The 114,063-nt window shown below is 76.7% G+C and carries 105 protein-coding genes and 1 pseudogene (2 of these 106 running past the window's edge); 58 read left to right on the top strand and 48 right to left on the bottom strand.

Features of this window, described 5'->3' with window-relative positions; translation table 11 throughout:
* Window positions 1-1,072: the 5' portion of an RtcB family protein gene (locus ACI79V_RS04100; protein WP_456887060.1), read on the bottom strand. The gene continues 92 nt to the left of window position 1, outside the view; 1,072 of the gene's 1,164 nt are visible here — the first part of the coding sequence; its start codon is at window positions 1,070-1,072; its stop codon lies off the left edge, out of view.
* A gap of 198 nt (window positions 1,073-1,270) precedes the next feature.
* Between ACI79V_RS04100 and ACI79V_RS04095 the strand changes: the two genes are divergently transcribed.
* Window positions 1,271-2,236: a TIGR03557 family F420-dependent LLM class oxidoreductase gene (locus ACI79V_RS04095; RefSeq protein ID WP_456887058.1), complete on the top strand. Its 966-nt coding sequence runs from the start codon at window positions 1,271-1,273 to the stop codon at window positions 2,234-2,236.
* A 61-nt stretch (window positions 2,237-2,297) separates the two neighbouring features.
* Window positions 2,298-2,654 carry a cupin domain-containing protein gene (locus ACI79V_RS04090; protein WP_456887056.1) on the top strand — a complete coding sequence of 119 codons (357 nt, stop codon included), beginning with the start codon at window positions 2,298-2,300 and terminating at the stop codon, window positions 2,652-2,654.
* Between the two features lie 11 nt (window positions 2,655-2,665).
* On the opposite strand, the gene ACI79V_RS04085 is transcribed toward ACI79V_RS04090, so the two are convergent.
* The gene (locus tag ACI79V_RS04085; RefSeq protein ID WP_456887054.1) at window positions 2,666-3,094 is read right to left on the bottom strand and encodes an ATP-binding protein; all 429 of its coding nucleotides are present in this window, start codon (window positions 3,092-3,094) and stop codon (window positions 2,666-2,668) included.
* Window positions 3,095-3,162: 68 nt separating this feature from the next.
* Here ACI79V_RS04085 and ACI79V_RS04080 point away from each other — a divergent pair, with 68 nt between their 5' ends.
* The gene (locus ACI79V_RS04080) at window positions 3,163-3,513 is read left to right on the top strand and encodes an STAS domain-containing protein (RefSeq protein WP_456887052.1); all 351 of its coding nucleotides are present in this window, start codon (window positions 3,163-3,165) and stop codon (window positions 3,511-3,513) included.
* Window positions 3,514-3,523: 10 nt separating this feature from the next.
* Window positions 3,524-5,743: a SpoIIE family protein phosphatase gene (locus tag ACI79V_RS04075; protein ID WP_456887050.1), complete on the top strand. Its 2,220-nt coding sequence runs from the start codon at window positions 3,524-3,526 to the stop codon at window positions 5,741-5,743.
* Between the two features lie 203 nt (window positions 5,744-5,946).
* On the opposite strand, the gene ACI79V_RS04070 is transcribed toward ACI79V_RS04075, so the two are convergent.
* Complete coding sequence (locus tag ACI79V_RS04070) at window positions 5,947-11,904, bottom strand: DUF4011 domain-containing protein (protein WP_456887048.1); 5,958 nt, start codon at window positions 11,902-11,904, stop codon at window positions 5,947-5,949.
* Window positions 11,905-12,027: 123 nt separating this feature from the next.
* Window positions 12,028-12,915, bottom strand: a complete 888-nt coding sequence (locus ACI79V_RS04065) for an isocitrate lyase/PEP mutase family protein (RefSeq protein ID WP_456887046.1) — start codon at window positions 12,913-12,915, stop codon at window positions 12,028-12,030.
* Window positions 12,916-13,091: 176 nt separating this feature from the next.
* Between ACI79V_RS04065 and ACI79V_RS04060 the strand changes: the two genes are divergently transcribed.
* The 8 genes from ACI79V_RS04060 to ACI79V_RS04025 all read left to right on the top strand — a co-directional run bounded on the left by ACI79V_RS04060 (window position 13,092) and on the right by ACI79V_RS04025 (window position 20,778).
* Window positions 13,092-13,784 (top strand): GntR family transcriptional regulator, encoded by a 693-nt coding sequence (locus ACI79V_RS04060; protein WP_456887044.1) that lies wholly within the window; start codon window positions 13,092-13,094, stop codon window positions 13,782-13,784.
* On the top strand, window positions 13,781-15,841 hold the full coding sequence (locus ACI79V_RS04055) for a hydantoinase/oxoprolinase family protein (RefSeq protein ID WP_456887042.1): 2,061 nt from the start codon (window positions 13,781-13,783) through the stop codon (window positions 15,839-15,841). The genes ACI79V_RS04060 and ACI79V_RS04055 overlap by 4 nt, the downstream gene beginning before the upstream one ends.
* A gap of 3 nt (window positions 15,842-15,844) precedes the next feature.
* Window positions 15,845-17,722, top strand: a complete 1,878-nt coding sequence (locus tag ACI79V_RS04050) for a hydantoinase B/oxoprolinase family protein (protein WP_456887040.1) — start codon at window positions 15,845-15,847, stop codon at window positions 17,720-17,722.
* The gene (locus ACI79V_RS04045) at window positions 17,719-18,342 is read left to right on the top strand and encodes an isochorismatase family protein (protein ID WP_456887038.1); all 624 of its coding nucleotides are present in this window, start codon (window positions 17,719-17,721) and stop codon (window positions 18,340-18,342) included. Before ACI79V_RS04050 ends, ACI79V_RS04045 begins: the two co-directional genes overlap by 4 nt.
* A 105-nt stretch (window positions 18,343-18,447) precedes the next feature.
* Complete coding sequence (locus tag ACI79V_RS04040) at window positions 18,448-18,966, top strand: hypothetical protein (protein ID WP_456887037.1); 519 nt, start codon at window positions 18,448-18,450, stop codon at window positions 18,964-18,966.
* Window positions 18,967-18,988: 22 nt separating this feature from the next.
* Complete coding sequence (locus tag ACI79V_RS04035; protein WP_456873725.1) at window positions 18,989-19,453, top strand: NUDIX domain-containing protein; 465 nt, start codon at window positions 18,989-18,991, stop codon at window positions 19,451-19,453.
* Window positions 19,454-19,667: 214 nt separating this feature from the next.
* A complete protein-coding gene (locus ACI79V_RS04030) occupies window positions 19,668-20,195 on the top strand; it encodes a DUF4234 domain-containing protein (RefSeq protein WP_456887035.1) in 528 nt (175 codons plus the stop codon).
* Between the two features lie 439 nt (window positions 20,196-20,634).
* Complete coding sequence (locus tag ACI79V_RS04025) at window positions 20,635-20,778, top strand: hypothetical protein (RefSeq protein WP_456887034.1); 144 nt, start codon at window positions 20,635-20,637, stop codon at window positions 20,776-20,778.
* A 50-nt stretch (window positions 20,779-20,828) separates the two neighbouring features.
* Here the strand turns inward: ACI79V_RS04025 and ACI79V_RS04020 are convergent, their stop codons facing one another.
* Window positions 20,829-23,015, bottom strand: a complete 2,187-nt coding sequence (locus tag ACI79V_RS04020; RefSeq protein ID WP_456887031.1) for an MMPL family transporter — start codon at window positions 23,013-23,015, stop codon at window positions 20,829-20,831.
* A 103-nt stretch (window positions 23,016-23,118) separates the two neighbouring features.
* Here ACI79V_RS04020 and ACI79V_RS04015 point away from each other — a divergent pair, with 103 nt between their 5' ends.
* The 3 genes from ACI79V_RS04015 (at window position 23,119) to ACI79V_RS04005 (ending at window position 25,468) form a co-directional block, all read left to right on the top strand.
* Window positions 23,119-23,853 carry a TetR/AcrR family transcriptional regulator gene (locus ACI79V_RS04015; RefSeq protein WP_456887029.1) on the top strand — a complete coding sequence of 245 codons (735 nt, stop codon included), beginning with the start codon at window positions 23,119-23,121 and terminating at the stop codon, window positions 23,851-23,853.
* A gap of 101 nt (window positions 23,854-23,954) precedes the next feature.
* On the top strand, window positions 23,955-24,926 hold the full coding sequence (locus tag ACI79V_RS04010) for a ferritin-like domain-containing protein (protein ID WP_456887028.1): 972 nt from the start codon (window positions 23,955-23,957) through the stop codon (window positions 24,924-24,926).
* 116 nt (window positions 24,927-25,042) lie between these two features.
* Window positions 25,043-25,468, top strand: coding sequence for a hypothetical protein (locus tag ACI79V_RS04005; RefSeq protein ID WP_456887026.1), 426 nt, complete (start codon window positions 25,043-25,045; stop codon window positions 25,466-25,468).
* A gap of 30 nt (window positions 25,469-25,498) precedes the next feature.
* Here the strand turns inward: ACI79V_RS04005 and ACI79V_RS04000 are convergent, their stop codons facing one another.
* Complete coding sequence (locus tag ACI79V_RS04000) at window positions 25,499-25,780, bottom strand: DUF427 domain-containing protein (RefSeq protein WP_456874589.1); 282 nt, start codon at window positions 25,778-25,780, stop codon at window positions 25,499-25,501.
* A gap of 196 nt (window positions 25,781-25,976) precedes the next feature.
* Between ACI79V_RS04000 and ACI79V_RS03995 the strand changes: the two genes are divergently transcribed.
* Complete coding sequence (locus tag ACI79V_RS03995) at window positions 25,977-26,171, top strand: hypothetical protein (protein ID WP_456887024.1); 195 nt, start codon at window positions 25,977-25,979, stop codon at window positions 26,169-26,171.
* Window positions 26,172-26,183: 12 nt separating this feature from the next.
* On the opposite strand, the gene ACI79V_RS03990 is transcribed toward ACI79V_RS03995, so the two are convergent.
* Entirely contained in the window at window positions 26,184-26,567 is a 384-nt protein-coding gene (locus ACI79V_RS03990; RefSeq protein ID WP_456887022.1) for a PaaI family thioesterase, read from the bottom strand.
* Window positions 26,568-26,666: 99 nt separating this feature from the next.
* Here ACI79V_RS03990 and ACI79V_RS03985 point away from each other — a divergent pair, with 99 nt between their 5' ends.
* A complete protein-coding gene (locus tag ACI79V_RS03985; protein ID WP_456887199.1) occupies window positions 26,667-27,203 on the top strand; it encodes a DM13 domain-containing protein in 537 nt (178 codons plus the stop codon).
* A 21-nt stretch (window positions 27,204-27,224) separates the two neighbouring features.
* On the opposite strand, the gene ACI79V_RS03980 is transcribed toward ACI79V_RS03985, so the two are convergent.
* From ACI79V_RS03980 to ACI79V_RS03970, 3 genes are read right to left on the bottom strand one after another with little or no spacing between them, the layout of a single operon-like run.
* On the bottom strand, window positions 27,225-27,671 hold the full coding sequence (locus tag ACI79V_RS03980) for a GNAT family N-acetyltransferase (RefSeq protein ID WP_456887020.1): 447 nt from the start codon (window positions 27,669-27,671) through the stop codon (window positions 27,225-27,227).
* A 32-nt stretch (window positions 27,672-27,703) separates the two neighbouring features.
* The gene (locus ACI79V_RS03975) at window positions 27,704-28,552 is read right to left on the bottom strand and encodes an ABC transporter permease (RefSeq protein WP_456887018.1); all 849 of its coding nucleotides are present in this window, start codon (window positions 28,550-28,552) and stop codon (window positions 27,704-27,706) included.
* A complete protein-coding gene (locus ACI79V_RS03970) occupies window positions 28,549-29,583 on the bottom strand; it encodes an ATP-binding cassette domain-containing protein (protein ID WP_456887016.1) in 1,035 nt (344 codons plus the stop codon). Before ACI79V_RS03970 ends, ACI79V_RS03975 begins: the two co-directional genes overlap by 4 nt.
* Before the next feature lie 172 nt (window positions 29,584-29,755).
* On the opposite strand from ACI79V_RS03970, the gene ACI79V_RS03965 reads away from it, so the two are divergent.
* From ACI79V_RS03965 to ACI79V_RS03940, 6 genes are all read left to right on the top strand, one after another.
* Window positions 29,756-30,793, top strand: a complete 1,038-nt coding sequence (locus tag ACI79V_RS03965) for an iron ABC transporter substrate-binding protein (RefSeq protein WP_456887014.1) — start codon at window positions 29,756-29,758, stop codon at window positions 30,791-30,793.
* An 83-nt stretch (window positions 30,794-30,876) separates the two neighbouring features.
* Window positions 30,877-32,394 carry an ABC transporter permease gene (locus ACI79V_RS03960; protein WP_456887012.1) on the top strand — a complete coding sequence of 506 codons (1,518 nt, stop codon included), beginning with the start codon at window positions 30,877-30,879 and terminating at the stop codon, window positions 32,392-32,394.
* Entirely contained in the window at window positions 32,391-33,452 is a 1,062-nt protein-coding gene (locus ACI79V_RS03955; protein ID WP_456887010.1) for an ABC transporter ATP-binding protein, read from the top strand. The genes ACI79V_RS03960 and ACI79V_RS03955 overlap by 4 nt, the downstream gene beginning before the upstream one ends.
* 59 nt (window positions 33,453-33,511) lie before the next feature.
* Window positions 33,512-34,303, top strand: coding sequence for an aldolase/citrate lyase family protein (locus ACI79V_RS03950; protein ID WP_456887007.1), 792 nt, complete (start codon window positions 33,512-33,514; stop codon window positions 34,301-34,303).
* The gene (locus tag ACI79V_RS03945) at window positions 34,300-35,157 is read left to right on the top strand and encodes an NAD-dependent epimerase/dehydratase family protein (RefSeq protein WP_456887004.1); all 858 of its coding nucleotides are present in this window, start codon (window positions 34,300-34,302) and stop codon (window positions 35,155-35,157) included. The genes ACI79V_RS03950 and ACI79V_RS03945 overlap by 4 nt, the downstream gene beginning before the upstream one ends.
* Entirely contained in the window at window positions 35,154-35,906 is a 753-nt protein-coding gene (locus ACI79V_RS03940) for a glycosyltransferase (RefSeq protein WP_456887003.1), read from the top strand. The genes ACI79V_RS03945 and ACI79V_RS03940 overlap by 4 nt, the downstream gene beginning before the upstream one ends.
* On the opposite strand, the gene ACI79V_RS03935 is transcribed toward ACI79V_RS03940, so the two are convergent.
* On the bottom strand, window positions 35,821-37,251 hold the full coding sequence (locus ACI79V_RS03935; protein ID WP_456887001.1) for a hypothetical protein: 1,431 nt from the start codon (window positions 37,249-37,251) through the stop codon (window positions 35,821-35,823). The genes ACI79V_RS03940 and ACI79V_RS03935 overlap by 86 nt on opposite strands.
* 65 nt (window positions 37,252-37,316) lie before the next feature.
* Between ACI79V_RS03935 and ACI79V_RS03930 the strand changes: the two genes are divergently transcribed.
* The 3 genes from ACI79V_RS03930 to ACI79V_RS03920 all read left to right on the top strand — a co-directional run bounded on the left by ACI79V_RS03930 (window position 37,317) and on the right by ACI79V_RS03920 (window position 39,338).
* Window positions 37,317-37,796 carry a very short patch repair endonuclease gene (locus tag ACI79V_RS03930; RefSeq protein ID WP_456886999.1) on the top strand — a complete coding sequence of 160 codons (480 nt, stop codon included), beginning with the start codon at window positions 37,317-37,319 and terminating at the stop codon, window positions 37,794-37,796.
* Between the two features lie 291 nt (window positions 37,797-38,087).
* On the top strand, window positions 38,088-38,348 hold the full coding sequence (locus ACI79V_RS03925; RefSeq protein WP_456886997.1) for a DUF222 domain-containing protein: 261 nt from the start codon (window positions 38,088-38,090) through the stop codon (window positions 38,346-38,348).
* Window positions 38,349-38,426: 78 nt separating this feature from the next.
* Window positions 38,427-39,338: an HNH endonuclease signature motif containing protein gene (locus ACI79V_RS03920; protein ID WP_456886995.1), complete on the top strand. Its 912-nt coding sequence runs from the start codon at window positions 38,427-38,429 to the stop codon at window positions 39,336-39,338.
* A gap of 60 nt (window positions 39,339-39,398) precedes the next feature.
* Here ACI79V_RS03920 and ACI79V_RS03915 read toward each other — a convergent pair whose 3' ends face one another.
* Both ACI79V_RS03915 and ACI79V_RS03910 read right to left on the bottom strand, forming a co-directional pair.
* Window positions 39,399-39,785 (bottom strand): hypothetical protein, encoded by a 387-nt coding sequence (locus ACI79V_RS03915; RefSeq protein ID WP_456886993.1) that lies wholly within the window; start codon window positions 39,783-39,785, stop codon window positions 39,399-39,401.
* Between the two features lie 88 nt (window positions 39,786-39,873).
* Window positions 39,874-40,425 (bottom strand): DUF6328 family protein, encoded by a 552-nt coding sequence (locus ACI79V_RS03910; RefSeq protein WP_456886991.1) that lies wholly within the window; start codon window positions 40,423-40,425, stop codon window positions 39,874-39,876.
* Window positions 40,426-40,595: 170 nt separating this feature from the next.
* Here ACI79V_RS03910 and ACI79V_RS03905 point away from each other — a divergent pair, with 170 nt between their 5' ends.
* On the top strand, window positions 40,596-40,823 hold the full coding sequence (locus tag ACI79V_RS03905) for a hypothetical protein (RefSeq protein WP_456886989.1): 228 nt from the start codon (window positions 40,596-40,598) through the stop codon (window positions 40,821-40,823).
* Window positions 40,824-40,875: 52 nt separating this feature from the next.
* The gene (gene map, locus ACI79V_RS03900) at window positions 40,876-41,658 is read left to right on the top strand and encodes a type I methionyl aminopeptidase (protein WP_456886987.1); all 783 of its coding nucleotides are present in this window, start codon (window positions 40,876-40,878) and stop codon (window positions 41,656-41,658) included.
* 7 nt (window positions 41,659-41,665) lie between these two features.
* Here map and ACI79V_RS03895 read toward each other — a convergent pair whose 3' ends face one another.
* The 5 genes from ACI79V_RS03895 to ACI79V_RS03875 all read right to left on the bottom strand — a co-directional run bounded on the left by ACI79V_RS03895 (window position 41,666) and on the right by ACI79V_RS03875 (window position 45,143).
* Window positions 41,666-42,856: an FUSC family protein gene (locus ACI79V_RS03895; protein ID WP_456886985.1), complete on the bottom strand. Its 1,191-nt coding sequence runs from the start codon at window positions 42,854-42,856 to the stop codon at window positions 41,666-41,668.
* An 82-nt stretch (window positions 42,857-42,938) separates the two neighbouring features.
* The gene (locus ACI79V_RS03890; protein WP_456886983.1) at window positions 42,939-43,442 is read right to left on the bottom strand and encodes a PGPGW domain-containing protein; all 504 of its coding nucleotides are present in this window, start codon (window positions 43,440-43,442) and stop codon (window positions 42,939-42,941) included.
* A 43-nt stretch (window positions 43,443-43,485) separates the two neighbouring features.
* Window positions 43,486-44,016 (bottom strand): hypothetical protein, encoded by a 531-nt coding sequence (locus ACI79V_RS03885; RefSeq protein ID WP_456874610.1) that lies wholly within the window; start codon window positions 44,014-44,016, stop codon window positions 43,486-43,488.
* Window positions 44,017-44,132: 116 nt separating this feature from the next.
* Window positions 44,133-44,402 (bottom strand): DUF2277 domain-containing protein, encoded by a 270-nt coding sequence (locus ACI79V_RS03880; RefSeq protein WP_456874611.1) that lies wholly within the window; start codon window positions 44,400-44,402, stop codon window positions 44,133-44,135.
* A gap of 114 nt (window positions 44,403-44,516) precedes the next feature.
* On the bottom strand, window positions 44,517-45,143 hold the full coding sequence (locus ACI79V_RS03875) for a hypothetical protein (RefSeq protein ID WP_456886981.1): 627 nt from the start codon (window positions 45,141-45,143) through the stop codon (window positions 44,517-44,519).
* 117 nt (window positions 45,144-45,260) lie between these two features.
* Here ACI79V_RS03875 and ACI79V_RS03870 point away from each other — a divergent pair, with 117 nt between their 5' ends.
* The 5 genes from ACI79V_RS03870 to eutC all read left to right on the top strand — a co-directional run bounded on the left by ACI79V_RS03870 (window position 45,261) and on the right by eutC (window position 50,380).
* On the top strand, window positions 45,261-45,659 hold the full coding sequence (locus ACI79V_RS03870) for a hypothetical protein (protein WP_456886979.1): 399 nt from the start codon (window positions 45,261-45,263) through the stop codon (window positions 45,657-45,659).
* Between the two features lie 69 nt (window positions 45,660-45,728).
* The gene (locus ACI79V_RS03865; RefSeq protein ID WP_456886977.1) at window positions 45,729-46,610 is read left to right on the top strand and encodes an SDR family NAD(P)-dependent oxidoreductase; all 882 of its coding nucleotides are present in this window, start codon (window positions 45,729-45,731) and stop codon (window positions 46,608-46,610) included.
* A gap of 112 nt (window positions 46,611-46,722) precedes the next feature.
* A complete protein-coding gene (gene eat, locus ACI79V_RS03860; RefSeq protein WP_456886975.1) occupies window positions 46,723-48,189 on the top strand; it encodes an ethanolamine permease in 1,467 nt (488 codons plus the stop codon).
* The gene (locus ACI79V_RS03855; protein ID WP_456886973.1) at window positions 48,186-49,598 is read left to right on the top strand and encodes an ethanolamine ammonia-lyase subunit EutB; all 1,413 of its coding nucleotides are present in this window, start codon (window positions 48,186-48,188) and stop codon (window positions 49,596-49,598) included. Before eat ends, ACI79V_RS03855 begins: the two co-directional genes overlap by 4 nt.
* A gap of 62 nt (window positions 49,599-49,660) precedes the next feature.
* Window positions 49,661-50,380: an ethanolamine ammonia-lyase subunit EutC gene (eutC, locus tag ACI79V_RS03850; RefSeq protein WP_456886971.1), complete on the top strand. Its 720-nt coding sequence runs from the start codon at window positions 49,661-49,663 to the stop codon at window positions 50,378-50,380.
* 3 nt (window positions 50,381-50,383) lie between these two features.
* Here the strand turns inward: eutC and ACI79V_RS03845 are convergent, their stop codons facing one another.
* From ACI79V_RS03845 to ACI79V_RS03835, 3 genes are all read right to left on the bottom strand, one after another.
* Complete coding sequence (locus ACI79V_RS03845; protein ID WP_456886967.1) at window positions 50,384-50,779, bottom strand: nuclear transport factor 2 family protein; 396 nt, start codon at window positions 50,777-50,779, stop codon at window positions 50,384-50,386.
* A gap of 134 nt (window positions 50,780-50,913) precedes the next feature.
* Window positions 50,914-52,215: a PP2C family protein-serine/threonine phosphatase gene (locus ACI79V_RS03840; protein WP_456886966.1), complete on the bottom strand. Its 1,302-nt coding sequence runs from the start codon at window positions 52,213-52,215 to the stop codon at window positions 50,914-50,916.
* A 29-nt stretch (window positions 52,216-52,244) separates the two neighbouring features.
* Window positions 52,245-52,508, bottom strand: coding sequence for a hypothetical protein (locus ACI79V_RS03835; RefSeq protein ID WP_456886964.1), 264 nt, complete (start codon window positions 52,506-52,508; stop codon window positions 52,245-52,247).
* A 19-nt stretch (window positions 52,509-52,527) separates the two neighbouring features.
* Between ACI79V_RS03835 and ACI79V_RS03830 the strand changes: the two genes are divergently transcribed.
* Both ACI79V_RS03830 and ACI79V_RS03825 read left to right on the top strand, forming a co-directional pair.
* Entirely contained in the window at window positions 52,528-53,175 is a 648-nt protein-coding gene (locus ACI79V_RS03830; protein WP_456886962.1) for a hypothetical protein, read from the top strand.
* 96 nt (window positions 53,176-53,271) lie between these two features.
* Window positions 53,272-53,610, top strand: a complete 339-nt coding sequence (locus ACI79V_RS03825; protein WP_456886960.1) for a hypothetical protein — start codon at window positions 53,272-53,274, stop codon at window positions 53,608-53,610.
* An 18-nt stretch (window positions 53,611-53,628) separates the two neighbouring features.
* Here the strand turns inward: ACI79V_RS03825 and cydC are convergent, their stop codons facing one another.
* From cydC to ACI79V_RS03810, 3 genes are read right to left on the bottom strand one after another with little or no spacing between them, the layout of a single operon-like run.
* A complete protein-coding gene (gene cydC, locus ACI79V_RS03820; protein WP_456886958.1) occupies window positions 53,629-56,985 on the bottom strand; it encodes a thiol reductant ABC exporter subunit CydC in 3,357 nt (1,118 codons plus the stop codon).
* Window positions 56,982-57,989 carry a cytochrome d ubiquinol oxidase subunit II gene (cydB, locus tag ACI79V_RS03815; RefSeq protein ID WP_456886956.1) on the bottom strand — a complete coding sequence of 336 codons (1,008 nt, stop codon included), beginning with the start codon at window positions 57,987-57,989 and terminating at the stop codon, window positions 56,982-56,984. The genes cydC and cydB overlap by 4 nt, the downstream gene beginning before the upstream one ends.
* 12 nt (window positions 57,990-58,001) lie before the next feature.
* Entirely contained in the window at window positions 58,002-59,546 is a 1,545-nt protein-coding gene (locus ACI79V_RS03810) for a cytochrome ubiquinol oxidase subunit I (protein WP_456886954.1), read from the bottom strand.
* 167 nt (window positions 59,547-59,713) lie between these two features.
* Here ACI79V_RS03810 and ACI79V_RS03805 point away from each other — a divergent pair, with 167 nt between their 5' ends.
* Window positions 59,714-60,079 (top strand): BlaI/MecI/CopY family transcriptional regulator, encoded by a 366-nt coding sequence (locus ACI79V_RS03805; RefSeq protein WP_456874626.1) that lies wholly within the window; start codon window positions 59,714-59,716, stop codon window positions 60,077-60,079.
* A gap of 1 nt (window position 60,080) precedes the next feature.
* Entirely contained in the window at window positions 60,081-61,010 is a 930-nt protein-coding gene (locus tag ACI79V_RS03800; protein ID WP_456886952.1) for a M56 family metallopeptidase, read from the top strand.
* Between the two features lie 23 nt (window positions 61,011-61,033).
* On the opposite strand, the gene ACI79V_RS03795 is transcribed toward ACI79V_RS03800, so the two are convergent.
* Complete coding sequence (locus ACI79V_RS03795; RefSeq protein WP_456874628.1) at window positions 61,034-61,927, bottom strand: oxidoreductase; 894 nt, start codon at window positions 61,925-61,927, stop codon at window positions 61,034-61,036.
* Between the two features lie 64 nt (window positions 61,928-61,991).
* Here ACI79V_RS03795 and ACI79V_RS03790 point away from each other — a divergent pair, with 64 nt between their 5' ends.
* Window positions 61,992-62,573, top strand: coding sequence for a TetR/AcrR family transcriptional regulator (locus ACI79V_RS03790; protein WP_456874629.1), 582 nt, complete (start codon window positions 61,992-61,994; stop codon window positions 62,571-62,573).
* Between the two features lie 36 nt (window positions 62,574-62,609).
* Here the strand turns inward: ACI79V_RS03790 and ACI79V_RS03785 are convergent, their stop codons facing one another.
* Together ACI79V_RS03785 and ACI79V_RS03780 are read right to left on the bottom strand one after the other, a co-directional pair.
* Entirely contained in the window at window positions 62,610-63,077 is a 468-nt protein-coding gene (locus ACI79V_RS03785; protein WP_456886950.1) for a MerR family transcriptional regulator, read from the bottom strand.
* Window positions 63,078-63,180: 103 nt separating this feature from the next.
* Window positions 63,181-63,666, bottom strand: a complete 486-nt coding sequence (locus ACI79V_RS03780; RefSeq protein ID WP_456886948.1) for an Hsp20/alpha crystallin family protein — start codon at window positions 63,664-63,666, stop codon at window positions 63,181-63,183.
* Between the two features lie 255 nt (window positions 63,667-63,921).
* Here ACI79V_RS03780 and gdhA point away from each other — a divergent pair, with 255 nt between their 5' ends.
* The 5 genes from gdhA to ACI79V_RS03755 are packed head-to-tail and all read left to right on the top strand — an operon-like array spanning window position 63,922 to window position 68,082.
* A complete protein-coding gene (gene gdhA / locus ACI79V_RS03775; RefSeq protein ID WP_456886946.1) occupies window positions 63,922-65,271 on the top strand; it encodes an NADP-specific glutamate dehydrogenase in 1,350 nt (449 codons plus the stop codon).
* Between the two features lie 57 nt (window positions 65,272-65,328).
* Entirely contained in the window at window positions 65,329-65,808 is a 480-nt protein-coding gene (locus tag ACI79V_RS03770; RefSeq protein WP_456886944.1) for an STAS domain-containing protein, read from the top strand.
* A 51-nt stretch (window positions 65,809-65,859) separates the two neighbouring features.
* Window positions 65,860-67,140, top strand: coding sequence for a YibE/F family protein (locus ACI79V_RS03765; protein WP_456886942.1), 1,281 nt, complete (start codon window positions 65,860-65,862; stop codon window positions 67,138-67,140).
* Entirely contained in the window at window positions 67,137-67,754 is a 618-nt protein-coding gene (locus ACI79V_RS03760; RefSeq protein WP_456886940.1) for a class I SAM-dependent methyltransferase, read from the top strand. Before ACI79V_RS03765 ends, ACI79V_RS03760 begins: the two co-directional genes overlap by 4 nt.
* The gene (locus ACI79V_RS03755; RefSeq protein ID WP_456886938.1) at window positions 67,744-68,082 is read left to right on the top strand and encodes a TraR/DksA family transcriptional regulator; all 339 of its coding nucleotides are present in this window, start codon (window positions 67,744-67,746) and stop codon (window positions 68,080-68,082) included. The genes ACI79V_RS03760 and ACI79V_RS03755 overlap by 11 nt, the downstream gene beginning before the upstream one ends.
* Window positions 68,083-68,141: 59 nt before the next feature.
* On the opposite strand, the gene ACI79V_RS03750 is transcribed toward ACI79V_RS03755, so the two are convergent.
* Genes ACI79V_RS03750 through ACI79V_RS03730 form a run of 5 tightly spaced genes read right to left on the bottom strand, consistent with a single transcriptional unit; the run spans window position 68,142 to window position 73,065 of the window.
* Window positions 68,142-69,077 (bottom strand): glycosyltransferase family 2 protein, encoded by a 936-nt coding sequence (locus ACI79V_RS03750; protein WP_456886936.1) that lies wholly within the window; start codon window positions 69,075-69,077, stop codon window positions 68,142-68,144.
* Entirely contained in the window at window positions 69,074-69,961 is an 888-nt protein-coding gene (locus ACI79V_RS03745) for a glycosyltransferase (RefSeq protein WP_456886934.1), read from the bottom strand. Before ACI79V_RS03745 ends, ACI79V_RS03750 begins: the two co-directional genes overlap by 4 nt.
* Window positions 69,958-70,995, bottom strand: coding sequence for a prenyltransferase (locus ACI79V_RS03740; RefSeq protein ID WP_456886932.1), 1,038 nt, complete (start codon window positions 70,993-70,995; stop codon window positions 69,958-69,960). The genes ACI79V_RS03745 and ACI79V_RS03740 overlap by 4 nt, the downstream gene beginning before the upstream one ends.
* Before the next feature lie 37 nt (window positions 70,996-71,032).
* The gene (locus tag ACI79V_RS03735; RefSeq protein WP_456886930.1) at window positions 71,033-71,818 is read right to left on the bottom strand and encodes a class I SAM-dependent methyltransferase; all 786 of its coding nucleotides are present in this window, start codon (window positions 71,816-71,818) and stop codon (window positions 71,033-71,035) included.
* Entirely contained in the window at window positions 71,812-73,065 is a 1,254-nt protein-coding gene (locus tag ACI79V_RS03730; protein WP_456886929.1) for a glycosyltransferase family 4 protein, read from the bottom strand. Before ACI79V_RS03730 ends, ACI79V_RS03735 begins: the two co-directional genes overlap by 7 nt.
* A 52-nt stretch (window positions 73,066-73,117) precedes the next feature.
* Here ACI79V_RS03730 and ACI79V_RS03725 point away from each other — a divergent pair, with 52 nt between their 5' ends.
* The 4 genes from ACI79V_RS03725 to ACI79V_RS03710 all read left to right on the top strand — a co-directional run bounded on the left by ACI79V_RS03725 (window position 73,118) and on the right by ACI79V_RS03710 (window position 76,203).
* A complete protein-coding gene (locus ACI79V_RS03725) occupies window positions 73,118-73,411 on the top strand; it encodes a Dabb family protein (protein ID WP_456886927.1) in 294 nt (97 codons plus the stop codon).
* Between the two features lie 54 nt (window positions 73,412-73,465).
* Complete coding sequence (locus ACI79V_RS03720) at window positions 73,466-74,200, top strand: hypothetical protein (protein ID WP_456886925.1); 735 nt, start codon at window positions 73,466-73,468, stop codon at window positions 74,198-74,200.
* A gap of 131 nt (window positions 74,201-74,331) precedes the next feature.
* Window positions 74,332-75,000, top strand: a complete 669-nt coding sequence (locus ACI79V_RS03715) for a DUF6875 domain-containing protein (RefSeq protein ID WP_456886923.1) — start codon at window positions 74,332-74,334, stop codon at window positions 74,998-75,000.
* Window positions 75,001-75,117: 117 nt separating this feature from the next.
* Window positions 75,118-76,203, top strand: a complete 1,086-nt coding sequence (locus ACI79V_RS03710; RefSeq protein WP_456886921.1) for a DUF4192 domain-containing protein — start codon at window positions 75,118-75,120, stop codon at window positions 76,201-76,203.
* A 10-nt stretch (window positions 76,204-76,213) separates the two neighbouring features.
* Here ACI79V_RS03710 and ACI79V_RS03705 read toward each other — a convergent pair whose 3' ends face one another.
* Window positions 76,214-78,298: a S9 family peptidase gene (locus ACI79V_RS03705; protein ID WP_456886919.1), complete on the bottom strand. Its 2,085-nt coding sequence runs from the start codon at window positions 78,296-78,298 to the stop codon at window positions 76,214-76,216.
* A gap of 138 nt (window positions 78,299-78,436) precedes the next feature.
* Window positions 78,437-79,144: a metal-dependent transcriptional regulator gene (locus ACI79V_RS03700; protein WP_456886917.1), complete on the bottom strand. Its 708-nt coding sequence runs from the start codon at window positions 79,142-79,144 to the stop codon at window positions 78,437-78,439.
* A 210-nt stretch (window positions 79,145-79,354) separates the two neighbouring features.
* Between ACI79V_RS03700 and ACI79V_RS03695 the strand changes: the two genes are divergently transcribed.
* Window positions 79,355-80,536 (top strand): acetoin utilization protein AcuC, encoded by a 1,182-nt coding sequence (locus tag ACI79V_RS03695; protein ID WP_456886915.1) that lies wholly within the window; start codon window positions 79,355-79,357, stop codon window positions 80,534-80,536.
* Window positions 80,529-83,258 carry a bifunctional acetate--CoA ligase family protein/GNAT family N-acetyltransferase gene (locus ACI79V_RS03690; protein ID WP_456886913.1) on the top strand — a complete coding sequence of 910 codons (2,730 nt, stop codon included), beginning with the start codon at window positions 80,529-80,531 and terminating at the stop codon, window positions 83,256-83,258. The genes ACI79V_RS03695 and ACI79V_RS03690 overlap by 8 nt, the downstream gene beginning before the upstream one ends.
* Window positions 83,259-83,278: 20 nt before the next feature.
* Here the strand turns inward: ACI79V_RS03690 and ACI79V_RS03685 are convergent, their stop codons facing one another.
* The 4 genes from ACI79V_RS03685 to dtd form a co-directional block, all read right to left on the bottom strand.
* Window positions 83,279-84,838, bottom strand: coding sequence for an alpha/beta fold hydrolase (locus tag ACI79V_RS03685; RefSeq protein WP_456886911.1), 1,560 nt, complete (start codon window positions 84,836-84,838; stop codon window positions 83,279-83,281).
* Window positions 84,839-84,890: 52 nt separating this feature from the next.
* Entirely contained in the window at window positions 84,891-85,442 is a 552-nt protein-coding gene (locus ACI79V_RS03680; protein ID WP_456886910.1) for a TIGR03086 family metal-binding protein, read from the bottom strand.
* Between the two features lie 133 nt (window positions 85,443-85,575).
* The gene (gene sigB / locus ACI79V_RS03675; RefSeq protein ID WP_456886908.1) at window positions 85,576-86,559 is read right to left on the bottom strand and encodes an RNA polymerase sigma factor SigB; all 984 of its coding nucleotides are present in this window, start codon (window positions 86,557-86,559) and stop codon (window positions 85,576-85,578) included.
* Window positions 86,560-86,803: 244 nt separating this feature from the next.
* Window positions 86,804-87,235, bottom strand: coding sequence for a D-aminoacyl-tRNA deacylase (dtd, locus tag ACI79V_RS03670; RefSeq protein WP_456886906.1), 432 nt, complete (start codon window positions 87,233-87,235; stop codon window positions 86,804-86,806).
* 197 nt (window positions 87,236-87,432) lie between these two features.
* Between dtd and ACI79V_RS03665 the strand changes: the two genes are divergently transcribed.
* Window positions 87,433-88,230, top strand: coding sequence for an ABC transporter ATP-binding protein (locus ACI79V_RS03665; protein WP_456886904.1), 798 nt, complete (start codon window positions 87,433-87,435; stop codon window positions 88,228-88,230).
* Window position 88,231: 1 nt separating this feature from the next.
* Window positions 88,232-90,763: an ABC transporter permease gene (locus tag ACI79V_RS03660; RefSeq protein WP_456886902.1), complete on the top strand. Its 2,532-nt coding sequence runs from the start codon at window positions 88,232-88,234 to the stop codon at window positions 90,761-90,763.
* Between the two features lie 58 nt (window positions 90,764-90,821).
* On the opposite strand, the gene ACI79V_RS03655 is transcribed toward ACI79V_RS03660, so the two are convergent.
* A complete protein-coding gene (locus ACI79V_RS03655; protein WP_456886900.1) occupies window positions 90,822-92,405 on the bottom strand; it encodes an ATP-binding protein in 1,584 nt (527 codons plus the stop codon).
* 145 nt (window positions 92,406-92,550) lie between these two features.
* Here ACI79V_RS03655 and ACI79V_RS03650 point away from each other — a divergent pair, with 145 nt between their 5' ends.
* The gene (locus ACI79V_RS03650) at window positions 92,551-93,732 is read left to right on the top strand and encodes a sensor histidine kinase (protein WP_456886898.1); all 1,182 of its coding nucleotides are present in this window, start codon (window positions 92,551-92,553) and stop codon (window positions 93,730-93,732) included.
* Window positions 93,729-94,391, top strand: a complete 663-nt coding sequence (locus ACI79V_RS03645) for a response regulator (protein WP_456886896.1) — start codon at window positions 93,729-93,731, stop codon at window positions 94,389-94,391. The genes ACI79V_RS03650 and ACI79V_RS03645 overlap by 4 nt, the downstream gene beginning before the upstream one ends.
* A gap of 10 nt (window positions 94,392-94,401) precedes the next feature.
* Here ACI79V_RS03645 and ACI79V_RS03640 read toward each other — a convergent pair whose 3' ends face one another.
* From ACI79V_RS03640 to ACI79V_RS03630, 3 genes are read right to left on the bottom strand one after another with little or no spacing between them, the layout of a single operon-like run.
* Entirely contained in the window at window positions 94,402-95,424 is a 1,023-nt protein-coding gene (locus ACI79V_RS03640) for a zinc-dependent alcohol dehydrogenase family protein (RefSeq protein ID WP_456886894.1), read from the bottom strand.
* Between the two features lie 59 nt (window positions 95,425-95,483).
* The gene (locus ACI79V_RS03635) at window positions 95,484-96,473 is read right to left on the bottom strand and encodes an NAD-dependent epimerase/dehydratase family protein (RefSeq protein ID WP_456886892.1); all 990 of its coding nucleotides are present in this window, start codon (window positions 96,471-96,473) and stop codon (window positions 95,484-95,486) included.
* Window positions 96,474-96,493: 20 nt separating this feature from the next.
* A complete protein-coding gene (locus ACI79V_RS03630; protein ID WP_456886890.1) occupies window positions 96,494-99,631 on the bottom strand; it encodes an ATP-binding protein in 3,138 nt (1,045 codons plus the stop codon).
* A gap of 276 nt (window positions 99,632-99,907) precedes the next feature.
* On the opposite strand from ACI79V_RS03630, the gene ACI79V_RS03625 reads away from it, so the two are divergent.
* A complete protein-coding gene (locus ACI79V_RS03625; RefSeq protein WP_456886889.1) occupies window positions 99,908-100,699 on the top strand; it encodes an alpha/beta fold hydrolase in 792 nt (263 codons plus the stop codon).
* Window positions 100,700-100,713: 14 nt separating this feature from the next.
* Here the strand turns inward: ACI79V_RS03625 and ACI79V_RS03620 are convergent, their stop codons facing one another.
* Genes ACI79V_RS03620 through ACI79V_RS03610 form a run of 3 tightly spaced genes read right to left on the bottom strand, consistent with a single transcriptional unit; the run spans window position 100,714 to window position 103,753 of the window.
* The gene (locus ACI79V_RS03620) at window positions 100,714-101,886 is read right to left on the bottom strand and encodes an NAD(P)/FAD-dependent oxidoreductase (RefSeq protein WP_456886887.1); all 1,173 of its coding nucleotides are present in this window, start codon (window positions 101,884-101,886) and stop codon (window positions 100,714-100,716) included.
* Window positions 101,883-103,142 (bottom strand): NAD(P)-binding domain-containing protein, encoded by a 1,260-nt coding sequence (locus tag ACI79V_RS03615; protein WP_456886885.1) that lies wholly within the window; start codon window positions 103,140-103,142, stop codon window positions 101,883-101,885. The genes ACI79V_RS03620 and ACI79V_RS03615 overlap by 4 nt, the downstream gene beginning before the upstream one ends.
* Window positions 103,143-103,180: 38 nt before the next feature.
* The gene (locus ACI79V_RS03610) at window positions 103,181-103,753 is read right to left on the bottom strand and encodes an OsmC family protein (protein WP_456886883.1); all 573 of its coding nucleotides are present in this window, start codon (window positions 103,751-103,753) and stop codon (window positions 103,181-103,183) included.
* Between the two features lie 302 nt (window positions 103,754-104,055).
* Here ACI79V_RS03610 and ACI79V_RS03605 point away from each other — a divergent pair, with 302 nt between their 5' ends.
* A complete protein-coding gene (locus tag ACI79V_RS03605; protein ID WP_456887201.1) occupies window positions 104,056-104,523 on the top strand; it encodes a hypothetical protein in 468 nt (155 codons plus the stop codon).
* A gap of 369 nt (window positions 104,524-104,892) precedes the next feature.
* On the opposite strand, the pseudogene ACI79V_RS03600 reads toward ACI79V_RS03605, so the two are convergent.
* A pseudogene (locus ACI79V_RS03600) lies at window positions 104,893-105,864 on the bottom strand (flavin-containing monooxygenase); the annotation flags it as partial.
* A 137-nt stretch (window positions 105,865-106,001) separates the two neighbouring features.
* Between ACI79V_RS03600 and ACI79V_RS03595 the strand changes: the two are divergent.
* Window positions 106,002-107,174, top strand: a complete 1,173-nt coding sequence (locus ACI79V_RS03595) for a helix-turn-helix transcriptional regulator (RefSeq protein WP_456886881.1) — start codon at window positions 106,002-106,004, stop codon at window positions 107,172-107,174.
* Here ACI79V_RS03595 and ACI79V_RS03590 read toward each other — a convergent pair.
* Window positions 107,115-109,271 (bottom strand): SpoIIE family protein phosphatase, encoded by a 2,157-nt coding sequence (locus tag ACI79V_RS03590; RefSeq protein WP_456886880.1) that lies wholly within the window; start codon window positions 109,269-109,271, stop codon window positions 107,115-107,117. The genes ACI79V_RS03595 and ACI79V_RS03590 overlap by 60 nt on opposite strands.
* Before the next feature lie 537 nt (window positions 109,272-109,808).
* Between ACI79V_RS03590 and ACI79V_RS03585 the strand changes: the two genes are divergently transcribed.
* Window positions 109,809-112,718 (top strand): SpoIIE family protein phosphatase, encoded by a 2,910-nt coding sequence (locus tag ACI79V_RS03585; protein ID WP_456886879.1) that lies wholly within the window; start codon window positions 109,809-109,811, stop codon window positions 112,716-112,718.
* Here ACI79V_RS03585 and ACI79V_RS03580 read toward each other — a convergent pair.
* On the bottom strand, window positions 112,678-113,406 hold the full coding sequence (locus ACI79V_RS03580) for an ATP-binding protein (RefSeq protein ID WP_456886877.1): 729 nt from the start codon (window positions 113,404-113,406) through the stop codon (window positions 112,678-112,680). The two genes, ACI79V_RS03585 and ACI79V_RS03580, sit on opposite strands and share 41 nt — an antisense overlap.
* Before the next feature lie 293 nt (window positions 113,407-113,699).
* Between ACI79V_RS03580 and ACI79V_RS03575 the strand changes: the two genes are divergently transcribed.
* On the top strand, window positions 113,700-114,063 hold the 5' portion of the coding sequence (locus ACI79V_RS03575; protein WP_456886875.1) for a cupin domain-containing protein. The gene runs 119 nt beyond the window's last position; only the first 364 of its 483 coding nucleotides appear in the window; the start codon lies at window positions 113,700-113,702; its stop codon lies beyond the right edge, outside the window.

Genomic DNA, 114,063 nt, shown 5'->3' with positions numbered 1-114,063 from the left:
ACGCGTCGGGGTGCTCGTCGAGGAACGCGTCCGAGCGGCCCCAGGCGATGCCCTTCATGCGCCGGTCGAGGTCGGCCCGGCTGAACTGCTTCCGCGCGGCGGTCCGGGAGAACGCCCGGCCGGCACCGTGCGGCGCCGACTCCAGCGACTCGGGGTCGCCCCTGCCGACGACGACGTAGGACGCCGCGCCCATCGAGCCCGGGATCAGCCCCCACTGGCCGCGCCGCGCGGAGATCGCGCCCTTGCGGGACAGCCACACCTCGCGGCCGTGGTGGGTCTCGCGCTCGGTGTAGTTGTGGTGGCACTGGACCACCTGCTCGCGCCGGACCTCCTCGGTCAGGAACCGCGAGACCTGCTCGGCGACGCGGTCCATCATCTCCTCGCGGTTGAGCGCGGCGAACCGCTGCGCCCAGCGCAGCGCCTCGATGTAGGCGTCGAACTCCGGCTCGCCCTCCTCGAGGTAGGCGAGGTCGCGGTCGGGGAGGTCGACGCCCCGCTGCCGCGTCCGCTCCTGCGCGACCCGGATGTGCGTCGACGCCAGCCGGTTGCCCACCCCGCGCGAGCCCGAGTGCAGGAACAGCCACACCCGGTCGGCCTCGTCGAGGGAGACCTCGATGAAGTGGTTGCCCGAGCCCAGCGACCCCAGCTGCAGCGGCCAGTTGGACGCCACGCCGTCGGCCTGCGCCACCCCGGGCAGTGCCCGCAGCTCCTCGGCCCGGGCCGCGGCCGTCTCGCGCAGCTTGCGGTTGTAGCGGCCGGCCGACAGCGGGACCGCCCGCGCGATCTGCTCGTGCAGCACCGCCAGGTTGCGGCCGCGGACGTCGTCGCCGGTGAACTGGGTGCGGACGGCCATCATCCCGCAGCCGATGTCCACCCCGACCGCGGCGGGGATGATCGCGCCGTCGGTGGGGATGACCGAGCCGACGGTCGCCCCGAGCCCCAGGTGCGCGTCGGGCATGAGCGCCAGGTGCGGGTGGATGAACGGCATCGAGGCGGTGCGCTCGGCCTGCTCCCGGGTGGCCGGCTCGAGGATCGACGCCCAGCTGAGCAGGCGGTCGCTGATCTTCTCCATGGTCCTTTCTTCCTGCTGCGCGGAGCCCGGTCCCCGCGGTGCCATCGGTGGGCCGGGGCAGTCAACGCGCTCGGCTCGCGCGGCGCGACCGCATTACCCGGAAGCCGGCCCGCGGACCCCGGTGTGCCGTTTCCGTTCCGCGGGGCACGGGCAGCCCTGGCTGCGGACCCGGCAGCCCCACAGTGAGGACGACACGACATGCAGGTCGGACTGAAGCTCGCCACCGAGGCCTTCCCGCCGGACGAGATCGTGCGGCAGACGGTCCGCGCCGAGGAGGCCGGGTTCGACTTCGTCGAGATGAGCGACCACTTCCACCCGTGGCTGGACAACCAGGGGCACAGCGCCTTCACCTGGTCGCTGCTGGGCGCGATGGCGGCGAGGACCGAGCGGATCGGCCTGGTCACCGGGGTGACGTGCCCGATCATCCGGTACCACCCGGCGGTCATCGCGCAGGCCGCGGCGACCGTGCAGCTGCTGTCGGGCAACCGGTTCACCCTCGGCGTGGGCGCCGGCGAGCGGCTCAACGAGCACGTCGTCGGGAAGGGCTGGCCGGCGGTCCACGTGCGGCACGAGATGCTGCGCGAGGCGCTGCAGATCATCAAGCTGCTGTGGCAGGGCGGCTACCAGACCTTCGAGGGCAAGCACCTGCAGCTCGAGGACGCCCGCGTCTTCGACCTGCCCGACCAGCTGCCGGTCATCGCCGTCGCCAGCGGCGGGCGCAACGCCTCGGCCCTGGCCGCCGAGCACGGCGACGGGCTGTTCGCCACCGAGCCGCGCGAGGACCTGGTCGGCGCCTACCGCGACGCCGGCGGGTCCGGTCCGCGCTACGCCGAGGTGCCGCTGGCCTGGGCCACCGACGAGGACACCGGCGCGCAGGAGGCGCTGGAGACCAGCCGCTGGGCGCTGACCGGCTGGAAGGTCATGAGCGAGCTGCCCAACCCGGTCAACTTCGACGCCGCCAGCTCGACGGTGCGCCTCGAGGACGTCAAGCAGCAGTTCAGCTGCGGCCCCGACGAGGACCAGCACGTGCGGCACGTGCAGCCCTACGTCGACGCCGGGTTCGACCACATCGTGCTGCAGAACGCCGGGCCCGACCCCGACGGCTTCATCGACGCCTGCGCCGGTGGCCTCATCGAGCGGGTCCGGGGGCTGACGGCCTCCTGACCGGTCGCGACGCGCCGGGCGCGGGACGCTTGCCCGTCCCGCGCCCGGGTAGCCGTTCCCCGTGAGCGAGACGAGCGACAACCGGGTCGCCAAGGTCGCGGCCCCCGACGCGGGCACCGGCCGGATGGGACAGCACCACCTCTCGGCGGGCACCCGGGTGGCGATGCGCCTGTGGGACGAGCAGCCGGAGAGCGCGGGCAAGCCGGAGACGGCGCGCGACTACGAGACGGTGGGCTACGTGGTCGCCGGGCGGGCCCGGCTGCGGGCCGGCGACCAGACGCTGGAGCTGGGCCCGGGCGACTCCTGGGTGGTGCCGGCCGGGGTGAGCCACACCTACGAGATCGTCGAGGCGTTCACCGCGGTCGAGGCGACGTCCCCGCCCGCCCAGCAGGGCGACCGGGACGCGCCACCCGCCTGAGCCGGGACGGCCTACTCGCGGTCGAGCAGCCGGAGCGACGGGCGGGCGGACAGCCGCTTCTCCAGGCTGACCCGGTGCCGGCCCTGCGCGTCCTGGCGGAAGTCGAGGGAGTCGACCAGGGCCTGCATGAGCCGCACGCCCGCGCCGCCGTCACCGTCGAGGCGGGCCCGGTCCTCGGCCTCGGCCCGGTCGAACCCGGTGCCGTCGTCGACCACGGTGATCCGGCACAGGCGGTCGTCGATCGCGACCGACACCTCGTACTCGGCGTGCTCCCCGGCGTGCTGCACGACGTTGGCGCAGGCCTCGGTGAGCGCCAGCGTCGTCTCCTCGACGACCGGCCGGTCGACGCGCAGGTGGTCGAGCGCCTGGCGGCACAGGCCGCGGACGAACGGCACGCTGTCGACGTCGACGGGCAGCCGCACGGTGAAGGAGATGTCCACGCCGAGGCCCCCTCTCCGACGCCGCGTTACGCTCCTCGGGTCCGTTCCGTCATCGAGGGAGCCCGATCGTGCAGTTCGCCGTCCACCGCGGTGCGGGACTCGGGCGACCCGCGCTGAGGGTACGCGGTGAGCTCGACATCGCGACGGTCCCCCGACTGGCCGAGTGCGTCGAGGCCGAGCTGGCCGCGGGGCCGCGGTCGCTGGTCATCGACCTCACCGACACCACCTTCCTGGACTCCTCGGGCGCCCGGCAGCTGGTCCGCTCCGCGCGGCGGGCGGCCGAGGCCGGCACGTCGCTGCAGGTGGTGTGCCCACGGGAGAACAAGGCGGTCCGCCTGGTCATCGACCTGCTCGAGCTCGAGCGGCTGGTGCCGGTGGTCGAGTCCGCGGGCCGGGGCGACGGGGAGGTCGGGTCGTAGGGTCGGTGGAGTGACCTCCACCGGGACGCCGACCCCGCCTGCGCCCGATCCCGTCCGCCGGCGGGTCGACGAGGAGGCCCTGGCCCGCTGCGCCGAGGAGCCGATCGCGGTCCCGGGCGCGATCCAGCCGCACGGCGCGCTGCTCGCCGTCAGCGAGCCCGACCTCGCCGTCGTCGTCGCCTCGGCCAACGCCGCCGACGTCCTCGGCGCCGACCCCGCGACGCTGGCCGACCTGCTCACCCCTGCCGAAGTCGAGCGGCTGCGCGCCGCGCTGGCCGGCGACCTCGCCGAGGCCGACCCGCTGCGGGTCGCGCCCGGCGGCACAGAGCTGGACCTGGTGCTCTCCCGCAGCGGCGGCCTGCTCGTCACCGAGTGGGAGCCGGTCGCCGGCGCCGGGGAGGCCGGCGCGGCCTGGCACCGCCGGCTGCCCACCGTGCTGCAGCGGCTGTCCGCGCCGACGACGCTGGAGGGGCTCACCGCCGTCCTCGCCCGCGAGGTGCGCGCGCTGACCGGGTTCGACCGGGTGATGGTCTACCGCTTCGACGCCGAGTGGAACGGCGAGGTGGTCGCCGAGGACCGCCGCCCCGACCTCGAGCCGTTCCTCGGCCTGCACTACCCGGCCAGCGACATCCCCGCCCAGGCCCGGGCGCTGTACACGACCAACTGGATGCGGCTGATCCCCGACGCCTCCTACACCCCGGTGCCGCTCGTGCCGCCGCGGGTGCCGGGCACCGGAGCGCCGCTGGACCTGTCGGGCGCGATGTTGCGCAGCGTCTCGCCGGTGCACCTGGAGTACCTGGCCAACATGGGCGTCACCGCCTCGATGTCGGTCTCGCTCATCGACCGGGGCCGGCTCTGGGGCCTGGTCGCCTGCCACTCTTACAGCGGTCCGCACCGGCCCTCCTACGCCGACCGCACCGCCGCGGAGTTCCTCGGACGCACCGCCTCGCTGCTGCTGCACACCACCGTCGGGGCCGGCGAGCGCGACCGCGTCGTCGCGGTCTCCCAGCGGGAGGCCGACCTGGTCGGCGCGATCGGCCGCAGCCCGCGCACGCCCGCCGCGGCGCTGGTCGACGGCGCGGTGACCGCGCTGGACCTGCTGCCGGCCTCGGGCGCCGCCGTCCGCCTCGACGGCCGGCTGCACCTGCTCGGCACGACGCCACCGCCCGACCGGGTCGCCGCGCTGGTGCCGGCCGTGCTGCGCGCCGGCGGGGTGACCGACCGGCTGACCCTCGACGTGCCCGGCTTCGACGACCTCGCCACCGACGCCAGCGGGGTGCTCGCCGTCGAGGTCGGCGGCGGGCGCGGGGACTTCCTCGCCTGGTTCCGCCCCGAGACGCCGCGCGAGGTCAGCTGGGGCGGGGACCCGCGCACGTCCGAGGTCGACGGCGGACGGCTCAGCCCGCGCCGCTCGTTCGCCCGCTGGACCGAGACCGTCCGCGGCACCGCCCGGCCCTGGCACGGGCACGAGGTGGCCGCCGCCCGTGCGCTGGCCGGTCACCTCGGCGCAGCGGTGCTGGCCCGCGCCGGCGAGGACGACCGGCTCGCGGCCGCACTGCAGCGCACGCTGCTGCTCGAGCGGCTGCCGAAGGTGCCCGGCGTCGGATTGGGCGCGCGGTACCGGCCGAGCGAGGCCGACGTCGTCGGCGGGGACTGGTACGACTTGGTTCCGCTGCCCGGCGGGACGCTGGCAGTGGTGCTCGGCGACGTCGCCGGGCACGGGTTGACGGCGGCCTCGGTGACCGCCCAGCTGCGGCACGCGCTGCGGGCGGCCCTGCTGCGCGACGAGGGACCGGCCGCCGCGCTGGCCGAACTCAACCGGCTGGTGGCCGCGCTGCTGCCCGGTGAGATGGCGACCGCCGTCGTCGCCCAGCTCGACCCGGCCACCGGGCGGCTGACCCTGGCCAGCGCCGGGCACCTGCCGGCCGTGCACGCCGCCGGCGGGGCCGCGGTCCTGGTCACCGACGGCCGCGGCCCGGCGCTGGGCCTGCTCGACGACGCCGCCTACCCGGAGGTCGAGCTGGGGCTGGACGCGGGCGACCGGCTGCTGCTCTACAGCGACGGCCTGGTCGAGCGCCGCGACCGCCCGCTGCTCGAGGGCATGGCCGCCGTGCGGGACGCGGTGGCCGCCGCGGCGGGGGAGCCGCAGGAGGTGGTCGACGCGGTGGTCGCCGCGCTGGACCCGGCGGGAACCGACGACGTCACCGTGGTGGGGCTCGCGCGCGTCTGACCCGGCCGTCGCCGGACCGGTGTGCTCCCGCGGACGGTCGTGCTCTGCCTACACCCGTGTGCAGAGCACGAAGGGGGTCACCGGAGGTGACCCGACGAAGCTCGTGCTCTGCCTACACCTGTGTGCAGAGCACGACTGCGCGCGGCGGCCCTCCTGCAGGAGCCCGCCACGAGCGTGCGAGTGGCGGGGGCAGCAGGGGTCCTCTAGCAGGCGGTGACGCGGCCGTCCTCGTGCACCGTCAGCCGGCCGGCGGCGGCCGCGCGGTCGAGTGCCGCGGTGAGCAGCGGGACCAGGGACGGCGTGCGACGCCGGTAACCGAACACCTCGGCGGTGCGGGCGAACAGGTCCTCGCGGGCCAGCCCGCCGGCCCCGCGGCACAGCGCGGCCATCGCGTTGCCCACCTCCTGCGGCGGCACCTGGTCCAGCGGCCGGGCGGCGCTGGCGATCTGGCGGCGGTAGGCGGTCCAGGTCGCCGGGTCCAGCGACGCCGGCCAGACCACGTCGCCGTCGAGGGTGTGCGCGGGCAGCAGCGCCAGCAGCGCGTCGCGCCGGGCCTCGCTGACCCGCGACAGCCCGAACGCGCCGGCGGCCAGCCGGACCAGGCGGTCGCGGTGCACCGGCCCCTCCGCCCGGAGCCCCGCGGCGAGCACGCGGGTGACCAGGCGCGCGTTGCGCGGGTCGGCCAGCGCGTCGAGGACCTTCCGGTCGCCCGCGGGCTTCGGCGCCCAGGCCCGGAACCGCTGCTCGGCGGGCGGCTCCTCGGCGGCCGGGGGTTCCTCCGGGACCGGCGGGACGACGCTGAGCACGACCGGCGGCGTCACCGGCGGGGGCTCGGGGTCGGCGGCCGCCGGGTCGGGCAGGTGCCGCGGCGCCGGCAGCGCGGCGACGGCGGCCGAGGCCACCGACCGCAGCACCGGCCCACCGCGCGGGGCCGGGCCGGGACCGGCAGGCTCCTCGTCGTCGTCCGGCAGCGCGGGCGGCGCGTCGACGACGGCCAGCACCGGGGCCGCGGGCGCCGGCGGGGCCAGCGCGGTCACCGCGGCGGTGAGCCGGTCGAGCACGGCGTCGCGGTCGCGCAGCCACGCGGGCAGCCACACCCGCTCGACGGCGGGCCAGCCGAGAAGCCCCGCGAGCACCTCGGCGGGCAGGGCGTCGCGGTCGCCGACCGTGCGCCGCCGGGCCCACGCCGGGCCGTCGAGCAGCACGGCCACCACGGGGGTGTCGGGCGCGTCGGGAGAGGCGAGCGACAGATCGACGCGGAACCCCGACAGGCCGACGTCGGTGCGCACCGCCAGCCCGCGCTCGCGCAGCGCGGCGGCGATCTCGTCGCGGTGCCGGTCGGGGATCCCCGGCCGCCGCGCCTCCCGCGGCAGCGCGTCGGGGCCGAGCGCGGCCAGGTCGAGGTAGGCGCGCAGGTGCTTGATGCCCAGCGAGGAGGTCTGCTCGGCCCGCAGCGCTGCGGGGTCGAAGGAGGAGAAGACCACGACCTGCCGGCGGGCGCGGGTGATCGCCACGTTGAGCCGCCGCTCGCCGCCGACCCGGTTGAGCGGTCCGAAGTTCAGCGGCAGCACGCCGCGGTCGTCGGCGCTGAACACGGTGGACAGCAGCACGACGTCGCGCTCGTCGCCCTGCACGGTCTCCAGGTCCTTGACGAACACGCCCTCGCCGTCGGTGCGGTCGAGGGCCGCGGCCAGCCGCTCGTCGCCGGCGTCGCGCAGCAGCGACTCGACGTAGGCCCGCTGCTGCGCGTTGACGGTGACCACGCCGATCGAAGGCACCTCGCCCGGGGCGGCGGCGTCGAAGCGGCGGCGGACCTCCGCGACGACGGCCTTGGCCTCCATCGGGTTGGTGCGCAGCAGCCGGCCCGCGCCGGTGCGGTGGAAGGTGCCCTGCACCCGTACCAGCGAGATGCCGTGCCCGCCGTCCCCGGCCGACGGCCGTCCCGGCGTGGGCGCGGGGAACGAGGAGAGCCGGTTGCCGTAGTAGTGCGCGTTGCTGAACGCGACCAGCGACTCGTCGCGGCTGCGGTAGTGCCAGGACAGCTCCAGCCGCGGCACCCCGGCGCGCACGCACTCGGAGAGGATCGACTCCTCGTCCTCGACGGCGGTGCCGGGCAGCTCCGGCAGCTCGTCGCCGGCGGCGGTGGTCTCGGCGAGCGGCGTCGGCGGCAGCTGCGCGCCGTCGCCGACCACGACGGCCGCGCGGGCCCGGCCCAGCGCACCGACGGCGTCGGCGACGCGCAGCTGCGAGGCCTCGTCGAACACGACGAGGTCGAACAGGCCGGCGCGGGCCGGGAGGAACCGGGCGACCGCGTCGGGGCCGGCCAGCACGCACGGCAGCAGCGCGGTGACCACGTCCCCGTGCTCCGCGAGCAGCGCGCGCACCCCCGGCCCGCCGTCGGCGAGTGCATCCCGCAGCGCGCCGAGCAGGTCGTCGTCGGGGCGCCGGGCGGCCACCGCGGCGGGCAGCGCGCCGGTGAGGTGCGCGCGGACGGCGCGGGAGGCGGCGGTGAAGCGGGCGACCGCCCGGTCGTGCGCGGCCGCGTCGAACGCGTCGAGGCCGGTGGCGGCGCTGCGCTCGGTCGCCGACGCGGCGGCCAGGCCGAGCTCGAAGGCGCGGACGGCGTCCTCGGCGGGCAGCCGGCCGCTGACCAGCGCGGCGCGGGCGTCGGTCAGGCCGGCGTCGCGCAGCGGCTCGAGGGTGTCGAGGAACTCCGCCCACCGGCGCAGCGAGATCAGCCCGCTGTGCTCGACGCCGCGCTCGGGCCGGGTCATCGCCCAGCGCAGCAGCACGCCGTCGTCGCCGCACCAGGCGGCCAGCCGCGCGGGGGTGCTGCGGCAGACGCGCAGCAGCCGGTCCAGCTCGTCGCGCAGCCGCACGACGGCGGCGGCCGCCTCGGGGGAGGGACCGGGCCCGGCGACGACGTAGCGGCGCAGCGCGACGGCGAACTCGCGGGCGCTGTCGACCACCGCGCCCGCCCGCCGCAGCCAGGCCACCTGCCCGTCGAGGAGCGTGGGGGCCAGCAGTGGGTTCCAGCCGGCCGGCACCGACAGCCCGGGGATGACCGAGGCGCGCGCGGCGATGCCGGTGGCCGCCGTCTGCAGCCGCCACAGCGCGGCGGTCAGCTCCGGGACGTCGCGCAGCTTGAGGGTCACGCCGGGGCGCAGCACCGGCGCCAGCTGCGCCCGCACCGCCCGCAGGCCCTCCTGCCGGGCCCACCAGTGGCCGGCCTGGGCGGTCTGCGCGGCGACGTAGAGGTCGGCCAGCGGCAGCGCGAGCGCCTCGGGCGTGGCCAGCTCAAGACCCGGGTGGACGGCGGAGGTGAACGCGGCGACCTCGCCGAGCACCGTCGTCGTCGCCACCGACCAGCGCTCGGTGGGCACCTCGTCGAGCACGTCGAGGCCGACGGCGGGCGCGGACAGCAGGTGGGCGAGGTCGTCGAGGTCGCCGGGCGTGCGCACCTCGCGCAGCGCCCGCGCCAGGTGCGGCTCGGCCGGCAGCGCGCGCATCGCGGCGTCGACGGCGGAGGCGGCGGCGTGGGCGGCGCGCAGGTCGACGCCGGCGGTGTCGACGAAGGCCCACGGGTGCCGCGGCGAGGGGCGCACCAGGTCGGCGACGGCGGGCAGCAGCGCCAGCGCGCGGCGCACCGCGGTCAGCGTCTCCGCCGGCGCGGCGGCGGCGAATTCCTGCGGCAGCGGCAGCCGCGGCACGTCCTCGCCGGCGGCCGGCCGGGCGGTGTGCGCGGCGTGGAAGGACAGGCCCGCCGCGTTGGGGGCGTGCAGCCGGTCGGCGTAGCGGGCCAGCGTCCGGCGCGCGGCGCGCAGGCCCTCGACGTCGGCGGGCAGGCCCGGGTCCTCGACGCCGGCCGGGCGGTCCAGGGCCGCGCGGACCCGGGCGCGCAGCCCGGCCGGCCGGGCGGCGTCGCCGTGCAGGGGGAGGACGGCCGGGCCGAGGCCCACCGACTCGAGCCGGCGGGCGACGACGTCGAGCGCGGTCCGCTTGGCGGCCACGACCAGCACCCGCCGGCCCTCGGCGACCGCGCGGGCGACCAGGTTGGCGATGGTCTGCGACTTGCCGGTGCCGGGCGGGCCCTCGAGCACGAACGTGCGGCCGGCGGCGGCCTCGGCGACGGCGCGCAGCTGGGCGGCGTCGGCGGGCAGCGGACAGGCGGCGGCGAGCTCGTCGAGATCGGCGTCGGCCGCGGCGGGTGGCACCGGGTCGGCGAACGGGGCGGTCGGCGTGTGCGCCAGGTGGGCGAGCAGCGGGTTGGCGGCCAGCTCGGTCCAGGACCGGTCGAGGTCGCGCCACGCGCGGAACCGGGCGGCGGGCAGGACGGCGAGGTCGGCGGTGGCCTCGACGCGGAACGGCAGCCCCGCGTCGGCCAGCGCCTGCCGCACCGCGGCCAGCGCGCCCTCGAGGTCGACGCCGTCGTCGTCCTCGCCGTCGAGCCCGGGCACGGTCAGCCCGTGCACCCGGCGCAGCTTCTCCAGCAGGACCCGGTTCGGGACGGCGACCGCGGCGTCGTCGGCGGCCAGCCGGTAGGAGCCGTCGGCGGGGGAGAGGACCACCGGCAGCAGGACCAGCGGGGAGCGCATCGACCGGCCGTCGAGCTCCCACGCCAGGCTGCCGGCGACGACGTACAGCTCGTTCGCGCCGGTCTCCTCGCGGACGGTGCGCGCCCGGGCGGCCAGCGCCCGCAGCCGCGGCAGGTAGCCGCCCTCGGTGACGTCGGCGTGCACGGCGCGGCCCTCGTGGAGGACCTCGCCGAGCACGCCGACCGGCAGCTCCCGCGCCGAGCGCGGCCCGCCGTCGGCGTCCGCGGCCGGCACCCGGTCGCTGGGCAGCAGGGTGACCCCGCCGTCGGCGAGCAGCTCGGCCAGGGTGGCCAGGTAGAGGCCGGGGACGACCAGCGGCAGGCCGGGGCCGTCGGGGAGGTGGACGAGGCGGTTGCGCACGCCCAGGTCGAGCAGGTCGTCCCGCCACCGCTGCACCCGCGGCGGCACCCCGGCGCCGGCGGCCGGGGCGGCGTGCCGGCCGGGCGGGCGCGCGGCCGGGTCGTGCTCGGCGGCGCGGTACTCGACCACCTGCAGCGCGCCGTCGGGGCCGCGGGTGCGGGCCGGCAGCGGCAGGATGCCGGCGCGGCGGGCGCGGTGGACGTCGGTGACGCCCAGGACGCGGTCGGCCCCGCCGGTGAGCCACGCGTCGCGGGCGGCGCGGTCCAGCCGCTCGGCGTCGGGGTCCTCCGCGCTGCGGCTGGTCAGCAGCGTCGTCTCCGCCAGCCGGACGAGGCCGAGCCCGACCGAGTCCACCAGCGGCGCGACGTCGGTGGTCGCCACGCTCTCGGCGCTGCGCTCCTCCCGCCAGTAGCCGAGGAACGCGTGGCCCTCGGTGAGCCACAGCAGCGTGCGCACGCCGGCGGCCTCCAGCGCGGCGGCGAGCACCACCGTGGTGTCCAGCGAGGTGCCCACCCGGCCGTCGAGGACGTCGCCGGGGGTGCGCACCTTCTGCGCGATGTGCGCCCAGTCGGCGGCCGCCTCGCTGTGCCGGATGCCGCGGGCCCGCATCGCGGCGGCGACCGCGGAGACGATCTCGTCGACCCGCTCCGGGCCGGCCTCCCCGCCGTCCAGCGACGCGTCGCCGGTGCGCTCGTCGAGCAGCGCCGCGGCCTCGGCCAGCAGCGCCGGGACCGCCGGGTGGTTGGGCAGCACGTGCGCGGCCAGCAGTTCCAGCGCCAGCGGCAGGGGCGTGGCCAGCCACTGGCCGGCGGCGAGCACCTGCACCGGGACGGCGGTGCCGCCGACGTCGGCGCCGTCGACGGTCACGTCGATCTCGATGACGCCGGGCCGCTGCTCCTCGATCTGCAGCATCGCGGCGGGGTCCATGACCAGGTCGACGTCGCTGAGCACCGTGGTGGCGTCGGCGTCGAGGTCGACGGTGAGCTCCACCGGGCGCCCCACCGGGCCCTCGGCGTCCTGGACGCCGAGCCGCACCACCGCGCCCGACACCGCCGCGCCGTGGGTGGCGAAGGCCAGCCGGGAGACCACCGGGACGCGGTTGTGGGCGAGGGCGTGGGAGAGCACCGGCGTGCTGGTGGCGGTGATCGCCACGGCCACCCGGGGGGCACCGTCGTGCGGATGCGGCCGGGCGTCGGTGGTGCTCACGGGATCCTGTCTACCGGCCCGGACGGAACGGTCCGGTCATCGCCGCGAGCGTCTGGGGCGGGTGTGACAGGAGCGCCGAGACGTTGTCCGGAGCCCTCCGGCGGCTGCCGATGGTGAGCGCCCCTACCCCGCGAAGCGCTGCTCCAGGTCCTGCGCCTCGGGCAGCCCGATGAGGTCGGTGAACTCGCCGAAGGACGGCAGCCCCTCCAGCGGCGGGACCCCCTGGGCCCGCAGCGCCGCGAGCAGCGAGCGCATGCCTGCCGTGGCGGCCAGCAGGGTGCCGATCGGGTAGATGACCAGCGCGAACCCCAGCTCGGTCATCCGCTGCAGCGACAGCGGGGGCGTGCGCCCGCCCTCCGCCCAGTTGAACACCAGCGGCGCGACGCCGGCGAGCCCCGAGGCGATCCGCTCGACGTCGGCCTCGGTGGTCGGCGCCTCGACGAAGAGCAGGTCGGCCCCGGCGTCGGCGTAGGCCCGGGCGCGCTCCAGGGCGTCGTCGACCCCGCTGACGGCCACCGCGTCGGTGCGGGCGATCACCACCAGGTCGGGATCGCGCCGCGCGGCCACCGCCGCCCGCACCTTGCCGGCCATCTCCGCGGTGCCGACCAGCGCCTTGCCGCTCATGTGCCCGCACTTCTTCGGCATGACCTGGTCCTCGAGCTGGATCCCGGCCACCCCGGCCTGCTCGTAGAGCTGCACCGTGCGGACGACGTTGAGCGCGTTGCCGTAGCCGGTGTCGGCGTCGGCGATGACCGGGACGTCGACGGCGGCGGCGATCCGCCGGGCGTTGTCGACCATCTCCGCACCCGACAGCAGCCCGACGTCGGGGCGGCCGATCAGCGAGGCCGTCGTCCCGAAGCCGGTCATGTAGACGGCGTCGAAGCCGGCCTGCTCGACCAGCCGGGCGGAGAGCGCGTCGTAGGCGCCCGGCGCCACCAGCGGCCCGGGCCCGGCGAGCAGCTCGCGCAGCCGGGCCCGCGGAGCCGGGCCGTTCCCCAGCAGATCACCCACGGTGCCCCCTCGGTTGCATACACAGCCCGACTCGGGCCGGTCGGGTCGCGCGCAGTCTGCACCCGTCCTGACGTGCGCGGCAAGCGCCGAAGCGGAACTGCGGGGTCTCCCGGCGGACCCTTGTGCGCGACGGTCGGTACCCCTACGTTGCATGCAATCACGGGGAGGTGTGACCGGTGACACGTCCGCAGACGTCCGCGGAGCGGACGCTGGCCGCGCTGCGCGAGCTCATCATGGGCGGGGACCTCGCCCCGGGCGCGCGGCTGGGCGAGGTGGAGCTGGCCGACCGGCTCGGCGTGAGCCGCACGCCGGTGCGCGAGGCGCTGTCCCGGCTGGCCGCCGAGGGGCTGGTCGAGGTCGTCCCCAACCGCGGCGCCCGGGTGGCCACCTGGACCGTCGCCGAGCTCGAGGGCGTGTTCGACCTGCGGTCGGTCCTCGAGCCGCAGCTGACCGCGCACGCCGTGCCCAACGCCCGGCCGGCCGACGTCGAGGAGCTCGACGCCCTGGCCCGGCGGATGCACGAGGTCGGCGCCCCCGGTCCCGGCCAGGACCTCGACGCGCTGGTACCGCTCAACCGCGCCTTCCACGACCGGCTGGTCGCCCTCGCCGCGCACCCGGCCCTGGCCGCCGCCCTCGCCGCGGCCATCCACCCGCCGATCGTGCGGCGCAACTTCCTCACCTACGACGGGGAGTCGCTGCGCCGCAGCCTGGCGCACCACAGCGAGATCGTCGCCGCCCTGCGCGCCGGCGACCCCGCCTGGGCCCGCGCCGTCATGACCTCGCACATCGCCAACGCCCGCGCCGTCATGGTCCGGGCGGCCCGGCTGCAGATGACCGCCACCGCGATCCGCCAGGAGGAGACCGCATGAGCTACCGGCTCGGAGTCGACGTCGGGGGCACCTTCACCGACGTCCTGCTCGTGGACGAGGACAGCGGCGCCACCTGGCGGGCCAAGACCGCCTCCACCCCGGCCGACCAGGCGGTCGGCGTGCTCACCGGCATCGACAAGGTCTGCGCCGACGCCGGCATCTCGCTGGCCGAGGTGGCCCAGGTGCTGCACGGCACCACGGTCGCGACCAACGCCATCCTCGAGGGCAAGGGCGCCACCGTCGGCCTGGTCACCACCCGCGGCTTCCGGCAGGTGCTGCAGATCGCGCGCAGCTTCGTCCCCGGCGGGCTGGCCGGCTGGATCATCTGGCCCAAGCCCGAGCCGCTGGCCGACCTGGAGGACACCGTCGAGGTCGACGAGCGGATCGCCAGCGACGGGTCGGTGGTCCGCCCGCTCGACGACGCCGATGTCCGGGCCCAGCTCGAGAAGCTCGCGCGCCGCGGCGTGCAGGCCCTCGCCGTCAGCCTGGTCAACTCCTTCGCCGACGGGTCGCACGAGCGCCGCATCCGCGAGCTCGCCGCCGAGGTGCTGCCCGGCGTCCCGGTGTCGCTGTCCTCCGACGTGCTGCCCGAGCTGCGCGAGTACGAGCGGACGCTCACCACGGTGGCCAACGGCTACGTGCAGCCGCAGGTCGACCGGTACGTGCGCCACCTCTCCGAGGGGCTGCGCGAGGGCGGCGTCGCCGGCGAGCTGTCCATCCTGCGCAGCGACGGCGGCCTGCAGTCGGCCGACGCCGCGGTCGCGGCACCGGTGACCATGCTGCTGTCCGGCCCGGCCGGCGGGGTGACCGGCGCGGTGTGGGTCGCCGAGCAGTGCGGTCACCGCGACCTGATCACCTTCGACATGGGCGGCACCTCCACCGACGTGGCGCTGGTGCGCGACCTGTCCCCGCGGATCGGCCGGGAGACCGAGGTCGGCGACCTCACCGTGCGGGCCTCCAGCGTCGACGTCCGCACCGTGGGCGCCGGCGGCGGCTCGATCGCGCACGTCCCCGAGCTGACCCGGGCGCTGCGCGTGGGCCCGCAGTCGGCCGGCGCCGACCCCGGCCCGGCCGCGTACGGCAAGGGCGGGGTCGACCCCACGGTCACCGACGCCAACGTCGTCCTCGGCTACCTGCCCTCCGCGCTGGCCGGCGGCGAGATCACCCTCGACGTCGAGGCGGCGCGGGACGCGGTGAGCAAGGTGGCCGAGGCCATGGGCCTGGACTCCCCGGAGGCCGCGGCCGCCGGCATCGTCGACATCGTCAACGAGAACATGCTCGGCGGGCTGCGGCTGGTCTCGGTGCAGCAGGGCTTCGACCCGCGCGACTTCGCGCTGGTCGCCTTCGGCGGCGCCGGGCCGCTGCACGCCAACGCGCTGGGCAAGCTGACCGGGGCGTGGCCGGTGATCGTCCCGCCGTCACCGGGCGTGCTGTGCGCCCTGGGTGACGCGACCACCAGCCGGCGCGACGAGTCCGCCCGCACCGTGCTGCGCCGCTTCGGCCAGCTGGCCGACGGCGAACTGGCGCAGATCCTGCGCGAGCTGGCCGACGAGGCCGGCGGGCGGCTGGCCGCGCAGGGCCTGGCGCGGGCCGACCAGACCGTCGGTTTCCAGGTCGACGTCCGGTACCACGGACAGGGCTTCGAGATCCCGGTCGAGGTCGACCCCGCGTGGCTGGACGGCGACGGCGCGCTGGACGAGCTCGGGAAGACCTTCGACGCCGAGCACGACCGGTTGTTCTCCTTCCTGCTCGACGTCGACCACGAGCTGGTCAACGCCCGCGCCACCGTCACCGGCCCGCGGCCCGACGTCACCCCGGTGCACCTTGAGGCCGGCGACGGCGACCCGTCCGGGGCGCTGGTGACCGAGCACCCGGTCCACGTCGAGGGCGAGCGGGTGACCGCCGGCGTCTACGACCGGGCGCGGCTGCGGGCCGGGGACGTGGTGCGCGGCCCCGCGATCGTCACCGAGATGGACTCCACCACCCTCGTCCTGCCCGGGCACGTGGCGGAAGTGCACGCGTCCGGGTCCCTGCTGATCACCCCCTCGGAGGGCTGACCCGTGGCCCGGATCATCGAGACCGCGACCGGCGGCGTGGAGCGCGTCGACGTCGACCCGGTGACCCTCGACCTCATCGAGAACGGGCTGCGGAACGCCCGCTACGAGATGGACGAGGTGCTGTTCCGCACCGCGCTGTCGCCGGGCATCCGCGAGCAGCACGACGAGTTCCCGCTCATCGGCGACCCCAGCGGGAAGATGGTCGTCGGCCAGTTCGGCCTGTCCATCCCCGACTTCCTCGACGGCTTCGACGACACCGTCGAGGAGGGCGACGTCCTGCTGACGTCCGACCCGTACTCGTGCGGCGCCGCGATCAGCCACGCCAACGACTGGTTGCTGGTCATGCCGGTGTTCCACGAGGGCCGGGTCGTGGGCTGGGCGTCGATGTTCGGCCACATGTCCGACGTGGGCGGCAAGACGCCGTCGTCGATGCCCACCGACGCGCGCACCATCTACGAGGAGGGCGTGGTCATCCCGCCCTTCAAGCTCTACCGCAAGGGCGTGCTCAACGACGACGCGCTGCGGATCATCCTCAACCAGGTCCGCAAGCCCGACTGGAACCGCGCCGACCTCAACGGCCTGGTCGCCGCCTGCCGCACCGCCGCCCGGCGGGTGGTGGAGATGTGCCAGCGGTTCGGGACGGCCACCTACCTGTCGGCGCTCGACGCGCTGCTGCAGCGCAACCACGACGCGATGAAGGTGCTGCTGCAGATGGTGTTCGAGGAGGGCCGCACCCTCTCGTTCACCGACTACATCTGCGACGACGGCGTCGGCAACGGCCCCTACGAGCTGAAGCTGTCGCTGACCCGCACCGGCGAGAAGGTGCACCTGGACTTCACCGGGTCCTCGCCGCAGGCGGCCGGCCCGATCAACTACTACCTCAACGAGAACCTGGCCCGGATGTTCTTCGGGATCTACATGATCACCGTGGCCGACCCGCAGATCCTGTGGAACGACGGCTTCTACCCGCTGGTCGACGTCACGATCCCGGACGGGTCGTACTGGAAGCCCGAGTTCCCGGCGGCGCTGTCGGGCCGCAACCACGGCATCGGGCGGGTGTTCGACCTGTTCGGCGGCCTGCTCGGGCAGACCAACCCGGCGCTGCTCAACGCGGCCGGCTTCTCCTCCTCGCCGCACTTCATGTACTCCGGCCACTACTCGTCGGGGGAGCGGAAGGGCGAGTGGTTCCAGCTGTACTCGATCGGGTTCGGCGGCATCCCCGGCCGGCCGCTCGGCGACGGCCCCGACGGGCACTCGCTGTGGCCGAGCTTCGTCAACATCCCCTGCGAGTACCTCGAGTCCTACTACCCGCTGCGGATCGAGCGGTGGGAGACCGTCCCCGACACCGGCGGCGCCGGTCTGCACCGCGGCGGCAACGGCGTCGACGTCGCCTACGTGTTCGAGGAGCCCGGCGAGATCGCCATCCACGACGACCGCTGGCTCACCTACCCGTGGGGGGTCAACGGCGGGCAGCCCGGCGCCCGCGGCCGCAAGTGGATCGAGCGGGCCGACGGCACTCGCGAGGTGCTGCCGAGCAAGTGCCACGGGGTCCCGGTGCGGCCCGGCGACGTCCTGCACTTCGTCACCTGGGGCGGCGGCGGGTGGGGCGACCCGCTGCAGCGCGACCCGGAGCTGGTGGCCCGGGAGGTCCGCCGCGGGCTGGTCACCTCCCGGGGCGCCGAGCGGTACGGCGTCTGCCTGACCGAGGACGGCGAGGTCGACGCCGACGCCACCGAGACCCTGCGCGACACGATGCGCGCCGACCGGCCCGCGGAGCTGCCCGTCTTCGACATGGGCCCGCCGATCGAGGAGCTGCTGGCCCGCTGCGAGGAGGAGACCGGCCTGCCCGCGCCGCGGCGCCCGGTGTGGGCGGCGGGATGAGCGCCCCCGGGCCCCACGGCCCGTCGTTCTCCGGCCGGGTCGGCTGGGGCGAGCGCCCGGCGGTGGTGGTCGTCGACCTCTGCCGGGCCTACACCGAGCCGGGCGGGCCGTTCGCCCTGCCCGACCCGGGCCCGGCGGTCGAGGCCACCGCCGCGCTGGTGGCCGCCGCCCGGTCCGCCGGGCACCCGGTGGTGTGGACGGCGGTGCGCTACACCCGCGGCCTGGCCGACGGCGGGCTGTTCGTCCGCAAGGTGCCGGCGCTCGCCGCGTTCGCCGAGGACGCGCCGGGGGAGTGGGGTGAGCTCGCGCTCAAGCCCGACCCCGGGGAGCCGGTGGTGGTCAAGCAGTACGCCTCGGCGTTCTTCGGCACGACGCTCGCGCCGACCCTGACCGGCCTGGGCGTGGACACCGTGGTGGTCGCCGGGGTCTCCACGTCCGGCTGCGTGCGGGCCACCGCGATGGACGCGCTGAACTCCGGGTTCCGGCCGCAGGTGGTGCGCCAGGCCTGCGCCGACCGGACCCCCGCCCTGCACGAGAACAACCTCGCCGACCTCGACGCCAAGTACGCCGACGTCGTGAACTTGGCCGAGGCGCTGACCGCGCTCCAGCGCCTCCCCTGACCGGCGGCGCCTCCCGGGTGTCCCCCCTTGCCCCCGGGAGGCGCCGCCCTCGCCGTCCGGCGGGTCGCGCGGAGCCGGGGACCTCCGCTCCGTAGGTTCGCGCCGGTGCACACCGGCCGGCCCCCCTCGCCCCTGGACGTGTTCGACGACGTGTTCGACGGCGCGTTCGACGACCGGGGCGACGGCGACACCGACGTGCTGCCCAGCCGCTCCCGCCACCGCGCCGAGGGCGCGGTCTGGCGTCGCGGCTGGGTGGCCGGCGGCGCGGTCGTGCTGCTGGCGGTGGTCGTCGGGCTGGCGGCGCTGGTCGCGCCCGCGGTCCGGACCGGGGACCCCGTCGCCCCGCCGCCGGCGGCCGGGCCCGCGCCCACGTCCGCGCCCGCGGCTCCGCCGACCGCGACCCCGACGCCCGCGCCGTCGTCCGTGCCGTCGCCCGCTCCGGTGGCGGTGACGCCGCCCCCGGTCGAGGTCCCGCCGCCTCCGGCGGTCGCGCCGTCGCCGTCGCCCCTGCCGCCGCCCCCGCCGCCGGTGCCTCCAGCGCCGGAGCCCCCGGCGCAGACCTGCGAGCCCAAGCCGGGGCAGGGCAACGGCCACGGGCACGGCCACCAGGACGACTGCCGCTGAACCGCCGTGCGAGGGTGGCCCGGTGCCGAGGCGGAGCGCGGGGATCCTGCTGTACCGGCGCGGCCCGGGCGGGGACCCGCAGGTGCTGCTCGGGCACATGGGCGGGCCGTTCTGGGCCCGCAAGGACGCCGGCGCCTGGTCGATCCCCAAGGGCGAGCACGACGACGGCGAGGACCCGCTCGCGGCCGCCCGGCGCGAGTTCGCCGAGGAGCTCGGCAGCCCGGTGCCCGCGACGTCGCTGACGCCGCTGGGTGAGCTGCGGGCGGGCGCGAAGGTGCTCACCGTGTGGGCCGCGGAGGGCGACCTCGACGCCGGCGCCGTCGTGAGCGGCACCTTCCCGCTGGAGTGGCCGCCGCGCTCGGGGCGGGTGCAGCACTTCCCCGAGGTCGACCGCGCGGCCTGGTTCGACCTCGCCGAGGCGCGGGTCCGGCTGGTGAAGGGGCAGGTGCCCTACCTCGACCGGCTCGCGGCGCTGCTGGCCGGCTGAGGTCGCCGGGCGACCTCTCGCCGACCGGTCGGTCGCCGTGGTCACCCGGACCCGGTCACCACCGCAGGCGACCACTCGCGGGGCTCGAGTGGCGACCGGGGCCGCGGGTGCCGGGTCGGGAGGTGGCGCGGCTCACCTCCCCCCGGCGAGCGGGGTCCGCCCCTATCTTGCTGCCCGCCGGCGGACCCGCCGGTCCACTCCGAGCGGGGGACCCATGACCACCTCTCAGTACCCGGGCGCGTCCGCCCAGCAGCCCGTCCACGGCCAGGCTCCGTACGGCCAGCCCTTCGGCCAGACGCCCTACGGCCAGGCCCCGGCGTTCCCCGGCTACGCCGGCCAGCCGATGCCGCCGGTCCCCGCCGGGGCCCACTTCCCGCCGTCGGGCCCGATCGGCAGGGTGCGCGGCACCGGCGTCGCGATCCTGCTGACGATCGTGACCTTCGGGATCTACGCCCTCGTCTGGTACTACGCGGTCCACGACGAGATGAAGCGGCACACCGGCAACGGCCTCGGCGGGGGCCTGGCCCTGGTGATCGCCATCTTCGTCGGCTTCGTCTCGCCGTTCGTCGCCAGCAGCGAGGTCGGCGCCCTCTACGAGCGGGCCGGCCGCGCCAAGCCGGTCAGCGGCGCCACCGGGCTCTGGTACCTGCCCGGTGTCTTCATCCTCGTCGGCCCGATCGTCTGGTTCGTGAAGACCAACGGCGCACTCAACGCCTACTGGCGCTCCCTCGGCGCCGCCTGAGCACCACCCCGCCGGTCGTCGACCTGGTGCGGTCTCCGGCTCCCCGGGACTGCACCAGGTCGACACCGCGCGCTCACCCGCCCGCCGTCCGGGGGAACGGGGCGGGTCGATCGGATGACATTCGTGTCGCGCGCGTGCGCCGGGCCTGCCCTGAGCGACGACGGCTGCCACGCTCGGCGGCCACCGTCCCCGGGAGGTCACCGATGAGCCCCTCGCAGCCCTGCGCCGGCCGGCCCTGCACCTGCGCCCCCGCGTCCCGTCCGGTCGCCACGGCGGTCGTCCGGCGGCGCCCCCGCTGGACCCCCGCCCCCGCGCCCAGGTGACGGATCGCTGACGACTCGTCCCACCCGTCCCAGCCGGTGCGGGCGGAGCGGCCGCGGGTGGCAGGGTCCTGACTCCCCGAGTCCGGCCGGACTCGCGCCGCCCGAGGAGACCCCGCGTGCCCTGTGACACCTGCGCCGCCGAGACCCACCCCGGCCCGGTGTGCCCCCGCTGCGCCGCGCTGGCGCAGCTGACCCAGCCGGTGCTGCGGCTGCAGACGCGCCGCCGCCCGGCGGTGCCCCCGGCGGCACCCGCCCGCTGACGCGCCGCGCCGGCTCCGCGGCGGTCCCGCGGAGCCGGTGCGACCCGCACTCAGCCGACGCCGGCCGGCTCGGGCACCCGCTCCCGCGGGACCGGGACCTCGCCGTCGGACTCGCGGATGCCGTACCGGGCGTACACCCGCCGCAACGGCCCGGGGGCCCACCAGTTGGCCCGGCCCAGCAGCCGCATCGACGCCGGCACGAGCAGCACCCGGACGACGGTCGCGTCGACGACGATCGCGATCGCCATCGCCACGCCGATCATCTTGATGAAGGTGATCCCCGACAGCGAGAACGCGCCGATCACGACCAGCAGCAGCAGGGCGGCGCTGGTGATGATGCCGCCGGTGCGCTGCAGCCCCGTGGCGACCGCGGTGGTGTTGTCGCCGGTCAGGTCGTACTGCTCCCGGATCCGCGACAGCAGGAACACCTCGTAGTCCATCGACAGGCCGAACACGATGGCCAGCACGAGGATCGGCTGGGTCGCCTCGATGAAGCCGGTCGAGGTGAAGTCCAGGACGCCGGAGAGGTTGCCGTCCTGGAAGATCCACACCAGCGCGCCGAACGAGGCCCCGAGCGAGAGCACGTTCATCAGCACCGCCTTGACCGGCAGCACCACCGAGCCGAAGGCCAGGAACAGCAGGACCAGCGTGGTCCCCACCACGAGCAGGGCCATCCACGGCAGCAGCGTGGCCAGGCTGTCGAGCAGGTCGGTCATCACCGCGCTCTCCCCGCCCACGAGGACCGTGCCGCCCGGCGGGGCGGGGACGTCGCGCACCGCGGCGACCAGCTCGCGGGCGTCGGCGTCGACCGGGTCGCCGGTGTAGGCCAGCGACACCCGCGCCGTGCTCCCGGCCGCGCCGGTCACCGTGGCGCCCTCCACGCCGTCGACCGCGGCGAGGTCCGCGACGTAGCCCTGCAGCGCCGCCGCGCCCTCAGGGGAGTCGACCGGGTCGGCGAGGGTGACCACCGCCGTCACCGGACCGGACGGCGAGGCGGGGAAGTCCCGGTCGATCGCCTCGGCCACCACCCGGCTCTCGGTCCCAGCCGGCAGCGCCCGCTCGTCGATCGCGCCGAACTCCACCCGCAGGAAGGGCAGCGCCAGGGCGACCAGCAACCCGACGACGGCGACGGTCACCACGACCGGCCGGCGCATGACCGCGCGGGCAAGGCGCTCCCAGCCGCCCCGGCCGGCCCCGGCCGTGGCCGCGCGGCGGCGCCGCCACGGGACGGCGAGCGCGTCGACCCGCGGGCCGAGCACGGCCAGCAGCGCCGGCAGCAGGGTGAGCGCGGCCAGCATGGCGATCAGGACGGCGCTCATCCCGCCGAAGCCCATCGAGCGCAGGAAGACCTGGGGGAAGATCAGCAGGCCGGCCAGCGACAGCGCGACGGTGACCCCGGAGACGGCGACCGTGCGGCCGGCCGTGGCCATCGTCCGGGCCAGGGCGTCCTCGACGCTCGGCTGACGGCGCACCTCCTCCCGGAACCGACTGACCACGAACAGCCCGTAGTCGATCGCCAGGCCCAGGCCCAGGATCGTCACCACGTTGACGGCGAACACCGAGACGTCGGTGAACTCGCTGGCCGCCCGCAGCGCGGCGAACGAGCCGAGGATCGACGTGACGCCGATGGCCAGCGGCAGGCCCGCGGCGGTGAGGCTGCCGAAGACCACCACGAGCAGCACCGCGAGCACCGGCAGCGAGATCATCTCGGCGCGCGCGATGTCGGCGGCGACCCGCTCGTTGATGTCCCGCTCGACGGTGGTGCCGCCGCCGATCGCGACGTCCAGGCCGGGCGCGGACAGCTCCGCCTCGACGACCTCGACCGCGTCGATGCGCTCGTCGGCGTCCCCGGCCAGCTGCAGCACCGCGTAGGTCGACCGCCGGTCCTCGCTCACCAGCGGCTCGGCGCCGGTGTCGAACCACGTCGTCGTCCGCTCGACCACCCCGCCGGGCAGCCCCGCCAGGGAGGCGGTGACCGCCTCCCGATAGGCCGGGTCGTCGACGACGAGGTCGTCGCTGCGGTACAGGACGACGACGTCGGGGCTGTCGCGGCCCAGCTCCCGGACGGCCAGCTCCGCGGCCCGGGCGCTCTCGCTGGCCGGGTCCTCGAAGCCGGAGCCGGTGAGCCGGCCGAACACGCCGGTGCCCCACACGCCGGCGAGGACGACGGCCAGGGCGCTGAGCGCCAGCACGGCCCGACGTCGTCGGTACACCACTCGTCCGAGGGCCTCGAACACGGCCGCCTCCCTGTCTCGCGGTAGGATAGTGAACGGCGTTAGCGAACGGCGGTAACTCTGCATACACCGTTCACTCTTGTCAACCGGGCGGAGAGGAGGAGCCATGGCCCAGCCGCTGAGCCGCCGGGAGCGGGCGCGCGCCGACACGCTGCGCGACATCCGCTCCGCGGCCCGCGCCGTCCTGGTCGAGCACGGCGTCGACGGCCTGGCGCTGCGGGCCATCGCCCGCGAGGTCGGGCTGACCGCACCCGCGCTCTACCGGTACTTCGCCAGCCGCGAGGAGCTGGTCGAGCGGGTGGTGGCCGACCTCTACGACGAGCTCTGCGACGTCATGGAGGCCGCGCGCGACGCCGTCGACCCGCCCCGGCCGGGCACCCAGTTGCTGGTCACCGCGCGGGCGTTCCGCACCTGGGCGACCACCCACCCGGCGGAGTTCGGCCTGCTGTTCGGCAGCGCCGCCGACGGCGTCGTCCCCGAGGCAGAGGACGGCGAGGGGCCGGCGGCCGAGGCCGGGCGCCGGTTCGGCGGGGTCTTCGCCACCCTGTTCGCGGCGGTCTACCTGCGGCGGCCGTTCCCGGTGCCGGCCGACGACGACCTCGACCCCGACTACCGCGAGCAGTTGCGGGAGTGGTGCACCGAGCTGCCCGTCGCGCTGCCGCTGGGCGTCATGTCGGTGTTCCTCTCCTGCTGGGTGCGGCTCTACGGGATGGTCTGCATGGAAGTGTTCGGCCACCTGCGCTTCGCCCTCGCCGACGCCGGCCCGCTGTTCGAGGCGGAGATGCACGCAGTGGGAGAGCGGCTGGGCATCGCCGACGACTGGGTGCCTCCCGGGGGGTGACGCACCTCACCGCTAGCAATCCGCTTGCAGGAGTTAGCGGCCCGGGGGAGCGGGGCACACAGAACTCGTCCGGTCATCCCCGATCGTTGGAGTCCTCCGTCGTGACCGACCACGCCAAGATCGTCAACCAGCTCCGCGCGCTGGTCCTGCTCACCCAGACCGAGGAGCAGATCGCCCGCACCCGGGTCTCGCAGGCCCGCACCGACGCCGTGCGCCGCGAGCTGACCCAGAACGCCGACAACGCCGCCGAGCGCACCCGGCTGATCACCGCCGAGCTGCGCGAGCTCGGTGGCGCGCCCGACCTCGTCACCCCGGTCGTGGGCCGGCTCTCGGCCGTCCTCAAGGCCACCGTCGAGCAGGCCACGCCGATCGAGGAGGCCCTGCTGCAGGACCTCACCCTCGAGCACCAGCTGCACGACCGCGCCACCTACCTCAAGGTGCTCGGCAAGAAGGCCGGGCTGGCCAAGGTCGAGCGCCTCGCCGAGGGGCTCGTCCGCGCCCACGAGGCCACCATCGAGTGGCTGACCGTCGTCCTGGCCGAGGAGGCCCTCGGCGGTCCCGCCGCGCTGCAGCCGACGCCGTTCCAGCAGGTCGCCGGTGTCGCCACGCGGGCGGCCTTCGCCCCGTACCGCTTCGTCGCCAACCGGGTGAACGAGGCCCTCGACACCGCGCAGCAGCGCCGGCAGAAGGTGGAGGACGAGCTCGGCGAGGTGGCCGACAAGGCCTCGACCCTCTCCGACGCCGTCCGCGAGACCCTCGCCGTCGGCCGCGCCGCCACGCTGCGCCGGGCCGAGCGGATCGCCCGCCGCGAGGGCAACCGCGAGGCCGCCGAGGCCGCCAAGGCCGCCCGCGAGGAGCTCGGCGACGTCTCCGCCGACGAGCTGCCGGTCAAGGGCTTCGACTCGCTGTCGACCTCGGACGCCGCCAAGGCCGCCAAGGCCCTGCGCGACCCGCACCAGATCAACGTGCTGATCCGCTACGAGGAGACCCACAAGAACCGGTCCCAGGTGGTCAGCGCCGCGCAGACCGCCCTGGCCGCGGTCGCCAAGGAGGCTGTCGGGGTCGACAGCTGACCCCGGCTCCGCCGTCGACGGCCCGCACCCCACCCGGGGTGCGGGCCGTCCGCCGTTCGGGGAGACCTCGGTCGCACCGGGTTTGACCCGCCGCGGCGGCCGGGGATCGTGGCGGCATGCGCATCACACCCGAGGTGCTGGAGCAGGAGTTCTCGCTCCAGACCGCCGCCACCCGCCTGGACTTCCTGAGCCGGCGGGACTCCGGGGCCACGTCCCCGACCGCGGACGCCGGCCGCGACGACGACTCGTGGAGCTCGCTGCTCGACGACTCCACCTCCCTCGACGTGCCCGAGTCGCTGGAGCTGCTCGCGCTCGGCGAGGTCATCGCCCGCAAGGCCCACGACAGCCAGCTGGTCGGCTTCCGCGCCGCGCTGCGCGGCGGGGCCGGCTGGGACCAGATCGCCGCCGCGCTCGACGTCCCGCCGGCCGAGGCCTGGGCGGCCTACCAGCGCGTCATCGACAGCCAGGAGCGCGCCGGCGTCCTCGACCCGCAGGCCGCCGCGGACGCCCGCGCGCTGGCCGGCGACCGCCCCGGCGGCTGAGGGAGGACCCCGGGCAGGGAGGTCCTCCGGTCAGCGGACCTCGACGCCGCGCCAGAAGGCCACCCGTCCGGTGATCTCCTCCGCCGCCGGCTTCGGCTCGGGGTAGAACCAGGCGGCGTCGCGGTTGACCTGCCCGTCCACCTCCAGCGAGTAGTACGACGCCACGCCCTTCCACGGGCAGGTGGTGTGCGTGTCGGAGGGACGCAGCACCTCGTCCCGCACGGACTCGCGCGGGAAGTAGGCGTTGCCCTCCACGGTGACGATGTCGTCGGACTCGGCGATGACGGTCCCGTTCCAGGTCGCGGTGGCCATGCCGCGATCGTCCCCCTCCGGCCCGGGGCGCGCCGGTCACGCGTACCCGCCGGTGGGCTGGGCATGGGACGGGGGACGCGCCGACCGCGTCACCTCCCGGCGGTCCCGCCACCGGGTGGTCCCCTCCCCGACGACGAGGAGCGCCGCCGTGTCCCAGGCCGCCCGTCCGCCCGATCCCCAGGAGCCGCGCCGAGGGATGCCGCCGCCGCGTCCGCGGCGGGGCCGCGCGGTGTTCTTCGGCACCTTCCTCGCCCTGCTCGTGGCCGTGTTCGCGTTCATCCTGCTGGTCAGCCAGTGCGGCACCGGCGACGACGACGAGGTCTACGACGACGACGTGGAGGGAGCCGCGCTGGTCGTCGACGTGGCCGCGCCCCCGCTCCTCACCACCTGAGCCACCCGCGGGTCAGCGGTCCAGCAGCGCGAAGGTGGCGACGGCGTGCGCCACCGCGCGGCCGTCCTGCTCGACGTCGGCCTCGCAGATCGTCAGGTGCTCGCCGCGGGTGCGCACCCGGCCCCGCACCTCCAGCCGCCCCGGCTTTCCCGGCCGCAGGTAGGTCACGGTCAACTGGCTCGTCGCGGGCACCTCGCCGTCGGCGGTGGTGGTGCGCACCGCCTGCCCCATCGCGGTGTCGACCAGGGTCGCGACGACCCCGCCGTGCAGCGTCCCCGCCGGGTTGAGGTGCTCGTCGCGCACCTCGAACGCCAGCGTCGCCGCGCCGTCGTCGGTGCCCGCCAGCCGCGCGCCGAGCCCTCCGGCGAAGCCGCCCACGTCCCCGTCGTCCGCCATGCCCGGCCGGTACCCGCCCGGCCGCCGGTCACGCCCGGACGGCGCGCGCGGGACGGTTCCCGGACCCGGGGGGCGCGGCTATGGTCCGCCGCCGTGTCGATGCGACGGAGGACGTGGATCTGGCTGGGCGCGGCGGTCGTCGCGGTGGTGCTCGGGGTGGTCACCCTGGTGTGGTTCCAGCCGCAGAAGCTCCTCTACGACAGCCGGGTGGACGAGGGCCTGCCCTCGGCGGCAGCCGGGGCGGCGGACCCCACCGGCGGGATCGGCAGCGCGCTGCCGGCCGGCCCGGTCGACCTCGCCGCCGGCACGTTCGTCTCCCTGGAGCACGAGACGGTCGGCACCGTCCGCGTGGTCCGGCTGCCCGACGGCTCGACCGTCGTCCGGCTGGAGGACTTCGAGACCTCCAACGGGCCCACGCTCTACGTCTACCTCTCGCAGAACCCCGCCGACGGCGACGCGGCGGCCTTCGAGGACGAGTTCGTCGACCTCGGGGTGCTCAAGGGCAACGTGGGCAACCAGAACTACGTCGTGCCCGACGGGGTCGACGCGGCGGCCTACACCAGCGTCGTCATCTGGTGCGAGCGCTTCGACGCCGCCTTCGGTGCCGCCGACCTCGCCCCGGTGGCGGCGACCTGACCGGTCACCCGGCGGTCCTGCTCACGCCGGCTCGCGGCGCATCGGCACGTGCGGGATGCCGTCCTCGACGTACCCCGGGCCGCTGGGACGGAAGCCGAACCGCTCGTACCAGCCCTGCAGGTGCGCCTGGGCGCCCAGCGTGATCGACGCCCCCGCGCACAGCTCGATCCCGGCCTCGACCAGCCGCGCGGCCAGCCCCTGCCCGCGGGCGCCGGCGGCGGTGGCGACCCGGCCGATGGCGCGGGTGGCGCCGTCGTCGAGCACCCGGAGGGTGGCCAGCACCGCGCCGTCCTCCTCGAACCACAGGTGCCGGGTGGCCGGCTCGACGTCGCGGCCGTCGAGCTCGGGATAGGGGCATCGCTGCTCGACGACGAAGACGTCGACCCGCAGCCGGCACAGCGCGTAGACCTCGAACGGGGTCAGCTCGGCGAAACGGGCGGTGCGCAGGACGGGCGACTCGGCGGGCACCCGCCCGTTGTAGCGCACCGGCCGGGCGGGGCTCAGGCGCGGTCGCGGTAGCGGCGCATCGTCAGCGGGCCGAGGACGGCGACCAGCACGACCGACCACGCCAGCACCCACAGCACGTCGGAGCCGGCGACCCCGCCGTGCACCAGGCCACGCACCGCGCTGACCAGGTGGCTGACCGGGTTGACCTCGACGACCGACCGCAGCCAGCCGGGCATGGTCGCGGGGTCGACGAAGATGTTGCTGCCGAACGTCAGCGGCATCAGCACCATCATCGACCAGCCCATCACCGCCTGCGGGGTGCGCAGCCGCAGCGCCAGGTAGGTCCAGATCCAGCCGAGGGCGAAGGCGAAGACCAGCAGCAGCCCGACGGCGGCCAGCAGGCCCACCGCCCCGCCACCGGGCCGCAGCCCCAGCGCCATGCCCAGCCCGAGCACCACGACCGAGGCGAGGGTGAACCGGACGACGTCGCCGAGCAGTGCCCCGACCAGCGCGCTGGGCCGCCAGACCGGCAGCGAGCGGATGCGGTCGAAGATGCCCTTCTCGATGTCGGTGTTGAGCGCGACGCCGGTGTACATCGTGATCATGAGGATGCTCTGCACGAGGATCCCGGGCAGGAAGAACTGCACGTAGGCCTCGACCGAGCCGGCCAGGGCGCCGCCGAAGAGGTACGTGAAGATCAGCGTCAGCATCACCGGGAAGACCGTGACGTCGAACAGCTGCTCGGGGACGTGCTTGATCCGCAGCAGCGTCCGCCAGCCGAAGGTGGCCGACGCGGCCAGGGGGCCCTGGGGCCGCGGGCGCTCCCCGGACCCGAGCGCGGCCAGCACCGCGTCGGTGTCGGGGGCCGCGAGCCGGGCGGGGGCGCTGTCGAGGGCGGTCATCGTCGGTCCTCCGGGTCGGGAGCGGGGGTGCCGGCGTCCTCGGCGGGCCGGCCGGTCAGGGCGAGGAACACCTCGTCGAGGCTCGGCTGGCCGAGCGCGAACTGGGCCAGCTCGATGCCGGCCGCCTCCAGTGCGGTGAGCGCCCGGGCGGCCGGCCCCGCCTCGGGCACGCGGGCGGTCAGCGCCGCGGGGTCGCCGTCCTCGGCCACCGGCACGCCCAGCACCCGCTGGAGCAGCTCGCGCGCGGTGCCGCGGCGGGCCGGGTCGAGCACCCGCACGTGCAGCGTGCCCGAGCCCACCGACGCCTTCAGCCGGCTCGGCGTGCCCTCGGCGATGACCCGGCCGGCGTCGATCACCGAGATGCGGTCGGCGAGCTGGTCGGCCTCGTCGAGGTACTGGGTGGTCAGCAGCACCGTGGTACCGCCGCGGACCAGCGCGCGGACGACGTCCCAGACCTGGTTGCGGCTGCGCGGGTCGAGGCCGGTGGTCGGCTCGTCGAGGAAGATCAGGTCGGGCCGGACGACGATGCTCGCGGCGATGTCGATCCGCCGCCGCATGCCGCCGGAGTACTGCTTGACCTGCCTGCCGGCCGCCTCGGTGAGACCGAAGGCGCTCAGCAGCTGGTCGGTGCGCTGCCGGGCCGCGGCCCGCGAGTAGCCGAGCAGGCGGGAGAGCAGCAGCAGGTTCTCCGCGCCGGAGAGGTCCTCGTCGAGCGAGGCGAACTGGCCGGTGAGGCTGACCCGCGCGCGGACGGCGTCGGCCTCGGTGACGACGTCGTGGCCGAAGACCCGCGCCCGCCCGGCGTCGGGCGGGACGAGGGTGGCCAGCATCCGGATGGTGGTGGTCTTGCCCGCCCCGTTCGGACCCAGGAAGCCGTGCACCCCGCCCTGCGGGATGCACAGGTCGACGCCGGCCACCGCCGTCGTCGTGCCGAACCGCTTGACCAGCCCCGTGGCCTCGATCGCCGGGACGTCGTCGTCCCCCGCTGCTCGATCCCCGGCCGGCACGGTGTCGCCGACGTACGCCGTCACGTGCCCCACCTCCTGCGTCCGTGTCGGGTGCCCGCACGGTCCCGCACGGGTCTGACAGGAGGACCGGCCGCGGCGGCGGGACTCATCGCCGACCGCGCCGTCGGCGCATCTGCTTAGGTGTGCCTACCCTGGGCGGCTGACGACACCGCCGTCCACGTCTCTTGGAGGACCCGTGACCAGGCCCGGGCGGGCGACCGCTGCCGCGCTGACCGCCGTCTGCCTCTCCGGGGCCCTGGCTGCCTGCGGCAGCGCCGGTGCCGCCGACGCCGACACGCTCACCGTCTACAGCGCCCAGCACGAGAGCCTCGTGCGCACGATGCTGGAGGGCTTCACCGAGGAGACCGGCATCGAGGTGGAGTTCCGCGACGGCAACGACGCGGAGCTGGCCAACCAGATCGTGCAGGAGGGCGACGCCTCGCCGGCCGACGTCTTCCTCACCGAGAACAGCCCGTCGATCGCCGTGCTCGACCGCGAGGGCCTGCTGGCGCCGCTGGAGCAGGAGACCCTCGACCAGGTCGGCGAGCCGTTCCGGCCCTCCTCGGGCACCTGGACCGGCTTCGCGGCCCGCTCGACCGTGCTCGTCTACAGCCCGGCCGCGCTGGCGGAGGACCAGCTGCCCGCCTCGATCATGGAGCTGGCCGACCCGGCGTGGGAGGGCCGCATTGGCATCGCCGCCGGCGGGGCGGACTTCCAGGCGATCGTCGCCGCGGTGCTGGCGCTGCGCGGCGAGGACGCCACCCGGGCGTGGCTGGAGGGCCTGGAGCGCAACGCCGGCGTCTACCAGAGCAACACCGCGGTGATGGTCGCCGCCGACGAGGGCGAGATCGACGCCGGCGTCATGTACCACTACTACTGGTACCGCGACCAGGCCGAGGGCGGGCTCAAGGGCGACGACGCCCGGCTGCACTACTTCGGGGTGCGCGACCCCTCCGCCCAGGACCCGGGCGCCTTCCTCAGCGTGTCCGGTGCCGGCGTGCTCGCCTCGTCCGACCAGCCGGAGGAGGCGCAGCGGCTGGTCGCCTACCTGACCGGGGCCGAGGCGCAGCAGCGGCTGGCCGAGAGCACCGCCCTCGAGTACGCCGTCGGCACCGGGGTCCCCTCCGCCGAGGCGCTGCCGCCGCTGGAGACCCTCGGCGCGCCGCCGGTCGACCCCGCCTCCCTCGACCAGGAGCGGGTCACCGAGCTGATGCAGGAGGTGGGTCTGCTCTGAGCCCCGCCGCCGGACCGGCCGCCGCGACCCCGACCGCACCGGCGTCGCGGGGCCGGCGCACGTCCCGGGCCCGGCGCTCGCCGGTGACGGTGCTGCTGGCCACCGCCGTCGCCGCGCTGGCGCTGCTGCCGCTGGCGCACATCGCGGTGGCCGCCGTCGAGGTCGGCTGGAGCGGCGTGGCCGAGCTGGTGTTCCGGCCGCGGGTGGCCGAGCTGCTGCGCAACACCCTCGCGCTGGTCGGCGGCAGCGTCGCGGTGTGCGCGGTGCTCGGCGTCGGGGCGGCCTGGCTGGTCGAGCGCAGCGCGCTGCCCGGCCGCCGCGTGTGGCACGTGCTGCTGGTGGCGCCGCTGGCCCTGCCGGCGTTCGTCACCGCCTCGGCGTGGATCTCGCTGCTGCCCGGCCTGGACACCTACGGCGGCGCCCTGCTGGTCGTGTCGCTGTCCTACGCGCCGTTCGTCTACCTGCCCGCGGTCGCCGCCTTCCGCGGGCTGGACCCGGCGCTGGAGGAGACCGCCCGGGGCCTGGGCCTGTCGGGCTGGGCGGTGTTCCGGCGGGTGCAGCTGCCCCAGCTGCGGGTGGCCGTCCTCGGCGGGACGCTGCTGGTCGCGCTGCACGTGCTCGCCGAGTTCGGCGCGCTGGCGATGCTGCGCTACCCGACCTTCACCACCGCCGTCTACGACCAGTACCGCGCCACGTTCAACGGCCCGGCGGCCACCATGCTCGCCGGCGTCCTCGTGCTGCTGTGCCTGGTGCTGCTGCTGGCCGAGGTCCGGCTGCGCGGCACCCGCGGCTACGCCCGCACCGGGTCCGGCGCCGCCCGCCGGCCGCGCCCGGCGCCGCTCGGGCGGCTCACCGCCCCGGCCCTGCTGGCGCTCGCGACGGTGGTGGGGCTGTCGCTGCTGGTGCCGGCCGGCGCGCTGGTGTCGTGGTTCCTCACCGGCACCTCGGCGCGGGTCGACGGCGCGGCCCTGGCCGCCACCACCGGGACCACGCTCGCGCTGGCCGCCGCGGCCGCGGCCGTGACCACCGCGCTGGCGCTGCCCACCGGGTGGCTCGCGGTGCGCCGCCGCGGGCCGCTGGCCACGCTGCTCGAGCGCGCCACCTACCTGGGCAGCGCCGTGCCGGCGATCGTGGTCGCCCTGGCGCTGGTGGCGGTGGGCATCCGGTTCCTGCCGGCGCTGTACCAGACCGTGCCGGTGCTGCTGGCCGCCTACGCGATCCTGTTCCTGCCCCGGGCGATCGTCACCGTGCGGGCGGCGGTCGAGCAGTCCCCGCCGGTGCACGACGACGTCGCCGCCTCCCTCGGCGTCGCGGCCCCGGCCCGGCTGGTGCGGGTGACCCTCCCGCTGCTGGCCCCCGGCATCGGCGCGGGCGCCGCGCTGGTGTTCCTCGCGGTGGTCACCGAGCTCACCGCCACGCTGCTGCTCGCCCCGACGGGCACCGAGACGCTCGCGACGGCGTTCTGGTCGGCGAGCAGCGCCCTGGAGTACGGCGCCGCCGCGCCCTACGCCGTCGTGATGGTGCTGCTGTCCGCACCGGCGACGGTGCTGCTGTCCCGCGACGTCCTGCCCCGCACCGTCCGACGAGGTCCGACCCCATGAGCGCGCTGACCGTCACCGGCCTGACCAAGTCCTACGGCCGCACCCCGGTGCTCGCCGGGCTGGACCTGCACGTCCCGACGGGGACGACCACCGCGCTGCTGGGCCCCTCCGGCTGCGGCAAGACGACGCTGCTGCGCATCGTCGCCGGCTTCGACGACCCCGACGCCGGCACCGTCGAGCTGGGCGGCCGGGTGGTGGCCGGGGCCGGGCGCGCGGTCCCCGCCCGCCTGCGCGGGATCGGCTTCGTGCCGCAGGAGGGCGGCCTGTTCCCGCACCTGAGCGTCGCGGGCAACGTCGCCTTCGGACTGCCCCGGCGGCTGCGCCGCGACCGCTCCCGGATCGCCGGGCTGCTGGCGCTGGTCGGCCTCGACGCCGCGCTCGCCGACCGCGCGCCGCACCAGCTCTCCGGCGGCCAGCAGCAGCGGGTGGCGCTGGCCCGCGCGCTGGCGCCCGAGCCCTCGCTGGTGCTGCTCGACGAGCCGTTCTCCTCCCTCGACGCCGCGCTGCGGGAGGACACCCGCCGGGCGGTCGCCGACGCGCTGCGGGCCACCGGCGCCACCGCCGTCCTGGTCACCCACGACCAGGCCGAGGCGCTGTCGACCGCCGACCAGGTGGCGGTCGTGCGCGGCGGCACCCTCGCCCAGCTCGCCGACCCGCGGACGCTCTACCGCCAGCCGCACGACCTCGACGTCGCCTCCTTCGTCGGGGAGGCCGTGGTGCTCGACGGCACCGCCGCCGGCGGGCGGGTCGCCTCCGAGCTGGGCGAGCTCGAGCTCGGCCGGCCCTGCCCCGACGGCCCGGTCCGGGTGCTGCTGCGGCCCGAGCAGCTGCGGCTGTCGGCCGGGACGGGCGCCCGCGCGCGGGTCCGCGGCGTCGACTTCTACGGCCACGACGCCCGCATCGAGCTGGAGCTGCCCTCGGGGCTGCGGGTCAGCGCGCGCACCGACGGTGGGGCGCTGCCCGACGAGGGCGCCGAGGTGGGGGTGGTCGTCGCCGGCCCCGCCGTGCCCTTCCCGGCTCCGGGCGCCCCGGCCCGACTGCAGCCTTTGTCGCGATAAAGGCACCTCGGGGAGCCTGGCTGCGGGGTCCGAGTTAGGTGTGCCTACGCTCACCTCTCGTGGACCTGTTCCTCTTCACCGTCGACCCCGCCTGGGGGCGGGACGTCGTCAGCGCCGGCGCGGCCGGCATCGTCGTCGACTGGGAGCGCCGCGGGAAGCACCGCCGGCAGGCCGGCGAGGGCACCCAGATCAACGCCGACACCCACGAGGACCTCGTCCGCGTGCGCGCGGCGACCGACGGGCGGCTGCTGTGCCGGGTCAACGCCGCGGGCCCGTGGACCGCGCGCGAGGTCGCCGACGCGGTCGCGGCCGGGGCCGACGAGGTGCTGCTGCCCATGGTGCGCACCCCCGAGGAGGTCGACCGCGCGCTGGACCTGGTCGCCGGTCGCTGCGGGCTGGGGATCCTGGTCGAGACGCAGGACGCCGTCGAGCGGGTCGCCGAGCTGGCCGCGCGGCCGCTGTCGCGCCTCTACGTCGGGCTCAACGACCTGCGCATCGACCGGCGCTCGACCGAGCTGTTCCGGCCGCTGGTCGACGGCACGGTCGACGCCGTCCGCGCCGCGGTGCCGGTGCCCTTCGGCGTCGGCGGGCTGACCCTGCCCGGCGGCGGGTTTCCGGTGCCCGGGGACCTGCTGGCCGCGGAGCTGGTCCGGCTGGGCACCGACTTCACCTTCCTCCGCCGCTCGTTCACCGCCGACATGGCCGGGCGCGACCCGTTCACCGAGGTGCCGCGGCTGCTCGCCTCGCTGGAGGTCATGGCCGCCGCCGGCCCACTCACCGCGGCCGGGCGGCGGGCCGCGTTCGTGGCGGCCGTGGAGGACGCCGCCGCGCCCGTGCCCGTCCCCGCGTGAGCGGCCGGGCGCTGGTCACCGGGGCGGGCGGCTTCGTCGGCCGGCACCTGGTGGCCCGGCTGCGGGCCGACGGCTGGGCGGTCACCGGGCTGACCCGCGCCGAGGTCGACCTCGCCGACCCGGTCGCCGCCGCCGCGGCGGTGCGCGCCGCCGATCCCGACGTCGTCTTCTCCCTCGCCGCCGGGCGGGCCAAGGCCACCGCCGCCGAGCGGGTCGCCACCGTGGCCGTCAACACCAGCCCCTGGCTGGTCGACGCGCTGCCCGACCGCTGCCGCGCGGTCGTGCGGCTCGGCTCCTCGACCGAGTACGCGGCCGGTCCGGCGCCGCTGGCGGAGGATGCGCCGCTGCGGCCGCGCGGCTTCTTCGGCGCCACCAAGGCGGCCGGCTCGCTGCTGCTGCAGGCCGCCGCCGCCGAGCGGGGGGTGCGCGCCGCGGTGCTGCGGGCCTTCCAGGTCTACGGCCCCGGCGACCACCCGACCCGGCTGGTGCCGGTGGTGCTCGGCGCCGCCCGCACCGGCGCGACGGTGCCGCTCCCGGCCGGGCTGAGCCGCCGCGACTGGGTGTGGGTCGGCGACGTCGTCGACGCCTGCGTCCGGGCGGCACTGGCCGACGACCTCCCGGCCGGGGCGGTGGTCAACGTCGGCACGGGGGTGCAGACGGACGTCGCCGGGCTGGTCGCGACCGCCGAGCGGGTCACCGGCCGGCCGATCGCCACCGCGCCGGGCGCCCACCCGGGCCGCGACTGGGACACCGCCGACTGGGTGTGCGACCCGCGGGCGGCCCGTGCGCTGCTGGGGTGGACGCCGCAGGTCGACCTGGCCGAGGGGGTGGCGCGCACGTGGGCCGCGGCGTGAGCTCCCCGCGCGTCGCCGTCGTCGTCCCCGTGTACGGCAACGAGGCCACCCTGCGGCCGCTGCACACCCGGCTGGCCGCGGCGCTGGACGGGCGGGACTGGGTGCTGCGGCTGGTCGTCGACGCGTCACCCGACGCCAGCCTGGCGGTCGCGCGGGAGCTGGCGACCGCCGACCCGCGGGTGCGGGTCACCGCGCTGGCGGTCAACGCCGGCCAGCACCGGGCGCTGGCCACCGGGCTGGCCGCCGAGGACGCCGACGCGTGGGTGTGCCTCGACGCCGACCTGCAGGACCCGCCCGAGGCGGTGCCCGTGCTGCTCGACCGGCTGGCCCGGGGCGATGTCGGCGCGGTCTTCGCCGGCCGCCGGGGCCGCTACGAGTCGCCGGTGCGGCGGCTGACCGGCGGGCTCCACCGGCGGGTCGCGGCCGCGCTCACCGGCCTGCCGCCCGACGCCGGCGCCTTCCTCACGCTCGGGCCCGCGGTGCGCGACGCCGTCGTGTCCGCGGTGCTGGACGGGCGGGCCCCAAGTGTCGTCCTCGCCGCGGGCCTGGCCGGGGTGCCGCTGACCAGCGTGCCCGTCGCCCGCGACCGGCGGCCGGTGGGGGAGTCGGCGTGGACCTCCCGCGCCCGGCTGCGCCAGTCGCTGCGGTCGCTGGCGTGGGCGGTCAGCGGGTCCAGAGCTGCACGACCAGGTCGGTCTTCACCGCCGGCAGGTCCCAGGTCCGCGTCAGCGACAGCCCGGCGTCGCTGAGGACCGCGTCGTCGTCGGTGGGCACCGGCTCGCCGTCGACCAGTCGCCGGACCAGCCACACCCGGTCGGCGTCGGCAGGGGCGTCGTCGGGCGGCAGGACGACGTCGAGGCGCAGCCGCGGGCCCTGGGTGCGGACGAAGTGGTCGAGCCCCATCGCCGCCCGCTGGTCGGCGGCCACCACCGGCTCGCCGGAGCGCTGCTCGCGCAGCAGCAGGGCGACGGCGTCGTCGGAGCGCTCCCGCGGCTCGCGGACGGCCAGCGGCGCGCTGGCCAGGAGGGACAGGCCGAGCAGGGTCGCGGCCACCGGCGTCCGCGCGCCGCGGGGCAGCGCGGTGACACCTGCGGCGGCGAGCACGCCGAGGCCGATCAGCCCGGCCAGTAGGTAGCGCGGCAGGTACACCGGGCGGACGGTCTCGGCGGCCAGCAGGAGCAGCAGCGGCACCAGCACCCAGCAGACGCCGACGACGCGCACCCCGGCACCGCGCAGCGCGCCGACCACGGCCAGGCCGACGGTGAGGTACAGCAGCGGCGTTCGGCCGCCGGCCCAGGCCTCGACGGCGAGGTCGGCCAGGGTGCCGCCGGTGTCGCGCAGGTGCTCGGCGTTGCGCGACCCCGTCCCGTTGAGCAGGTTGACGCCCACCAGGGCTCCCACGGGCAGGGCCGCGAGCGTGCCGACGGCGGCGACCCTCGTGGCAGCCCGTCCGCGCAGCAGCAGCGCCGCGACGACGAACGCGGCGAGGACGGTGACGGCGTACCAGTGCATGAGGCCCATCCCCGCGCCGGCCAGGCCGAACAGCAGCAGGCCGCGGCCCTCCTGCAGCCAGCGGACTACGCCGAGCAGCGCCCCGCCGGTGGCCAGCACCGCGAGCCCGTAGCTGCGGGCCTCGACGGCCTGCTCGAGCAGCAGCGGGGCGCAGGCGGGCACCAGCCCGGCCAGCACGCCGGTGGCCCGCCCGGCCAGCCGGGTGACCGCGCGCGTGACGAGCGCCAGGCCGCCGGCGGTGGCGAGCACCGACAGGACCCGCAGCGAGGTGTCGCTGCCCAGGCCGGGCAGCGACACCCAGGCGTGCACGACGAGGTAGTAGGGCGCGTTGTACGACGGCGGGACGTCGGCGAGGTAGCTGGTGACGCCCTCGCCGGTGGCGATCGCGCGCACGATGTCGGCCAGCGGACGGCGGGCGACCTCGGCGGTGAACGCCTCGTCGAACCACAGCCCGTGGCCGGGGGCGAGGAGGACCGCGCAGAGGAGCGCGAGCACCACCGGGGGGACCAGCTCGACCGGCGACCAGCGCGGCGGTGCGGGCACCCGTGGCGCCTCGAGCGTCCGATCGGCCGTCGCGGTCACGGAGAGGAAGGGTAGGCGAACCTCACCTGCCGGTCGGTGTCGGTGCGGGCGTGCAGCATGGCCGGGTGTCGACGGCAGGCCCTGGTCCCGCCCCGCCGCCGTCGTCCGATGTGGTGGCCGCGCGCTTCCGGCGGCAGGGGAGGCGCGACACCCGGCACGAGCTCGCCGTCCGCCGACGGCTGCACGCGCGGGGCATCCGCTTCCGTGTGGACGTGCGGCCGTGCCGGGAGACGCGGGCACGGGGCGACATCGTGTGGAAGGGCCGCCGGCTGGTCGTCTTCCTCGACGGCTGTTTCTGGCACGGCTGCCCGACCTGCGGCCACCTGCCGAAGGCCAACCGGGCGTGGTGGGCGGCCAAGCTGGCCGGCAACGTGGCCCGCGACCGCCGCGCCGACGCCGTCCTCACCGGGCTGGGCTGGCGGGTGCTGCGGTTCTGGGAGCACGAGGACCCCGACGACGTCGCCGACGCGATCTGTGCGGTGCTCGGTCGGCCCATCGGCATCGGTGCTGGTCAGGGTCGCGTTTCTGTCGTACCCACGCCGTAGGTTCGGTGTCGTGGAGGAGGTCGCGGAGCACCGGTCGCCGGTGGAGCAGGCGCTGCTCGCCGCGGTGATCGCGACGCCCGCGCCGTTGCGCCGGCTGCCGGTGACGTTGTTGTCGCGGGATCAGAAGGCGGCGGAGCTGCAACGGGTCACTCAGCTGGAGGCCATGACCGCCGCGTACAAGGCGGAACTGGTGCTGGGCCTGGCCGACGACTCTCCCGATGACCTGGATCCCGCGCCCGGCACTCCCGGCGCGCGCACGGGTTCGTGGGCGCCGGACACCGAGCTGCCGGGGTGTCGGAGTTCTTCACCGCCGAGCTGGCGGTGGTGCTCAACTGCGGCCGCGGCACCGCCAACCACCTGGCCCACCGGGCGTGGGTGTACCGGGAGCGCCTGCCCGCCACCTGGGCGGCGCTGGCCGCCGGCGCCCTGGACGAGGCCCGCGCCAAGGCGCTGGTCGACGTGCTCGAGCACGCCCCGGCGGGGATCGCCCGGCGGATCGAGGCGGCGCTGCTGCCCGCGGCCGCCCAGTCGACGGTGGGCCGGCTCAAGTAGCGCGCGCTGGCGCTGCTGCTCGACCTCGACGGCGACGCCGTCGGCCGGCGCAAGCAGCAGGCCCGCCGCCGCGCGGACGTGCGAGTCGACCCCTCGCCGCTGGAGGGGATGGCCACGCTGGCCGCCGACCTGCCCGCCGAGGTCGCCGCGGCCTGCCACGCGCTGGTCGACTCTCTCGCCGGGATGCTCAAGGCCGACGGTGATGAGCGGCCGAGCGGGGAGCTGCGCACGGTGGTGTTCGCCGACCTGATCCAGCGCCCGTGGGAGACCGGCCCGGCGGTGACCGCGCAGCTGACCATCATCACCACCCTCGCCGCCCTCGCCGGCCGCTCGGCGGAGGCCGGGCAGGTCAACGGGCTGCCCATCACCGCCGCGCACCTGCGCGACCTGCTGCGCGAGCTGGACGCGCTCGAGGTGCGGGCGCCGGAGGGTGGGTCGGTGACGGTGGCGCTCACCGACGCCGACGGCACCCTGCGCGCCACCGGCACGCTGGACCGGCTGCGCCGGCTGGCCGCCCGCGGCTGCCCGGACCACCCCGACCCCGCCGACGAGCCGGACAGCGGGTGCGGGTGCCGGTGCGGGTGCGCGGTGCTCGACCGGCCCGAGCAGGTGAACCGTTACGCGCCCTCCGCGGTGCAGCAGGCGTTCGTGCGCACCCGCGACCGCGCCTGCCGGTTCCCCACCTGCGGCCAGCGGGTCGGCTGGGCCGACGCCGACCACGTCATCCCGCACGCCTGCGGCGGAGCGACCGACTGCGCCAACCTGTGCTGCCTGTGCCGGAGCCACCACCGGCTCAAGACCTTCGCCCGCGGCTGGCGCTTCACCATGAGCGATGACGGCACCCTCACCGTCACCACACCCTCGGGCGTCACCCGCACCACCCGCCCACCGGGCGTGCGACCACCACCGCCACCAGCGGCCGCACCCGAGCCACCACCGAAGGACGCCGGACCACCAGCCGGTGACCCGGACGACCCACCTCCGTTCTGAGGCGGGTCCTCCTCGCGCGCACAAGCCGAGGACTCCGGCCCGCTGCGGATCACCCCGTGGTCAGCGGAGGGACGGCCACGCGCGGGCGACGAGGAACACGCGGAGAGCGCCGAGCACCACGGGCCCCGGCAGGGCGAAGCCGAACCAGAACACGGCCTCGACCGCCAGCAGGGCGACGTTCAGCACGCCACCCTTCCGCGAGCCGTTCCACAGCATGACCGCCGTCCAGGACACCAGCAGGCACACGCCGAGGAAGGTGAGGAGCAGCCAGGTGAGGGCGTCCGCGGCGAGTCGCGACGACCACGGCCCGCCGTACACCGGGAACAGCCCAAACAGGGAGGGGAGGGCCTGGCTCCGGGCCAGGACGACGACGACCGGGATGACCGGGAGCCCGAACCCGGCGGCGCACACCCAGGTCACCACGGCCGCCGCCCGGGCACTGCTCATGCGGACCTCCACCCACCACCGGCCGCCGTCCCCGAGGACGCCGGGCGTGCCGGAGGAGACCCGCAAGGCGGCCCGGGGCGACGCCGGGTCACTCCTCGGCGCTGCCTCCACGGGCACGCTGCACCAGCGGGCTGGCGATCCACAGCCACCCGAGCAGCGCCGCCATCACTCCGCCGGTGATGAGCGCCTGGGGCAGGGCGAAGAGGAAGTCGATGACGAGCACCACCGCCGCGACGATCGCCACGGCCAGCACGCTCAGACCCAGGACGGCGAAGCGGTTGCTCCGCCGCAGCAGGTCCTCCTTGTCGTGCTGCCGGAACAGCGCGCGGTGCTGGGCTGCCGGGGCGATGAGCAGGGCGGTGGCGACCACGACAGCCACCAGGGTCACGAAGTAGAGGTCGCGCTGGAAGTCCGTCGCCCGGCCCGTGGCCTGCTGAAAGGGCACCACCAGCAGGAAGGCGAACAGGAACTGCACGCCGGGCAGTGCTACGCGCAGCTCGTTGAGCAGCTCCATGAGCTCCCGGTCCACCCGTTCGGCGTGGGTCTCACGCCGCTCGCCGTCACCGGCGTACGCGTCCCCGCCCGCCGGGCCCGGCCGCGTGTCCCGCCCTGCCCGCTGTCCCGAACCCGTGGTGGCCATCTGCCCGGCTCCTCCTCGACCCGCCGCGGACCCCCTGGGCCCTCGCCCCGCCGCGCGATCCGGTCTGTATGCCCAGGAGACACCTCCTCGTCACCTGCCGTCCACCCTGCGGTCACCCCTCCGGGCGGCAGATGGGTACCGGACGGGGCATGACGTCGATGTGGGAACCGATGACGCCCAACTCGAGCGGTCCGCCCGACGAGATCGCGGCCGCCGACCCCGGCGCCGGCGGGCCGGCGCCCGCCGAGGGCTTCGGCATCGGCGGGGAGGAACCCGACCGATCCGCGGAGACCGACGGTCCCGACCCGACCCGCACGCAGGCACCTGACGTCGACCGGGTGGACACCGTCTTCCGGACGCCGGACCCCGCCGACGTCCGCCGCGACCCCGCCGGCTGACACCCGTCGCCGCCACCACGGACGTCCGGGAGAGGTCTCGTACCGTCGGGGTGTGGACCTGCTCCTGCTGCCCTCCCGTACCGCCGACGAACTCGACGCCATGCGCGACGCCGGACGGGTGGTGGCGCAGACGCTCGAGGCGGTGCGGGCGGCGGCGGTCCCCGGCGTCAAGCTGCGTGACCTCGACGACCTGGCGCAGACCTGCATCCGCGAGGCCGGCGCGACGTCGTCGTTCCTCGGCTACAAGCCGGCCTGGGCGCCGACGGCCTACAACGGCGCGCTGTGCCTGTCGCCGAACGAGGTCGTGGTGCACGGCCGGCCCAGCGGCCAGCGGCTCAAGGACGGCGACCTGCTGAGCATCGACTGCGGTGCCGTGGTCGACGGCTGGAACGGCGACGCGGCGATCACCGTGCGGATCGGGTCGGGCGGGACGGGGGAGGACGCCCGCCTGGTGGCCGCGACCGAGGAGGCGCTGGCGGCCGGGATCGCGGCGTCGGTCCCCGGCGCCACGCTGCTCGACGTCGCCCAGGCCATCGACGCCGTCGCCCGCCGGCACGGGTTCGCCCACCTGCCCGACCACGGCGGACACGGCATCGGCCGCTCGATGCACGAGCCGCCGTTCGTGCCCAACCGCCCGCAGACCGGGCTGGACCGGGTGCGGCTGCACGCCGGCAGCACGCTGGCGATCGAGCCGATGCTGCTGGCCGGCGGCGAGCGCTACCGGCACAAGAAGGACGGCTGGGCAGTCGTGACCGCCGACGGCCGGCGCGCCGCCCACGTCGAGCACACCGTGGCGGTCACCGACGACGGGCCGGTCGTCCTCACCCGACCCTGACCCACGGTCAGCGGCGCCGGCGCCGCGCCACCGCCCGGCGGACGGCGCGCCGCTGCGCCCCGGCCAGCGGCGGCGGGGCCCAGGAGGCCGACGGCGGGCGCAGCGCGCTGCCCAGCTCCACCCGCAGCAGGTCCACGGCGTCGAGCAGGGTGCCGTGCTGCGACCAGGCGGCCGGGTCCGCCCGGGGGTCGACCAGGAGGGCCTCGGCCAGCCGGCTCCGCAGCTCGAGCTGCGCGGCGAGCCGGGCGGCGTCCATGCCGGAGGCCGGTGCGGTGCCCGCGGCCACGGCGCCGGCCTCGCGCAGGGTCGTCGCGACAGTGACCAGCACGTCGGCCAGCGCCTCCCGTGCGGCCGGCGACCAGGCCCGGTCGGCCTCGTCCTCGGGCAGGAAGTAGGTGCGGTCCAGCAGCACCCGGGCGAGGTTGCGCAGGGTGACGTGGATGCGCTCGAGGGCGGTGAGGGTGTTGCGCAGCCGCGGCTGGGCCTCGCGGGCCGTCCGTCCCCGCGGGTTGAGGCGGGCGCTCTCCTCGGTGCGGTCGAGCCGGCGGTCGGCCCGGGCGACCTCCGTCCCGAGCCCGCGGGCGCGGTCCAGGAACTCGGCGGTGAGCCGGCGCGACCACGGGCCGCGCAGCGCGGCCGCCAGGTCCTCGCAGTAGGCGGCCATGCGCTCGGCCAGCTCGGCGATCGCGTCGCCGGCCGGCTGGACGTAGAGCGGCGGGGCGACGAGCACGTTCACCAGCACACCGACCGCCGCGCCGATGAGCGTCTCCCAGATGCGGCCCAGCGCCGCGTCCTCCGCACCGCCCACCGCCAGCACGAGCATCGCGCTGATCGGCACCTCGGCCAGGTGGGGACCGAGCCGCAGGAGCCGGCCGACGAGCAGCGAGAGCGCGACGACCAGCCCGAGGCTCCACCAGGTCAGCCCGACCACGGCGGCGAACAGCACCGCGATCAGGACGCCGGCGGTGACGCTCGCGATCCGCTCCCAGCCGGTCGCCACCGTCTCGTAGAGGGTCAGCTGCACGACCAGCAGCGCGGTGAGCGGCGCCAGGATCGGCGAGCTGGTGGTGTCCAGCCAGGAGGCGATCTGGAACGCCAGCACCGCGGCCAGCACGGTCTTCGCGGTGCGCAGGCCGGGGGTCCGCCCGCGCCGCACCAGCCGGGACAGCCGGGCGGGGAGGGCGCGCGGTCCGGCCACGGGTTCCAGTCTCAGGGCCGCACGGGCCCGGACGCGCGCCGGCCGCCGTCCGCGGGGTGCGGACGGCGGCCGGGAGTGCGGGTCAGCCCAGGCCCAGTGCGCTGCTCGCCCGGTCGACGAGCTGGAAGTGGCCCACCGCCCAGAACACCAGCGCGGCGGCGGCGAGGCCGCCGATGGTCACCGCCAGGGAGCTCACCGGGTGCTGCTTCGCGTGCCGCCACGCGGCGACCGCCTTGCGCCGGAACGTGACGAAGATGCGCCGCGCCCACTCGAACTCCGTGGACCACACCCACAGCCCGACCAGGACCGGCGGGATGGTCAGCGGGCCGGGCAGCACCGTGAGCGCCAGGCCGAGCAGCACGAACAGGAGGCCGGCGACGAAGACGGCGATCCGGTAGGGCAGCGCCAGCGCCGGGTTGCGCCGGACCCGGTCGCGCCACGACCCCGGCTCGACCGGGCGCGGTTGGCCCAGCCCGTCGGTGCAGTCGGGGCAGCGGGTGGCCCCCGCCGGTCCGCCGCCGTGCCGCCGGTCCTCCGCGACCCGGTTGCCGGTGACGGTCACGCTGCGCGTGTCGGTGCGGTCCACGGTTCCTCGCTGGGTCGTCGGGTGGGTGCGCTCTCGGGTGCGGTCAGCGGGAGACGCCGCGCAGGACCTCGCTGGGCCGCTGCTGCTCACCGGCGTAGGAGCTCACCCACACCAGGGCGCCGGTCAGCGCCGGGATGACCCACTGCAGCGTCTGCAGCTGCTCCTGGGCTGCGGCGATCTCGGCCTTGGTGCGCTTGGTCGGCTTGGTGCCCGACTTCGCCGAGGGGTTGCTCTGGCTGTTGACGACCATGCCCAGCGAGCGGCTGTAGGCGGTGGCGCCCAGGGCCGCAGCGGTGAGCAGCGTCTTGGCCGCCGACATCGTCGCCACGCCCTCCTGCTTGGCGACGCGGCCGCGGTTGCCGAGCAGCTGGCCGACGCTGCCGACGAGGTGGGCGCCGATCGCGACGGCGTTCACCGGCGTCCAGCGGTTCCAGCCCTCGTTGGCGACCCGGCCGGTGTCCTTGCCGGCCTCGCCGGCGGCGGCGTTGAGGGCGACGGCGTTGGCCAGCGTTCCGCCGAACCAGGCGGACAGGCCGAGGTCGTGCAGCGCGCGGGACAGGGTGTTGCGGGCCATGACTTGACTCCTGTCGTCGGGGAAGCGGAGTTCCCGACCTACCCGTTCCGACCCGCGCCATGCCCGGGGGCGGCGGTCGATCGTGCACGACCCGCTGGGGCGTCAGGTGCCCGGCGTCAGGTGCCGTAGCGGAGCGCGGCGCGGGCGCGGGCCTTCTCCGCCTCGACGGCGCGGTCCTTCGGGGGCGCCGTCGTGACCAGGGAGTCGAGCAGCCGGGCCGAGGCGGCGGCCACCTCGGCGACGGCGCGGTCGAAGGCCTCGGCGTTGGCCCGCGAGGGCTTCGTCGCACCGCTGATCTTGCGCACGTACTGCAGCGCCGCGGCGTGGACCTCGTCGTCGGTGGCCGGCGGCTCGAAGTTCGACAGCGGACGGATGTTCCGGCACATGCGGCGGAGCGTAGAGAAAGGACCCTCCTGCCCCCCACCGCTCGCGAGCTCGCGGCGGGCCCCTGCAGGAGGGCCGCCGCGGGGCCGGCTCGCGTCCGGCCCCGCGGTCGGCGCTCAGATCCCGTAGCCCGCGCGGTCGACCCGGCGGTGGTAGCGGGTGCCGAGCTTGCCGCCGAGCAGCGCCCCGACCAGCGTCGCGACCAGGATCGCGGCCAGGGTGACGATGCCGGCGGTGGTCGCGGTGCCCTCGTCGACCGGGATGCGCGGCAGGTTCAGCTGCTGCAGCACGTTGTACTCGGCGCCGAAGGCGATCCCGAGGACGGCGAGCAGCACGACGACCAGCAGGCCGATCAGCCACACCGCCAGCCCCTGGCGCACCCCGCTGAAGCGCGCCATCCGCCCGGCGACGTAGCCACCGGCGAGGTAGGCGAGGAAGAGCACCACCAGGGCGGCGATCGCGCCGCCGAGGCCGATGCCGGCGGCCTGGTCGGTGGCCTCGCCGACGCTGTCGACGCCCTGCGCGAGGCCCAGCCCCACCCCGGCCGCCGACACCAGGGCGATCAGGATCACGGCCAGCCCGTTGGCCGACAGCCAGCCGAAGAACGCCGCGCCCCACTTGATCCCGCCGAAGCGGTCGCGCTGCGCGGCGACGGCGTCGCGGGCCGGGCCGCGGGTGGCGTGCGCCCCCTCGCCGGTCATCGTCGCGTCGTGGTCGTACTGGGTACGGTCGTTGGTCGCCACCCGGTCCTCCTCGTCTCGTGGGCGGCCCGTCGGGACCGCCTCGCTGACCTGCGGGTACCCGGCGGTGATCACCGCGAACCGGAGCCCCGCCGCGTTCACCCGACAGGAGGCCGCGCCGTGACGGTCCTGCTCGTCGACGCGGCCAACGTCGTCGGCGCGCGCCCCGACGGCTGGTGGCGGGACCGGGCCGGTGCCACCGTCCGGCTGCTGCGGCGGCTCGCCGGGGTGCCCGGCCGGCGGGTCGACGGGGCGCTGGTCGAGGAGGTGGTGGTCGTCGTCGAGGGCGCCGCCCGCGACGTCCCGGCGCCCGACGGCGTCCGCATGGTCCGCGCGGCCGGCAGCGGTGACGACGCGCTGGCGCGCACCGCCGCCGACCTGGCCGACGAGGGCCGGGCGGTGCTCGCGGTGACCGCCGACCGCGGCCTGCGCGCCCGGCTGCCGGAGGGGACGGCGGTCACCGGCCCGGGCCGACTGCTCGATGTGCTCGATCGCATGGCGGACAACGGATCGGGGTAGGCGCTCCCGGTCCGTCCGCGCCGGGCCCGTCCACCTCCCCGGCAACCCGAGCCGAGGAGACGTCGCCGCATGCCGCAAACCGTGCTGATCACCGGGGCCTCGAGCGGCATCGGCCGCGCCACCGCCCGCCTGTTCGCCCAGCGCGGCGCGCACCTGGTCCTGCTGGCCCGCGGGCGGGAGGCGCTGGAGGAGACCGCGACCGAGGTGAAGGCGGAGGGCGCGGCCGACGTCGTCGTCTGCCCGGCCGACGTGCTCGACGAGGACGCGCTGCGCACCGCCGTCGACGGCACGGTCGCCCGCTTCGGCAGCCTCGACGTGGTCGTGCACTCCGCCGCGGTGGTGGCCTACGGGCGACTCGAGGAGCTACCCAAGGAGGTGTTCGAGCGGGTCGTCGACACCACGCTGCACGGCACCGGCAACCTCGCCCGGGTGGTGCTGCCGGTGTTCCGCCGTCAGGGCGCCGGCCACCTGGTGGTCGTGAGCTCGCTGCTGGCGTCGGTGACCACCCCGTTCATGGGCAGCTACACCACCGCGAAGTGGGGTCAGCTGGCGATGGTCCGGACACTGCAGCAGGAGACCCGGGACGTCCCGGGCATCTCGGTCTCCGCCGTGGCACCGGGTGGGGTCAACACGCCGATCTACTCGCAGGCCGGCAGCTACATCGGGCTCAAGGGCCGCCCGCCGATCCCGATCTACTCGCCGGAGCGGGTGGCCCGCTCGGTCGTGGCCCGGCTGGACCGGCCGCGGCGGCTGGTCCAGTCCGGCTTCGCCAACCCGGTCGTCATCCTCGGCTTCCGGCTGTTCCCCGCGCTCTACGACGCGCTCGTCGGCCCGCTGCTGCGGGTGTTCGCCCTCGCCGACGACGACCGGACCCCGCCGACGGCGGGCAACGTCTTCGAGTCCAGGCCGGAGGGCAACGCGACCAGCGGGCGGTGGCACGGGATCCCGTGAGGCCGGCTGCGTGAACGGCACGTTCCGTTCCGTCGCACCCCGTTGACCCGGCACCCGGCGCGGGACCAGGCTGGCGCTCCCCGCCGACGGCGGGCCGACGTCGGGAGCGCCCATGACCGCCGATCCCACCGCCCGTCCCACTCCGGCCCGGCCGGCCCACGGAGGAGTCGAGGCCGAGCGGGTCGACGCCGGCTACCACGAGCGGCGCCGGCTGCGCACCGGGACCGCGGGCTGGCTGCTGCTGGCCGGCCTCGGCGTCTCGGCGGTCATCTCCGGTGACTACGCCGGCTGGAACTTCGGCCTGGGGGAGGGCGGCTTCGGCGGCCTGCTGATCGCCACCGTGCTCATGGCGGTCATGTACACCGCCATGGTGTTCGGGCTGGCCGAGCTGGGCTCGGCGCTGCCGACCGCCGGTGGCGGCTACACCTTCGCCCGGCGCGCCCTGGGCCCCTGGGGCGGCTACGCCACCGGCGTCGCGGTGCTCATCGAGTACGCCATCGCACCGGCGGCGATCGCCACGTTCATCGGCGCCTACGTCGAGTCCCTCGGGCTGTTCGGGATCACCGACGGCTGGTGGGTCTACCTCGTGGTCTACGCGCTGTTCATCGGCATCCACCTGATGGGCGTCGGCGAGGCGCTCAAGGCGATGTTCGCCGTCACCGTCGTCGCGCTCGCCGGGCTGGTGGTCTTCCTGGTCGGCGCCATCCCGCAGTTCGACGCGGGCAACCTGCTCGACATCGCGCCCACCGACGCGGCCGGCGCCTCGTCCTTCCTGCCGTACGGGCTGATGGGTATCTGGGCGGCGTTCCCGTTCGCGATCTGGTTCTTCCTCGCCGTCGAGAGCGTGCCGCTGGCCGCCGAGGAGGCCCGCGACCCGGCCCGGTCGATGCCGCGCGGGATCGTCGCGGCCATGGGCGTGCTGGTCGTGCTCGCCGTCCTCATGCTGGTGTTCACCCCCGGCGCGGCGGGGTCCGAGGCGATCGCCGGCTCGGGCAACCCGCCGGTCGACGCGCTCGCGGGCGCCGGCGCCTCCGAGGGGCTGACCCGGGTGGTCAACTACGCTGGCCTGTTCGGGCTGGTGGCCAGCTTCTTCTCGATCATCTACGCGTACTCGCGGCAGACCTTCGCGCTCTCCCGCGCCGGGTACCTGCCCCGGGCGCTGTCGGTGACCAACTCCCGCCGGGCGCCGGTGCTGGCGCTGCTCGTCCCCGGCGCCATCGGCTTCGTGCTCTCGCTCACCGGCCAGGGCGCGATGCTGCTCAACATGGCCGTCTTCGGGGCGACGGTCTCCTACGTGCTGATGATGGTCAGCCACATCGTGCTGCGCCGCCGCGAACCGGGCCTCCCGCGGCCGTATCGGACCCCGGGCGGCACGGCGACCACCGGCGTCGCGCTGGTGCTGGCGGCCGCCGCGGTGGTGGCCACCTTCCTCGTCGACGTCAAGGCCGCGCTGTGGACGCTCGCGGCCTACGTCGTCTTCCTCGCCTGGTTCGCCCTCTACAGCCGGCACCACCTGGTGGCCTCGGCGCCGGAGGAGGAGTTCGAGCTGCTCGCCGAGGCCGAGGACGACGTCCGGTGAGACGGCGGGCCACCCTCGGCGGGCACACCTACGAGTTCCCGTCGCTGGTGGAGCTGATGGCGAAGGCGACGCCGTCGCGCTCGGGGGACGTGCTCGCCGGGTGCGCCGCGGAGTCGGCGGAGGAGCGGGTGGCCGCGCAGACGGTGCTGGCCGACCTGCCGCTGGCCACCTTCCTCGACGAGCAGGTGGTCGGCTACGACGAGGACGACGTCACCCGGCTGGTGCTCGACACCCACGACGCCGCCGCCTTCGCCCCGGTCGCGTCGCTGACGGTGGGGGAGTTCCGCGACCGGCTGCTGGCCTGGACGGCGGCCGGCGACGAGGCGGCGATCAGCGCGCTCGCGCCCGGGCTGACGCCGGAGATGGTCGCCGCGACGTCGAAGCTGATGCGCACCGCCGACCTGGTCGCCGTCGCCCGGCGGACGCGGGTGGTCACCGGGCTGCGCAGCACGATCGGCCTGCCCGGGCGGCTGGCGTCGCGGCTGCAGCCCAACCACCCGACCGACGACCCGGTCGGGGTCACCGCCTCGATCCTCGACGGGCTGCTGCACGGCTCCGGCGACGCCGTCATCGGGATCAACCCGGCCACCGACTCGCCGGCCCGCACCGTGGCGCTGCTCGAGCTGGTCGACGCGGTCATCAGCCGCTACGACATCCCCACCCAGTCGTGCGTGCTCGCCCACGTGACCACCACGCTGCGCGCGCTGGAGCAGGGCGCGCCGGTGGACCTGGTGTTCCAGTCGGTGGCCGGCACGCAGGAGGCCAACCGCGGCTTCGGGGTCACCCTCGACCTGCTCGCCGAGGCCCGCGCCGGGGCGCTCGCGCTGGGCCGCGGCACGGTCGGCGACAACGTCACCTACTTCGAGACCGGGCAGGGGTCGGCGCTGTCGGCGGGCGCCCACCTCGGGATCGGCGGGCGGCGGGTGGACCAGCAGACGCTGGAGGCCCGCGCCTACGGCGTCGCGCGGCACTTCGAGCCGCTGCTGGTCAACACCGTCGTCGGGTTCATCGGCCCGGAGTACCTCTACGACGGCAAGCAGGTGCTGCGCGCCGGCCTGGAGGACCACTTCTGCGGCAAGCTGCTCGGCCTGCCGATGGGCGTGGACGTCTGCTACACCAACCACGCCGAGGTCGACGGCGACGACACCGACACGCTGACGCTGCTGCTCGGGGCGGCCGGCTGCTCGTTCGTCATCGCCGTCCCGGGCGCCGACGACGTGATGCTGCACTACCAGTCGCTGTCGTTCTCCGACGTCCTCACCGCGCGCCAGGTGCTGGGGCTGCGGCCGGCGCCGGAGTTCGAGGCGTGGCTGGCCCGGATGGACCTGCTCGACGACGGCGGCAGGGTGCGCGAGCTGGCCCCCGACGCGCCCGCCGCCCGCGCCCTGCTCGCGGCGGCGACCCCGTGACCGAGAACAGCCTTTACCGCGACAAAGGCACCCAGGAGAGCCTTGATCGCGACAATGGCACCGTGGTCGGGGACGACCCGTGGTCGGTGCTGCGGTCGGCGACCCGCGCGCGGGTGGCGCTCGGCCGCGCCGGGGACGCGCTGCCCACCGCCCGCGAGCTGGAGTTCCGCGCCGCGCACGCCGCCGCCCGCGACGCCGTCCACTCGCCGCTCGACGTCGACGCGCTGCGGACCGACCTCGGCGGCGAGGTGCTCGTCGTCGCCTCGGCCGCGCCGGACCGGGCCACCTACCTGCAGCGTCCCGACCTCGGCCGGCGGCTCGCCGAGGGGACGGCGCTGCCGCGGGCCGACGCCGACCTGGCGGTCGTGCTGGCCGACGGGCTCTCGCCCCGCGCGGTGCAGGCGCACGGGCCCGGCCTGGTCGCCGCGCTGCGCGACCGGCTGCCCGGCTGGACGCTCGCGCCGCCGGTCGTGGCCACCCAGGCGCGGGTGGCCCTCGGCGACGCGGTGGGCGAGGCCCTCGGCGCCCGCGCGGTCGTGGTGCTGATCGGCGAGCGGCCGGGGCTGTCGTCGGCGGACTCGCTCGGCGTCTACCTCACCTGGGACCCGCGGCCGGGACGGGTGGACGCCGAGCGCAACTGCGTCTCGAACGTCCGCCCACCCCACGGGCTGTCCTACGCGCAGGCCGCCGACACCGTCGCCGCCCTGCTGTCGGCCGCGCGGGAACTGGGGGCGTCGGGCGTCGCGCTCAAGGACGAGGGGCCGGCGCTCCCCTCCGGCTGAAGATCAGGCGTAGAACGCGTTCACCGCGGCCTGGTCGGTGTGCGCCTCCTGGAACTCGGCGACGCGACCGTCCTCGTCGTAGCGGAACAGGTGGGCGGCGACCACGTCGATGTCCCGGTCCCCGCGGTGGGCGGTGAGCCGCACGACCGCGACGCCGTCGGTGTCGTCGGCGAAGGTCGCCCGCACCTCGGCCCGGAAGCTGCCCTCGGTGATCTCGAACAGCCGGCCGAAGAGGGCGAAGACCTCGTCGACGCCGGTGTAGCGGCCCGACAGTGCGTTGTCCCCGGGCTCGTGCCAGCGGATGTCCGGTCGCCACAGCTCCCGGAGGCGGTCGAGGTCACCCTTGCCGAAGGCCTCGTAGCCCTCGCGCATGCGGATCAGGTTGGGGTGGTCGGACACGGTGCGCTCCCTCCCGAGGACGGTCCCCCGTGACGGCGCGAGCAGTGTCGGCCCGGCGGGGGAGCGGGAGGAGGGGCCGGCGCGCGGCCCGGTGTGGCGGTGGCGCTGCGTCCGCCGGGGCGTCCGGGGAGTCGTCAGCGGCTGTCGGAGCCCGTGGGGCTGGCCTCCGGGATGTCGGGCGCCAGTTCGTCGTCGCGCGGCGGTGCCTTCCACTCCACGAGCAGCAGGGTGGCGTCGTCACTGGTGCGGCCGGCCCGGGCGGCCATCAGCGCGTGGGAGAGGCGGCGCACGGTCTCGGGGGCGGCCAGGCCCTCGGACGTGGTCGCCTCGATCAGCTCCCGCAGCCGGGCCTCGCCGAACTGCTCACCGCCGTCGAGGCGCTCCTCGACGACGCCGTCGGTGAAGAACAGCACCCGGTCGCCGGGTTCGAGCCCGACGGTGTGCACCTCGGGGTCCGCGCTGCCGAAGCCGATCGGCCGGCTGGCCCGGCCGGTGAGCTCGCCGACGACCCGGCCGCCGCGCACCCACAGCGCCGGGTGGTGCCCGGCGTTGACCCAGCTCAGCTCGCCGGTCTCGGTGTCCAGCCGGCCGATCTGCCCGGTGGCGAACCGGCCGGGGAAGAGCTGGCCGACGACCCGGTCCATCTCGGCGTAGGTCTCGGTCAGGGACAGGTCGCGGCGGCGGCCGTGCCGGTAGCCGGCGAGGACGACGGAGGCCAGCGCCGCGGTGAGGCCGTGGCCCATGGCGTCGAAGACGGCGAGGTGCAGCACGTGCTCGTCGAGCGCGTAGTCGAAGCTGTCGCCGCCGACCTCGTAGGCCGGCTCGAGGATGCCCGACAGGTCGACGTCGGGGGTGGTCATCGACAGCGGCGGGAGGCTCTGCCACTGCAGCTGCGCGGCCAGCGTCATCGGCTGCCGGGTGCGGACGCGGGCGAAGGTGTCGGTGTAGGCGTCCTTGGTGACCAGCAGGTCCGCGACCAGTCCGGCGGCGCGCTGCGCCAGCCGCCGGTCGGCCTCGGTCGGCGCCCGGAGCACCAGGGACAGCACGCCGACCCGGTCGGAGCCGTCGAGCATCGGCAGGTGCAGCCGGACTCGGCCGTCCGCGAGCGGCTCGTCGACCATCCGGTCGCCGGCGAACGCGGCGCCGGCCGGGCCGTCGGCGATGGGGACGGGTTTGCCCGACAGGCCGGGCCCGGTCAGGGGGTGCAGGTCGACCTGGTCGATGTCCTGCAGCAGGATCGCGACCTCCTCGGCGCCGGCGCGGTGCAGCTCCTGCGCGACCAGCGGGCCGACCAGCCGCGGCGGGATCAGGTGGGCGCGGTCGAGCAGCGCGCCGAGCAGCCGCTCGCCGACGCTCTCGACCGCCGGGTGCCGGCCCTCGACGTCGCGCAGGGCCCGGTACGCCCCGCCTCCGTCGCTCGCCCCGTCCTTGGCCACCCGCTGGGCATGACCGGGCCTCCGACGGGTCAAACGCGGTGGGACCGGAACCGGATCCGGGGGAACCGGCGGCGCGGCGGTGCCTCGACCGGGCCGGGCGGCTCGTCGCCGGGCCCGCCGTCCCCCACGGCCGCCGCGGCAGCGGCGTGCCGCTCGTGCAGCCGGGCACGGACGTCCTCGGGGGTGTGCGCCCGGCGCTGGCGCTCGTCCCGGGCCAGCACCGCGCCGGTGGCCGCGACCCCGGCCAGCCCGGCGAGGCCGAGCAGCTTCCACGTCCGCCTGGGTACCCGCACGGTCGCCTAACGTAGCCGCGTGTCCCGGCCCCGCGCGCTCTCCCTCGACGAGGCGGTCGAGCTCACCCGGACCGGCGACGTCTGGGTGTTCCGCGGCGCCTCGGTGGCCGACCGGGCGATCCGGGCGCTGACCAACGCGCCGGTCAACCACGTGGGCATGGCCGTCGTCCTCGAGGACCTCCCGCCGCTGCTGTGGCACGCCGAGCTCGGCCGCTCGCTGCCCGACGCCTGGACCGGGCAGCACCAGCGCGGCGTCCAGCTGCACGACCTGCGCGACGCCGTCCGCACCTGGCGGCAGCGCTACGGCCAGCGCGCCTGGCTGCGGCAGCTGGTCGGCCCGGCCGACGACGGCGGGGTGACCCGGGAGATGGAGGACGCCGTCCTGCGGACCGTCGCGCGGTTCGACGGCCGGCCGTTCCCGACCACCCGCGGGCTGGTCGGCGGCTGGCTCAACGGGCGGCTGCGCCGGGGCACCGCCGCCGAGACGGTGTTCTGCGCCGAGCTGGTGGCCGCCACCTACACCGCGATGGGCCTGCTGCCGGCCGACCGGCCGCGCAACTGGTACGACCCGGGCAGCTTCTGGTCCGGCGACGACCTGCGGCTGCTGCAGGGCGCCACGCTCGGCCCGGAGATCCCGGTCGAGGTCCCGGTCGAGGTCCCGCGCTGACCCGGTATCAGCCCGGAACTGTCACACCTCAGGGGTAGGCAGGACCTCACAGGAGACAGCTGGACCGAGCACGGGGAACCGCCCAGGAGGCTCGCCATGGCCACCGCCACCCTCGCCGTCCACACCGCCGCCCCGGTGACGCCGGTGTCCCCGGTCGCCCCGATCGTCGCGCCGGAGCGCTCCCGCCTGGCCGGTGACCTGCTCGCCGTCGCCTGGGAGCCCGGCGCCGCCCCGCCGCGCGAGATCCGCGTACGGCCCGAGCTGCTCGACCGCCTGCACGGCCAGCTGCGCCCGGCCGGGCTCGCCGCCGGCCTGCTCGGGGAACCCGCCGGGCTGCCCGTGGTCGCCGACCCGCTGCTGCCCCGCAGCCCCGGCTTCGAGGTGCGCCGGGTCCCGCCGGGCGGCCCGCTCCGCCCGCGCGCGATGGCGGCCTGACCGATCCCGCCCCGTCCCTCAGGCGGGCACGGCCTCCCGCGCGCCGAGGTCGAGGACCGTGTCACCGGGCCGCTCGACGGCGTCGTCGTGGGTCACGCAGACCACCACCCGCCCGGCCAGCGCCTGCCGGAGGTCGGCCACCAGCACGGCGGCGGTCGGCGGGTCGAGGTGGGCGGTCGGCTCGTCGAGCAGGACGACGTCGCGGTCGGCCAGGAGGGCGCGGGCCGCGGCCAGCCGGCGCCGCTCGCCGCCCGACACTGCCGTGCCGCCGGCGCCGACCTGGGTGTCGAGGCCCTCGGGCAGCCCGGCCAGCAGCGGCCCGAGGCCGGCCGCGGTGAGCGCGGCGGTCATCCGCGCCGCGCCGTCGGCGCCGGCCAGCTCCCCGCGCGGGGCGGCCAGCGCGAGGTTCGCCCGGATGGTCGAGGCGAACACGTGCGCCTCCTGCGGCAGCCACGCCGTCCGCGCCCGGACCGCGTCGCCGGTGAGCGTCGCGGTGTCGGCGCCGCCCAGCGTGTAGCTGCCGCCGCGCGGGCGCAGCGCCGCGAGGAGCACCGCGACGAGGGTCGACTTGCCGGCGCCCGAGGGGCCGCGGACCACCAGCCAGCCGTCGTCGGCGCCGGCCCGCGCGGTCAGCCCGCGCAGCACGTCGGGCCCCCCGGGCCAGCCGGCGGTCAGGCCGGTGACGACGAGGTCGCGCACCGGGGCCGGAGCCGGCCGCGGGGCGGCGGGGTCGGCGGGCACCGGGGCGGTGAGGACGGCGTCGAGGCGGGCGCGGGCGTCGGCCAGCGCGCCGCGCCGCTGCAGCGCGGGAACCAGGCCGGTGAGCGGCTCGGCCAGCGCCAGCGGCGCGAGGCCCAGCACCGCCACCGCCGGGCCGGGCAGCCCGGCGCCCGCGCCGACGGCGGTGGCGAGCACCGCGGCGAGGCCCGTGCCGAGCACGACCAGCCCGCTGCCGAGTGCGCCGGCCCGGGCGCCGGTGGCCGCGGCGGCCGAGCGGCGGGCGGCGACGGCGGCGAGGTCGGCGGCGGTCGCGGCGGCGAGACCGTGCGCGCGCAGGTCGGCCGCGCCCTCCAGCGCCGTGGTGACCTCGCGCAGCGCGGCGACCCGCAGCGTGCCCTCCGCGCGGGCGGCACCGGCGTCGACGCGGCGGTGCGCCAGCACCACGAGCGCGGCGGTGGCGGCCAGCACCAGCGCGGCGGCGCCCGCGGCGGCCGGGGAGACCAGCGCCAGCGCAGCGAGGGTGAGCGCCGGGACGGTGGTGGCGACCAGCGCCGGCGGGACCACCCGGACCGAGAGGTCCTGCACCAGCCCGACGTCGCCGACGACCCGGGCCAGCGCGCTGCCCGGCGTCCGGTCGGCGGCCACGCCCTGCGCGGCCAGCGCACGCCACACCCGCACCCGCAGGTCGGCGGCCATGCGCAGGGCGGCGTCGTGCGCGGTCAGCCGCTCGACCCAGCGCAGCACCGCGCGGCCGAGGCCGAACGCGCGGACGCCGACGATGGCGACCAGCAGCGTGAGGATCGGGGGCATCTCCGCCGCGCGGACGATGAGCCAGCCCGAGACGGCGGTCAGTGCGACGCCGGCGCCGGCCGAGGCCGTGCCCGCCGCGATCGCCCGCAGCAGCGCCCGGCGCGGCCAGCCGAGCGCCGTCGTCGTGCTGCTGCTCCCTTCCTTCGCGAGATCGGCGCTCTCGTGGCCATCGGGCGCCGACCGCCACGAGACCGCCGATCTCGCGGGAAGGGGCGATGCCACAGCGGGGACGGCGGCACCGGGCAGCGACACCGTGCGGTCGGCGAGCGCGGCCAGCGCGGGGTCGTGCGTGACCAGCAGGACGGTGACCGTGCCGCGCAGGCCGGCCAGGACGGCGGCGACGCGGGCGGCCGAGGCCTCGTCGAGGTGCGCGGTGGGCTCGTCGGCCAGCAGCAGCCGGGCGCCGCGGCGGACCCGCACCAGCGCCCGGGCCAGCGCCACGCGCTGCAGCTCGCCGGGGGAGAGGGTGGCGCAGTCGCGGCCGGCGAGGTCGCCCGCGCCCACCCGCTCCAGCGCCTCGACGACGAACGCCTCGGCGACGACGGCGTCCGGGCCGGGCGAGGGCGCGGCGTGCCGGCGCAGCTCGTCGGCGACCGTCGGCGCCGTCGTCCGCGGGTGCTGGGCGACCAGCGCGACGCCGCCGGCCGGCACCCCGGTGACGGTGCCGGCGACGTCGGCGGCCGGGTCGAGGGCACCGGTGAGCGCGGCGAGCAGCGTCGACTTGCCCGAGCCGCTGGGGCCGCGCAGCACGACCAGCTCGCCGGGGCGCAGCACGAGGTCGGTGGGCGGCAGCGCGGGCACCGCCCGGCCGGGGTGGCGCACGGTCAGCCCGGTGACGGCGACGTCGGCGCCGCGGGGGTCGCCGCCGTCCGGCTCGGGAGCGGCCGGCGGGACCGGCGCCGCGAGCACCGCGCGGGCCTCGGCGGCGGCCAGCGTGGCGGCCTCGCCGGCGTGGTGGGCGGTGCCCAGGGCGCGCAGCGGCGCGAAGGCCTCCGGGGCGAGCAGCAGCGCGGTCAGGCCGACGGCGAGGTCGAGGTCGCCGTGCACCAGCCGCAGGCCCACGGTGACCGCGACCAGCGCGACCGACAGCGTGGCGATCAGCTCGAGGACCAGCGCGGAGAGGAAGGCCAGGCGCAGCGTGGCCAGGGTCCGCCGGCGCGCGGCCTCGCCCAGCTCGGCGAGCGCGGCCACCTGCTCGGCGGCCCGCCCGAGGCCCACCAGCACCGGCAGCCCGCGGACCAGCTCGGCGACGTGCGCGGCCAGCCGGTCCAGCGCTCGCGCGGCGCTGGTGGTGCCGTCGCGGGTGGCCAGCCCGACCAGCGCGAGGAACAGCGGCACCAGCGGCAGGGTGACCGCGACCAGGCCCGCGGACAGCAGGTCGGTGGCGGCGAGCACGACCAGCAGCACCGGCGGCACGAGCGCCGCCTGCGCGAGGGCGGGCAGGTAGCCGGCCAGGCCGGGCGCGAGGTCGGCCAGCCGCGTGGTGGCCAGCACCGCGGCGGGTGCCGGACCGCCCGCGGCGGCGACCGCGGCCGGCGAGGCGGCCAGCCGGTCGAGCAGTGCGCGGCGCAGCGCGTCCTCGGCGCGGCGGGCGTCGCGGGCGGCGGCCCGCTCGCCGAGAGCCCCGGCGACCGCGCGCACCACCGCGCCGGCCGCGGCCAGCGCCAGCGGGCCGGTCACCGCGCCGTCGGCGTATCCCGCGGCGCGGGAGACGGCGTGCGCCAGGCCGGCGGCGAGCAGCACCAGCCCCGCCGTCGACACCAGCGCGGCGGCCGCCGCCCGGGCCAGCGCGCCGGGCAGCCCCGGCACGCCGGCCAGCGGCGCGAGCGGCCCCCGCGAGGTCACGCGGCCACCGCCTCGTGCTCCGGCTCGGCGGTGAGCCGCTTCCGGAACACCCAGTAGGTCCAGGCCTGGTAGGCCAGCACCACCGGCAGCCCGACCGCGGCCACCCAGGTCATCACGGTGAGCGTGTAGTCGCTGACCGAGGCCGCCGCGATGGTCACGTCGAACGCCGGGTCGACCGTCGAGGGCAGCACCACCGGGTAGGCCGCGCCGAACAGCGTGGCCGCCGAGGCCAGCAGCACGGTGGCCCAGCCCGCGAAGGCCTGGCCCTCGCGGTCGAGCCGCACCCGGGTCCAGGTGACGACGACGGCGAGCGCCGCCACCAGCCACAGCACCGCGGTGACCGCCGTGCCCGAGCGCAGCTGCACCAGGCCGGCCCAGGCCAGCAGCGGCAGCGCGGCCACCGGCGACCAGCGCAGCGCGAACGCCCGCGCCCGCAGCCGCACCGGGCCGTCGGTCTTGAGCGCGAGGAACAGCGCGCCGTGCACCAGCGAGAAGCCGAGCACCGCCGCCGCGCCGAGCAGCGACGACCAGCCCAGGCCCGCGAACGCGCCGCCGACCCGGGTGCCGTCGGCGTCGATCGGCAGGCCCAGCGTGGTGGCGCCCAGCGCCGCACCGACGCCGGCCGCGGCCACCAGCGAGCCGTCGGTGATGACGCGGGTCCAGGCGGCGTCCCAGCGCGGGTCGTGCGAGGAGTGCCGCCACTCGAAGGCCACCGCCCGCACGATCAGGCCGAGCAGCACCACGACGAAGGGCAGGTACAGCGCCGGCAGCCAGGTGGCGTACCAGCCGGGGAAGGCGGCGAACACCGCGCCGGCGGCGGTGATCAGCCAGACCTCGTTGCCGTCCCACACCGGGCCGATGGTGCGCAGCATGAGGTGCCGGTCGGCGGTCCGCCGCCCGAGCACCGGCAGCAGCGCCGCGACGCCGAAGTCGAAGCCCTCGAGCAGCAGGAAGCCGGTCCACAGCACCGCCACGGCGGCGAACCAGAGGGTCTGCAGGTCCATGGTCGGGTGCTCCTAGTACGCGAAGGAGAGGACGTCGTCGTCGCTGTTGTCGTCGTCCCGGTCGCCGTCCCGCCGGAAGTTGCCCACCGCCGGCGGCGTCGGGGTGGTGTCGCCGGTGGTGACCCCGCGGCGGACCAGCCGGACGAGCAGGAACAGCTCCACCACGGCCAGGGCGCCGTAGAGCAGGCCCAGGCTGACCAGCGAGGTCCACACCTCGGCGGCGGTGATGCCGGGGGAGACGGCCTGGGCGGTGAAGAAGTACACCTGCTCGCCCACCGGGACGTCGGGGTTCGGGTGGACGACGAAGGGCTGACGGCCCATCTCGGTGAAGACCCAGCCGGCCGAGTTGGCCACGAACGGCGCCCCGACGGCCAGCAGCGAGCCGTAGACGCCGACCCGTGACGTCGGCACGCGCCCGCGGCGGGTGGCCCACAGCGCGTAGGCCGCCACCCCGGCCGACACGGCGCCCATGCCGATCATCAGCCGGAAGCTCCAGTAGGTGGCCGCGAGCACCGGGGTGTAGTCGATGGGCTGGCCGGCCCGGTCGCCGAAGCTCGGGTCGTCGGGGTACGTGGCGCCGTAGACCTCGGCGTACTGCTCCTGCAGGTCCTCGATGCCGGGGACGGCGGTGGAGAAGTCGCTGTGCGCGAGGAAGGACAGCAGCCCCGGGACGGTGATGCTGTGCACGTCGTCGCACTCGTTGGAGCCGAGCTTGGCCCAGGCGAACACCGAGAACGGCGCGGGCGCCTCGGTCTCGCACAGCGCCTCGGCCGAGCTCATCTTCAGCGGCTGCTGGTGGTACATGAGCTTGCCCTGCCAGTCGCCGGTGACGGCGACCAGCACGAAGGCGGCCAGCGAGACCCAGCCGCCGAGCCGGACCGAGCGCCGCCAGACGGCGTGGTCGACGTCGGTGGTGGGCGCCTGCGCCAGCCTCCGCTTCCGCATCTGGTAGAGGCCGATGCCGACGAGCAGGGCGCCGGCGACCATGAGCGCCGCGACGATCGCGTGGGTGAACGCGGCCAGGGCGGTGTTGTTGGTCAGCACGGCGAGGAAGTCGACCTGCTGCGGGCGGCCGTCCGCGCCGACGGTGACCCCGACCGGGTGCTGCATCCACGAGTTGGCCGCGATGATGAAGTACGCGCTGACGATCGAGCCGACGACGGCGGCCCACAGCGCGGCCAGGTGCAGCTTCTCCGGGATGCGGCCCCAGCCGAAGATCCACAGGCCGAGGAAGGTCGACTCGAGGAAGAAGGCCAGCAGCGCCTCCATCGCCAGCAGCGAGCCGAAGACGTCGCCGACGAAGCGGGAGTACTCACTCCACGCCAGGCCGAACTGGAACTCCTGCACCAGGCCGGTGGCCACGCCGAGCACGAAGTTGACCAGGTAGACGCGGCCCCAGAAGCGGGTCATCCGCAGCCACTCCGGCTTGCCGGTGCGCACCCAGAGGGTGTGCATCACCGCGACCAGGATCCCCAGGCCGATGGTCAGCGGGACCATGAGGAAGTGGTAGACGGTCGTGATGCCGAACTGCCAGCGGGCGATGTCCAGGACGTCCACGGCACCTGCTCCTCACCTGCCGGAACTCCCGGCACCTCCTTTCTACGCCTCGTAGAACTGCTTCTCTACGGCGCGTAGAAGATGTCGGCGTGAGGTGCGCGACAGCCTCCGTGCGGGGGGTGGCGCGAGCGTTCTACGCTGGGTAGAACCGATCGACAGGAGGAGCCGTGGCGTCGCTGGGGGACCTGGAGCGGACCGTCATGGACGTGCTGTGGGCGGCCGAGGGACCGGTCGCCGCGGCCGAGCTGCGCGACGCGCTGGCCGACCGCGAGCTGGCGCTGACCACCGTGCACACCGTCCTGTCCCGCCTGGAGGGCAAGGGCTTCGTCGAGCACGACGACGCCCGGCCGCGCCGCTTCCGGCCGACCGCCACCCGCGAGCAGCACGCCGCCGAGCTGATGCACGAGGTGCTCGGCCGGTCCGGTGACCGGCAGGCGGTGCTGGCCCGGTTCGTCGGCGGCGTCGACCCGGAGGAGGCGCGGCTGCTCCGCCGGCTGCTGGACGGGAGCGCGCCGGACGCCGGCACCCGCTGACGTGCTGCCCGCGACCGCCGCGGCGCTCGCGGTCCTCGCCGCGGCGCTCGCCTGGCCGGTCCCGGCACTGCTCGGCCGCGCCCGCTGGCCCCGCCGCGACCCGCTCGTGGCCCTGGTGTGCTGGCAGGCGATCGGGCTGGCCGGCGGTCTGTCGATCATCGGCGCGCTGCTGGTGCACGGCCTGGCGCCCTGGGGTCACTCGCTGCCCGAGGCCGGTGCGGCGGTGCTCACCGGCGACCCCGCGCGTGACCCCGTCCGCGGCGACCACTGGGTCACCCTGACGCTGGCCGCCGTCCTCGCGCTGGAGCTGCTGGGCGTGCTCGCGCTGTCCTGGGTCCGCACCACCCGCACCCGCCGCCGCCACCGGGAGCTGCTCGAGCTCGTCGTCCGGCCCGCGGCCGCCGCGCCCGACGCCCGGCTGCTCGAGCACCCCGCGCCGGTGGCCTTCTGCATCCCGGGCGCCCGCCCGCTGCTGGTGCTCTCCTCGGGCATGGTCGCCGAGCTCGACGACGACCAGCTCGCCGCCGTCGTCGCCCACGAGCGCGCGCACCTCGCCGAGCGCCACCACCTCTACCTGCTGCCGTTCGTGGCGTGGGAGGCGGCGCTGCCGGTGCTCCCCGCGGCGGCGCGGGCGCACGCCGCCGTCCGGGAGCTGGTGGAGATGCGCGCCGACGACCGCGCGCTGGCCTCGCTGCGCGGGACGGACCCGCGGCGGACGCTGGCGCAGGCGATCGTCGTCGCGGCCGGGGGAGCGGGTGGCGGGGTCCCCAGTGGCGCGCTGTCGGTGGCCGGCAGCGCGGTGGCCGCTCGGGTGGTGCGGCTGCTGGCGCCGCCCGAGCCCCTGCCTCCCGCGGGCCGAGCCGCGGCGCTGCTGGGCGCCGGACTGCTGCTGCTCGTCCCGACCGCCCTGCTGCTCCTCCCCGCCCTCTAGTTCGTGCACTTCCGCGGACGTGCTCAGACGCCGGCGGGGAGGGTGGCCGGGAAGTCGACGCCGGTCAGCTCCGCGGAGGCCGCCCACAGCCGGGCCGCGAGGTCGAGGTCACTGGCCGCGCGGGTGCGCCCGACCAGGGTCGGCTCGCCGCGCATCTCGAAGGCGCCGTCGGGGCCGGCGTAGCTGCCGCCCGGCAGGTCGGCGGTGGCCACGAACAGCGTGGGCAGGGCGCCCTGCTCGGCGGACTGGGCGACCAGCCGGTTGCCCAGCGCCATCGCCGCGTGCTTGACCCGGTTCTCCGTCCGGCCCTGCAGCGCGGTCGCCGACCACCCCGGGTGCGCCGCCACGGAGCGCACCGGCGAGCCGGTCGCGGTCAGCCGGCGCTGCAGCTCGAGCGTGAACAGCAGGTTGGCCAGCTTGGACTGGCCGTAGGCGCGCTCGGGGGAGTAGCGCCGCCGCTCCCAGTTCAGGTCGGCGAGGTCGATCGAGCCCATGCGGTGCGCCCCCGAGGAGACCGTGACCACCCGGTCGGTGACGTGCGGCAGCAGCAGGTTGGTCAGCGCGAAGTGCCCCAGGTGGTTGGTGCCGAACTGCAGCTCGAAGCCGTCGGCGGTCCGCGCCTCGGGGACCATCATGATCCCGGCGTTGTTGACGAGGACGTCGAGCGGACCGCGCCACGCGGCGGCGAAGTCGCGCACCGACGCGAGGTCGGCCAGGTCCAGCCGGCGCACCTCGACGTCGCCGGGCAGGCCCGCGGCGGCGGCCTCGCCACGGGCGGTGTCGCGGACGGCGAGCACGACGCGGGCGCCGGCGGCGGCCAGGGCCCGGGCGGTGGCCAGGCCCAGCCCGCTGGTGGCGCCGGTGACGACGGCGGTGCGGCCGGCCTGGGACGGAACGGTGAACGAGGACTTCGTCATGCCGAGTGAATGTAGTCGCCGTCAACAATGTAGTCAACGTCTACTCGGACTACGCTCCTCCGACGTGCGCGCACCCGAGCAGCCCTACCACCACGGCGACCTGCGGGCCGCCCTGCTGGAGCGGGCGGCGCACCAGCTGCGCACCGGTACGGTCGCCGACCTGTCCCTGCGGGCGCTGGCCCGCGACCTCGGCGTCAGCCACGCCGCCCCCAACCGGCACTTCCCCGACCGTCAGGCCTTCCTGACCGCGCTGGCCCGCTCGGGCTGGCAGCGGCTCGATGCCGCCCTGGCCGCCGCCGACCCCGGCGCCGAGGCCGGGCTGCGGCCCCGGCTGCTCGCCCTCGGCCGCGCCTACGTGCACTTCGCCACCGGGGAGCCGGCCCTCCTCGAGCTCATGTTCGCCGGCAAGGCCGCCGGCGAGTCGCACGACGGCCCAGGGCTGTCCGGGCCGGACGCGCTGATCGCCGACGCGCAGGCCCGTGGCGAGGTGTGCGCCGGCGACCCCGGAGCCCTCGCGACGGCGCTGTGGGCCGCGCTGCACGGGGTCGCCGCGCTCTCGGTCAGCGGCGTGCTCCGCGGCGCCGACGTCGACGCGCTGCTCGTGCAGACCGTCGACGCGCTCCTCGACGGCCTGCGGCCGCGCTGACCGGTCGCACGCACCGGCGGGCGCCGGGCCGGTGTGTCAGGTGCCGTCCGGCTCCCCGGCTCCGGCGCGGGGTGAGCGCAGCCGGTCGACGGCGTCGCGGAGCCGGTCGTTGTCGGCCTGTGCGTCGGCCAGTTCGTCCTGCAGGCCGACGATGACCTCGGCCGAGGCCAGCGGGTGGCCCTCGTCGAGCAGGCCCCGCAGCCGGGCGGCGAGCAGGAGCTGGTGGCGCGAGTAGCGCCGGTGGCCGCCGGGCGAGCGGTGCGGGTGCAGCACGCCGGAGCCGTCGAGGCTGCGCAGGAAGGCCGCCTGCACGCCGAGCAGCGCCGCGGCCTGGCTCATGGTCAGCGCGGGGTAGTCGGGATCGTCGAGCCGCCGGACGGCGTCGGCAGCGGCGCCGTCGGGCGGGGCGCTGTCGCGGATGGTGTCGTCGGGTGCGGCGCGGTCGGGTGCGGCGTCCCCGGCCGGGCCGCCGTCGCCGGCGGCGTGCCTGGCCTCGCTGCTCACGGGGACTCCTCGTCGGACGGGGACCCGGGGACCGCCCGGGAACGGCGCGGGGCCGGGCCGTCGCGGCCCGGCCCCGCGTTCGGGTCACCGATCGGTGCGCCGGTCAGCTCTCGACGGCGCGCTGCTCGTTGTCGTGCTCGATGGTGCGCCCTTCGACGGGGGTCGGCGCGTCGGCACGGGTGACGGTGATCTTGCGGGACCGCGCCTTCTCGGCCACCGGGATGCTCACGGTCAGGACGCCGTCGTGGTAGCTGGCCTCCAGCCGGTCGGTGTCGAGGCTGCGACCCAGGACCAGCTGCCGTGTGTAGGCGCCGTAGGGACGCTCGGCCACGGCCCACTCGGCGTTCTCCAGCTGCGGGACCGAGCGCTCGGCGCTGACGGTGAGCGTGGTGCCCTCGATGGACAGGTCGATCGAGCCGGGGTCGACGCCGGGCAGGTCGAAGTGGGCGACGAACTTGTCGCCGACCCGGTAGGCGTCCATCGGCATGCCCGACAGCGCGCGGGCGGTGCCGCCGCGGCCGGCGAGCTGGTCGAGCGCGCGGAAGGCGGCGGACGTGGCGGCGAACGGGTCGTAGGCGGTCAGCATCATGGCTGGTGCACCTCCTGGTGTGTCCGTGTGGTGTTCGCTGCCCGAGGCAGGACCTCTAGTGGCGACTGGAGATTACCTCGGTCGTGCACTCGTGTAAACGTCCATCTGCGGATGTTGTTCCCGGCCCCCCTCGACCAGGCCGGCGGCTCCGCACGTCTCGGGCGCCCTCCTCCCCCCGAGGGGGACGCCGGTACCCGGACGGCATCATGGGGTCGCGGATCCGGAACGGATCCGGTCGAGGAGTGGAGGACAGCCGTGGCCGACAGCCTCCCGCCGGTGGTCGAGCGCATCCACGAGGAGGTGCTGCGCCGCAACCCCGCGGAGCCGGAGTTCCACCAGGCGGTCCGCGAGGTCCTCGAGTCGCTGGCCGTGGTGCTCGGCCGGCACAGCGAGTACACCGAGATGAAGACCGTCGAGCGGATCTGCGAACCCGAGCGGCAGGTCATCTTCCGGGTGCCCTGGCAGGACGACGCCGGGGAGGTGCAGATCAACCGCGGCTTCCGCGTCGAGTTCAACTCCGCGCTCGGGCCCTACAAGGGCGGCCTGCGCTTCCACCCGTCGGTCAACCTCGGGATCGTCAAGTTCCTCGGCTTCGAGCAGGTGTTCAAGAACGCGCTCACCGGCATGCCCATCGGGGGCGGCAAGGGCGGCTCGGACTTCGACCCCAAGGGCCGCTCCGACGCCGAGGTCATGCGCTTCTGCCAGTCCTTCATGACCGAGCTGTACCGGCACCTCGGCGAGTACACCGACGTGCCCGCCGGTGACATCGGGGTGGGCACCCGCGAGATCGGATACCTGTTCGGCCAGTACAAGCGGATCACCAACCGCTACGAGTCCGGGGTCATCACCGGCAAGGGCCTGGGCTGGGGCGGAGCGCTGGTGCGCACGGAGGCCACCGGCTACGGGGCGGCCTTCTTCGCCGAGGCGATGATGGAGGCCGCCGGGGAGTCCTTCGACGGCAGGCGGGTCACCGTCAGCGGGTCGGGCAACGTCGCCGTCTACGGCATCGAGAAGGTGCACCAGCTCGGCGGCACGGTGGTCGCCTGTTCGGACTCCAGCGGCTACGTCGTCGACGAGAAGGGCATCGACCTCGAGGTCCTCAAGCAGGTCAAGGAGGTCGAGCGGGCCCGGATCGGCGCCTACGCCGAGCGCGTCCCGTCGGCGTCGTTCGTGGCCGGCGGCAGCATCTGGGACGTGCCCTGCGACGTCGCCATCCCCAGCGCGACGCAGAACGAGCTGGACGGGGACGCCGCGGCGGTCCTGGCCCGGGGCGGCTGCCGCTACGTCGTCGAGGGCGCCAACATGCCGGCCACCCCCGACGCGGTGCGGGTGTTCCGCGAGGCCGGGATCGGCTTCGCGCCGGGCAAGGCCGCCAACGCCGGGGGCGTGGCCACCTCCGCGCTGGAGATGCAGCAGAACGCCTCGCGCGACCGCTGGACCTTCGAGCACACCGAGGCCCGGCTGGAGGAGATCATGCGCGGCATCCACGAGCGGTGCGCCGCCACCGCCGAGGAGTACGGCTCCCCGGGCGACCTCGTCCTCGGCGCGAACGTCGCCGGCTTCCTGCAGGTCGCCGAGGCCGTCCACGCGCACGGGCTGGTCTGAGGCGCTCCTGGCGGCCGCCCGGGCATGGGATCCGCGGGCAGCGGGAAGTGCGCGTACATGGACGACTCCGTACCGCCGGACGAGGGCGCCGCGGCCGACCACGGCCCCGAGGCAGAGGGCCGGCACGACGGCGAGGCCCCCGACGTCACCGTCGAGCTCGACGGTGACGTCAGCCGGGTGGCCGTCACCGGCGACCTGACCGAGGCCGCCCGCCGTCCCCTGGTCCGCGCGGTCACCGACCAGCTCCTCTCGGTGCCCACGCTCTCGCGGCTGGAGCTGCAGCTGGCCGGGGTGACGTTCATGAACTCGGCCGGGATGGCGGTGCTGGTGCAGCTGCAGCGCATGACGCAGCCGCGGGCGGTCACCGTCGCGCTGGTCTCGCCGCCGATCGCGGTCGTCCGGCCGCTGCAGCTGACCGGCCTCTGGCGGCGCTTCGAGGTGGTCGACCCCGAGGCGGGGCCGGCCGACGGCGGCGGCTCGCCGCCCTCCGGCGCCCAGACCCGGCGGCCCGACGGGCCGGACGGGCGCAGCGCCTGAGCCCCCGGTGTCGGGCGGGGCCCGGAGGGGCGCGGCTCCTAGCCTGACCGGGTGCCGCCCTCTTCCTCCTCCCACGGCCACTCCCACGGTGCGGACCCCGACGCGCCGCCGCCGAGCGCCGAGACGCTGACCCGCCGGCGCCGGGCGGTGTGGCTGATGCTGCTGCTGCTCGTCCCCGCCGGGCTGGCCACCGTCGTCGGCCTGGTCGTGCTCTGGCCCGACGACGAGCCGACCCGTGCCCAGCAGGTCGCCGAGACCTTCCTGCCCCCGGGCACCACCTATCCCGACGGGCGGGTCGTGTCGCTGCAGACGTTCCCCTGCGGCGAGGCCGGCACCTCGCAGGCCACCTGCGCGACCGCCGTCGTCGAGGTGCTCGAGGGGTCCGGCGCCGGGGAGTTCCAGCAGGTCGACCTGCAGGCCGACGTCGTCGCCAACGGGGTCGGGGAGGGCGACACCATCGTGCTCACCCGCGACCCCGGCGCCGAGGGCGGCACCAGCTACCAGTTCTCCGACGTCGAGCGGAGCACGCCGATGCTCGCGCTGGCGATCGCGTTCGCGCTGGTCACCGTCGCGGTCGCCCGGCTGCGCGGGCTGGCCGCGCTGGTGGGACTCGCGTTCGCGTTCTTCGTCCTGCTGCAGTTCGTGCTGCCCGCGCTGCTGGCGGGCTCCTCGCCGACGCTGGTCAGCCTCGTCGGCTCGGCCGCGATCATGTTCGTCGTCCTCTACCTCGCCCACGGCTTCTCCGCCCGGACGACGACGGCGCTCGTGGGCACGCTGTTCGGCCTGGCGCTGGTCACCGGGCTCGGCGCGGCGTCGGTCGCCGCGGCGCGGCTGACCGGCCTGACCAGCGAGGAGACCACCCAGCTGCTGACGTACGACCCGACGCTCGACTTCTCCGGGCTGGTCATCGCCGGCGTCGTCGTCGCGGGCCTCGGCGTGCTCAACGACGTCACGATCACCCAGGCCTCGGCGCTGTGGCAGCTGCACGAGGTGGACCCCGCGATGGGCTGGCGGGCGCTCTACCGCCGCGGCATGGCGGTGGGCCGCGACCACATCGCCTCGACGGTGTACACGATCGTGTTCGCCTACGCCGGGGCCGCGCTGCCGCTGCTGCTGCTGTTCGAGATCTACGCCCAGCCGGCCGGTGTCGTGCTGACCAGCTCGGCGCTGGCCGAGGAGGTCATCCGCACGCTGGTGGGCGCCATCGCGCTGGTGCTGGCGGTCCCGGTGACGACGGCGGCCGGCGCGTTCTTCGCCACCGCGGCCGGGACGGCGGCGGGCGCGGCCCCGGAGCAGCGGATGTCGGCCCTGCGTGCGAGGTTCGCCCGATGAGCGATCTCCTGGCCGCCGCGGAGGCGGCCCCCGGTTTCATGCCCGCCGACGAGGGGCGCGCCCTGTACGAGGCCGCCCGCGCCGTCGCCGTCCCCGGGCCGTTGCTCGAGATCGGCTCCTGGATGGGGAAGTCCGCGCTCTACCTCGCCGCCGCCGCGCGGGAGACCGGCCGGCAGGTGGTCACCGTCGACCACCACCGCGGCTCCGAGGAGCACCAGCCCGGCTGGGAGTACCACGACCCGTCGCTGGTCGACCCCGCCGTCGGGCTGGTGGACACGCTGCCGCGGTTCCGCCGCACGATCGCCGACGCCGGTGCCGAGGACGTCGTCGTCGCCGTCGTCGCGCGGTCGGAGGTGCTGGCGCCGCTGTGGTCGACCCCGCCGGCGCTGCTGTTCCTCGACGGCAGCCACACCGAGGAGTCCGCCCGCCGCGACCAGGACGCCTGGGTGGCCAAGCTCGCCGTCGGCGGGACGCTGGCCATCCACGACGTCTTCCCCGACCCGGCTGATGGCGGGCAGGCCCCGTTCGGCGTCTACACCCGGGTGCTGGCCACCGGCGACTTCACCGAGCTGCCCGGCACCGGCTCGCTGCGGCTGCTGCGCCGTGAGCGCTGACCCGCTGGGGGCGGAGCGGGCGGCCGCCCAGGCGCAGATCGAGGCGCTGACCCGCCAGTTCGACGAGATCGTCGCCGCCTCGCAGGCGTCCAACGCCGACGACGAGCACGACCCGGAGGGCGCCACGATCGCGTTCGAGCGGCAGCAGGTGGCGGCGCTGCTCGAGCAGGCGCGCCGCCGCCTGGCCGACGTCGACGCCGCGGTCACCGCCGTGAAGGCCGGCACCTACGGCCGCTGCGAGTCCTGCGGCCGGCCGATCGCCCCCGAGCGCCTGGAAGCCCGTCCCACCGCCCGCACCTGCATCGACTGTGCGACTCGCCGGGCATAGGAAGCTCTCCGCACGTCTGGAGCCCGTAGACGTGCGGAGAGCTTCCTATGCCTCGCCGGTCAGCTGACGTACTTCCGCGCCGTGCTGCGCCGCTGGAGGGCGTCGAGCGCGGCGAAGCGCGCCTCGGCGTGCGGGGGCAGCACCCGGCGCTCGCGCACCACCCACGGGACGCCGCGCACCGCGGCCAGCAGCCCCTGCACGGTCACCCGGTCGCGGGGCAGCGTGGCCAGCAGGTGCAGCGTGCGGCGCAGCGCCGGCCGCAGCGGGCGCCGCAGCCACGTCGTCCACAGCGTGTTGCGGATGCCGTCGCGGCGGCGGCGGTGGGAGTCGCGGGCCCGCGAGGCCTGGTGGTGCACGGTCAGCGCGGGCAGGTAGCACAGCTCCCAGCCGGCGGCGGCGAGGTCGCCGGCCATGAGCTCCTCCTCCCCGCCCAGCCACAGCCGCTCGCAGAAGCCGCCGACCTCCAGGAACGCCTCCCGGCGCACCACGCTGGCGCCGGCGAGGAACGAGCCCAGCGCCGGCCCGGGCAGCCAGTCGGCGCCGGGGACGGGGGAGTCGCGCAGCTCCGGCACGATCGGGTCCTCGCGGCCGCCGGGCTCGACGAGGATCCGCCCGGTCACCACGGCCAGCCGCGGATGGGCGTCGAGCACGTCGGCGGCGGTCCGCAGCGACCCGGGGTCCCACCACGTGTCGTCGTCGCAGAAGGCGACGTAGGGCGTGGCGAGCCGGGCGACGCCCACGTTGCGGCCGACCGCGCCCAGGTTGTCCGGGCTGGCCACCAGATCGACGGCCGGGAACCGCTCGCGGACGGCGTCGGCGGTGCCGTCGGTCGAGCCGTTGTCGACCACCACCACGTGCGGCCGCTCGGGCAGCGCCACCAGCCGCGCGAGCGCGCTCAGCACCTCGTCGCGCCGCTGGTGGGTGATCACGACGACGGCGACCCGCGGGTCGGCTCCGGTGCCGGTGGTCTCCGCGCGGGCCTGCGTGGCCGTCACGCGGCGTCCCCGGCGAGCAGCCGCAGGTCGGCCAGCACGTGCGCCGGCACCCGGCGACGGCGGCGCAGCGCGGCCGGCAGGTCCGGCACCGCCCGCCGAAGACCGCGCCGCTCCGGGGCGCCGGCCCGCAGCGCGGCTCCCACGGTGCGCGCCACGTCGCGCCACGGCAGCCGCATCACCGCCGTGAGCGCCTTCGACCGCCAGATCGCCGCCCGCCGCTGCGCGGGGTCGTGCCGGCGGGTCGAGGGGTGGTGGTGCACCGTCACCGCCTCGACGTAGGCGATGTCCCAGCCGGCCGCGGCGAGGTCGAGCGCGAGCCGCTCCTCCTCGCCGGGGAAGCGCACCACCGGGTCGAAGCCGCCGGCGGCGAGGAAGGCCTCGGTGCGCACCATCGCCGCGCACCCGATGAAGCCGAGCAGCCGCGGGCCGGGCAGGTGCGGGGGCGTGCCCAGCGGGCTGGCCGCGAGCTCGGGGCACAGCGGGTCCAGCCGCTCCTCCGGGCCGACCAGGACGCGCGCGTTCAGCACCGCCAGCCGCGGGTGGGCGCGCATGACCGTCGCGGCACGGGCGAGGTCGCCCGGCGCCCACCAGGAGTCGTCGTCGGCGAAGGCCACGAACTCCGTGCCGGCGTGCCCGGCGCCGATGGTGCGCGCCCGGGCACCGACGTTCTCGGCCAGCGGCAGCACGGTCACCTCGGGCAGGGCCGCCCGCACGGCGTCCACCGTCCCGTCGGTGGAGCCGTTGTCGACCAGCACCACCGGGGCCTCGTGCCGGGGGAGGGTCGCCAGCAGGTCGTCACGGCGGTCGCGGCTCATCACGACGACGGTGACGCCCTCGGCGGTGGGGGACGGGGGCGTGTGGGGGTGCTCGGTCGTGCTGGTCACGGTTGTCGACTGCCCGGCAACGGCGCCGCCGAACCGGGCGCGTCCTCGGTGCCCGGCGCCGGCAGCGCCGACGGGTCCGCGAACAGCCCCGACGCCGGGGTCGCCCCGGTCAGCGCGTCGGCGGCGAGCACCACTGCCGCCGCCGTCCAGGTGGTGCGCTCGACCGGCCAGCGGGCGTCGTCGGCGTAGACCAGCCCCGTCCAGTACGAGCCGTCGTCGTGGCGCAGGTGCTGCATGGCCGCCACCTGCTCGTGCGCGGCCTCGGGCTGGCCGGCGACGACCAGCGCCAGCGCCAGCTCGCAGGTCTCCGCGCCGGTCACCCAGGGGCGGTCGGCGACGCAGCGGGCACCGAGGCCCGGGACGACGAAGCGGTCCCAGTCGGCGGCCAGCCGGGCGCGCGCGGCGTCGCCGGTGACCGCGCCGGCCAGCACCGGGTAGTACCAGTCCATCGAGTACCGCGACCGGTCGGCGAACGCGCCGGGGTCGGTGCGCAGCGCCGTCCCGAGGCCGGTGACGGCCAGCTCCCAGTCCGGCTGGGGGTCCCCGACCAGCCCGGCCAGCGCGATGCCGCAGCGCAGCGACTGGAACAGGCTGGCGTTGCCGGTCAGCAGCGCGGTGCCGTCGGGACTGCCGTCGGGCCGCAGCGCCCAGCCCACCGCCCCGCTGTCGAGCTGCATGCGCACCACGAGGTCCAGGCCGCGGCGCACCACCGGCCACAGCTCACCGGCCAGCGCCTCGTCCCGGCTGGCCAGCCAGGAGTGCCAGGCGCCCACGGCCAGGTAGCCGGCGTGGTTGCTCTCCACGGCGGGGGAGGTCTCCGCGCCGCCGCGGTACTCCGCGGCCCAGGAGCCGTCGGGGCGCTGCCGGCCGGCCAGCCAGCGGTAGGCGGCCGCGGCGCGGCCGTGCTCGCCGCCCACCTCCAGCGCCATCGCCGCCTCGACCGAGTCCCACGGGTCCAGCTGCCCCCCGCGGAACCACGGCAGCGCGCCGTCGGCCCCCTGCTCCGCCGCGATCGCCGCCACCGTGCGGCGCACGGCGGCGGCGTCGAGGACACCGGGGAGCTCGGGGAGGTCAGTGCGTCGCAGCGGTCCGCTCCCGCTCCCCGGCGGCGGTGACCGTGCGGCGACCGGCCCGGCCCGCGCCACCGGCGCCGGGCTTGTCCGCGTAGACCACCAGGCTCTTGCCGATGAGCGGGTCGAGCAGCCGCTCGGCGGTCCGGGTCAGCCACGGCCGCTTGGTCAGGTCCCAGACCAGCAGCCGGTGGTAGGCGCGCACGACGGCGGTGTCGCGCTCCACGCCGACGGCGCACTTGAGCCACCAGTACGGCGCGTGCAGCGCGTGGGCGTGGTGGCGCCGGCCCGGCACCAGCCCGGCGACCCGCAGCCGCGCGCGCAGCGCGTCGCCGCGGTAGATGCGCACGTGGCCGCCCTCGTTGGCGTGGTAGGCGTCCGACAGCGCCCAGCACACCCGCTCGGGGCCGTACCGCGGCACGGTCACCACCGCCCGCCCGCCCGGCTTGAGCACCCGGACGATCTCGGCCATCGCCCGGGCGTCGTCGGGGACGTGCTCGAGCACCTCCGAGGCGATGACCCGGTCGACGCTCGCGTCGGGGAAGGGCAGGTGCAGCAGGTCGCCGCGCACCACCTCGTAGCGGGCGCCCTCCGGTGCCTCGCCGGCCTCCGCGATCGCCTCCAGCCAGCGCTTCGTCGTCTCCACCTCGGACCCGCCCCGGTCGACGGCGACCACGCGGGCGCCGCGGCGGTAGGCCTCGAAGGCGTGCCGGCCCTCGCCGCAGCCGAGGTCGAGGACGGTGGCTCCGGGCCGCAGGTCGAGCAGGTCGTAGTCGACGGTCAGCACGGGCGGCCCTTCTCCTCCAGCACGCGGGCGTACCAGTCGGCGGTCCGCTCGGCGGTCGCCCGCCAGGTGTAGGCGGCCAGCACCCGGCGGCGTCCGGCGCGGCCCAGCTGCTCCTGCAGCGCGGGGTTTTCCAGCACCATCCGCAGCGCCGCGGTGAGCTCGTCGACGTCGCCGGCCCGCACCCGCAGCCCGGCCTGGGTGCCCACGACCTCGGGCAGCGCGCCGGCGTCGGTGGTCACCAGCGGGGTGCCGCACGCCATGGCCTCCACGGCCGGCAGCGAGAAGCCCTCGTACAGCGAGGGGATCGCGGCCACCGTCGCCGACTGCAGCAGCCGGACCAGGTCGGCCTCGGGCAGCGGGCCGGTGAACCGGACGGCGCCGCGCAGGCCCAGGCGGTCCAGCGCCGACTCGGCGGGGCCGCCGGGCCGGGCGGTGCCGACGACGGTCAGCCGCACCGCACGCTCGGTGCGCAGCTTGGCCAGTGCCTCGAGCAGGTGCACCAGGCCCTTGAGCGGGACGTCGGCGCTGGTGGTGACCACGATCGAGTCGACCTCGCGCGGGCGGCCGGCCGGCGGCGGGGTGAAGTCGCCGGGGTCGATGCCCACGGGAATGACCTCGACGCCGGCCGCGGGCACGTGCAGGTGGGTCTCGATGTCGCGGCGGGAGCTCTCCGACACCGTGGTGACCGCGTCCAGCCGCGGCGCGACCCGCGCCTGCATCGCGGTGAACCCGTACCAGCGGGTCAGCGTCAGCCGGCGGCGCAGCGTGGGCGCGGCGGCGAGCTCGAGCTGCCGGTCGATGGCCACCGGGTGGTGCACGGTGGCCACGGTCGGGACCCCGGCGCGGACCAGCCGCAGCAGCCCGTAGCCCAGGCTCTGGTTGTCGTGGACGACGTCGAACTCCGCGGCGCGGGGGAGCAGCAGGCGGGCCGCGCGGAGGGTGAACGTCAGCGGCTCGGGGAAGCCGGCGGTGCACATCGCGGCCCACTCGGCGACGTCGATCCAGTCGCGGAACTCCGAGGGCCGCGGGGTGCGGAACGGATCGGGCTCGCGGTAGAGGTCGAGGCTGGGCACCCGGGTCAGCGGGACGCCGTCGTCGAGCTCGGGATAGGGCTGGCCGCTGAGCACCTCGACGGAGTGGCCCAGAGCGGTCAGCTCCCGCGAGAGCGCCCGGACGTAGACGCCCTGCCCACCGCCGTGGGGCTTGCTGCGGTACGACAGCAGTGCGATCCGCAGCCGTCGTCCCATGCGCCGGACACTACCGACCCCCTCCGGTCCGCCCGGCTGACAGGGTGACCGGGTGATCCGACACGTCGTGCACTTCACCTGGTCCGACGCCGCCGACGAGGACCGCCGCGCCGAGACCGTCGCCGCGCTGCGCCGGCTGCCCGAGCAGGTCCCCGGCTCACTGGCGTTCACCGTGGCCGCCGACGCCGGGCTGGTCGAGGGCAACGCGCACACCGTGCTGGTCGCCGACTTCCCCGACGTCGAGGCGTTCCGCCGCTACGCGACCGACCCGGTGCACCTGGCCGTGATCGCCGAGCACGTCCGCCCGTACCTGGCCGCCCGCAGCGCCGTCCAGTACGAGCTGTGACCCGCCCGGGGAACCGGCCTGCAGCGGCGTCCCCCCGCGGTTAGCGTCGCGATCGTGAGCCTCCGTCTGCGCGCCTCCGCCGGCCTGGCGGCCGCCGCCGTGCTCACCGGGTGCGCGGGCGGGGAGGTCGGGGGCACGGCCTCGCCCGCGTCGTCGACGGCGTCCTCGGCCCCGGCGTCCGGGTCCCCGGCGTCGGGCACCGACCTCGCGCCCGGCCTGCTGCCCGCGGACGCCTTCGGGCCGGGCGCGCAGGTGACCCCGCTGACCGAGGCGCAGCTCGCGCAGGGGGCGGCGGCCGCCGGCGGCGCGGCCGGGGACGTGCAGGTGACCCCGCCGGAGTGCGCACCGGCGGTGCAGGGCACCCAGCCGTCGTTCGACGAGTACGACGACGTCGCCGCGCAGGTCGCCGTCCTCGGGACGGTCACCACGGTGCAGGCCCTGGCCTCCGGCGGCCCGGCCGAGGACGCGCTCGCGGGCTTCGGCGAGCAGCTGGAGGGCTGCCGGTCGGTGCAGGTCACCTCCCCGCAGGTCGGCACGGTCACCGTCGCCTTCGACGAGCTCACCGTGCCCGACCTGGGCGACGGCTCGGCCGGCGTCGTCTTCACCACCACCGCGACCGGGCCCGACGGGCAGCAGGTGACCGTGCCGGCGCTGGTCGGCGTCGTGCAGGACGGCGAGCGGGTGCTGGTCCTGCTCACCACCGAAACCTCGGGCGGCCGGCCGGACCCGACGGCGTTCACCGGCCTGCTCGAGCAGGCCTACGACACCCAGGCCGCCGCGCTCGACTGAGGCCGGTGCGCGCGGGGCGGTGACGCCCGGGTGCGGACCAGGGCCGTTGACGGGGGCGACGGGCGGCCGGGGACGGGCAGGCTCGGGAGGACCGGCGACCGGCGCCGGCTCTCCGCCCCCGGGAGGCCCCGATGTCGACACCGACCGCTGACCTGTTCCTCCTCGAGGACCTCGAGAGCGAGGGGAGGACGAGTGGTCTGGCCGACCGTGACCGGGACGCGCTGCGCGCCGTCGCCGACTGGATCCGGAGCTTCGTCGTCCGGCCGCACGACGAGCTCGGCCGCCCGGGCCCCGTCTGCCCCTTCGTACCCACGTCCCTCGAACGGCAGCGGCTCTGGCTGGCTCCCGAGCAGGTCGGCGACGGTGGCGTGCCCCGCGTCGTCGAGCTGATGGAGGGCCACAGGCGCCGGCTGCTCGAGGCCGGGGCCGCGGACGGCGGCGACACCACCTACGACGTGACCGTCGTCGTCTTCCCGGACCTGCCGGCCGAGCGTGCGCAGGGCGTCTTCGACGACGTCCTGCAGCAGATCGCCGTGCCGTCCTACGTCGAGGACGGCATCGTGTTCGGGCCGTTCTACGACGGCAACCGGTCGACCGCGATCTACAACGGGGGGTTCCGGCCGTTCCAGTCCCCGGTGCCGTTCCTCTTCGTGCGGCACGGGGTGGTGAGCGACTGGAAGTTCTTCCTGGACCAGGAGGACTGGCTGGGCCACTGGGCGCGTCGCTTCGGCGAGGCGGCGGTGCACGAGCTCGCCGCAGAGCTCCGCCGCCTGCCGTGGAACGCCCGCCGCGACCGGTGACCTGCGCCGGCACGGCCGGCTGACACTCCGGGTCCCGGCCGTCCACAGGGGCCGGGCCGCTCCACAGCCGGGGGTGGCCCGGCCCGCCGGCCCCGTCGTCGACCCAGGGTCGGCGGCGTGGACGAACCCCCGATCCCCGTCATCCGGCTCTCCGACAGCGGCGAGGTCGCCGCGGCCCTGCCGCACCTGCTCGGCTTCCGGCCGGCCGAGTCGCTGGTGCTGGTCAGCCTGCGCGGGCCCGGCGGCAGCCGGGTCGGCCTGACCGTGCGCGCCGACCTCCCGCCGCCGGGTGCGGCCGCCGCGCTGGCCCGCACCCTCGCCGCCAAGGTCGTCACCGACGGTCCCGACGCCGTGCTGCTCGCAGTGGTCTCCGAGGCGCCCGACGTCGCGGCCCTGCCCGTGCTGCCGCCCGACGTCGGCGTCCCCGAGGTCTGGCCGGAGCTGCCGCACCGCGACACGGTGCACGAGCTGGTGCTGGCCCTCGACGCGCAGGACGTGCCGGTCCGCGAGGCGCTGCTGGTCCGCGGCGGACGCTGGTGGGACTACGACTGCCCCCATGCCTGCTGCGAACCGGGCGCCGGCACGCCCGTCCCCGGCGGCGCCAGCCCGCTGGCGGCGGCCGCGGTGGCCGGTGGCGCGGTCCTCGCGCCCGACCGCGGTGCGCTGGCCGCCCGCATCACCCCGCCCGACGGCCCGGCCGCCGCGGCGATGGCCGAGGCGTGCCTGCAGGTGGGACGACGGCACGCCGTCCGCCTGCGCGCGGTGGGCGCCGCGGCGCTCGCCGCCGAGGGCGCCGCCCTGGTCGCCGACGCCGCGGCCGCCTGCCGGCCGGGCCCGGCCACCGCGGGCGCCCGGCTGCCCGACGTCCGGGTCGCCGAGGTGCTGTGGGCGCTGACGCTGCCCGACGTACGCGACGGGGCGCTGGGCCTGGCGCTGGGCGACGACGCCCCGGCCGCCGAGGTGCTGTGGACCGAGTGCACCCGCCGCGCGCCGGTGCCCCTGGACGGCGCGCCCGCGACGCTGCTGGCGGTCAGCGCCTGGCTGCGCGGGGACGGCGCCATGGCCAACGTCGCGCTCGACCGGGCGCTGGCCGCCGACCCCGCCGCGGTGCTGCCCCGGCTGCTGGCCGACGGGCTGGCCGCCTGCCTGCCGCCGGCGGAGCTGCGCGCCCTGATCGGCAGGACGCTCGTGCCCGGCAGGTGACGAGGACGCGCTAGACCAGGGCGGGCCGCTGCCACTCCTGGCCGAGGACGTGCTCGGCCAGGAAGGCGATCACCGTCTCGTACCAGACCGTCGCGTTGCCGGGGGTGAGCACCCAGTGGTTCTCGTCGGGGAAGTACAGGAACCGCGAGGGCACCCCCCGCTTCTGCAGGTCGTACCAGAGCCGCAGGCCCTCGCCGATCGGCACGCGGTAGTCCTTGTCGCCGTGGATGACCAGCACCGGCGTGCGGATGGCGTCGGCGAAGCGGTGCGGCGAGTTCTGCTCGTAGCGCTTGGGGGTCAGCAGCGGGTCGCCCCACTCCTTCTCCCAGTAGTAGGCCGCGTCCGTGGTGCCGACGAAGCTGTCGAGGTCCCACAGGCTGGCGTGGGTGACGATCGCCCGGAACCGGTCGGTCTGCGTGGCGACCCAGTTGGCCATGTAGCCGCCGAACGAGCCGCCCATCGCTGCGGTGCGCTCCGCGTCGAGGTCGGGCCGCTCCAGCGCGGCGTCGACGGCGGCCATCAGGTCGGTGTAGGGGGCCCCGCCCCACTCGCCCCAGCCGCGCCGCACGAAGTCCTGGCCGAAGCCCTGCGACAGCGCCGGGTTGGGCAGCAGCACGGCGTAGCCGCGGGCGGCCAGCACCCACGGGCACCAGCGCCACGACCAGGAGTTCCAGCTCATCAGCGGTCCTCCGTGGATCCACAGCAGCAGCGGCGCCGGGTCCTCCGGCGAGGCGCCCTCGGGCAGCACCAGCCAGGCCTGCACCTCGGCGCCGTCGGCGGCGGTGGCGCGGACCTCGGTGAGCGTGCCCGGCAGCGGCCCGACGGCGCCCGGCGCGGGCAGCGGGTCGGGGTGCTGGCCGGTCGCCCGCGGGTCCAGCCGGACCGGCGCCGGGGGCTGGTCGTAGGCCGACCGCAGCGCGTAGAGGGCGCTGCCGTCGCGGGCCACCTGCAGGTCGCTGTAGGCGCCGTCGGCGGTCAGCCGCACCGGCTCGCCGCCGGCCACCTCGACCCGGAACAGCGCGTGCCGGCCGTCGTCGTCGGCGAGGAAGTAGACGGCGGCGCCGTCGGCGGCGAACTGCGGGGCGCTCGGCCAGCGGTCGAAGTCCGGGGTCAGCTCGCGGGCCTCGGCCGAGGCGACGTCGACCAGCAGCAGCGTGAAGTCCGGCGGCTCGGCGTAGGTCGTCATCGTCTCGCGGACGCAGACCACCGAGCCGCCGTCGGGGGAGAAGGCGCCGGAGTGGACGTCGGCCAGCGGGTCGTCGACCAGCACCCGGCTCTCCCCGGTCGCGATCTCCACCAGCACCAGCCGGTCACGGCGGCCGGCCGGGCCGTCGGGCACCTGGTCCACCCGCAGCGCGAGACGACCGTCGGGGGAGAGGGCCACCGACTCACCGGCGCCCGTGGGCGGACCGGCGTCGGGGGTCAGGTCGCGGAGCTCGGGCGGCTCGGGCGCCTCACCGGCCGGCCCCTCCGCCGGCAGCGCGCCGGCGAAGAAGAGGTGCGGCACGGCCGGGCCGAGGTCGGCGTCCCAGTACCGCACCGGGTAGGCCTCGTGCAGGATCGCCGACACGCCGGCGTCACTGCGGGCCTTGCGGCGGGCCTCGTCGTCGTCCGCGGCGGCGGCGCCGGGGATCGTGGCGGCCACCACCGCGACGTCGCCGCTGTCGGCGGCGACCGCGAACCCGGCCACCCCGCCGGGCCGGGTGACCACCGCGCGGGCCTCACCGCCGCCGGGCGGCAGCGCCCACAGCGCGGGCTTCGGCTCCCCGGCGTCCTTGCCGGCTCCCGGGTCGGGACGGGCCGAGACGAACAGCAGGGTGCCGTCGGGGGCGAAGGAGGGCGCGGACTCGCCCGGGGCGCTGCGGGTCAGCCGCCGCGGCGGGCGCTGCCCCTCGGGGTCGACCTCCCACAGCGCCGACTGCCACTTCTTGCCCTCGGCGTCGAGCGTCTGCACCGCGACCACCAGCCGGGTGCCGTCGGCCGACAGCGCCAGGCCGCTCACCCGCGGGATCGCGACGAAGTCGGCCAGCCGCTCGAAGGGGGAGGCCGGGGCGGGGTCCGCGGGGCTGTCGGTCGGGTGGTCGGGCTGGCTCACCGGGGCTCCTCGCGGGTGGTCGCGGACGCTGGGTCGTGGCGCGGACGCCGCCACCGTAACGAGCGGCGCCCGGCACCCGCGGGGAGCGGGTGCCGGGCACCGGGACGTGCTGGAACGGCCCTGCCGCAGGGCCCCTCCTCACAGGTGGGCGGCGGCCTCCGCCGGGGTCAGGTCGTCGTCGAGCGCGGCGACGAACAGGTGCTGGGCCACACCGGCGGGCAGCGGGTGGTCGTCGACGGTGACGGTGCCGTTGGTCGACCGGGCGACGACCGTCGCGCCGGGCCGCACGCCGTGCTCGGAGAGCTCGCGCAGCAGCTCGCCGTTCTCCTGCAGCTGCTCGCTGATCCGCCGGATGGTCACCCGGCGGCCCTCGGCGGTGGCCGTGGTGGACAGCAGGGTCAACGAGTCGAGCACCGCCGAGGTCTCCCCGCCGAGCGCGTCGAGGCCGGGGATCGGGTTGCCGAAGGGAGAGACCGTCGGGTTGCCGAGCAGGGTCAGCAGCTTGCGCTCCACCGCCTCGCTCATCACGTGCTCCCAGCGGCAGGCCTCCTCGTGGACGTCGGCGTAGTCCAGGCCGATGACGTCGACGAGCAGGCACTCGGCGAGCCGGTGCTTGCGCATGACCGCGGTGGCCAGCGCCCGCCCGGACTCCGACAGCTGCAGGTGCCGGTCGCCCTCGACGGTCAGCAGCCCGTCGCGCTCCATGCGGGCGACGGTCTGGCTGACCGTGGGGCCGCTCTGGTGCAGCCGCTCGGCGATGCGGGCCCGGAGCGGGACGATGCCCTCCTCCTCCAGCTCGAAGATCGTGCGGAGGTACATCTCCGTGGTGTCGATGAGGTCGTTCACTGGCACTCCTCCGTGTCGTTCCCGATCCTACGGCCCGCGAGCCACCGGCCCCGGCGCTCCGCCGGACGCGCGAGCCGCCCCGGCGTGCGCCCCGCGGCGGCCGGCCGCGGGGAGGGCGGCGGCCGCGCACCGGCGGTAGCGTCCGGGCGAGGGCCGACCCCGGGACGACGACGCCCCGGCCGGAGGGGCCCGACGGCGGAGGAGGGCACCGTGAGCGACTCGGTGGCCGTCGTCTGGGACGACGCGCTGCTCGGCTACACGCTGGGTGGTGACCACCCGCTGCACCCGGTGCGGCTGGACCTCACCATGCGCCTGGCCGACGGCCTCGGCGTGCTGGCCCCGGACCGGGTGAAGGTCGTCCGGCCCACCCCGGCCGGCACGGACCTGCTCACCCTCGTGCACGACGAGACCTACCTGGAGGCGGTGCGGCGCGCCCCCACCGACCCCGACGAGCGCTACGGCCTGGGCACCTCCGACAACCCGGTCTTCGAGGGCATGTACGAGGCCGCGGCGCTCATCACCGGCGGCAGCGTGCAGGCCGCGGAGCTCGTGCACTCCGGCCGCGCCCAGCACGCGGTGAACATCTCCGGCGGGCTGCACCACGCCATGCGCGACCGGGCGTCGGGCTTCTGCGTCTTCAACGACGCCGCGATCGCCATCGCCTGGCTGCTGGGCCAGGGCGTCGAGCGGATCGCCTACGTCGACCTCGACGTCCACCACGGCGACGGCGTGCAGGCCGCCTTCTACGACGACCCCCGGGTGCTCACGGTGAGCATCCACCAGACGCCGCTGACCCTCTTCCCCGGCACCGGGTACCCCGAGGAGTGCGGCGACCCGGAGAAGGCGCACGGCAGCGCCGTGAACATCGCGCTGCCCAACGGCACCGACGACCCCGGCTGGCTGCGCGCCTTCCACGCCGTCGTCCCGGGCGTGCTGCGGGCCTTCGCGCCGCAGGTGCTGGTCACCCAGTGCGGCTGCGACGCCCACCACGAGGACCCGCTCGCCGACCTCGCGCTCACCATCGACGGCCAGCGGGCCAGCTACCGCGCGGTGCACGAGCTGGCGCACGAGCTCTGCGACGGCCGCTGGATCGCCCTCGGCGGAGGCGGCTACGGGCTGGTCCGCTGCGTGCCGCGGGCCTGGACCCACCTGCTGGCCGAGGCGGCGGGGGCGCAGCTGGACCCCGCGACGGAGATCCCGCAGTCCTGGCGCGACGACGTCGTCGCCCGCGGGCTGCGCGCCCGGCCGCCGACGCACATGACCGAGGGCGGCTACACCGGGTTCGCCGCGTGGGACCCGTTCACCGAGTCCCGCGTCGACCGCGCCGTCGCGCGGACCCGGCGGGCGGTCTACCCCCTGTTCGGCCTCGACCCGGACGACCCCCGTGACTGACCAGCGCACCGCGCCGGAACAGTCACCCGCGGAGCAGCCGTCCGCGGAGGAGGCGCCCCGGCCGCCGGCGCACTGGGAGGCCGACATCATCGCCGCCGACGGCGGCACGGTGCACCTGCGCCCGATCTGCCCCGAGGACGCCGACGGGCTGGTCGGGCTGATGGACCGCAGCTCCGACCAGACCCGCTACTACCGGTTCTTCGGGCCGATGAAGCGGCTCAGCGACCGGGACCTGCACCACTTCACCCACGTCGACCACCGCGACCGGGTGGCGTTCGTCGTCCTGCTCGGCGACCAGCTCATCGCGGTCGGCCGCTACGACCGCCTCCCGGGCACCGACGACGCCGAGATCGCCTTCCTCGTCGAGGACGCCCACCAGGGCCGCGGCCTCGGGTCGGTGCTGCTCGAGCACCTGGCCGCCGCTGCCCGCGAGCGGGGCATCACCCGCTTCGTCGCCGAGGTGCTGACCCAGAACGCCCGGATGGTCCGCGTCTTCCTCGACGCCGGCTACCAGGCCAAGCGCACCTACGACGAGGGCGTCGTCCACCTGACCTTCCCCATCGCGCCCACCGAGACCTCGCTGGCGGTGCTCTACGAGCGCGAGCAGCGCAGCGAGTCCCGGTCGATCGCGCGGCTGCTGACGCCGTCGTCGGTCGCGGTCGTGGGCGCCAGCAACGACGAGGGCAAGATCGGCAACCTCGTCCTGCGCAACCTGCTCGACCACTCCTTCGAGGGGCCGGTGTACCCGGTCAACCCCGGCGCCCGGCACGTGCGCGGCGTCCCCGCCTACGCCTCCATCGAGGACATCCCGGGCGACGTCGACCTCGCCGTCGTCACCGTCCCGTCCGACGAGGTCGCCGGGGTGGTCGAGGCCTGCCGGCGCAAGCGGGTCCGCGGGCTGGTGGTCATCTCCGGCGGCTTCGGCGAGACCGGGCCGGAGGGGCGGGAGGCCGAGCGGCGGCTGGTCGCCTCGGCGCGGGCCTCGGGCATGCGGGTGGTCGGCCCCAACTGCCTGGGCATCGTCAACACCGACCCGGCCATCCGGCTCGACGCCAGCCTCGCCCCCCGGGTGCCCGGCCGCGGCCGGGTCGGCTTCTTCGCCCAGTCCGGCGCGCTGGGTGTCGCCCTGCTCGAACGCGCCCGCCGGGCCGGCATCGGCCTGTCCAGCTTCGTCTCGGCGGGCAACCGCGCCGACGTCAGCGGCAACGACCTGCTGCAGTACTGGGCCACCGACCCCGGCACCGAGGTCGTGCTGCTGCACCTGGAGAGCTTCGGCAACCCGCGCAAGTTCGCCCGGCTGGCCCGCACCGTCGGCCGCACCAAGCCGGTGGTGGCGGTCAAGAGCGGCCGGCACGGCGGGCTGACCCCGGGGCTGGCCGGCACGTCGGTGGCGGTGCCCGAGCAGTCGGTGGCGGCGCTGTTCGCCTCGGCCGGGGTGATCCGGGTGGACACCGTCGCGCAGCTGTTCGAGGTGGGCATGCTGCTCGCCCACCAGCCGCTGCCCGCCGGCGACCGGGTCGCCGTCGTGGGCAACTCCACCGCCCTCGGGGTGCTCGTCGCCGACTCCGTCCTCGACCAGGGGCTGTCGCTGGCGCACGAGACGCCGGCCGACATCGGAACCGGCGGCAGCCCGGAGGCCTTCCGCGCGGCGCTGCAGCAGGCGGTCGACGACGACGGCGTCGACGCGGTCGTCGCGGTGTTCCTCCCGCCGCTGGTGCACACCCCGCCCGACGAGTACGGCCGGGCGCTGGTCGAGGTGTCGCGGTCCTCGGCCAAGCCGGTCGTGGCCACGTTCCTCTCCGCCGAGGGCATCCCGCGCGAGCTCACCGTGCCCGACGAGACCGACATGCCCGCCCGCGGCTCGGTGCCGTCGTACTCGACCCCGGAGCGGGCGGTCATCGCGCTGGCCCGCGTCGCCGAGTACGCCCGCTGGCGGCGCCGGCCGGTGGGCACCGTGCCCGAGCTGTCCGGCGTCGACGCCGGGCGCGCGCGGTCGCTGCTCCGCGGCGTCCTGGCCGGGTCGCCGGAGGGCCGCCCGCTCGCCGACGACGAGGTGATCGCGCTGCTGGCCGCCTACGGGGTGCCGCTGCTCGGCACGCGGACGGCGACCACCGCCGAGGAGGCCGTCGCCGCGGCCGACACCGTCGGCTACCCGGTGGTGCTCAAGTCCACCGCGCCCTGGCTGCGCCACCGCACCGACCTCGGCGGGGTCCGCCTCGACCTCCCCGACGCCGACGCCGTCCGCGCCGCCTTCGAGGCCATCCCGGCCGGCGACCCGGTGATCGTGCAGGAGATGGCCGCGCCGGGCGTGGCGACGGTGGTGGAGGTCGTCGACGACCCGTCGTTCGGCGCCCTGGTCAGCTTCGGCCTCGGCGGGGTGGCCACCGAGCTGCTCGGCGACCGCGCCTACCGCACCCTGCCGCTGACCGACCTCGACGCCGCCGAGCTGGTGCGCGAGCCGCGGGCGTGGCCGCTGCTCGACGGCTGGCGCGGCGCCGAGCGGGTCGACGTCGCGGCGCTGGAGGACCTGCTGCTGCGGGTGGCCCGGCTCGCCGACGACCTGCCCGAGGTGCTCGGGCTGACGCTGTCCCCGGTGATCGTCGGCCCGGAGAAGCCGTGGCACGGCGGGCGGTCGCTGGTGGTGGCCGGCGGCACCGTGCGGGTCGGCCTGCCCACGGCGCGCGTCGAGCCCGGTCCGCGCCGGATGCGCGAGGTCCCCTGAGCCACCCGGGACCGACCCGCTCACTCCGCGAGGAAGTCCTCCACCTCCCGGAGGAACACCGGCCAGGCCGGCTCGTCGGCGAGCAGGACGTGGTTCCAGCTGTCGAGCGCGACGAACCGGCTGCCCGGGATCACCGACGCGGTCAGCCGGCCCTGCGCGAACGGCGGCCGGCCGTCGTGGCGCGCGTGCAGCACCAGCGTCGGCGCCCGGACCTCGGCCGCGGTCGCCACCACGTCGATGCCCGCGGCGACCTCGAGGACGTGGGCGGCGTTCTCCGGTGACGTGGTGGTGCGCTGCAGGTCGTTGAAGGCGTCCCACAGCCGGCGGGACGCCCGGGGCATGAACCGCGAGGTGAACACCTGCCGGAACGCCGGGTCGTCGCGGCCCCAGCCCAACCGCACCAGCTCGACCTCGAGCAGGTGCTCGCGGCGCTCCTCCTCGGTCCTGGCCCGGATCAGCCGGCCCTGCAGGTAGCCGCCGTAGAGGACCAGCCGGCTCACCCGGTCCGGGTGCCGGGCGGCGTAGGTGATCGCGACCGCGGCGCCCTGGGAGATGCCGAGCAGCGGGAACCGGTCGAGCCCGGCCGCGTCCACCACGGTCTCCAGGTCGGTCACCCAGCTCTCGAAGGTCGGCTCCGGGACCTCCCAGTCCGACAGCCCGCACCCGCGCTCGTCGTAGCGGACGAGCCGGTGCCGCCGGGACAGCGCCAGCAGCCAGTGCCGCCACACCGGGCTGTGCCAGTCGTGGTCGACGTGGGTCATCCAGTGGGCGGCCTTGACCAGCGGCGGCCCGGTCCCGGAGCACGCGTAGGCCAGGCGCACGCCGTCCGGGCTGCGGCAGAACCGGATCTCCTGGGACAGCCGGCCCTCGTCCGCGGCGCTCAGCCGCCCGCGGGCGCGCAGCGCGGCGGCCAGCTCGGCGCCCAGCCGGGTCGCCTCCGGGCCGGGACCGGTGCCCAGCTCGCGCCGCAGCGTCCGGTCGAGGTCCTCGTAGCGGGCCAGCGCGCCGGGCAGGTCGCCGCCGGCGGCCAGCTCGCGGACCAGCGCGACGGCGGCCGCCTCGTCGAGCGGGTCGAGCGCCACCAGGTCGGCCCACCGGCGGGCCTGCCGCAGCAACTGCCGCCGCAGGCCGCCGAGGCGCTCGCGCGGTCCGGCAGCCCACCCGGTGTAGACCTCACCCGGGAGGGGCTCGGCTGGGAACCGCCGCAGCACGTCGGCCGCCGCCTCGGGCGAGCCCTCCCGCAGCGCCTCGGCGGCGGCGGCCTCGAACTCCTCCACGTCCACCGCGACCGGCGTCCCGGGCACCAGGGCGACCGTGCCGTCGCGCAGCACCACCGCCTCCGGCGAGCCCAGGGCCCGGCGGGCGTAGTGCGCGGCCTTGTGCAGCCGCGGCGCCGCGTCGGCGAGGTCGAGGTCCGGCCACATCAGGTCCATCACCTGCTCGCGGTGCGCCTGCCGACCGGGGCGCAGCGCCAGGAGCTTCACCAGCCCGGCGGCGTCCCGGCGGGTCCACGCGTCCTCCGGCACCCGGCGGCCGTCCACCTCGACGGTGAACGGCCCGAGCAGCCGGACGGTGAGCACCGGCCCATGGTCGACCCGCGGACCGCCCCGCGACCAGGTACCGACGCCCGCGTCAGGGCCGGCGGCCGGTGAAGGCCAGCAGCTTCGCCTGGTCGTCGGCGTCGTCGGGGACCGGCACGCGCGCGCCGTAGTGGCCGCTGCCGCGCATCGCGGCGTCCCACGGCTCGATGCCGGCCAGGAACCCCGAGACCTCCGCGGCGTCCAGCGTCTCGTCCTGGCCGGTGGCGCGGGCGAGGTCCCAGGCGTGCACCAGGAGGTCCATGAGCCCGGTCATGGCGACCAGCTCCTCGAGGGTCATCCCGCCCGCGCGGGTGGCCGTGGGGAGCCGGGCCGTGGCGGGGTCGGCCAGCAGCGCCGAGATCGCCGCGTCGGCGGCGCGCCAGGCACCGGCCGGGTCGTCGTCGACCGGGGGCATGTCCGGCAGCGGCCGGCCGACGGCGCCCAGGTAGAGCGACGGCATCCACTCCACGAGGTGCCGGACGACGTCGCGGGCGACCCAGCCCTCGCACGGCGCGGGGTCGTCCCAGCGGTCCGGGGGGACGCCGTCGACCCGCCGCCCGAACTCGTCCGCGAGCTTCCGCCACCGCTGCGCCGTCGTCGCCACGACCCGCCTCCTCAACCGATCGGTTGAGGACGAGCCTGGCGTGTACCGCTGCGGGTGTCAACGGCCGCGCAGACGCCGAGAGCCGGCTCCCCGTGGGGAACCGGCTCTCGGCGGCGTGCTGCCGGGACGGCTGCTACGCCAGGTAGTCGCGCAGGGCGTCGGCGCGCTGTGGGTCGCGCAGCTTGGCCATCGTCTCGCGCTCGATCTGGCGCACCCGCTCGCGGGAGAGGCCGAACTGCTTGCCGATCTGCTCGAGGGTGCGCGGCTGGCCGCCGTCGAGCCCGAAGCGGAGCACGACGACGTCGCGCTCGCGGTCCTCCAGCGTGGAGAGGACGTTGCGCACGTCGCCCTTCATCATCTGGAAGGCCACCGCGTCCTCGGCCACCGCGGCGTCGGCGTCCTCGATGAAGTCACCGAGCCGGGACTCCTCGTCGGCACCGACGGTCTGGTCGAGGCTGACCAGGTCGCGGCTGTACTCGAGCAGCTCGGTGACCCGCTCGGGGGTCATGTCCAGCTCGAGGCCGAGCTCCTCGGCGGTGGGCTCGCGCTCGAGCTCCTGGTGCACCCGGCGGCGGGTCCGCACGACCTTGTTGACCTGCTCGGCCAGGTGCACGGGCAGCCGGATGGTGCGGCCGGAGTCGGCCATCGCGCGGGTGATCGCCTGGCGGATCCACCACGTCGCGTAGGTCGAGAACTTGAAGCCCTTGGTGTAGTCGAACTTCTCGACGGCGCGGATGAGGCCGACGTTGCCCTCCTGGATGAGGTCCAGGAACGTCATGCCGTGGCCGGTGTAGCGCTTGGCCACCGACACCACCAGGCGCAGGTTGGCCTCCAGCAGGTGCCGCTTGGCGGCCTTGCCGTCGATCGCGAGGGCCTTGTAGTCGCGCTGCAGGGCCGGGGTGAGCTGCCGCTCGGTGAGCAGCCGCTCGGCGTACAGGCCGGCCTCGATGCGCTTGGCCAGCTCGACCTCCTGCTCGGCGGTCAGCAGGGCGGTCTTGCCGATGGTGTTCAGGTACACGCGCACCAGGTCGGTCGACACCAGGCCACTGGTGTCCGGCTCGCGTCGCGGCGAGCGGACCTCGAGGGCGTCACTGGGGGAGGACTGCAGGAGCGTCACGGGATGTCTTCGTCCTTGCCTGTGGTTCCGGATGCACCCGCCGGCTGGCGCGCACGGTGGGTCACCCGCGTCTGGGGTGGGGGCGCTGCTGTCCGGGCGGCACCCCGCTGTCGTCTGTTGTCGTCCGTTGTGTTACGCCCCGTCCAACGGTTCCGACGGGGCCTGGTGTTCCGCGTGACCCGCAATCACAGGCAACGCACAGACCGTGTCTTCGGTCACCACCAGTACCCGGCCGGTCGCTGGATCAGACCTCCAGCAGCAAGGTCATCGGTCCCTCGTTGACCGACGCCACGAGCATCCGGGCCCCGAACACGCCCGTGGCCACCTCGCTGCCGCGCCGGCGCAGCTCGGCGACGACCTCGGTGACCAGCGGCTCGGCCACCTCGCCGGGCGCGGCGGCGTCCCACGACGGGCGCCGTCCCTTGCGCGTGTCGGCGTAGAGCGTGAACTGGCTGACGACCAGCACCGGCCGCCCGAGGTCACCGGCCGAGCGGGCGCCCTCGTCGGTGGGGAACACCCGCAGCTCGTGGACCTTCCGCGCCAGCGCGCGGGCGCGGCCGGCGTCGTCGTCCCGGCCGACGCCGACCAGCGCCAGCAGGCCGGGACCGATCTCCCCGACGACGGCGCCGTCGACGGTCACCGAGGCCGACGCCACCCTGCTCACCACCGCACGCACCGGCCCATCCTGCGCTGCCGCCGGCCGTCGCCGACGGGAGCGGGCCGCTCCTGCGGCAGGAGGAGGCCGGACCCGCCCCTCCTCCTCGAGGACCACTCCGCCGACGGTCCCGCGGGCCGATCCCTCCCGGCGCCGGCGCCGACAGGCTCGGTCCGCCGCAGCAGGTGCGGCACCCGACCACCTCGAGGAGCCAGACCGTGACACCGGTCCAGCAGACGTCCCCGGCCGCCCCCGCCGCGGCGACGGGCACCCCCGCCGCCCGCGGCCGGGCCCTGACCAGGGTCTACGGCCGCGGCGACACCCAGGTCACCGCGCTCGACGCCGTCGACGTCGACTTCCACCGGGGCGAGTTCACCGCGATCATGGGCCCGTCGGGCTCGGGCAAGTCCACGCTCATGCACTGCATGGCCGGCCTGGACTCCCTCACCTCCGGGCAGGCCTGGATCGGCGACGCGGAGCTCTCGGCCCTGGACGACAAGGGGCTGACCCGGCTGCGCCGCGACCGCGTCGGGTTCGTCTTCCAGGCGTTCAACCTCCTGCCGACCCTGACGGCGCTGGAGAACATCACGCTGCCCATGGACATCGCCGGCCGCACCCCCGACCGGGCCTGGCTGGACGAGGTCGTCGACGCCGTCGGCCTGCGGGCCCGGCTCGGCCACCGGCCGGCCGAGCTGTCCGGCGGCCAGCAGCAGCGCGTCGCCTGCGCCCGCGCGCTGGCCGGCCGGCCCGAGGTCGTCTTCGCCGACGAGCCGACCGGCAACCTCGACTCGCGCAGCGGGGCCTCGGTGCTGTCGTTCCTGCGGACCTCGGTGCGGGAGATGGGCCAGACCGTCGTCATGGTCACCCACGACCCCGCGGCCGCCTCCTACGCCGACCGGGTCCTGTTCCTCGCCGACGGCCGCATCGTCGACGAGATGGCCGCCCCCACCGCCGAGCGGGTCCTGGACCGCATGAAGGCCTTCGACCCCGCCGGCCGCGTCGTCGAGGTGGGCTGAGATGCGCAAGGCGACCCTGCGCAGCCTCCTGGCGCACAAGCTGCGCCTGGCCCTGTCGGCTGTGGCGATCGTCCTCGGCGTCGCCTTCGTCGCCGGGACGATGGTCTTCACCGACACCCTCGACCGCACGTTCACGGCGCTGTTCGAGAGCACCGCCTCCGATGTCGGCGTGACCGCGGAGGGCGGCTTCGACGCCGGCGTCGACGGGCCCGCCGGCCGCCGCCCGGTCCCCGGCGACCTGGTGGAGCAGGTGCGCGACGTCGACGGCGTGGCCGCCGCCGCGGGCTACGTGCAGGCGGAGGGCGTCTACGTCCTGACCCCCGCCGGCGAGGTGCTCGACACCGGCGGCGCGCCCGGGATCGGGATCAGCTGGACCGCCGAGCCGGAGCTCTCGCCCGGCGAGCTGACCGAGGGCCGCGCCCCCGAGCGGGCCGGTGAGGTGGCCCTGGACAGCGGCAGCGCCGCGGAGGCCGGCCACGCCGTCGGTGACCGCGTCACCCTGCTCACCCCGGGCCCGAGGGTCGAGGCCACCGTCGTCGGCGTCTTCACCTTCGGTGAGGACGGCGGTCTGGCCGGCGCCTCGCTGACCGCCTTCGACGCGGCCACCGCCCAGGAGCTCACCGGCCTCGGGGACGGCTTCACCGGCATCCAGGTGGCGGCTGCCGACGGCGTGACCCACGCCGAGCTCGCCGACCGCATCGCCGCTGCGGTCGGCGACGGCTACGACGTGCAGACGGCGCAGCAGCAGGCCGACGCGCAGTCCGCGGCGCTCGAGGAGGGGCTGTCGTTCATCACGGTGCTGCTCACCGCCTTCGCGGTCATCGCCCTGTTCGTCGGCAGCTTCATCATCCTCAACACCTTCTCGATGCTGGTCGCGCAGCGGACCCGCGAGCTCGCGCTGCTGCGGGCCCTGGGGGCCAGCCGCGGCCAGGTCACCCGCTCGGTGCTGGTGGAGGCCGCCGTGCTCGGCGTCGTCGGCGCCACGCTCGGCCTGGCCGGCGGGTTCGGCGTCGCCACCGGCCTGCGCGCGCTGTTCGGCACGTTCGGGCTCACCCTCGACGGCGACCTCGTGCTGTCGGCGGACACGGTGGTGTGGTCCTACGCCGTGGGTGTCCTGGTGACCCTGGTCGCGGCCTGGGTGCCCGCCCGCCGGGCGGCCCGCACCCCACCGGTGGCCGCCATGCGTGACGACCACGTCGCCGTGGAGCGGTCGCTGCGCCGCCGGAGCGCCGTGGGCGCGGCGCTCGCGGTCGCGGCGGCCGGCGCGCTGGTGGCCAGCGTCGCGGCCGACGGCGGGGACGCCCCCGCCCTGGTCGGGGTCGGCGCGCTGGCCCTGGTGCTGGCCGCCGTCGCGCTCAGCCCGGTCCTGGCCCGGCCGTTCGTCCGGGTGCTCGGCGCGTCCCTGCCACGGCTCGCGGGCACCGCCGGCCGGCTGGCGCGGGACAACGCGCAGCGCAACCCCCGGCGTACGGCGGCGACGGCGTCCGCGCTGATGGTCGGGCTGACGCTGGTGACCGGCTTCGGCGTGCTGGGCGCGTCGGCCAACGCCTCGGTCGACGCCCTCGTCGACGACGCGCTGCGCGCCGACTACGTCGTCTCCACCGCCGTGGGTCAGCCGTTCACCCCGGAGGTGGCCGACCGGCTGCGGCAGCTCGACGAGGTCGACGCCGTCCTGCAGGAGCGGTTCACCCAGGTGCAGCTGGATGGGCAGACGACGTTCGCCGCGGCCGTCGACGCGGCCACGCTGGACCGCGGGCTCACCCTCGAGTACCTGTCCGGCGGCAGCGCCGGGCTGGCCGGGCGCGGCGTGCTGGTCGACGAGACGACCGCCGCGGCGCGCGGCTGGGAGGTCGGCGACACGGTCGAGGCCGTCTCGGCGGGCGGCCAGCGGGCCGAGCTCACGGTGGGCGGCGTCTACGCCGCCAACCAGGCGGTCGGCTCGGTGGTCCTGTCCCTGGAGACCGACGCGGCGCTCGGCGGGCAGGCCCTCGACCGCTACGTCTACGTGGTCCTCGCCGAGGGGACCGACGCGGCCGCGGCACGGGCGGCGGTCGAGTCGGTCGTCGACGCCTACCCGGTGGTCGGCCTCAAGGACCGCGACGAGTTCGCCGGCGAGCAGAAGGCCCAGGTCGACCAGGTGCTGCTGCTCATCAACGCGCTGCTGGTCCTGTCCGTGGTGATCGCCGTGCTCGGGATCGTCAACACCCTGGCGATGTCGGTCCTGGAGCGGACGCGGGAGATCGGGCTGCTGCGCGCGGTCGGCATGACCCGGCGGCAGCTGCGCCGCACGGTGCGGCTCGAGGCGGTGCTCATCTCCGTCTACGGGTCCGTGCTCGGCCTGGGCCTCGGCCTGGTGCTCGGGATCGGCCTGACCCGGTCGCTGGCCGACCAGGGCATCACCGAGCTGGTCGTCCCCGGCGGCCGGCTGGCGGGCTTCCTGGTGCTCGGCGCGCTGATCGGCGTGGTGGCCGCGGCGTGGCCGGCCCGCCGGGCGGCACGGATGCAGGTGCTCGACGCCATCGCCACGGCGTGACGCGGTGACCGGGTGCCCCGGAGCGGGGCACCCGGTCACCGTCCACCCGGCGGCGGGGTCAGCCCGGGAGGGGCACGCGGACGACGAGCCGCGTGCCCTCCCCGGGCGCGCTGTGCACGTGCAGCCACCCGCCGCACAGCAGGGCCCGCTCGCGCATCGTGCGCTGACCGTGCCCGCCGCCGGGCTCGTCCGCCGGGTCGAACCCGCGGCCGTCGTCGGTGACGGTCAGCACCAGCTCCGACCCCCGCACCTCCAGCTCGAGGCCGGCGCTGTCCGCCCGGGCGTGCTTGACGCAGTTGTGCAGGGCCTCGGCGGCGATGCGGACCAGGTGCTCGGTGTGCCCGGCGCCGACCGCGGGCAGGTCGCCGGGCAGCCGCAGCCGCACCGGCAGCCCGTTCCGGGTGGTGCAGGCGGCCGCCAGGTCGGCCAGGGCGCCGGCGAGGTCGGGGGTCTCCCCGCGGATGCCGCTGACCATGGCCCGCAACTCGGCGACCGCCTGCCGGGACAGCTCCTCCAGGTCGCGGGCGGCGGCCTCGACGAGCCCGCCGTCCCCGGCCGCCAGGCCGCGCCGGACGGCCTGGGCCCGCGCGTGCAGCGAGAACAGCGATGCGCTCAGCGAGTCGTGCAGGTCCCGGCCCAGGCGCCGGCGCTCGAGCTCGGCGGCCTGCGCCCGCAGCTGCTCGTCGGCCAGCGCGACCGACACGTGGGCGCCCAGCGCGGACCACGACGTCAGCTCCGGCTTCGTCGGCGCGGTCACCGACGGCGGCATGAGCAGCAGCAGGCACCCTCCGACCCGCCCGCCGCGGTGCAGCGGCAGCCCGGCCGCGCCCTGCCAGCCGAGCCCGGCCAGGTGCGCGGCCAGGCCGGCCGCGGACCGCTCGAGACGCTGCCGCCCGTCGGAGAGCAGCAGCAGCCGGCCGGCCGTGAGCAGGTCCCCGCCGGGGAGGTCGGACACGCGCAGGTCCGCCTCCGCCACCACCTCGGCGGTCCGCGGCGGGACGCCGGCCGACGCCCGCAGCACCAGCCGCCCGTCGTCGGCCGCGGCGAGCACCAGGCAGCCGACGGCGCGCGACCGGTCCACGGCCTCGCGGGCCAGGCTGGCCAGCACCTCCTCGACCGGCGCGTCCCCGGCGATGCCCGCCGCTGCCGCGCCGGGGACCGCGGCGTCGGTGTCCGGGGGACCCAGCCCGAAGGTCGGGTGGAACACCGCCGGCGCCAGCTCCCGGTCGCCGACCCGCAGCACAGACCCCGACCAGGTGATGCCGACCTCGGTGCCGTCGGGCCGGACGACGGTGTTGGCGTAGAAGGCGGTGTCCCCCTCGCGCTGCTCCTGCTCCAGCTCCAGCAGCGCCGCCCGCTCGTGCTCGGCGAAGGTCAGCAGGTAGTCGGTCCCGGCGAGCTCGGCGAACGGGCGGCCGACCACCGCGGCACCCGCCGGGTTGAGGTACACCCAGCTGTGGTCCTCCCCGGTGATGCACACGCCGTAGCCCGAGGACTCGATCAGCTCCACCAGCGCGTCGACGCCCAGCCCGCGGAGCACGGCCGGGCCATCGGCGGGGAGCGCCTGCGGCGGCCGGGGAACCGGGAGCCGGGGGGCGGCGGGCTGCTCGTGCTCGGACGCGACGGCGCCCTGGGGATCCACGAGCGCAGAGGATAGACAGCGGAACGGCGCCGGACGGATTCCGCGGCGCCCGGCTCGCCCCCCTCCTCCGCGAGGAGGAGACCGAGCCGGGAACCGGTCCGTGCGGAGGAGGGACCGGCGTGCGGGCGGCGCCTAGCGTGGCCGCGTGCAGCTGAGCGGCGTCGTCCCCCGCAGCCCCCGGTGGCGGTGGGGCGTCCGGGAGGACGTCGTGCTCGGCGCGCTGGTCGCGCTCTTCGCGACCCTGTCCCTCTGGTCGGCCCCGGAGTTCGTCGACTACGACTTCCGGGAGCCCGACGCGCTCGCCGTCGGGCTCGCGGTCCTGTCCGGCGCGGCGGTGGCCGTGCGCACCCGGCGGCCGCTGGCGGCCCTGGCCGTGGCGTCGGTCGCCTCGCTGCTGCCGGTGCAGCAGGGCTACGCGCAGGGCGTGGCCACCCTGGCGCCGCTGCTGGTCACCTACACCGTCGCGGCCGCCCACCCGCTGCGGCGCAGCGCCCCCGCCACGGCCGGCGCGGGCCTGCTGGCCGCCGTGGTGCTGCTCACCGGCCCGTTCGAGCCCTCCGCGGCGGACTGGTTCGGCAACGCGCTACTGCTCGGCGCGGGTTTCGGCGTGGGCCGGTCGGTGCGACTGCGGCGGCAGCACACCGCCGGCCTCGAGGAGCGCAACCGCGCCCTGTCCGAGGCGCAGGAGGCGCGCAGCCGGGCCGTGGAGGTCGACGAGCGGGCCGCCATCGCCCGGGAGATGCAGGACCTGGTCACCCACGGCCTGACGGCGCTGACCGTGCAGACCGCCGCGGCCCGACGCCTGCTGCGCACCGACCCCGACACCGCGGAGGACCTGCTGCGCACCGTGGAGCGGATCGGCCAGGACGCCGTCGCCGACATGCGCCGCGTCCTCGGGGTGCTCCGCCCGGCCGGCGACGCCGCCGAGCTGCGGCCCCAGCCGGGGCTGGCCGACATCGACGACCTGGTGGCCTCGGTGCGGGCCGCCGGCATGCCGGTCGAGCTGGTGTCCATCGGGACCGCGGCCGAGGTGGAGCCCGGCGTCGCGCTCACCGCCTACCGCCTGGTCCAGGAGGCGCTGCGCAACTGCCAGCAGCACGCCGGCCGCGCCGCGGCGACGATCGTGCTGCACTGGCGTCCCGGGAGCCTGTCGCTCGCGGTCGAGGACGACGGCCGCGGCGCCCGCGACGGCGGACCCGGGGGCCGGGGGCTGCGCTCGCTGGCCGAGCGCGTCGCGGCCTACGGCGGGCGGCTGCGGGCCGGTCCGCGCGGCGGGGGCGGGTTCGCCGTCACCGCGACCCTGCCGACGTCGAGGAGTGCCGCGTGACCATCCGGGTGCTGCTGGTCGACGACCAGCCGTTGCTGCGCACCGGCTTCCGGCTGATCCTGCAGTCCGAGCCGGACGTCGAGGTCGTCGGCGAGGCCGGCGACGGGGAGGTCGCGCTCTCCCAGGTGCGGGCGCTGCGCCCCGACGTGGTGCTCATGGACATCCGCATGCCCCGCATGGACGGCGTCGAGGCGACCCGGCGGCTGGCCGCGCTCGACGCGCCTCCCCGCGTGCTGGTGCTCACCACCTACGACCACGACGAGTACGTCGTCGACTCGCTGCGGGCCGGCGCGTCGGGGTTCCTGCTCAAGGACGTGCCGGCCGAGGACCTCGTCGACGCGGTGCGCGTGGTGCACCGGGGGGAGGCCGTCGTCGCGCCGCGGGTCACCCGGCGGCTGCTCGACCGCTTCGCCCGGCTGCTCCCGGCCGCGGAACAGGCGGCCGCGCCGCTCCCCCAGCTCACCGAGCGGGAGCACCAGGTGCTGCTGCTGGTGGCCCGGGGGCTGTCCAACGCCGAGATCGCCGGCGAGCTCGTCCTGAGCGAGACGACGGTCAAGACCCACGTCAGCAACGTCCTCACCAAGCTCGGCCTGCGGGACCGGGTGCAGGCCGTGGTGCTCGCCTACGAGCGGGGGATCGTCAAGCCCTCCGCCTCGTGAGCAACGGCGGTCAGGGCCGCAGCAGCGTCTTGATCGCCCGCCGCTCGTCCATCGCGCGGTAGCCCTCCGCGGCCTGCTCCAGCGGCAGCTCGAGGTCGAAGACCCGCCCCGGGTCGATCTCGCGCCGCCAGATGAGGTCGATGAGCTCGGGCAGGAAGCGGCGCACCGGGGCCGGCCCGCCGTGCAGGTGCACGTGGGTGAAGAACAGCTCGTCGCCCGGCAGCGCGACGTCGTGGGCCACGCCGACGTAGCCGACGTGCCCGCCGGGGCGGGTGGCGCGGACGGCCTGCATCATCGACTCCTGGGTGCCCACGGCCTCCACGACCGAGTGCGCGCCCAGCCCGTCGGTCATCTCCCGGATCCGCGCCACACCCTCGTCGCCGCGCTCGGCGACGACGTCGGTGGCGCCGAACTCCCGGGCCAGCTGCTGCCGCGACCCGTGCCGGCTCATCGCGACGACCCGCTCGGCCCCGAGCTGCCGCGCGGCCAGCACGGCCAGCAGGCCGACCGCGCCGTCCCCGACGACGGCCACCGTCTTCCCGGGCCCGGCCTGGGCGGCGACGGCGCCGAACCAGCCGGTGCCCAGCACGTCGGAGGCGGCGAGCAGGCCCGGCACGAGGTCGTCGTCCGGGAGGTCGGGGGTGGCGACGAGGGTGCCGTCGGCCAACGGGACGCGGGTGTACTCGGCCTGGGCGCCGCTGGCCGCGCCGGGCTGCCGGTTGACGCAGGAGGTCTGGTAGCCGGCGCGGCAGATCTCGCAGGTGTTGTCCGAGGCGAAGAAGGAGCCGACGACGAACTGACCGGGCCGGACCGTGGTGACCTCGCTGCCGACCTCCTCGACGACGCCGGCGTACTCGTGGCCCATGGGCGAGGGCCCGCGCACCTCCTCGACACCGCGGTAGGGCCACAGGTCCGAGCCGCACACGCAGGTGGCGGCCAGGCGGACCACGGCGTCGGTGGGCTGCTCGATCACCGGGTCGGGGCGGTCCTCGACGCGGACGTCGCGGGGGGCGTGCAGGACCGTTCCTCGCATGACGGGTCCTCCGGGGTCGGTGGGGTCGGGCCGGGGCCGCCGCGGCGGCCCGCCGTCGCCTACCCGTGCCGGGGCCGCCCCACCCGGGGCGGTCCAGGACCCCCGCCGGGTGCGGCCCCGAAGACCTCGCGGAAGCCCTCCCGCCAGCTGGGGTGGGCCGGCTGCCAGCCGAACTGCTGTCGGGCCCGGTCGTTGCGGGCGCCGCGCAGCTGGGTGCCGTAGTAGACCGTCTGCGGGCCGAGGTCCCGCCCGGCGACGTCGACCGGGACCACCGCCGGCTCGGGGGCGCCGAGCAGGCCGGCGAGGTAGGGGACCCACTCCCGCATCGGCGCCGGGTCGTCGTCGACGACGTTGTAGACCCCGGGCGCGCCGCGCTCGACGGCGACGGCGGTGACCGCGGCGGCGTCGTCGACGTGCACGAAGGGGTAGCGGCCCTCGCCGTCGCCGACGACCGGCTGCCGGCCGGCGCGGACCGCCTCGGCGAAGCCCCCGCCGGGCGCGAAGCCGGTGCCGGGGCCGTAGAGGAACCCGTAGCGCAGCACCACGCCCTCGATCCCGTCGGTGCCGAGGACCGCCCGCTCCAGGGCGAGGGCGGCGGCGGTGTGTCCCCGCAGGGCGCCGGGCGCGTCGGAGTACGGCGGGGCGTCCTCGTCGAGCAGCCAGGGACCCTGGGGGGCGGTGGTGAAGCTGGCGCTCTGGGCGACGACGCGGCGGGCGCCGGCGGCACGGGCGGCGTCGACGAGCACGGGGGTCACCTCGGCGCGCAGCCGGTTGGTGTCGGCCAGCCAGGCGCCGTAGTCGGCCGCCGGCCCGGAGAGCGCGGTGAGCTGGTGGAGCACGACGTCGGGGCGCGCGGCGGTCACGGCGGCGCGCAGGGCCGGGGCGTCGAAGGCGTCCACGACGGCCGGCTCGGCACCCGCGGCGCGCAACTGCCCGGCCCGGGCGGGGGAGCGGGTCGTCGCGGTGACCCGGTGGCCGGCGGCGAGCAGCAGCGGCAGCAGCGCCCGGCCGAGCACGCCGGTGCCGCCGGCGAGGAACACCCGTGCCACGTCGATGCCTCCTCGGTGCCTCAGGTGCTGCCGGCCGGCACCGCGAGCGGGCCGCGGCACCGGTCGGCGTCCAGCGGCTGCCCGGCGGTCGCGAAGCACTCCGCGGCCTGCTCGAGCAGCCGGCGGCCGCCCTCGGGGTCCCCTTCGGCGTGCGCGAGGTGCGCCCGCGCCTCGAGGATCGCCGCCTGCCACGCGGTGCCCTGCCACAGCGCGGCCGACCGCTCGGCGGCCCGCAGGTGACCGCGCGCGGCCTCGACGTCGCCGACGTCGGCGCAGGCGATCGCCGCGGGCACCGAGACCATGACCTGGCAGAAGTGGCAGTGGTCCTCCGGTCCGACGGTGGCCTCCGCCCGCCCGACCGCCGCGTGGGCCTCCTCCGGGGACTCCGCGGCGAGGATCGCGGTGCCGTGGATGCGCTGGAGCAGGTGCATCGGGATCGGCGACCACCGGGCCAGCGGCAGGGCCTGCTGCAGCAGCCGGCGGGCGCCGGCGCGGTCGCCCTGGTGCACGCGCAGCTCGGCGAGGCGCTGCAGCGAGTGGGCCTCCCCGGCGGGGGCGCCGATCTCGGCGTGCAGGTCGGCCGCCTCCCGCAGGTCGTGCTCGGCGGTGGCCAGGTCGCCCGACAGCAGCGCCGCCTCGCCGGTGAGCGCGCAGGCGAACGCGACGGCGCGCAGGGCCCCGGCCCGCTCAGCGGTCTCGCGCAGAGCCCGCCCGAGTGCGATGACCTCGGCGTACGGGGTGGGCCCGTAGAGGAGGTACTCGGCCACGCACAGGTGGGCGTCGAAGACGGCGGTGGCGATCGCCGGGGCCTCCCGGGTCCGCTGCAGCTCGTGCCGCAGCCGGCGGAACCACTGCCCGCCGTTGTGCGCGATGAGGCCCTGCAGGGCCACCAGGTCCAGCAGGCGCCAGTCGGTCGCGGCGCCGAGCCGCCGCCGTGCCTCGTCGGCCGCGGCGCGCGCCCCCTCGAGGTCGCCCGAGAACCAGGCGAGGTTGCCGCGGGCCAGGAGGATGGCGCTGTCGGCCGCGCCGCCGTCGGGCTGCAGGCCGCTGAGCGCGTCCGTGGCGGTGTCCAGGTCGCCGTCCATGCTCGCCGCCTGCGCCAGCCGGGCGAGCAGCACCCGGCGGGCGTCTCCCTCGGCGGCCGCGACGGCCTCCCGGCAGGCCGCGACCGCGCCGCCGTCCCCGACGGCCATCAGCAGGTCGGCGCGCAGCGCCAGCATCCGGGCGCGGTCGGGCCCGGCGGCGGCCTCGCGGACCTGCTCGACGAGGTCGAGCGCGTCACGGTGGGCGCCGAGGGCGGCGCTGGTCTCCGCGGCGGTCAGCAGGTGCGGGACGGCGGCCGCGGCGTCGCCGGCGCGCATCAGGTGGGCCCCCACGCGGGCCGGCGCGGCGCCCACCGCCTGCAGCGCCGCCGCCGCGTCCCGGTGGAGCCGCTGCAGCCGGTGCGGCGGGAGGTCGGCGAGCAGCCGCTCGCGGACGCGGTCGGTGCGGAACCGGTAGCCGACGTCGGCCGGCTCGAGCAGCCCCGCCGCCAGCACGGCGTCGAGGTGGCCGAACGCCGTCTCCTCGTCGACGCCGGACAGCGCGACGAACTCGTCGGTGTCCACCGTCCCCCCGGCGACGGCGACCCGACGCAGCACCTCCTCGGTCCCCGGCGGGCAGGCGGCCAGCAGCCGGCCGACCGGCAGCCGCCACGCGTCGCCCGTGCCGATCCCCGGGAGGAGGGCGACGACCCGGCCGGGGAGGCCGCCGGACCAGTCGTGCACCTCGCGGGCCAGCCGCTCGGCGGGTGGGGCGCCGAGGTGCGCGGCGAGCAGGGCGGCCGTGCCGGCCGGCGGGAGCGCCGGCAGCCGCAGGTCGACCGCCGGGTGCCGCCGCAGCATGCTCTCCCGCACCCGGCCCAGCCGGCTGTCGCGGGGGACGTCGTGGTGCCCGGCGACGAGCAGCACCCGCTCGGTGGGCGCGACCCGGGCGAGGTAGTGCAGCAGGCGCAGGCTGCCGTCGTCGGCCTCGTGCAGGTCGTCGACGGTGAGGACGGCGCCGCCGCCGCCCGCGGCCAGCCGGAGCAGCTCGGCGGCCGAGACGAACAGCCGCTGGTGCCCGCCCTCCCCGGACCAGGTCAGCTCGCCGCCGCGCAGCGCCCGCTCGATCTCCTGCCGGAAGGCGTCGTCGAGCCCGTCCAGCAGCGTCGGGTGCCGCCGGCAGAGGTCCGACAGCGCCTCCAGCACCGGGGCGTAGGGCCACCCACCTTCGGCGTCGGAGCTCGCCCCCGCGCCCACCCGCGCCCCCTCGGCCGCCGCACGGGCGCGGACCCAGCCGAGCACGGCCGAGGTCCCCGCGCCGGCGGCGCCGCTGACCAGGACCGTCGTCCCCCGCCCGGCCCGGGCCTCCCGCAGCGCCCCGTCCAGCCGGTCCAGGACGGCCTGCCGGCCGACCAGCCGGGGCAGGCGGGGGCCGGCGGCCGGACCCGGGGAGTCGCCCGCCAGCCGGTCGCGCAGCGCGAGGGCCTCGGCCGAGGGGCCCACCCCGAGCTCGGCGCGCAGCGCCCGGTCCAGCCGCTCGAACTGCCGCAGCGCCCCGCGCCGGTCCCCGCGGTCGGCGGCGGCCTGCACCAGCGCCAGGTGGGCCTCCTCGTCCGCCGGCTCGATCCGGAGCAGGTCCGTCCAGCGCCGGCCGGCCCGCAGCGCGTCCAGGTGGGCCTGGCGGACGGCGTCCCGGTCGGCCTCGGTCCACGGCTCGAACGGGTCGTCGGGCAGCAGTGGGCCGCCGTGCGCGGCCAGCGCGGCCTCGACGTCGGCCGCTGCGCCAGAGGCGACCGCCGCCCGGGCCAGCCGCAGGAAGCGCTCCGCGTCCACCTCGACGCCGGCGCCCGGCAGCAGGCTCACGGTGTCGCCGCGCAGCACCACCGCGGCGCGGTCCCCGAGGGCGCGCCGGGCGTAGTGCGCGGCCGTGTGCAGCCGGGGCGAGGCGTCCTCGGGGGACAGGTCCGGCCACAGCGCGTCGAGGACCCGCTCGCGGTGCAGGCTGCGCCCCGGCGCGAGGGCCAGCAGCTTCACCAGCGCGGACGCCGAGCGCCGCGTCCACGCGGCGTCGGGGACCTCGCGGCCGTCCACGGTGACCGTGAAGCGGCCCAGGAGGGTGATCTGCACGTCCACCATCGGTGGTCCGTTCCGTCGTCGTCGTCGGTGTCCGGTGCCGGCCCGGGCGGTCCCCCCGTCCGGGCCGGCCTGCGCCCGGGTCGATCAGGGAGCATCCCGCGTCGGGTGTCTCCCGCGCCAGGGTCGTCGTGCGCTCGCCACGGGCCGGCGCCTCGACGGCCGCCGGCCCGGGTGGGACGCTCGGCACGCGTCGGGCCGCCCTCCCGTGCGTCCCGACCGGCGGGACCGGCACGGCCGGCCGGCGGCACCGGCCGGCGGCATCGTCGAGGGGCTGCCGTGGACGTCGTCGAGGCCGGCGGACGGACCATCGCCTACCACCGCGCGGGGGCGGGGCCGCCCCTGCTGCTCCTGCACGGTGCCTGGAGCGACGGGCGGGAGTGGCGGCCGCAGCTCGCGGGGCTGTCGGACGAGTTCGACGTGGTCGCGTGGGACGCGCCCGGCTGCGGCGCGTCCCCCGACCCGCCGGCGGACCTGACCCTGGACGAGTACACCGACGCGGTGGCCGCGCTCGTCGGCGCGCTCGGGCTCGGCCGGGTGCACCTGTGCGGCCTGTCCGCCGGCGGCGTCCTCGCGCTCGCGGTGTGGCGACGCCATCCGGAGTCGGTCAGGTCCCTGGTGCTCGCCTCGGCCTACGCCGGGTGGCGGGGGTCGCTGCCCCGCGAGGAGGTGGAGGCCCGCCTGCGGCGGGTGCGCGCCGAGCTCGACCGCCCGCCGGCCGAGTGGGTCGACGACTACCTGCCCGGGTTCTTCGCCGGCCCCGTGCCGCAGGAGACCCTCGACCTCGTCCGCGGCGTCGTGCTCGACGTCCGCCCGGCCGGGACGCGGTCCATGCTCACGGCGTTCGCCGACGCTGACCTGCGCGACGTGCTGCCGACCGTCACCGTCCCGACGCTGCTGCTCCACGGCTCCGCGGACGTGCGGGCGCCGCGACCGGTGGCCGAGGCGCTGCACGCCGCGATCCCCGGGTCCCGGCTGGTGGTCCTCCCCGGCACCGGTCACGTCGTCAACCTCGAGGCCCCCGACGCGTTCGACGCCGAGGTGCGGCGCTTCCTCCGCACCGTGCCCTGAGGCTGCGGGGGTCCTCATGCGACGGCCGTGGCAGGAGGCCGGTCGAGGGCCAGCAGGGCGTCGATCTCGTCGCTCATCGCGGCGCTGAGCTCCCGCAGCAGCCGGCGCAGCTCCTCCTCGGTCCAGTCGTGGGCGGCGACCCGCTCGGTGACGGTGAACAGGGCGTCGGAGAGCCGGTCGCGCTGCGACTGGAACGCCGCGAGGGCGGCCGCCTCCGGCACCCGGCCGGACAGGGCGTCGGTCAGGGCGAGGGCCAGCAGCTCGGCGTCGCGGAGGGCGTCGCTCATCCCGTGGGTGCTCAGCGGGTCCTTGAAGTACCCCGCGTCGCCGACCAGCGCCCAGCCCGGGCCGCCGGCGCGGCGGAGGAACCCGGGGACGCCGCCGAAGCCGCGCAGCCGGCCCACCGGCCGCGCCGCCGCCACCCGCTCGGCGGCCGCGGGGGAGACCGCGGTCAGCAGCGCGCCGAAGCGGTCGGCCGCCGTGCCCGGCAGCTCCCGGAAGCGCTGCGCCGACGTCCCGGCGAAGACGCAGACCAGGCCGTCCTCGGTGGGGATGAGGCCGGCCGAGGCGCGGTGCCCGTAGAACCACTCGTAGCCGTCGGCGGGGAGGCCGGCGAGGTAGCCGTACACCACCCCCGAGGCGCCGCGGCCCTGCCGGTCGACGGGCGCGCCGGCCCAGCGGGCGACGGCGGAGCGGACCCCGTCGGCGCCCACGGTGATGCCGGCCGGCACCTCGAACCGGGCGCCGTCGCGGTCCTCGCCGTGCACGCCGGTGACCCGGCCCCGGGCGTCGCGGAGCAGGCCGGTGACCCGCACCCCGTGCCGGACCTCGGCCCCGGCCTCCACCGCGGCGTCGACCAGCAGCGCGTCGAGGGTCGTGCGCCGCGGGGCGTAGAGCGCGTCGACGCCGGCCGCCGGCCGCAGCGTGATGCGGGTGTCCCCGCTCAGGTGGTGGAAGGTGGTCGTGCGCACCGGCGGGACGCCCGCCGACACCAGCCGGCCGAGCAGGCCCCAGCGGTTGAGCTGCACCACGCCGGTCCGCATGAGGGCGTGGGTGGAGACGGTGTCGCTGCCGTACGCGCCGCGGTCCAGGACGAGGACGCGCAGCCCCCGCCGGGCCAGGTGCAGCGCCGTCGAGGCGCCGGCCACGCGCCCGCCGACGACCACGACGTCGTGGCGGGCGCTCACGACCGGCCCCGCAGGGGCACGCCGGCGCGGCGCCGGGCGGGACGGACGGCGTCCAGGTGCGCGGCGACCAGGGCCGCGTCGTGCCGGGAGCCGCCGACGGAGGTGCTGTTGCGGCGGGTCTGGAAGCGCTGGCCGACGGTGAACAGCCCGGGCAGCGGCGTGGTGCCGTACCGCTGCCGCACCTGCCCCGTCCCGTCCAGCGCCGCGGCGGGCAGCCAGCGGTGGTCGCAGCGGTAGCCGGTCGCCCAGACGACGGTGCCCACTCCCGCTGCGGCGAGGTCGAGCCGCGCCGGGCCGTCGTCGAGGGCGAGCGGCGCCGGAGGGTCGGGCTCGCCAACCTCGCGGTCGAGGCCGGTGGCCGCCGCGTACCCGTCGAGGCGCTGCAGCAGGCGGCGCAGCCGGTCGTCCGCGACGGCGACGGTGCCGGCGAGCGAGCGGTCGAAGGAGACGACCGCGCCGTCCGCCGCGGTGAGCCGGCCGGCCACCCGCACCCCCGCGGCGCGCACCGTCCCCAGGTCCAGGTCGGCGGCGTCGGGGCGGCCGACCAGCTGCAGGGAGGGCTCGCGGCGGGCGCGCACCGGCACCTCGTCGACGCCGCGGTCGAGCGTCCCGACCGCCTCGAGCCACCACAGGACGTCCATCCCGCGGTAGCGGCGCGGCAGCCGGGTGTGCGACCCGGTCGCGAGCACCACCTCGCGGCCGGCGCGGGCGAGCTCGTCGGCGATCTGCAGACCCGAGGCGGAGGCGCCGACGACCAGGACGCCGCCGGGCGGCAGCTGCCCGGGGTTGCGGTAGGCCGCCGCCGGGACCTGGACGACCGACCGGGACAGGCCGGCCGCGACCGCCGGGACGGCGGGCACGTCGCAGGCGCCGGTGGCGACGACGACGTTGGCGGCCCGCCAGGTGTCCCCGCCGGTGACCACCCGGAAGCCGTCGTCGGCGGCCTCCACGGCGAGGACCGGGGTGTCCTCCACGACCGGCAGCTCGAAGGCGGTCGCGTAGCGGTCCAGCAGCTCGGCGAGCTCGGCCGCCGTCATGTACCCGTCCGGGTCCGGGCCGCCGTACTCGTAGCCCGGCAGCCGGGTCATCCAGTTGGGGGTGAGCAGGCGCAGCGAGTCCCAGCGCTCGCTGCGCCACCGCTCGGCGGTCCGGCCGCGGTCGAGGACGACGTGGTCCCGTCCGCGCGCGGTCAGGTGGGCGCTCATCGCCAGCCCGGCGTGGCCGGCCCCGACCACGACGGTGTCGACGGCGTTCATGGTCCTGTCCTCCCTCGGTCGCGGCCGGCCCGGGCGGGTCAGGCGGTGGCGACGTCGACGTGCACCGGCACGCCGTTGGTGAGGACGTCGTAGACGGCCGACCGGCGGCGGGACTGCTCGACGAGCTCGCGCAGCTGCTCCTCGGGGGCGTCGCCGCGGACGTCGAAGTGGACGCGGATGGCCGAGTAGCCGTTCCGGACCTCGTCGGAGGTCCCGAGGATGCCGCGCAGGTCGATGTCGCCCTCGACGGTCGAGGTCACCTCGGACAGGTCGATGCCGCGGGCCGAGGCGATGTTGACCAGGCCGGCGGTCAGGCAGGCGGCGATCGCGTGCAGCAGGAACTCGACCGGGGTGGGGCCGTTGTCCTGGCCGACGAGCACCGCGGGGTGGTCGGCGTCGCAGGTGTGCTCCTGATCGTGGGTCATCTCCTGCATCGCGCCGTAGAACCCGGAGAGGGTGCTGCGGCTGTGCGTGCCGGCGACCCAGCGGTTGTCGGCGCGGAAGCGGAAGCGGGCGATCTCCGGGGTGCCCTTCACCGCGTCGATCGTGGCGAACAGGGTCGGCACGTCCACGCCGTTGCGGGCCGGGCGGGCGGTCTCGGTGGTGGTCATGTCGGATGTGCTCCTCGGTGTCGGGAGGCCCGGGTGGCCTCACGCCGAGGAAGTTAGGAACGGCGCCTTCCACCGTCCTTCCGCGAGCAGGAGGCCGGGGAAGGTCACCGGAAGACCGGTCCCCAGCCGGGCACCTCCGCGGAGGTGCACGCCCGCCGGTCGCGGACCGGACGGACGCGGGGGCTGACCGTGCGTAGGCGCCGGGCACCGACCGTCCTGACGCGCTCGGGACGACGGCTGCGGAGGCCGCGGCGGTCGTCGACGGCCCCCCACGGCGGTGCCGGGAGGCCACGGTGTCGGCCATGACACGGGACCGCAGCCTGCTCTGGACCGGGGCGCTGGCCGGGTACGCGGCCAGCCGGACCATGGACGCCGTCACGACCTGGTTCCACGGCCGGCAGAGCGAGGCGTCGAGGAAGCGCGAGCAGGAGATCGCCCCCGGGGGGATGCTGGTCCAGCTGGGCACACAGCTCGGCCGCGCCACGGGTCGCGACGTCGACGAGGCGACGGCGGGCCGGGTCGGGCTGGCCGTGCACCGCACGTTCGGCGTGACCTACGGGGTCATCGCGGCGGCCCTGGTGCGGCGGGGGGTGCAACCGATGGTCGCCGGCCCGCTGGTCGGGGCCGGGGCCTTCCTGCTGGTCGACGAGGGCACGTCGCTGTCGACGATGACCGCCTACCCGCTGGTGAGCCACGTCCGCGGCGTGGTCGGCCACGCGACGGTCGGGACGGTGATCGGGGTCCTGCTCCGGCTGACCAGCCGGTCCTGAGGCGGATCCCCGGCGTCGACCGTTCCCGGCAGACCTGCGCGCGCCGGCCGTCGGGGTCCGCGCACGAGGAGACCACGTCCCGCGCGACGTCGTCCTCGTCCACCGGGGCGCCGTCCGACGGCCCCTGCCCCGGGCCCGGTCTGCAGCGGCCTCCGGGTCAGCGCCGCGGCGACACCTCGCGGAGGACCGCCGCTGCGGCCGCGGTGGCCCGGGGACCCGCGGCCGCCAGCAGGCCGGGGCGCATGCCGAAGTTGACGAAGCGCAGCCCGGGCAGCGCCGGTCGGGCGTCGAGGGCCCGGGGGACGCCGTGCCCGTCCAGGACGCCGAGGTGGCCGACGAGGGGTCCAGGTCGGGGCGGAAGCCGGTGGCGGCGACGACGGCGTCCACCTGCTCGGTCCGTCCGCCGGCCAGGTGCGCGCCGTCCTCGCCGAGGCGCTCCACCGCCGGCACCACGGTGATCCGTCCGGCACGGAGGTCCCTGACGACGGCACGGTCGACGACGGTCGGACCGGCGTCCCCCGGCCGGCGCATCCGGGTGAACGGCCCATCGGCGGGCACCGGCAGGCCGACGCCCCGCAGATCCCCCAGCGTGAGCCGCCGCACCTGGTTCGCCACCGCGTCGGCGCGGCGCGGCGGCAGCCTGCACAGCAGGTGGACCACCGGGTCGCCGGGCAGGCCCCCGACGGACCGGGGCAGCACGTTGGGCGGTGTCCGGACCGACAGCAGCACCCGCCGGGCTCCACCCGCGGCAAGGTCGTGGGCCACCTCCATCCCGGACGAGCCGGCGCCGACCACCAGCACGCTCCGGCCTCGGTAGGGGGTCGCGTCGACGTAGTCGGCCGAGTGCACGACCGGCGGACCCGGCGGGGTCGTCAGCTCGTCGGGCAGGACGGGCCGGGCCAGCAGGCCGGTCGCTACGACCACCTGGGTCGCGGTCACCGGCCCCGTGGTGGTGGTGACGGTCCAGCGGCCGTCGGCCCGGTCCAGCCGGAGGGCCCGGACGCCGGTGCGCAGGTCGATGCCGTGGTGGACGCGGTAGGCCGCCAGGTAGGCGACCACGTCGTCGCGCCGGGGGAAGACGGGCACCCCGTGCGGGTAGCGCAGGCCGGGCAGGGTCGACCAGGCCCGCCCGCTGTTGAGCCGCAGGGACCGGTAGCGGCTGCGCCAGGCGGCGCCGGCCGCGCTGCCTCGCTCGAGGACCACGGTGGGGACCGCACGACGGGTCAGGGCGGCCGCGACGGCCAGGCCGGTGGCCCCGCCGCCGATCACCACCACGGTCGTGCGCGTCCCGGGCCCGTCGTGCCGGTCCGGTACCGGTGGGGTCGCGGTGTCGGTGGACATGTCCCCTCCTCGCGGTATGCCGGGGTCAGCCTCGGCGGTCGGGCGGCCGTGTTCCACCCCGCAGCCGGGGGGTCTTCGGCGCCGCCGGGTCGCCCGACGGGGGTGACAGCAGCCCCCGGCAGGTGGACCGTGGGGGGATGAGCGCGGCCCCGCCGGCGGCGCCGTCGCCGTCCGCCACCGGTGCGGTCCTGCAGGCCTGCGGCCGGGTCCAGCCGCCGTTGGCCCTGCTCGGCGACGTCGCCCGGGCCGTGCGCCGCTCGGTCCCCCATGCGGCCGCCGGGTGGCTGGTCACGGATCCTGACACGCTGCTGGGGACGGCGATCCTGGCCGACGGCGTCGACCCGGTCCTGCAGCGCCGGTTGATCGAGCACGAGTGGTGCAGCGACGACGTGAACCGCTTCGTGGCGCTGGCGCACCGGCGCCGCCCGGTGTCGCGGCTCAGCGCGGCCACGCACGGGGACCTGGGCCGCAGCGCCCGCTACCGCGCCCTCTACGCGCCGCAGGGGTTCGGGGACGAGTTGCGCGCCGTGTTCCGCGCGGGAGGGCAGTGCTGGGGTGCGGTCTGCCTCACCCGCGGTGCGGACGCGCCGCCGTTCGCCGTGGCCGACGAGGTGCTGCTGGCGCGCGTGGCCGGGCACGTGGGGGCGGCCCTGCGGACCTCGCTCGCCGTCCGGGACGCCGACCGACCGGGTGAGCCTCCGGAGGCGCCCGGGGTCGTACTCCTCGACCGAGGGGACGTCCACGCGGTCACCGGCCCGGCCGAGCGGTGGCTGGCCGAACTGCCGGTGGAGGAGCTGCCGCTGCCGAGCGTCGTCTACGCCGTCGCCGCACGGGCCCGGCGGCTGGCCGCCGGTGGGGACGCCGGCCGTCCGGCGCGCGCGCAGGTCCGCGGCCGCAGCGGGCGGCACCTCAGCGTGCACGCTGCGTGCCTGGACCCCCCGGATGGCGGTACCGAACGGGTGGCGGTGGTCCTCGAGCCCGCCCGGCGCAGCGAGGTCGCGCCGCTCATCTGCGCCCTCGCCGAGCTCACCCCTCGCGAGCGCGAGGTGACCCAGCTGCTGCTGCGTGGGGAGGCCACCGCCGACATCGCCCATGCCCTGTGGATCTCCCCACACACGCTGCGCGGGCACGTCGCATCCGTCTTCGCCAAGCTGGGGGTGCACAGCCGGCCGGAGCTGTGCGCGCTGCTTGCCGAACAGCACGAGGCCAGGCTCCTCGCCGGCCGGGACCCGGCCGGGGACGAACGCAGGTCACGAGGGGAACCGGGTCGGCTCACCGTCGGCCGCGTCGGGCTCGACGCCGACCGGTGAGGGAACGGCACCGACCGCGGCGGAGGAGCCGGGTCGCACGGCGGACGCGCCGGGGGCGAGGTCCAGCGCGGACGGCTGCAGCCGCAGGCAGATGAGGACGACGTCGTCGTGCAGCTGCTGGCCGCCGGTCAGCTGCTCCATCACCGCGTCGCACCAGGCCTGCGGGGAGGCGCCGTCGAGGCGGCCGGCGACCGACGCCAGTCGGTCCAGGCCCGCGTCGAGGTCGGCGTCGCGGCGCTCGACGAGGCCGTCGGAGTACCACAGCAGCATGGAGCCGGGTGGGACGTCGACGGTGGCCTCCGGGCGCGGCTCGCTGGCGGCGGCGAGCGGCCGGGACCGCCCGCCGGTGAGGAACTGCGCGTGGTGGTCGCTGACCAGCAGCGGCGGCGGGTGGCCCGCGCACGCGTACTGCAGCCGGCCGGTGGCGGGGTCGTACTCGCCGTAGCCGATCGTGGTGAGCCCCGCGCCCGGGATCGTCCACGACGCCCGGTCGAGCGCGTCGAGGACCGCGGCCGGGCCGTCGTGCGGCGCGGCGGCCAGGACGCTCAGCGCCGAGTGGAGCCGCCCCATCGCGGCGGCGGCGCGCAGGTCGTGGCCGACGACGTCGCCGACGGCGAACCCGACCCGGCCGCCGGACAGCGCGAACGCGTCGTACCAGTCGCCACCGATGTCGTGGTGCTCGTCGGCCGGGCGGTAGCAGCCCGCGAACCCCGCCCCGGGCAGCTCGCCGGGCACGACGGGCAGGAGGGACTGCTGCAGCTGGTGGGCCACCTCCCGCTCCTCCTCGTACAGCCGCGCCCGGTGCAGCGCGGGGGCCATGAGCCCGGCGAGCGTGCGGGACATCGCGACGACGTCGTCGTCGATCGCGTGCTCGTCCGTGAACCGGAACTCCAGTGCCCCGAACGTCGTGCCGGACACCCGGGCCGGGACCGCGAGCGCGGCGGGAGCCCAGACGCGGACCGGGGCGTGGCGTCGGGCGGCGGTCGTCAGCGGTGACGGGTCGTCCAGCGGCACGTCGGTGACGCCCGGCCCGGCCGTGGTCCAGACCCGCAGCCGGGAGCCGTCCCGGTCGGCCACCCCGACGGCGCCGGAGTCGGCGAGCAGGCCGATGCCGGAGCGGACGAGCACCTCGGCGATGGCGTCGGTGGTCGCGGCGGTCCCCAGCCCGGCGGTCACGGTCTGGAGGGCCTCCACCCGGCGCCGCGCGGCGGTCTCCCGCCGGGACACCGACCGGGCGCGGTCCCGCTCGGCGATCTCCACGGCCAGCAACCAGGCGCCGAGGACGGCCACGGCGATGAACAGCTGCAGGAGGGCGGCCTCCATCCGCGGTGTGTCGCTCAGCGGTGCCCACGGGCCGCGCCCGACCACGGTCATGACGTTGGCGGTGACCGCGACCACCAGGCCGGCCTCGGTGACGACGGCGACGCCGTGCCGGACGGCCAACCAGAAGAGCCAGGGGATCGTCAGGTACGCCAGCGGGAGGACCACCGGCCAGAAGACGGCCACCGTCACCCCGGCGGTGCCCAGCAGGAGCAGTGCGCGCCGGACCGGACCGGGGGCGCCGGGCCGGCCGCGGTCCAGCCGCCAGGTCAGCACGGCGCCGCCCACGACCAGCACCCCCAGCCCGTCGCCGGCCCAGAACGGCACCAGGCCGTCGAGCACCGTGGGCCCCTGCGAGAGGCGGATGGTCAGCGAGCCGATCACCCCGCCCACGAGCGGGCCGGCCACCACGCCGCAGGCCAGGAAGGCCCCGAGGTCGCGACGACGGCTCAGGTCCGGGTCCGGGGCGAACCGGCGGAACAGGGTGGCGCCGACGAGGGGCTCGGCGGTGTTGGCCAGCGCGAACCCCCAGGCCGCGACCGGGCCGATGCCCTGGGTCCGGTCGACGGCCACCTCGACCAGCGCGGCGGTGGCCAGGACCCACGGCCACCGCCGCCGGTCGGTGAGCACCAGGGCGGAGAAGGTCACCCCGGCCGGCAGGAACAGGACCGCACCCGTGCTCGACGACTCGAACAGCAGGAAGGACGTCAGCGACCCGGCGGCATACCCGGCGGCGACGAGCAGCACCAGCCGCCAGGGCACGGGCACGCGCGTCATCCTGACCTCCGGCGCCACGACACGGCCGGGACACCCTGCGGGGGACGGCGGTGCAGCCGGCTGTGCCGGTGCGGCTCCGGAACGGGCGGGTCACTCCCCGAGCGGCGGCTCAGCGGCGGGCGTTTCCGACCGCCGAGCCCGGGTAGGTCCGCGGTGCCACCTGCGACCGCCCCACACCGTTGCGCTGCCGACCGCCAGGCCGGCGTCGCGCGGTGCCCGCCCAGGACGACCACTGCTGACCGTAGGCGCAGTCTAGGCGCGCTGGTCGCGCGCCCACCAGGGCTGCGGAAGCTCCTCGCGGCGGCCGTCGGAGACGTCCTGCACCGACCGTCGCGGGGTCGGACGAGGAGCCCAACGGTGGCAGAGCACGATCCCGGAGCACACAGGACCGTCGCGCACGTCCCGCCGGAGCCCGGCCCCGGTGCCACCGTCGATCCTGCCGGGGTCCGCGAGGAGGGCGGACCGGCCGGTGGGCCCGACGGGGCCGCACAGACAGCCCGCCGCGCCGCCGAGGCGAACGCGGCCCGGATGCGGGCGATGGTCGCCGGACTCAACGCGATCGTGTGGGAGCGCGACCCGGTGACCTGGCGCTTCCGGTTCGTCAACGCCCGGGCCGAGGAGGTGCTGGGCTACCCGGTCCGGCAGTGGCTGGACGAACCCGGCCTCTGGCAGCGGATCCTCCACCCGGACGACGCCGACGAGGTGCTCGCCGCCGTGCGCGCCGCCATCGCCGACGGCGAGGACCTGTCCCTCACGTACCGGGTCCGGGCCGCCGACGGGCGGTGGGTGTGGCTGCAGCACCTGGCGCACGTCGCCCGCGACGGGAGCGGGACCGCGACCGCCCTGCACTCGGTCCTCGTGGACGTCACCGACTCGAAGCGCCGTGAGCGGGCCGCGGAGCTGCTCGCCGCGGCCGGCCGGGTGCTCGCCGGTCCCGGCAGCGTGGAGGAACGGCTCGCGACGGTCACCGGCCTGCTGGTGCCCGACCTGGCCGACTGGGCCGCGGTGTGGTTGCGCGGCGACGACGAGCGGTACCGGCCGGTGGCGGTCGCCCCCGCCGGTCTGGCGGGCCCGGTCCGCGCCCTGGGGTCGGTGCGGGTGCCCGACGAGTTCGCCGCCGAGCTCCGCAGCGGCCAGGCGTTCACCGTCCCCGAGGTCACGGATCAGCTGCTCCGCGCCGCGACGACCGACGAGTCCCAGTTCGCCGCCCTCAGCGCGCTCGGCGGCGTCAGCTGGCTCACCGCGCCACTGGTCGACGGCGGCGCCGTGGTCGGACTGCTCACCCTGACCGCGCGGGTCCCGGGCCGGTACGACCGAGCCGACGTCGCGCTCGGCGCCGACCTGGGTCAGCGCCTGGCGACGATGGTGGCCGCCGAGCGCCTGGCCGCCCGGCGACGGCAGCTGCACGAGATCACCGTGGCGCTCTCGGCAGCCGGCACGGTGGCCGAGGCGGCGGCCGCCCTCACCACCGGGCTCCGCGACGTGCTCGGCGCCTCCGCCGTCGCCGTCTGCACGCTCGGCGACGACGGGCTGCTGCACACGATCGACGTCGTCGGCGCCCCGGCCGGGCGCTGGGATCCCTACACCACCATCCGGCTGACGCCGTCGTCGCCGCTCGGCGACGCCGCGCTCACCCGCCGGCCGGTCTGGCTGCCCGACCGGGCCACCGTGGTCGACCGCTATCCCGCCGTGGCCGACAGCATGTCCGACCACACCCAGGGCGTCGCCGCGCTGCCGCTGCTCGTCGGCGACCGGCTGGTCGGTGCGCTCGCCGTCACCTTCCGGGCGCCGAGGCCCTTCGACCACGACGAGCGCGGGTTCCTGCTCGGCGTCGCCGACCAGGTGGCGGTCGCGTTCGAGCGCGCCGCACTGGCCGACGTGCGGCGGGTGATGGCCGAGACGCTGCAGCGCAGCCTGCTGCCCGGTCGGCTCCCGGTGCTGGACCGGCTGGCGGTCACCGCCCGCTACCTGCCCGCGGTGCAGGGCACCTCCGCCGGTGGGGACTGGTACGACGTCCTGCCGCTGCCCGGCGGTGCGGTCGCGGTCGCCGTCGGGGACGTCGTCGGCAACGGCGCCCCGGCTGCGGCCGTGATGGGCCAGCTGCGCAGCGCGCTGGCCGGCCTGCTGCTCGCGGGACTCCCACCCGCGCGGGCGCTGGACGTCCTGGACCGCTTCGCCGGCCACGTCGCCGGGGCGCGGGTGAGCACCGTCGCCTGCCTGCGGCTGGAGCCGGACACCGGCCGGCTCGCCTACAGCTGCGCCGGTCACCCCCCGCCGCTGCTGGCCGACGGCGGCGGGGTCACCGGCCGCTCCGACTACCTCGACGGCGGGCTGGGCCCGGCGCTGGGCCTGCCGCCCTCCGGACCCCGCCGGGAGGCGACCCGCACCCTGTCGCCGGGAGCGACGCTGGTGCTCTACACCGACGGGCTGGTCGAGCGGCGCGGCGCCACTCTCGACGACGGGCTCGACCGGCTCGCAGCCGCCGTCACCGCCCGGCGGTCGGATCCGCTGCCGGCACTCGTCGACGGCGTCCTCGGTGACCTCGTCGACGGGAACGGCAGCAACGACGACGTCGCGGTCGTCGCGGTCCGGCTCCTGCCCGCGCCGCTGCGGCTGGACCTGCCCGCCGAGCCCGTGCGGCTGGCGCAGGTGCGCCGGGCGGTGCGGCGCTGGGCCCTCGACGCGCGCCTGCCCGCCGGTGCGGTCGAGGACCTCCTGCTGACCGTCGGCGAGGCGACCGGGAACGCCGCCGAGCACGCCTACCGCGACGCGGACGGCCCCGGCCGGGTCGTCGTCGAGCTCGGCCTCGACGGCGCCGGCGCCGGCGTCGCGGTCTCGGTCGCCGACACCGGCACCTGGCGCCGGCCCCCGGCCGACCCCGGCTCCCGCGGCCGCGGACTGCAGATCGTCTCCGTCCTCGCCGACGACGTGGACCTCTCCGCCGGGCCCGCCGGCACCACGCTCCGGTTCCGGGTCCCCCTCGCTCCGCGACCGGAGGCACCCCGCCGCCGGGCCGCCGTGGAGGAGGTCCGCGTGGTGCAGCGGCCCGACGAGCAGCCGGCCGCGATGGAGGTCACCGACGTCCAGGGCCGCCGGTGCCTCGCGCTGGCCGGGGACCTGGACCTCGCCGGGACCCGCGCGATCCGGGAGCGCCTCCTGGCCGAACTGGCCGACTCCCGCCCGGTCACCGTCGACCTCACCCGGCTGGGCTGGATCACCAGTGTCGGCGCCGGACTGCTGCTCGAGGTCGCCGACCGCGCCGGGATCCACGGCGACCTGGACTTCCTGCTCCCGGCGACCGGACCGGCCCGGCGGATGCTCGACCTCACGGGACTCGCCCCGGCGCTCCGGACCGGAGCGGCCGGCCCGCGGCCGCACCGACCGCGGCCCGTCGGCCAGGGGAGGGTCAGCGCGCGCGGGGTCCGGCCGCCGGGCGGGGCGCGGTGATGACCGTCCAGCGCGCCCGCTCGGCCTCCAGGCGGGCCCGCCTGGCCGCGCTCCGGAACCGGCGCGCGACGTCGGTCCGACCGGCCGAGTCCGCCTGTCCGGCCAGCGTCTCGAGGGTCCTGGCGGCCTCGACCGCCGTCTCGGCGAGGTCCTCGGCCAGGCGGACGGCCCGCTCGGTGGCCCGGTCGACCCGGTCGGTCCGGAGCAGCTCGAGGTAGGGCACCCGCGCCCAGACGACCTTGCCGTCGTCCTCGGCGACCCAGCCGTGCGCGCCGCACACCCGTGCCACCAGGGACAGGCCCGTGCCGCCGTGCGCGGGGTCCCGCCCGATCGCCGGGACCGGCGGCAGGTCGGTGGCGGTGTCGCTCACGGCCACCAGCCAGCCGAGCCGCGGCGCGGTGACCGTGACACCCACCGGCGGGCGGCCGTGCCGCAGCGCGTTGGACACCAGTTCCTCGGTGACCAGCAGCAGCCGCTCGCCGCCGTCGCACCCCGCCGGCAGCCCGCCGTCGTCGATGGCCGAGCGCAGGCGGCGGCGCAGACCGGCCAGCGCCGCAGGGGTGTCCGGCTGCTCGGGCCACGTCGCCGGCCGGCCGGGCCAGGGTGCCGGAGGTGGGCGCCGCGCCCACACGCTCGTCCCCGCCCGCGCCACACCCCCGGTGCCGAGTGGCGGTCGCTGGTCGTCCACGGGAAGGCCCCTCGGCTCGAGCCGGACGGCGGTCGTCGCGGGAGGAGGGAGTCCTCCCGGCGCCCGGAGCCGCCTGCTCGGCCCTGGTCGACCGGACCAGTCTGGCACCAGGACGCGGCCGCGCGTCTCCGTCGGGCGTCCGCGGGGACCCACTCGCGCCGCTGCCCGCCGCTCGGCGGCACTTCCGGAACGTCAGCGGACACGTTGACGTCGGCTGAGCCGAGCCCTAGCAACACCAGAGGCTGTCCGACGCCGTGGCGAGGGAGCGTCCCCTCGGGATCGGGGGGCGAGGCATGACGGTCAAGGTCCTCCGGGCGGGCGAGGGCGAGCTGCTCGGCCCGCCTGACGGTGCACGCGACCGGTTCCTCCTCGCCGCGGCCGAGACCGACGGTCGCCTCTCGCTCGTCGAGCACCACGCCCCCGCGGGCACGCTGATCGCACCACTGCACCGTCATCGTCGCGAGGACGAGTTCAGCCTCGTGCTCGAGGGCCGCATGGGTGCGGTCTCGGACGGCGAGGAGGTGGTCGCGGAGGTCGGCGACCTGGTGTGGAAGCCGCGCGGTGCCTGGCACACGTTCTGGAACGCGGGCGACCGGCCGGTGCGGGTCCTCGAGGTGATCTCGCCGGGCGGGCTCGAGGAACTGTTCGACGTGCTCG

The organism is Geodermatophilus sp. SYSU D00700, assembly GCF_054050255.1.
Note: the sequence above shows the minus strand (reverse complement) of the source record. Positions and strands in the feature narration are given on the sequence as shown.

Coding starts and splice junctions, on each gene's coding strand:
- cydB (WP_456886956.1), bottom strand. CDS start 57,989: ATGGACCTGCAGACCCTCTGGTTCGCCGCCGTGGCGGTGCTGTGGACC.
- ACI79V_RS03610 (WP_456886883.1), bottom strand. CDS start 103,753: ATGACCACCACCGAGACCGCCCGCCCGGCCCGCAACGGCGTGGACGTG.
- ACI79V_RS04015 (WP_456887029.1), top strand. CDS start 23,119: ATGGCCCAGCCGCTGAGCCGCCGGGAGCGGGCGCGCGCCGACACGCTG.
- ACI79V_RS03605 (WP_456887201.1), top strand. CDS start 104,056: ATGACACGGGACCGCAGCCTGCTCTGGACCGGGGCGCTGGCCGGGTAC.
- ACI79V_RS03640 (WP_456886894.1), bottom strand. CDS start 95,424: ATGCGAGGAACGGTCCTGCACGCCCCCCGCGACGTCCGCGTCGAGGAC.
- ACI79V_RS03985 (WP_456887199.1), top strand. CDS start 26,667: ATGCGACGGAGGACGTGGATCTGGCTGGGCGCGGCGGTCGTCGCGGTG.
- ACI79V_RS03585 (WP_456886879.1), top strand. CDS start 109,809: ATGGTCGCCGGACTCAACGCGATCGTGTGGGAGCGCGACCCGGTGACC.
- ACI79V_RS03715 (WP_456886923.1), top strand. CDS start 74,332: ATGTCGACACCGACCGCTGACCTGTTCCTCCTCGAGGACCTCGAGAGC.
- ACI79V_RS03885 (WP_456874610.1), bottom strand. CDS start 44,016: ATGGCCCGCAACACCCTGTCCCGCGCGCTGCACGACCTCGGCCTGTCC.
- ACI79V_RS03595 (WP_456886881.1), top strand. CDS start 106,002: ATGAGCGCGGCCCCGCCGGCGGCGCCGTCGCCGTCCGCCACCGGTGCG.
- ACI79V_RS03825 (WP_456886960.1), top strand. CDS start 53,272: ATGGCCACCGCCACCCTCGCCGTCCACACCGCCGCCCCGGTGACGCCG.
- ACI79V_RS03910 (WP_456886991.1), bottom strand. CDS start 40,425: ATGGCCACCACGGGTTCGGGACAGCGGGCAGGGCGGGACACGCGGCCG.
- ACI79V_RS03770 (WP_456886944.1), top strand. CDS start 65,329: ATGGACGACTCCGTACCGCCGGACGAGGGCGCCGCGGCCGACCACGGC.
- ACI79V_RS04005 (WP_456887026.1), top strand. CDS start 25,043: ATGCGCATCACACCCGAGGTGCTGGAGCAGGAGTTCTCGCTCCAGACC.
- ACI79V_RS04000 (WP_456874589.1), bottom strand. CDS start 25,780: ATGGCCACCGCGACCTGGAACGGGACCGTCATCGCCGAGTCCGACGAC.
- ACI79V_RS04030 (WP_456887035.1), top strand. CDS start 19,668: ATGACCACCTCTCAGTACCCGGGCGCGTCCGCCCAGCAGCCCGTCCAC.
- ACI79V_RS03915 (WP_456886993.1), bottom strand. CDS start 39,785: ATGAGCAGTGCCCGGGCGGCGGCCGTGGTGACCTGGGTGTGCGCCGCC.
- ACI79V_RS03780 (WP_456886948.1), bottom strand. CDS start 63,666: ATGATGCTGACCGCCTACGACCCGTTCGCCGCCACGTCCGCCGCCTTC.
- ACI79V_RS03630 (WP_456886890.1), bottom strand. CDS start 99,631: ATGGTGGACGTGCAGATCACCCTCCTGGGCCGCTTCACGGTCACCGTG.
- ACI79V_RS03995 (WP_456887024.1), top strand. CDS start 25,977: ATGCCGCCGCCGCGTCCGCGGCGGGGCCGCGCGGTGTTCTTCGGCACC.
- ACI79V_RS04095 (WP_456887058.1), top strand. CDS start 1,271: ATGCAGGTCGGACTGAAGCTCGCCACCGAGGCCTTCCCGCCGGACGAG.
- ACI79V_RS03760 (WP_456886940.1), top strand. CDS start 67,137: ATGAGCGATCTCCTGGCCGCCGCGGAGGCGGCCCCCGGTTTCATGCCC.
- ACI79V_RS03795 (WP_456874628.1), bottom strand. CDS start 61,927: ATGACGAAGTCCTCGTTCACCGTTCCGTCCCAGGCCGGCCGCACCGCC.
- ACI79V_RS03730 (WP_456886929.1), bottom strand. CDS start 73,065: ATGGGACGACGGCTGCGGATCGCACTGCTGTCGTACCGCAGCAAGCCC.
- ACI79V_RS03615 (WP_456886885.1), bottom strand. CDS start 103,142: ATGAACGCCGTCGACACCGTCGTGGTCGGGGCCGGCCACGCCGGGCTG.
- ACI79V_RS03865 (WP_456886977.1), top strand. CDS start 45,729: ATGCCGCAAACCGTGCTGATCACCGGGGCCTCGAGCGGCATCGGCCGC.
- ACI79V_RS03660 (WP_456886902.1), top strand. CDS start 88,232: ATGCGCAAGGCGACCCTGCGCAGCCTCCTGGCGCACAAGCTGCGCCTG.
- ACI79V_RS03590 (WP_456886880.1), bottom strand. CDS start 109,271: ATGACGCGCGTGCCCGTGCCCTGGCGGCTGGTGCTGCTCGTCGCCGCC.
- eat (WP_456886975.1), top strand. CDS start 46,723: ATGACCGCCGATCCCACCGCCCGTCCCACTCCGGCCCGGCCGGCCCAC.
- ACI79V_RS04045 (WP_456887038.1), top strand. CDS start 17,719: ATGAGCGCCCCCGGGCCCCACGGCCCGTCGTTCTCCGGCCGGGTCGGC.
- ACI79V_RS03905 (WP_456886989.1), top strand. CDS start 40,596: ATGACGCCCAACTCGAGCGGTCCGCCCGACGAGATCGCGGCCGCCGAC.
- ACI79V_RS04055 (WP_456887042.1), top strand. CDS start 13,781: ATGAGCTACCGGCTCGGAGTCGACGTCGGGGGCACCTTCACCGACGTC.
- ACI79V_RS03880 (WP_456874611.1), bottom strand. CDS start 44,402: ATGTGCCGGAACATCCGTCCGCTGTCGAACTTCGAGCCGCCGGCCACC.
- ACI79V_RS03955 (WP_456887010.1), top strand. CDS start 32,391: ATGAGCGCGCTGACCGTCACCGGCCTGACCAAGTCCTACGGCCGCACC.
- ACI79V_RS03975 (WP_456887018.1), bottom strand. CDS start 28,552: ATGACCGCCCTCGACAGCGCCCCCGCCCGGCTCGCGGCCCCCGACACC.
- ACI79V_RS03990 (WP_456887022.1), bottom strand. CDS start 26,567: ATGGCGGACGACGGGGACGTGGGCGGCTTCGCCGGAGGGCTCGGCGCG.